General features: G+C 63.9%; 107 protein-coding genes and 8 pseudogenes (2 of these 115 running past the window's edge). 54 read left to right on the forward strand and 61 right to left on the reverse strand.

The window, feature by feature from the left end:
* Positions 1 to 615 carry the 3' end of a DUF2254 domain-containing protein gene (locus tag EDD25_RS01875; protein WP_166671165.1) on the forward strand. The gene continues 708 nt to the left of window position 1, outside the view, so 615 of the gene's 1,323 nt are visible here — the last part of the coding sequence; its start codon lies beyond the left edge, outside the window; its stop codon occupies positions 613 to 615.
* Between the two features lie 38 nt (positions 616 to 653).
* Here the strand turns inward: EDD25_RS01875 and EDD25_RS01880 are convergent, their stop codons facing one another.
* The gene (locus EDD25_RS01880; RefSeq protein WP_134171788.1) at positions 654 to 1,268 is read right to left on the reverse strand and encodes a TetR/AcrR family transcriptional regulator; all 615 of its coding nucleotides are present in this window, start codon (positions 1,266 to 1,268) and stop codon (positions 654 to 656) included.
* A gap of 89 nt (positions 1,269 to 1,357) precedes the next feature.
* Between EDD25_RS01880 and EDD25_RS01885 the strand changes: the two genes are divergently transcribed.
* Positions 1,358 to 2,266, forward strand: a complete 909-nt coding sequence (locus EDD25_RS01885; protein ID WP_134171789.1) for an ABC transporter ATP-binding protein — start codon at positions 1,358 to 1,360, stop codon at positions 2,264 to 2,266.
* A complete protein-coding gene (locus EDD25_RS01890) occupies positions 2,263 to 3,855 on the forward strand; it encodes an ABC transporter permease (protein ID WP_134171790.1) in 1,593 nt (530 codons plus the stop codon). Before EDD25_RS01885 ends, EDD25_RS01890 begins: the two co-directional genes overlap by 4 nt.
* 52 nt (positions 3,856 to 3,907) lie before the next feature.
* Here the strand turns inward: EDD25_RS01890 and EDD25_RS01895 are convergent, their stop codons facing one another.
* Both EDD25_RS01895 and EDD25_RS01900 read right to left on the reverse strand, forming a co-directional pair.
* Positions 3,908 to 5,263 carry a sensor histidine kinase gene (locus EDD25_RS01895; RefSeq protein WP_166671166.1) on the reverse strand — a complete coding sequence of 452 codons (1,356 nt, stop codon included), beginning with the start codon at positions 5,261 to 5,263 and terminating at the stop codon, positions 3,908 to 3,910.
* Between the two features lie 34 nt (positions 5,264 to 5,297).
* Positions 5,298 to 6,002: a response regulator transcription factor gene (locus tag EDD25_RS01900; RefSeq protein ID WP_134171792.1), complete on the reverse strand. Its 705-nt coding sequence runs from the start codon at positions 6,000 to 6,002 to the stop codon at positions 5,298 to 5,300.
* A gap of 190 nt (positions 6,003 to 6,192) precedes the next feature.
* Here EDD25_RS01900 and EDD25_RS01905 point away from each other — a divergent pair, with 190 nt between their 5' ends.
* Together EDD25_RS01905 and EDD25_RS01910 are read left to right on the forward strand one after the other, a co-directional pair.
* Positions 6,193 to 6,468 carry a hypothetical protein gene (locus EDD25_RS01905; RefSeq protein ID WP_134171793.1) on the forward strand — a complete coding sequence of 92 codons (276 nt, stop codon included), beginning with the start codon at positions 6,193 to 6,195 and terminating at the stop codon, positions 6,466 to 6,468.
* A 209-nt stretch (positions 6,469 to 6,677) separates the two neighbouring features.
* The gene (locus EDD25_RS01910; RefSeq protein ID WP_277871662.1) at positions 6,678 to 7,142 is read left to right on the forward strand and encodes an SRPBCC family protein; all 465 of its coding nucleotides are present in this window, start codon (positions 6,678 to 6,680) and stop codon (positions 7,140 to 7,142) included.
* A 113-nt stretch (positions 7,143 to 7,255) separates the two neighbouring features.
* On the opposite strand, the gene EDD25_RS01915 is transcribed toward EDD25_RS01910, so the two are convergent.
* Complete coding sequence (locus EDD25_RS01915) at positions 7,256 to 7,558, reverse strand: P-II family nitrogen regulator (RefSeq protein ID WP_134171795.1); 303 nt, start codon at positions 7,556 to 7,558, stop codon at positions 7,256 to 7,258.
* 5 nt (positions 7,559 to 7,563) lie between these two features.
* Positions 7,564 to 8,508 carry a sodium-dependent bicarbonate transport family permease gene (locus EDD25_RS01920; RefSeq protein WP_134171796.1) on the reverse strand — a complete coding sequence of 315 codons (945 nt, stop codon included), beginning with the start codon at positions 8,506 to 8,508 and terminating at the stop codon, positions 7,564 to 7,566.
* Positions 8,509 to 8,644: 136 nt separating this feature from the next.
* Here EDD25_RS01920 and EDD25_RS01925 point away from each other — a divergent pair, with 136 nt between their 5' ends.
* The 3 genes from EDD25_RS01925 to EDD25_RS01935 all read left to right on the forward strand — a co-directional run bounded on the left by EDD25_RS01925 (position 8,645) and on the right by EDD25_RS01935 (position 10,816).
* Positions 8,645 to 8,944, forward strand: a complete 300-nt coding sequence (locus EDD25_RS01925) for a helix-turn-helix transcriptional regulator (RefSeq protein ID WP_134171797.1) — start codon at positions 8,645 to 8,647, stop codon at positions 8,942 to 8,944.
* A 275-nt stretch (positions 8,945 to 9,219) separates the two neighbouring features.
* A complete protein-coding gene (locus tag EDD25_RS01930; RefSeq protein ID WP_134171798.1) occupies positions 9,220 to 9,696 on the forward strand; it encodes a YkvA family protein in 477 nt (158 codons plus the stop codon).
* Positions 9,697 to 9,853: 157 nt separating this feature from the next.
* Positions 9,854 to 10,816, forward strand: coding sequence for a 1-phosphofructokinase family hexose kinase (locus tag EDD25_RS01935; RefSeq protein ID WP_198418811.1), 963 nt, complete (start codon positions 9,854 to 9,856; stop codon positions 10,814 to 10,816).
* Between the two features lie 48 nt (positions 10,817 to 10,864).
* Here EDD25_RS01935 and EDD25_RS01940 read toward each other — a convergent pair whose 3' ends face one another.
* Together EDD25_RS01940 and EDD25_RS01945 are read right to left on the reverse strand one after the other, a co-directional pair.
* Positions 10,865 to 12,121, reverse strand: a complete 1,257-nt coding sequence (locus EDD25_RS01940) for a bifunctional alpha/beta hydrolase/OsmC family protein (RefSeq protein WP_243834546.1) — start codon at positions 12,119 to 12,121, stop codon at positions 10,865 to 10,867.
* 101 nt (positions 12,122 to 12,222) lie between these two features.
* A complete protein-coding gene (locus EDD25_RS01945; RefSeq protein ID WP_134171799.1) occupies positions 12,223 to 12,525 on the reverse strand; it encodes a DUF427 domain-containing protein in 303 nt (100 codons plus the stop codon).
* 184 nt (positions 12,526 to 12,709) lie between these two features.
* Between EDD25_RS01945 and EDD25_RS01950 the strand changes: the two genes are divergently transcribed.
* Together EDD25_RS01950 and EDD25_RS01955 are read left to right on the forward strand one after the other, a co-directional pair.
* Positions 12,710 to 13,786: an IS30 family transposase gene (locus tag EDD25_RS01950; protein ID WP_422386755.1), complete on the forward strand. Its 1,077-nt coding sequence runs from the start codon at positions 12,710 to 12,712 to the stop codon at positions 13,784 to 13,786.
* Between the two features lie 106 nt (positions 13,787 to 13,892).
* Positions 13,893 to 14,738, forward strand: a complete 846-nt coding sequence (locus EDD25_RS01955) for a hypothetical protein (RefSeq protein ID WP_134171801.1) — start codon at positions 13,893 to 13,895, stop codon at positions 14,736 to 14,738.
* 8 nt (positions 14,739 to 14,746) lie between these two features.
* Here the strand turns inward: EDD25_RS01955 and EDD25_RS01960 are convergent, their stop codons facing one another.
* The 4 genes from EDD25_RS01960 to EDD25_RS17350 all read right to left on the reverse strand — a co-directional run bounded on the left by EDD25_RS01960 (position 14,747) and on the right by EDD25_RS17350 (position 17,361).
* The gene (locus EDD25_RS01960; protein ID WP_134171802.1) at positions 14,747 to 15,688 is read right to left on the reverse strand and encodes a hypothetical protein; all 942 of its coding nucleotides are present in this window, start codon (positions 15,686 to 15,688) and stop codon (positions 14,747 to 14,749) included.
* Positions 15,689 to 15,930: 242 nt separating this feature from the next.
* Complete coding sequence (locus EDD25_RS01965; RefSeq protein ID WP_134171803.1) at positions 15,931 to 16,443, reverse strand: SRPBCC family protein; 513 nt, start codon at positions 16,441 to 16,443, stop codon at positions 15,931 to 15,933.
* Positions 16,440 to 17,135, reverse strand: coding sequence for a TetR/AcrR family transcriptional regulator (locus EDD25_RS01970; RefSeq protein ID WP_166671168.1), 696 nt, complete (start codon positions 17,133 to 17,135; stop codon positions 16,440 to 16,442). Before EDD25_RS01970 ends, EDD25_RS01965 begins: the two co-directional genes overlap by 4 nt.
* 25 nt (positions 17,136 to 17,160) lie before the next feature.
* Positions 17,161 to 17,361: a hypothetical protein gene (locus EDD25_RS17350; protein ID WP_166671169.1), complete on the reverse strand. Its 201-nt coding sequence runs from the start codon at positions 17,359 to 17,361 to the stop codon at positions 17,161 to 17,163.
* 246 nt (positions 17,362 to 17,607) lie between these two features.
* Here EDD25_RS17350 and EDD25_RS01975 point away from each other — a divergent pair, with 246 nt between their 5' ends.
* Positions 17,608 to 18,642: a cytochrome c oxidase assembly protein gene (locus EDD25_RS01975; RefSeq protein WP_241986242.1), complete on the forward strand. Its 1,035-nt coding sequence runs from the start codon at positions 17,608 to 17,610 to the stop codon at positions 18,640 to 18,642.
* A gap of 305 nt (positions 18,643 to 18,947) precedes the next feature.
* Here EDD25_RS01975 and EDD25_RS01980 read toward each other — a convergent pair whose 3' ends face one another.
* Positions 18,948 to 19,256 (reverse strand): DUF302 domain-containing protein, encoded by a 309-nt coding sequence (locus tag EDD25_RS01980; protein ID WP_134171805.1) that lies wholly within the window; start codon positions 19,254 to 19,256, stop codon positions 18,948 to 18,950.
* A gap of 10 nt (positions 19,257 to 19,266) precedes the next feature.
* A complete protein-coding gene (locus EDD25_RS01985; protein WP_134171806.1) occupies positions 19,267 to 19,476 on the reverse strand; it encodes a cupredoxin domain-containing protein in 210 nt (69 codons plus the stop codon).
* A gap of 141 nt (positions 19,477 to 19,617) precedes the next feature.
* Between EDD25_RS01985 and EDD25_RS01990 the strand changes: the two genes are divergently transcribed.
* Complete coding sequence (locus EDD25_RS01990; RefSeq protein WP_134171807.1) at positions 19,618 to 20,808, forward strand: CaiB/BaiF CoA transferase family protein; 1,191 nt, start codon at positions 19,618 to 19,620, stop codon at positions 20,806 to 20,808.
* Here the strand turns inward: EDD25_RS01990 and EDD25_RS01995 are convergent.
* The gene (locus EDD25_RS01995; protein WP_134171808.1) at positions 20,764 to 22,290 is read right to left on the reverse strand and encodes a PucR family transcriptional regulator; all 1,527 of its coding nucleotides are present in this window, start codon (positions 22,288 to 22,290) and stop codon (positions 20,764 to 20,766) included. The two genes, EDD25_RS01990 and EDD25_RS01995, sit on opposite strands and share 45 nt — an antisense overlap.
* Positions 22,291 to 22,386: 96 nt before the next feature.
* Between EDD25_RS01995 and EDD25_RS02000 the strand changes: the two genes are divergently transcribed.
* The 3 genes from EDD25_RS02000 to EDD25_RS02010 are packed head-to-tail and all read left to right on the forward strand — an operon-like array spanning position 22,387 to position 26,468.
* The gene (locus EDD25_RS02000; protein ID WP_134171809.1) at positions 22,387 to 23,763 is read left to right on the forward strand and encodes an aminotransferase class III-fold pyridoxal phosphate-dependent enzyme; all 1,377 of its coding nucleotides are present in this window, start codon (positions 22,387 to 22,389) and stop codon (positions 23,761 to 23,763) included.
* Entirely contained in the window at positions 23,760 to 25,265 is a 1,506-nt protein-coding gene (locus EDD25_RS02005) for an aldehyde dehydrogenase family protein (protein WP_134171810.1), read from the forward strand. The genes EDD25_RS02000 and EDD25_RS02005 overlap by 4 nt, the downstream gene beginning before the upstream one ends.
* Positions 25,266 to 25,289: 24 nt before the next feature.
* On the forward strand, positions 25,290 to 26,468 hold the full coding sequence (locus tag EDD25_RS02010) for an acyl-CoA dehydrogenase family protein (RefSeq protein ID WP_134171811.1): 1,179 nt from the start codon (positions 25,290 to 25,292) through the stop codon (positions 26,466 to 26,468).
* 878 nt (positions 26,469 to 27,346) lie between these two features.
* Here the strand turns inward: EDD25_RS02010 and EDD25_RS02015 are convergent.
* A complete protein-coding gene (locus tag EDD25_RS02015; protein ID WP_134171812.1) occupies positions 27,347 to 27,559 on the reverse strand; it encodes a hypothetical protein in 213 nt (70 codons plus the stop codon).
* Between the two features lie 433 nt (positions 27,560 to 27,992).
* Between EDD25_RS02015 and EDD25_RS02020 the strand changes: the two genes are divergently transcribed.
* A complete protein-coding gene (locus EDD25_RS02020) occupies positions 27,993 to 28,268 on the forward strand; it encodes a type II toxin-antitoxin system Phd/YefM family antitoxin (protein WP_134171813.1) in 276 nt (91 codons plus the stop codon).
* Entirely contained in the window at positions 28,265 to 28,528 is a 264-nt protein-coding gene (locus tag EDD25_RS02025; protein ID WP_134171814.1) for a type II toxin-antitoxin system RelE family toxin, read from the forward strand. Before EDD25_RS02020 ends, EDD25_RS02025 begins: the two co-directional genes overlap by 4 nt.
* Here the strand turns inward: EDD25_RS02025 and EDD25_RS02030 are convergent.
* From EDD25_RS02030 to EDD25_RS02045, 4 genes and pseudogenes are all read right to left on the reverse strand, one after another.
* Positions 28,482 to 30,887 (reverse strand): FtsX-like permease family protein, encoded by a 2,406-nt coding sequence (locus EDD25_RS02030; protein WP_134171815.1) that lies wholly within the window; start codon positions 30,885 to 30,887, stop codon positions 28,482 to 28,484. The two genes, EDD25_RS02025 and EDD25_RS02030, sit on opposite strands and share 47 nt — an antisense overlap.
* A 228-nt stretch (positions 30,888 to 31,115) precedes the next feature.
* A pseudogene (locus EDD25_RS02035) lies at positions 31,116 to 31,841 on the reverse strand (ABC transporter ATP-binding protein).
* Complete coding sequence (locus EDD25_RS02040; protein ID WP_134171816.1) at positions 31,838 to 32,446, reverse strand: PadR family transcriptional regulator; 609 nt, start codon at positions 32,444 to 32,446, stop codon at positions 31,838 to 31,840. The pseudogene EDD25_RS02035 and the gene EDD25_RS02040 overlap by 4 nt, the downstream one beginning before the upstream one ends.
* 483 nt (positions 32,447 to 32,929) lie before the next feature.
* A complete protein-coding gene (locus EDD25_RS02045; protein ID WP_134171817.1) occupies positions 32,930 to 33,451 on the reverse strand; it encodes a hypothetical protein in 522 nt (173 codons plus the stop codon).
* Positions 33,452 to 33,779: 328 nt separating this feature from the next.
* Between EDD25_RS02045 and EDD25_RS02050 the strand changes: the two genes are divergently transcribed.
* From EDD25_RS02050 to EDD25_RS02060, 3 genes are all read left to right on the forward strand, one after another.
* A complete protein-coding gene (locus EDD25_RS02050) occupies positions 33,780 to 34,043 on the forward strand; it encodes a hypothetical protein (RefSeq protein ID WP_134171818.1) in 264 nt (87 codons plus the stop codon).
* 398 nt (positions 34,044 to 34,441) lie between these two features.
* Entirely contained in the window at positions 34,442 to 34,885 is a 444-nt protein-coding gene (locus tag EDD25_RS17685) for a helix-turn-helix domain-containing protein (RefSeq protein ID WP_198416078.1), read from the forward strand.
* A gap of 46 nt (positions 34,886 to 34,931) precedes the next feature.
* Positions 34,932 to 35,507 carry a PIN domain-containing protein gene (locus tag EDD25_RS02060; protein WP_134171819.1) on the forward strand — a complete coding sequence of 192 codons (576 nt, stop codon included), beginning with the start codon at positions 34,932 to 34,934 and terminating at the stop codon, positions 35,505 to 35,507.
* Between the two features lie 540 nt (positions 35,508 to 36,047).
* Here EDD25_RS02060 and EDD25_RS02065 read toward each other — a convergent pair.
* On the reverse strand, positions 36,048 to 36,533 hold the full coding sequence (locus EDD25_RS02065) for a hypothetical protein (RefSeq protein ID WP_134574359.1): 486 nt from the start codon (positions 36,531 to 36,533) through the stop codon (positions 36,048 to 36,050).
* Positions 36,534 to 37,439: 906 nt separating this feature from the next.
* Here EDD25_RS02065 and EDD25_RS02070 point away from each other — a divergent pair.
* Positions 37,440 to 37,688, forward strand: a pseudogene (locus EDD25_RS02070) (recombinase family protein); the annotation flags it as partial.
* Between the two features lie 269 nt (positions 37,689 to 37,957).
* Here EDD25_RS02070 and EDD25_RS02075 read toward each other — a convergent pair.
* From EDD25_RS02075 to lhgO, 4 genes are all read right to left on the reverse strand, one after another.
* Entirely contained in the window at positions 37,958 to 39,178 is a 1,221-nt protein-coding gene (locus tag EDD25_RS02075) for a low temperature requirement protein A (RefSeq protein ID WP_198418812.1), read from the reverse strand.
* A gap of 324 nt (positions 39,179 to 39,502) precedes the next feature.
* Positions 39,503 to 39,949 carry a hypothetical protein gene (locus tag EDD25_RS02080; protein WP_134171821.1) on the reverse strand — a complete coding sequence of 149 codons (447 nt, stop codon included), beginning with the start codon at positions 39,947 to 39,949 and terminating at the stop codon, positions 39,503 to 39,505.
* Between the two features lie 272 nt (positions 39,950 to 40,221).
* A complete protein-coding gene (locus EDD25_RS02085) occupies positions 40,222 to 41,571 on the reverse strand; it encodes a pentapeptide repeat-containing protein (protein WP_134171822.1) in 1,350 nt (449 codons plus the stop codon).
* A gap of 243 nt (positions 41,572 to 41,814) precedes the next feature.
* Entirely contained in the window at positions 41,815 to 43,008 is a 1,194-nt protein-coding gene (gene lhgO / locus EDD25_RS02090; RefSeq protein WP_134171823.1) for an L-2-hydroxyglutarate oxidase, read from the reverse strand.
* Positions 43,009 to 43,439: 431 nt separating this feature from the next.
* Here lhgO and EDD25_RS02095 point away from each other — a divergent pair, with 431 nt between their 5' ends.
* From EDD25_RS02095 to EDD25_RS02105, 3 genes are read left to right on the forward strand one after another with little or no spacing between them, the layout of a single operon-like run.
* On the forward strand, positions 43,440 to 44,948 hold the full coding sequence (locus tag EDD25_RS02095; RefSeq protein ID WP_134171824.1) for a class I adenylate-forming enzyme family protein: 1,509 nt from the start codon (positions 43,440 to 43,442) through the stop codon (positions 44,946 to 44,948).
* Entirely contained in the window at positions 44,945 to 46,204 is a 1,260-nt protein-coding gene (locus EDD25_RS02100) for a beta-ketoacyl-[acyl-carrier-protein] synthase family protein (protein WP_134171825.1), read from the forward strand. The genes EDD25_RS02095 and EDD25_RS02100 overlap by 4 nt, the downstream gene beginning before the upstream one ends.
* Positions 46,205 to 46,217: 13 nt before the next feature.
* A complete protein-coding gene (locus EDD25_RS02105) occupies positions 46,218 to 47,393 on the forward strand; it encodes an acyl-CoA dehydrogenase family protein (RefSeq protein ID WP_134171826.1) in 1,176 nt (391 codons plus the stop codon).
* Positions 47,394 to 47,436: 43 nt separating this feature from the next.
* Here the strand turns inward: EDD25_RS02105 and EDD25_RS02110 are convergent, their stop codons facing one another.
* The 6 genes from EDD25_RS02110 to EDD25_RS02135 all read right to left on the reverse strand — a co-directional run bounded on the left by EDD25_RS02110 (position 47,437) and on the right by EDD25_RS02135 (position 53,925).
* Positions 47,437 to 47,700 carry a YrhK family protein gene (locus tag EDD25_RS02110; RefSeq protein ID WP_134171827.1) on the reverse strand — a complete coding sequence of 88 codons (264 nt, stop codon included), beginning with the start codon at positions 47,698 to 47,700 and terminating at the stop codon, positions 47,437 to 47,439.
* A 181-nt stretch (positions 47,701 to 47,881) separates the two neighbouring features.
* The gene (locus EDD25_RS02115) at positions 47,882 to 48,718 is read right to left on the reverse strand and encodes an acetoin reductase (RefSeq protein WP_134171828.1); all 837 of its coding nucleotides are present in this window, start codon (positions 48,716 to 48,718) and stop codon (positions 47,882 to 47,884) included.
* A gap of 398 nt (positions 48,719 to 49,116) precedes the next feature.
* Positions 49,117 to 50,451 (reverse strand): class I SAM-dependent methyltransferase, encoded by a 1,335-nt coding sequence (locus EDD25_RS02120; protein ID WP_134171829.1) that lies wholly within the window; start codon positions 50,449 to 50,451, stop codon positions 49,117 to 49,119.
* Positions 50,448 to 51,779, reverse strand: coding sequence for an FAD-binding oxidoreductase (locus tag EDD25_RS02125; RefSeq protein ID WP_241986244.1), 1,332 nt, complete (start codon positions 51,777 to 51,779; stop codon positions 50,448 to 50,450). Before EDD25_RS02125 ends, EDD25_RS02120 begins: the two co-directional genes overlap by 4 nt.
* 350 nt (positions 51,780 to 52,129) lie before the next feature.
* Entirely contained in the window at positions 52,130 to 52,576 is a 447-nt protein-coding gene (locus tag EDD25_RS02130) for an erythromycin esterase family protein (protein WP_241986245.1), read from the reverse strand.
* Positions 52,573 to 53,925, reverse strand: coding sequence for a phosphoribosyltransferase family protein (locus tag EDD25_RS02135; protein WP_134171831.1), 1,353 nt, complete (start codon positions 53,923 to 53,925; stop codon positions 52,573 to 52,575). The genes EDD25_RS02130 and EDD25_RS02135 overlap by 4 nt, the downstream gene beginning before the upstream one ends.
* A gap of 256 nt (positions 53,926 to 54,181) precedes the next feature.
* Between EDD25_RS02135 and EDD25_RS02140 the strand changes: the two genes are divergently transcribed.
* Together EDD25_RS02140 and EDD25_RS02145 are read left to right on the forward strand one after the other, a co-directional pair.
* Positions 54,182 to 54,421, forward strand: coding sequence for a hypothetical protein (locus EDD25_RS02140; protein WP_134171832.1), 240 nt, complete (start codon positions 54,182 to 54,184; stop codon positions 54,419 to 54,421).
* Between the two features lie 138 nt (positions 54,422 to 54,559).
* Positions 54,560 to 55,696, forward strand: coding sequence for a diaminopropionate ammonia-lyase (locus tag EDD25_RS02145; RefSeq protein ID WP_134171833.1), 1,137 nt, complete (start codon positions 54,560 to 54,562; stop codon positions 55,694 to 55,696).
* An 86-nt stretch (positions 55,697 to 55,782) separates the two neighbouring features.
* On the opposite strand, the gene EDD25_RS02150 is transcribed toward EDD25_RS02145, so the two are convergent.
* The 6 genes and pseudogenes from EDD25_RS02150 to EDD25_RS02165 form a co-directional block, all read right to left on the reverse strand.
* A complete protein-coding gene (locus EDD25_RS02150) occupies positions 55,783 to 56,265 on the reverse strand; it encodes an alkaline phosphatase family protein (protein ID WP_166671170.1) in 483 nt (160 codons plus the stop codon).
* Positions 56,262 to 56,984, reverse strand: a complete 723-nt coding sequence (locus tag EDD25_RS18220; RefSeq protein ID WP_134171835.1) for an ATP-binding cassette domain-containing protein — start codon at positions 56,982 to 56,984, stop codon at positions 56,262 to 56,264. The genes EDD25_RS02150 and EDD25_RS18220 overlap by 4 nt, the downstream gene beginning before the upstream one ends.
* 87 nt (positions 56,985 to 57,071) lie before the next feature.
* Complete coding sequence (locus EDD25_RS17355; RefSeq protein WP_166671142.1) at positions 57,072 to 57,782, reverse strand: ABC transporter permease subunit; 711 nt, start codon at positions 57,780 to 57,782, stop codon at positions 57,072 to 57,074.
* Positions 57,779 to 58,339: an ABC transporter permease gene (locus EDD25_RS17360; RefSeq protein WP_241986247.1), complete on the reverse strand. Its 561-nt coding sequence runs from the start codon at positions 58,337 to 58,339 to the stop codon at positions 57,779 to 57,781. The genes EDD25_RS17355 and EDD25_RS17360 overlap by 4 nt, the downstream gene beginning before the upstream one ends.
* A gap of 151 nt (positions 58,340 to 58,490) precedes the next feature.
* A pseudogene (locus EDD25_RS18295) lies at positions 58,491 to 59,111 on the reverse strand (ABC transporter substrate-binding protein); the annotation flags it as partial.
* A gap of 540 nt (positions 59,112 to 59,651) precedes the next feature.
* A complete protein-coding gene (locus EDD25_RS02165; protein WP_134171837.1) occupies positions 59,652 to 60,527 on the reverse strand; it encodes a GntR family transcriptional regulator in 876 nt (291 codons plus the stop codon).
* A gap of 558 nt (positions 60,528 to 61,085) precedes the next feature.
* On the opposite strand from EDD25_RS02165, the gene cls reads away from it, so the two are divergent.
* Both cls and EDD25_RS02175 read left to right on the forward strand, forming a co-directional pair.
* Positions 61,086 to 62,558 carry a cardiolipin synthase gene (cls, locus tag EDD25_RS02170; protein WP_134171838.1) on the forward strand — a complete coding sequence of 491 codons (1,473 nt, stop codon included), beginning with the start codon at positions 61,086 to 61,088 and terminating at the stop codon, positions 62,556 to 62,558.
* Positions 62,559 to 62,806: 248 nt separating this feature from the next.
* Positions 62,807 to 65,035, forward strand: a complete 2,229-nt coding sequence (locus tag EDD25_RS02175; RefSeq protein ID WP_134171839.1) for an MMPL family transporter — start codon at positions 62,807 to 62,809, stop codon at positions 65,033 to 65,035.
* A gap of 81 nt (positions 65,036 to 65,116) precedes the next feature.
* Here EDD25_RS02175 and EDD25_RS02180 read toward each other — a convergent pair whose 3' ends face one another.
* Both EDD25_RS02180 and EDD25_RS02190 read right to left on the reverse strand, forming a co-directional pair.
* Positions 65,117 to 66,259 carry an FUSC family protein gene (locus EDD25_RS02180; protein ID WP_422386757.1) on the reverse strand — a complete coding sequence of 381 codons (1,143 nt, stop codon included), beginning with the start codon at positions 66,257 to 66,259 and terminating at the stop codon, positions 65,117 to 65,119.
* A 579-nt stretch (positions 66,260 to 66,838) separates the two neighbouring features.
* Entirely contained in the window at positions 66,839 to 67,648 is an 810-nt protein-coding gene (locus tag EDD25_RS02190) for a DUF1206 domain-containing protein (protein ID WP_241986250.1), read from the reverse strand.
* Between the two features lie 117 nt (positions 67,649 to 67,765).
* Between EDD25_RS02190 and EDD25_RS02195 the strand changes: the two genes are divergently transcribed.
* Complete coding sequence (locus EDD25_RS02195) at positions 67,766 to 68,833, forward strand: NAD(P)-dependent alcohol dehydrogenase (protein ID WP_134171841.1); 1,068 nt, start codon at positions 67,766 to 67,768, stop codon at positions 68,831 to 68,833.
* 174 nt (positions 68,834 to 69,007) lie between these two features.
* Here the strand turns inward: EDD25_RS02195 and EDD25_RS02200 are convergent, their stop codons facing one another.
* From EDD25_RS02200 to EDD25_RS02215, 4 genes are all read right to left on the reverse strand, one after another.
* The gene (locus EDD25_RS02200; protein WP_134171842.1) at positions 69,008 to 69,478 is read right to left on the reverse strand and encodes a methyltransferase family protein; all 471 of its coding nucleotides are present in this window, start codon (positions 69,476 to 69,478) and stop codon (positions 69,008 to 69,010) included.
* Positions 69,479 to 69,720: 242 nt separating this feature from the next.
* A complete protein-coding gene (locus tag EDD25_RS02205; RefSeq protein WP_134171843.1) occupies positions 69,721 to 70,587 on the reverse strand; it encodes a helix-turn-helix transcriptional regulator in 867 nt (288 codons plus the stop codon).
* Between the two features lie 204 nt (positions 70,588 to 70,791).
* Entirely contained in the window at positions 70,792 to 71,652 is an 861-nt protein-coding gene (locus tag EDD25_RS02210) for an alpha/beta fold hydrolase (RefSeq protein ID WP_134171844.1), read from the reverse strand.
* A 166-nt stretch (positions 71,653 to 71,818) separates the two neighbouring features.
* Positions 71,819 to 72,877, reverse strand: a complete 1,059-nt coding sequence (locus EDD25_RS02215; protein WP_134171845.1) for a dipeptidase — start codon at positions 72,875 to 72,877, stop codon at positions 71,819 to 71,821.
* 249 nt (positions 72,878 to 73,126) lie between these two features.
* Between EDD25_RS02215 and EDD25_RS02220 the strand changes: the two genes are divergently transcribed.
* The gene (locus EDD25_RS02220) at positions 73,127 to 73,837 is read left to right on the forward strand and encodes an SDR family NAD(P)-dependent oxidoreductase (protein ID WP_134171846.1); all 711 of its coding nucleotides are present in this window, start codon (positions 73,127 to 73,129) and stop codon (positions 73,835 to 73,837) included.
* 13 nt (positions 73,838 to 73,850) lie between these two features.
* Here EDD25_RS02220 and EDD25_RS02225 read toward each other — a convergent pair whose 3' ends face one another.
* Positions 73,851 to 75,314 (reverse strand): cryptochrome/photolyase family protein, encoded by a 1,464-nt coding sequence (locus EDD25_RS02225; protein WP_134171847.1) that lies wholly within the window; start codon positions 75,312 to 75,314, stop codon positions 73,851 to 73,853.
* Between the two features lie 122 nt (positions 75,315 to 75,436).
* Between EDD25_RS02225 and EDD25_RS02230 the strand changes: the two genes are divergently transcribed.
* Positions 75,437 to 75,916 (forward strand): DoxX family protein, encoded by a 480-nt coding sequence (locus EDD25_RS02230; protein ID WP_134175045.1) that lies wholly within the window; start codon positions 75,437 to 75,439, stop codon positions 75,914 to 75,916.
* Positions 75,917 to 76,249: 333 nt separating this feature from the next.
* On the opposite strand, the gene EDD25_RS18300 is transcribed toward EDD25_RS02230, so the two are convergent.
* The 5 genes and pseudogenes from EDD25_RS18300 to EDD25_RS02255 all read right to left on the reverse strand — a co-directional run bounded on the left by EDD25_RS18300 (position 76,250) and on the right by EDD25_RS02255 (position 83,035).
* A complete protein-coding gene (locus EDD25_RS18300; RefSeq protein WP_134171848.1) occupies positions 76,250 to 76,729 on the reverse strand; it encodes a DUF4395 family protein in 480 nt (159 codons plus the stop codon).
* A gap of 861 nt (positions 76,730 to 77,590) precedes the next feature.
* Positions 77,591 to 77,785: pseudogene (locus tag EDD25_RS02240) on the reverse strand (IS110 family transposase); the annotation flags it as partial.
* Positions 77,786 to 78,244: 459 nt separating this feature from the next.
* Entirely contained in the window at positions 78,245 to 80,104 is a 1,860-nt protein-coding gene (locus EDD25_RS02245; RefSeq protein WP_166671171.1) for a PA domain-containing protein, read from the reverse strand.
* Positions 80,105 to 80,550: 446 nt separating this feature from the next.
* A complete protein-coding gene (locus EDD25_RS02250) occupies positions 80,551 to 82,401 on the reverse strand; it encodes an AMP-dependent synthetase/ligase (protein WP_134171851.1) in 1,851 nt (616 codons plus the stop codon).
* 64 nt (positions 82,402 to 82,465) lie between these two features.
* Positions 82,466 to 83,035, reverse strand: coding sequence for a hypothetical protein (locus EDD25_RS02255; RefSeq protein ID WP_134171852.1), 570 nt, complete (start codon positions 83,033 to 83,035; stop codon positions 82,466 to 82,468).
* Between the two features lie 157 nt (positions 83,036 to 83,192).
* Here EDD25_RS02255 and EDD25_RS02260 point away from each other — a divergent pair, with 157 nt between their 5' ends.
* From EDD25_RS02260 to EDD25_RS02270, 3 genes and pseudogenes are all read left to right on the forward strand, one after another.
* Positions 83,193 to 83,864, forward strand: coding sequence for a TetR/AcrR family transcriptional regulator (locus EDD25_RS02260; RefSeq protein ID WP_134171853.1), 672 nt, complete (start codon positions 83,193 to 83,195; stop codon positions 83,862 to 83,864).
* A 203-nt stretch (positions 83,865 to 84,067) separates the two neighbouring features.
* Positions 84,068 to 84,217, forward strand: a pseudogene (locus EDD25_RS18115) (hypothetical protein); the annotation flags it as partial.
* A 15-nt stretch (positions 84,218 to 84,232) separates the two neighbouring features.
* Complete coding sequence (locus EDD25_RS02270) at positions 84,233 to 84,559, forward strand: acyl-CoA dehydrogenase family protein (protein ID WP_134171854.1); 327 nt, start codon at positions 84,233 to 84,235, stop codon at positions 84,557 to 84,559.
* Between the two features lie 79 nt (positions 84,560 to 84,638).
* On the opposite strand, the gene EDD25_RS02275 is transcribed toward EDD25_RS02270, so the two are convergent.
* Positions 84,639 to 85,682 (reverse strand): TIGR03617 family F420-dependent LLM class oxidoreductase, encoded by a 1,044-nt coding sequence (locus EDD25_RS02275; protein WP_134171855.1) that lies wholly within the window; start codon positions 85,680 to 85,682, stop codon positions 84,639 to 84,641.
* A gap of 30 nt (positions 85,683 to 85,712) precedes the next feature.
* On the opposite strand from EDD25_RS02275, the gene EDD25_RS02280 reads away from it, so the two are divergent.
* Entirely contained in the window at positions 85,713 to 86,864 is a 1,152-nt protein-coding gene (locus EDD25_RS02280) for an acyl-CoA dehydrogenase family protein (protein WP_134171856.1), read from the forward strand.
* Positions 86,865 to 86,959: 95 nt separating this feature from the next.
* On the opposite strand, the gene EDD25_RS02285 is transcribed toward EDD25_RS02280, so the two are convergent.
* The 4 genes from EDD25_RS02285 to EDD25_RS02300 all read right to left on the reverse strand — a co-directional run bounded on the left by EDD25_RS02285 (position 86,960) and on the right by EDD25_RS02300 (position 91,332).
* A complete protein-coding gene (locus EDD25_RS02285) occupies positions 86,960 to 87,571 on the reverse strand; it encodes a TetR/AcrR family transcriptional regulator (RefSeq protein ID WP_134171857.1) in 612 nt (203 codons plus the stop codon).
* Positions 87,572 to 87,575: 4 nt separating this feature from the next.
* Positions 87,576 to 88,394: a TIGR03084 family metal-binding protein gene (locus EDD25_RS02290; RefSeq protein ID WP_134171858.1), complete on the reverse strand. Its 819-nt coding sequence runs from the start codon at positions 88,392 to 88,394 to the stop codon at positions 87,576 to 87,578.
* 786 nt (positions 88,395 to 89,180) lie between these two features.
* On the reverse strand, positions 89,181 to 90,194 hold the full coding sequence (locus EDD25_RS02295) for an adenosine deaminase (protein WP_134171859.1): 1,014 nt from the start codon (positions 90,192 to 90,194) through the stop codon (positions 89,181 to 89,183).
* A 106-nt stretch (positions 90,195 to 90,300) separates the two neighbouring features.
* On the reverse strand, positions 90,301 to 91,332 hold the full coding sequence (locus tag EDD25_RS02300) for an aldo/keto reductase (RefSeq protein WP_134171860.1): 1,032 nt from the start codon (positions 91,330 to 91,332) through the stop codon (positions 90,301 to 90,303).
* Positions 91,333 to 91,482: 150 nt separating this feature from the next.
* On the opposite strand from EDD25_RS02300, the gene EDD25_RS02305 reads away from it, so the two are divergent.
* From EDD25_RS02305 to EDD25_RS02340, 7 genes are all read left to right on the forward strand, one after another.
* Positions 91,483 to 92,481: an isopenicillin N synthase family dioxygenase gene (locus tag EDD25_RS02305; RefSeq protein WP_134171861.1), complete on the forward strand. Its 999-nt coding sequence runs from the start codon at positions 91,483 to 91,485 to the stop codon at positions 92,479 to 92,481.
* Positions 92,482 to 93,054: 573 nt separating this feature from the next.
* Positions 93,055 to 93,357 carry an urease subunit gamma gene (locus EDD25_RS02315; protein WP_134171862.1) on the forward strand — a complete coding sequence of 101 codons (303 nt, stop codon included), beginning with the start codon at positions 93,055 to 93,057 and terminating at the stop codon, positions 93,355 to 93,357.
* 48 nt (positions 93,358 to 93,405) lie between these two features.
* The gene (gene ureB / locus EDD25_RS02320; RefSeq protein WP_134171863.1) at positions 93,406 to 93,750 is read left to right on the forward strand and encodes an urease subunit beta; all 345 of its coding nucleotides are present in this window, start codon (positions 93,406 to 93,408) and stop codon (positions 93,748 to 93,750) included.
* Complete coding sequence (locus EDD25_RS02325) at positions 93,743 to 95,446, forward strand: urease subunit alpha (RefSeq protein WP_134171864.1); 1,704 nt, start codon at positions 93,743 to 93,745, stop codon at positions 95,444 to 95,446. Before ureB ends, EDD25_RS02325 begins: the two co-directional genes overlap by 8 nt.
* Before the next feature lie 44 nt (positions 95,447 to 95,490).
* Positions 95,491 to 96,165, forward strand: coding sequence for an urease accessory protein UreF (locus tag EDD25_RS02330; RefSeq protein WP_241986540.1), 675 nt, complete (start codon positions 95,491 to 95,493; stop codon positions 96,163 to 96,165).
* Positions 96,158 to 96,907 (forward strand): urease accessory protein UreG, encoded by a 750-nt coding sequence (ureG, locus tag EDD25_RS02335; RefSeq protein ID WP_134171865.1) that lies wholly within the window; start codon positions 96,158 to 96,160, stop codon positions 96,905 to 96,907. The genes EDD25_RS02330 and ureG overlap by 8 nt, the downstream gene beginning before the upstream one ends.
* Positions 96,908 to 97,708: an urease accessory protein UreD gene (locus EDD25_RS02340; protein ID WP_134171866.1), complete on the forward strand. Its 801-nt coding sequence runs from the start codon at positions 96,908 to 96,910 to the stop codon at positions 97,706 to 97,708.
* 90 nt (positions 97,709 to 97,798) lie between these two features.
* Here the strand turns inward: EDD25_RS02340 and EDD25_RS17370 are convergent, their stop codons facing one another.
* On the reverse strand, positions 97,799 to 97,969 hold the full coding sequence (locus tag EDD25_RS17370) for a hypothetical protein (protein WP_166671172.1): 171 nt from the start codon (positions 97,967 to 97,969) through the stop codon (positions 97,799 to 97,801).
* 163 nt (positions 97,970 to 98,132) lie between these two features.
* Between EDD25_RS17370 and EDD25_RS18120 the strand changes: the two genes are divergently transcribed.
* Together EDD25_RS18120 and EDD25_RS02345 are read left to right on the forward strand one after the other, a co-directional pair.
* Positions 98,133 to 98,255: a hypothetical protein gene (locus EDD25_RS18120; RefSeq protein ID WP_277871697.1), complete on the forward strand. Its 123-nt coding sequence runs from the start codon at positions 98,133 to 98,135 to the stop codon at positions 98,253 to 98,255.
* Complete coding sequence (locus EDD25_RS02345; protein WP_134171867.1) at positions 98,255 to 99,901, forward strand: cation:proton antiporter; 1,647 nt, start codon at positions 98,255 to 98,257, stop codon at positions 99,899 to 99,901. The genes EDD25_RS18120 and EDD25_RS02345 overlap by 1 nt, the downstream gene beginning before the upstream one ends.
* Here EDD25_RS02345 and EDD25_RS02350 read toward each other — a convergent pair.
* Positions 99,888 to 100,067, reverse strand: coding sequence for a hypothetical protein (locus EDD25_RS02350; RefSeq protein WP_134171868.1), 180 nt, complete (start codon positions 100,065 to 100,067; stop codon positions 99,888 to 99,890). The two genes, EDD25_RS02345 and EDD25_RS02350, sit on opposite strands and share 14 nt — an antisense overlap.
* 159 nt (positions 100,068 to 100,226) lie before the next feature.
* Between EDD25_RS02350 and EDD25_RS02355 the strand changes: the two genes are divergently transcribed.
* Positions 100,227 to 101,240, forward strand: a complete 1,014-nt coding sequence (locus tag EDD25_RS02355) for a DUF368 domain-containing protein (protein WP_134171869.1) — start codon at positions 100,227 to 100,229, stop codon at positions 101,238 to 101,240.
* A 143-nt stretch (positions 101,241 to 101,383) separates the two neighbouring features.
* Here the strand turns inward: EDD25_RS02355 and EDD25_RS02360 are convergent.
* Positions 101,384 to 101,854: pseudogene (locus EDD25_RS02360) on the reverse strand (IS1595 family transposase); the annotation flags it as partial.
* Between the two features lie 203 nt (positions 101,855 to 102,057).
* Between EDD25_RS02360 and EDD25_RS02365 the strand changes: the two are divergent.
* The 4 genes from EDD25_RS02365 to EDD25_RS02380 all read left to right on the forward strand — a co-directional run bounded on the left by EDD25_RS02365 (position 102,058) and on the right by EDD25_RS02380 (position 105,675).
* The gene (locus EDD25_RS02365; RefSeq protein WP_134171870.1) at positions 102,058 to 102,756 is read left to right on the forward strand and encodes a hypothetical protein; all 699 of its coding nucleotides are present in this window, start codon (positions 102,058 to 102,060) and stop codon (positions 102,754 to 102,756) included.
* 62 nt (positions 102,757 to 102,818) lie between these two features.
* Entirely contained in the window at positions 102,819 to 104,285 is a 1,467-nt protein-coding gene (locus EDD25_RS02370) for a DDE-type integrase/transposase/recombinase (RefSeq protein ID WP_198418893.1), read from the forward strand.
* Positions 104,282 to 105,112: an ExeA family protein gene (locus tag EDD25_RS02375; RefSeq protein ID WP_198418892.1), complete on the forward strand. Its 831-nt coding sequence runs from the start codon at positions 104,282 to 104,284 to the stop codon at positions 105,110 to 105,112. Before EDD25_RS02370 ends, EDD25_RS02375 begins: the two co-directional genes overlap by 4 nt.
* 176 nt (positions 105,113 to 105,288) lie before the next feature.
* Positions 105,289 to 105,675, forward strand: coding sequence for a cupin domain-containing protein (locus EDD25_RS02380; protein ID WP_424948533.1), 387 nt, complete (start codon positions 105,289 to 105,291; stop codon positions 105,673 to 105,675).
* A 64-nt stretch (positions 105,676 to 105,739) separates the two neighbouring features.
* Here the strand turns inward: EDD25_RS02380 and fdxA are convergent, their stop codons facing one another.
* Positions 105,740 to 106,063, reverse strand: coding sequence for a ferredoxin (gene fdxA, locus EDD25_RS02385; RefSeq protein ID WP_134171871.1), 324 nt, complete (start codon positions 106,061 to 106,063; stop codon positions 105,740 to 105,742).
* 111 nt (positions 106,064 to 106,174) lie between these two features.
* On the reverse strand, positions 106,175 to 108,154 hold the full coding sequence (locus tag EDD25_RS02390) for an aconitate hydratase (protein ID WP_134171872.1): 1,980 nt from the start codon (positions 108,152 to 108,154) through the stop codon (positions 106,175 to 106,177).
* A 328-nt stretch (positions 108,155 to 108,482) separates the two neighbouring features.
* On the opposite strand from EDD25_RS02390, the pseudogene EDD25_RS02395 reads away from it, so the two are divergent.
* The 3 genes and pseudogenes from EDD25_RS02395 to EDD25_RS18305 all read left to right on the forward strand — a co-directional run.
* Positions 108,483 to 108,836, forward strand: a pseudogene (locus EDD25_RS02395) (DUF7255 family protein); the annotation flags it as partial.
* 168 nt (positions 108,837 to 109,004) lie between these two features.
* Positions 109,005 to 110,192: pseudogene (locus EDD25_RS02400) on the forward strand (OFA family MFS transporter); the annotation flags it as partial.
* A gap of 1 nt (position 110,193) precedes the next feature.
* The gene (locus EDD25_RS18305; RefSeq protein WP_422386765.1) at positions 110,194 to 110,295 is read left to right on the forward strand and encodes an MFS transporter small subunit; all 102 of its coding nucleotides are present in this window, start codon (positions 110,194 to 110,196) and stop codon (positions 110,293 to 110,295) included.
* Positions 110,296 to 110,522: 227 nt separating this feature from the next.
* Here the strand turns inward: EDD25_RS18305 and EDD25_RS02405 are convergent, their stop codons facing one another.
* Positions 110,523 to 110,963 (reverse strand): hypothetical protein, encoded by a 441-nt coding sequence (locus EDD25_RS02405; RefSeq protein WP_134171874.1) that lies wholly within the window; start codon positions 110,961 to 110,963, stop codon positions 110,523 to 110,525.
* Positions 110,964 to 111,152: 189 nt separating this feature from the next.
* Complete coding sequence (locus tag EDD25_RS02410; RefSeq protein WP_166671174.1) at positions 111,153 to 111,341, reverse strand: sigma factor-like helix-turn-helix DNA-binding protein; 189 nt, start codon at positions 111,339 to 111,341, stop codon at positions 111,153 to 111,155.
* A gap of 32 nt (positions 111,342 to 111,373) precedes the next feature.
* On the opposite strand from EDD25_RS02410, the gene EDD25_RS18310 reads away from it, so the two are divergent.
* The gene (locus tag EDD25_RS18310) at positions 111,374 to 111,511 is read left to right on the forward strand and encodes a sigma factor-like helix-turn-helix DNA-binding protein (protein ID WP_422386766.1); all 138 of its coding nucleotides are present in this window, start codon (positions 111,374 to 111,376) and stop codon (positions 111,509 to 111,511) included.
* 274 nt (positions 111,512 to 111,785) lie between these two features.
* The gene (locus tag EDD25_RS02420; RefSeq protein ID WP_241986298.1) at positions 111,786 to 112,265 is read left to right on the forward strand and encodes a SipW-dependent-type signal peptide-containing protein; all 480 of its coding nucleotides are present in this window, start codon (positions 111,786 to 111,788) and stop codon (positions 112,263 to 112,265) included.
* Positions 112,266 to 112,745: 480 nt separating this feature from the next.
* Here EDD25_RS02420 and EDD25_RS02425 read toward each other — a convergent pair whose 3' ends face one another.
* A protein-coding gene (locus EDD25_RS02425) for a hypothetical protein (protein WP_134171877.1) crosses the window boundary here: on the reverse strand, positions 112,746 to 112,799 show its final stretch. It continues 636 nt past the right edge of the window; the window shows 54 of its 690 coding nt (coding positions 637-690); the start codon falls outside the window, past its right edge; its stop codon occupies positions 112,746 to 112,748.

Here is a 112,799-nt window from a genome sequence, read left to right on the forward strand (position 1 = left end):
ACGGTCACCGCGGCGCCAGGCACGCATGTTCTCGCCGGCGAAGAAATTGTGGAGATCATCACGTCCAAAGCGGACGACACGTCGCAGAAGCAGCTGGAACGCAACGTGCGGGCCGCCTTCACCCTCGGGTCCGCCCGAACTCCGCGCCAGGACATCCGATTCGCGTTGCAGCAACTTCTCGAGATCGCGGTGCGCGGTCTCGCATCCGGCTCGAATGACCCGTACACGGCGGTGAGCGCATTGGATCTCGCGGGCGAGAGCCTGACGTCGCTGTTTCGTCGAGCGGTTCCGCCCTCCCATCTGGTGGACGGTGACGGCGTCACCCGGGTGAAATGTGTGTGGCCCACCGCTGAAGAACTGACCGGTGAGATCTTCGCCGGCATCAGAATCTACGGCCTCGAACATCCGATCGTGATTCATGCCGCCCTGCGCCTGGCAGATCGGCTCTGTACGGCAGCCTCCACCGGCTCGCGTCGCAGCCGCGTGGTCAGCGAAACGACCAGGCTCATCGCGGCGTTCGAAGCGTCTGCACCTGACCCGGACACGATGGAGCGAGTTCGAGCGGCCTCGGCCGCCGTGCTCGCGCTGGCCCCAGCCGCGGAGACCGGGACCTAAGCAGACATTGCCCCCGCGGACCACTTTCTGCCGGGCGGTCAGCGGTGGGTGCCGGTGAGGTAGCGCTGAATGGTCGGGGCGATCTCGGTGACGAGGTCGTCGTGCGCGAGGGCCACGAGGGGCGGCAGTTTGATCACGTAGCGGGCGATCGCGGTGCCGAGGAGGTGCGACGCGGCGAGCGCGACACGGTGGATGCGTTCGTCGGCAACCGTACCGAGGTCCTGGTCGTCGGGGATATGAGCTGCGATGACCTCGAGCAGCATCCGGGCCGTCCGATCAGAGGTTGTCGAGGAACGCACGAGGGCGAGCAATATCGTCTGGGTCTCCGGCTCCTCCCACAGCCGGAAGTAGGCGTCGGCGACTCGGGATCCGAGGCCTAAGGAGTCACCGGCGAGTGCCGCGCCGAGGCGTTTCGGAATGGCCGTGCGGTCTTTGATCGTGGCGGCAAAGAGGCCGTCCTTGTCGACGAAGAAGTGACGGATGAGTGCGGGGTCCACCCCGGCGACCGCAGCGATCGCGCGAATTGATGCTCCGTCGTAGCCACGCTCGGCGAATCGGTCACTGGCGGCGTCGAGGATCGCGTCGCGCGTGCCGCTTTCCCCCGCGCGCCGTCCGGAGGGCCGCTTGCGCGGGTCGTCGGCGTTCTCTGGCATTCCTCCAGAATACTCCACGCGTGGGGGTTTCCTCGTCTGTAGAATTGACGATACTGTGACCGCAGGCTGCACGAATGAAGGGTTGACCGATGAGCGCGAGCGCGGTGATCGAGGTCGAAGAACTCACCAAGTCCTATGGAAGGTTCCAGGCACTCAAGGGCCTTGATCTGCACGTCGAGCAAGGCCAGGTGCACGGCTTCCTCGGACCGAATGGTGCTGGCAAATCGACGACCATCCGCGTGCTGCTGGGTCTGCTGAGGGCGGATGGCGGCTTGGTGCGCCTGCTCGGCGAGGATCCGTGGCGTGACGTCGTGAGCCTGCACCGCCGTCTCGCCTATGTCCCCGGCGAAGTCTCGCTGTGGCCGGGCATGACCGGCGGCGAGGCGATCGACCTGCTCGGTTCGCTGCGCGGAGGCCTCAATGAACGACGGCGCGCCGAGCTGATCGAACGGTTCGAGCTGGATCCGACCAAGCGTGGCCGGCAGTATTCCAAGGGCAACCGGCAGAAGGTGGCGATCGTCGCCGCGCTCTCGTCTGACGTGGAGCTGCTGATCCTGGACGAGCCCACGAGCGGCCTGGACCCGCTGATGGAGAACGTGTTCCAGGAGGTCATCGGCGAGGCGAAGCAGCGCGGGGCCACCGTGCTGCTCAGTAGCCACATCCTGGCCGAGGTGGAGATCCTCGCCGACCGGTTGAGCATCATCCGCGACGGACGCATCGTGAAGAACGGCAGCCTCGCCGAACTCCGCGGCCACACCCGTACCTCCGTGCACGCGACCCTCGATCATCCGCCGGCGCTCGAACTGTTGACGCCTCTCGGCGACGTGCACCTCGACAGCTCCCGGCTCAGCGCCTCGATTGATTCCTCCCGCATCGGCGATGCGATGACGGCTCTCGCCCCCTACGGCATCAGCGCGCTCACCGTCGAGCCCCCATCGCTGGAGAGCCTGTTTCTGCGCCTGTATGAGACGGATGCCGCCGCCGGAGCCGAGCGATGAGCACCGCTCTCGCGGGAACAGCGCCACTGCTGCGCACAACCCTGCACCATGACGGGCGCTCCTTCGCGCCGTGGATCCTGATCGTGACGGTGCTGGCGACGTCTTCGGTACTGGTATACCCGTGGGTCTTCCCCTCCCAGCAGGACCGAGCCGGGCTGGCCACCGCGATCGGCGCCAACCCCGCGCTGGGACTCATCTTCGGTCCCGCCTACGACCTCAGCACCGCCGACGGCTTCACCGCCTGGCGCAGCCTCGCCCTCGGCGGCTTCCTCGTCGCTCTCGGGGCGATCTTCACGGTGACCCGCGCCACTCGCGGGCAGGAGGATTCCGGGCAGGCCGAGCTGCTGGCATCCGGTGTTCTCGGACGCTCCAGCCGACTCCTCGCCGGCGTCGGCATGGCTCTGATCGGCTCCTTGCTGCTCGGCATCGTCGCCGGTGTCGCCACCGCCCTGTGCGGCGGCGCGTGGGATTCGTCGCTGCTCCTCGGCGGCACGTTTGCGGCCACCGGGTGGATGTTTGCCGCCATCGCGGCCGTCACGGCACAGATCGGATCCGACCTGCGTACCGCGAACTCCCTCGCGGTCGGCACCCTGGGTGTGTTGTTCCTCCTCCGCGGTTTCCTCATCTCGATCAGCGCACCGGAGTGGGCGGTCTGGGCCAACCCGCTCGGTTGGATGACCCAGACGCGCCCGGCGACCGAAAACAACTGGTGGCCGCTGCTGTTCGCGGTCGTGTTCACGCTCGTACTCCTGGCGATCGCATTCGCGCTGCAGGCTCGTCGCGACTTCGGACAGGGGGCGATAGCGCCCCGCCAGGGTCCCGCTCGGGGCCGCATCCGCTCTCCACTGCGGCTGGCACTGCGCATCCACGGCGGACCCGTGCTGACCTGGACGATCGCTTTCCTCGCCCTGGGAGTCATGTTCGGGTACTTCACCTCCTCCATCACCGACCTGCTCGGCGCGGACAGCGGCGTCACACAAATGCTCGCCTCTGGAGGCGCCAGCTCCGACACGCTGGTTTCGGTGTTCCTGGTCACCATACTCAGCCTCGTGGGCATCATCGCCACGATCCCGGGTGTGCAAAGCGTGCTCAAGGCGAGGGCCGAGGAGATGGATGATCGAGTCGAGCCCGTCATCGCGGCCGGAATCCGCCGCTCCCGCTACTTCGGCAGCAATGTTCTGGTGGCGTTCGCCGCCCCAACCGCCTACGTGCTGATCGCGGGCGCGATCATCGCGGCGCTCGCCTCGAATGCCGACATCGGTATTGACTACGGCAGCGCGTTCCTGCAGGCGCTCGCGACCGTCCCAGCCGTGTGGACCGTGATCGCCCTCGCGGTCGCCGTGGTCGGCGCCCGCCCTCAGGTGACGCTGGCCGCCTGGTTCGGTGTGCTCGCTTCCTTCGTGCTCACCCTCCTCGGACCCACGTTCAAGCTTCCCGATGGGGCGCTCGCGATCAGTCCGTTCTGGCACATCCCGCTCGTGTCCTCCGTCGACTTGGACCTGAGCGGACTCGTGTGGATCACCGTCGTCACCCTGGTGCTCGGTGCGATCGGCTTCGCGGGCTTCCGCCGCCGCGACCTCGCCCGCTGAATCGTCAACTCCCGGAGGCCCATCGCCGGCGCGCCCTCCCACTGCCATCGGGTCAGGAGTGGAATGGACCACCGTTGAGCGCGAGCGGAAGCCGGACGAGAAATACCGCGCCAGCCTGACCGTCAGGCCGGTCTTCAATGGTGATGGTGCCGTGATGGTCCCGCACGATCTGCCTCACAATGGACAAACCCACCCCGGCGCCACCGCCGCGAACCGTGCGACTGCGAGCGTCATCCAGGCGGGTGAAACGCTCGAAGACCCTGTCGCGGTCCTCCGCCCGGATGCCGTCGCCATCATCCGTGACCGAGAACTCGGCCCACTTCTCGGTAGTTGTCAGCCGAATTGAGACGAGTGAGCGGGCGTGGTCACGGGCGTTGTCGCCGAGGTTGCGCAGCAGCCGGGCCAGATCCCGCTCGGAGCCCTCCACCCGGGCCGCACGAACTCCGTCAAGTTCAACGGCGCGGCCGCCCAACTCGCGCAGGCGTTGCATTTCCGACAAGACAAGATCGTCAAGATCGACAAGACTCGTCGCCCTCCTCGGCGCGCCCTCCGCGCTGCGCGCCAGAAAGAGCAAGTCAGCGATCAACGCTGACATCCTGACGACCTGGCCGTGAACGTCTTCCAGGATGAGAGCCGAACCCGGGTCTTCCGGGTGAGCGAGCGCGACCTCCACCTGCACCTGAAGCGCTGCCAGTGGGCTGCGAAGTTCGTGCGATGCGTCGCCCACAAATTGACGCTGGCGAAGCGCGGCCCCTTCCAGCCGCTCAAGCATTTCGTTCATCGTCACCGCAAGGCTCGCGATCTCATCGGAGCGCTCGGGCACGGGCACGCGCTGGGACAGGTCTTCCCCACCAATGCTCGAAGCCCTGCGGCGAATGGCATCGACCGGACGAATGACCTGGCCTACCGCACGCCACAGCGCCCACACGACGATGAGGAGGACCAAGGGGAGTCCAACACCGAAGAGGGCGGCCAGGTTCCCCACGGCCGCATCGACCTGAAGAGTCGACGTGGCCACATAGACCCAGCCGCTCCCGGTCGGCAGCCGCACCGGCGCTGCAACCACTCGAAAGGGACCGTCGCCCGCCGGCATCCGGTCCAGGCTAAGCACCGTGGTCACTCCCCCGGAGGGCGGCTGGGCCAGAATCGGCTCCTGCCCATCAATACTGCTGGTCGCCGCAACAACCGAATTCGAGGAGTCGACAACCTGCACCAACGAGCTCTCGGAACCCGTGTTCGTCACGGTAGGACCCAGGTCGCCTCCAGCCACAAGCGACGCAACCGTCTGTGCCCGGTCCGTGGCGGCAGCGTCGAGGCTGGCGATGAGGGACTGCTGAAGGAGCACCACAAGAGTGATGCCACTGGCCAACAGCATGAGCGCCACAACCGAGGATGCGGTGAGGGTCACCCGAAATCGGATCCCTGAATACCACCGCCTCGCGTCAGGCCGATTGGGTGGCATTGGAGCTCTCCTCGGCCGTGTCCATGAGTCGGTACCCGATCCCGCGGACCGTTTCGATGAGGCCCCTTGTGCGGCTGTCGCCGAGTTTTCGACGCAGATACCCGATATAAACCTCTATCACGTTCGAGTCGATATCCAGTTCCGAATCCCACACGTGCTCAGCGATCGTGTTGCGGCTCACCACCTGACCTTTTCGGCGCATCATGAACTCTGCGAGTGAGAATTCGCGGGCCGTGAGCGTGACCTCCTCTTCTCCGGACCAGCAGCGTCGGGCCGCCGGGTCCAGCCGGATGCTGCCCGCCGTGAGCACGGGCTCGCGATCACTGGGCGCTCGCCGCAAGAGCGCTCGGAGGCGAGCGAGTAAGACGACAAAAGAGAACGGTTTGGACAAGAAGTCGTCGGCGCCAAGGTCCAGGGCATCCGCTTCGTCGTATTCGCCGTCCTTCGCCGTCAACATCAGGATCGGTACCGTCGAACCGCCCGCACGCAACCTCCGACACACTTCGTAGCCGGATAGCCCCGGGAGCATGATGTCGAGGATGATGACGTCGAAATCGTTCTCTCCTGCCATCCAGAGGCCGTCAACGCCGTTCATTGCGGCTTCCGTCACAAACCCCTCTGCTGTCAGTCCGCGCTGTAACGCGTCGACCATGGCGGCTTCGTCTTCGACGAGAAGTACTTTCATGTGCTGTCCTTCCCCCGACGAAACCGGGATGCGCGCGATCGACACATTCAGCATCCCATCATTAGATAAGGAGACGCTAAGCCTCGCTCGCCACAAGGCTCAGCTTGCTGCCAGCCGCACTTATCGGCCTCTTACCGGGAACTGCGAGAGTCATGATCGTTCCAGTCAACCGAACCTCAAGGAGAACACCATGAACCAGAAGAAGCTCGCCGCCGCCGGAGTCATCGTTCTTGCCCTGACCGGCATCGGTAGTGGTGCGGCCCTGGCCGCAACGCCCGCGGTGCCCACCTCCGGTACTGCGGTAACCGACACCGCAACACCCGGCACCCCGGAAGCGCCCGATTCCGAGTCAGAAGATGAGACTCCGGGTACCGAGGCGACCACGCCGGAGGATGGCAACGACGGTGGCCACGCTGACCCCGATGGCGTCGACGTCAACCATGAAGGTGGAGCCGACGAGAAGTAACACCCAGAGTGGCCGTGGCCGGCCGCTCCGTGCGAACGGCCATGGCCACGCGGTCTCCCTGTGGCAGAGAGAGAGTCCGTGCCCGATCCTGCTGTGCGAAACACGAAAACCGGGAAGATTCACACGGCAGTCGCCGGCGGACTGGACCCTGATGGGCGACATACCGGCAATCCCTCGGGGACAAGTCCCGGCTGTTCTCAGCTCTCATGATGGTCTGGGCGCCCGCTCGAGTCCTATACCCGGGTAGCTACCCGGGCCTCTCCCCTCGACGGCGATCCCCTCAGCCACGTACGTCGACACCGACCTCATCCGGCGCAGTGGCCAAGGAATCCCCTCGAGTCGGCGGCACGCGACTGGTCTGCATGGAGAAGCAGACCCCGAACGGAACCATGAAGATGTGGTTCACGGGCGAGTACCGCGACATCGTCGAGAACGAACGCCTCGTCTACACCGAGTCCATGTCCGATGAGCACGGCAACATTCTCGACCCGGTCGACATGGGTATGCCCGCCGATCACCCCGCCACCAACGAAATCACCGTCGAACTCGACGACCTCGGCGACCGGACCCGAATGATCATGACCCACGCCGGTATCCCTGCCGATTCCCCCGGAGCACTGGGCTGGAACATAGCCCTCGACAAGCTGGCGACGTACATATCAACGCGTCCGTAGCCGGGAGGGAATCCACGAAACGGCGGAGGACACATCATTCCCCTCAAGGGCTCACCGTGGGCTCGGCAGGGCGTCAGAACCAGAAATAGGCTCTTCCGCAGGCCGATCGACGCCTAAAACTTCTCCCGTCGCAGCACGGCGACGTCGCTCATGAACAGGATCATGGCGTAGTCGTCATAATAGTGCTCCTGCAGGTGGGCAGCGATCGCGTCGGCCGTCGCTTTGTCGCAGACCACCTCGATGCGAATGTTGCCGCTCGCCTCCCACCCGGCATCACGAACGCCGCGGCTCCCCCTGCCGCGGGCGTCGGTGATGGTGTAGCCGTGGGCGTTCAACCGGTCAAGATCTCGAGCGAGGGTGCCCTCGAGTACTGCTTCGGTGACGACGGTCAACAACGTACGGGTGTGGCTGTGCATGGGTCTCATCCTCTCGCGAACGCATGGGCCCACACGGCGAGCGCGTGGTAGATCGGGATGCCGAGCAACACATTGAACGGGAACGTAATCCCGAGCGCGGCAGCCAGCGACAGAGTGGGGTTGGCTTCGGGCACAGAAATGCGCATGGCCGCCGGCACCGCGATATAGGAAGCACTCGCCGCCAGCGTCGCGAGGATGGTCGTTCCGCCAATGGAGAGGCCAAGTGCTAACCCCACCCCGGTCCCCACCAGCGCGGAAAAGAGCGGCATCCCAATGCCAAAGGCGACCAGAAATGGTCCATACCGGCGCAGGCTGCCCACTTGTTTCGCCGTGATCAGCCCCATCTCCAGCAGGAAAAGGGCGAGGAAACCCTTAAAGAGATCGAAGAACAGGGGCTCGATCGGCTTCAACCCGTTCGGTCCTACTGCCCAGCCGATGAGCAGTCCGCCCAGGAGCAGAACGATGCCCTTACCCAGGAACACCTCGTGGGCCACCGACCTCCAGTGCGTCTCTCGTGAGAGGCCCCGCGCGAGCACAATTCCCACGAGAATGGCCGGTATCTCCAGCATGACCAGAAGCAGCGGCATGTGATCTTCGAATGCGATCTGCCGACTGCTGAGGTAGGCGATAGCCACGGCAAAGGTACCCACGCTTACCGAACCGTAGTGGGCCGCGATTGAAGCCGCATCCGCGCGCTTGAAGCGGCCCAGATAGCGCAGCACGGGGAAGGCAATCAGGGTGAGGAGAAAGCCCATGGCCACCACCGCCACCATGTGCGGCAACAGGATGGAAAAGGGTTGCTTGGCGAGTTCGACGCCGCCCTTGAGGCCGATGCTGAGCAGCAGCACGATACTCACGAACTCGTACACCGCCGCGGGTAGCCGCAATTCCGAACGCAGCAGGCCTGCGACGCCTCCGAGTAAGAAGAAAAGGATGATGGGATCGATCACGCGGTGACTCTCTGGTTCGTTTCTGTCCGCATTCCACCGGAGAGGCCCAGGAGGAACCAGTCACCGTCACATACGCTGTACAATACACGATAACAATAGCGTATATTGCAGAACGTGTGTCGCCTATGCTGTGAGGGTGGCCGACTGGACTTTCCTCACTAATCACGCACACGTTCTGCTGTGCGTTTCCACGGATCCCGGAATGCGGTTGCGGGACATCGCCGTAGCCGTGGGCATCACAGAACGCGCCGCCCAGCGCATCATCGCCGAACTTGTCACCGACGGGTATCTCACCCGCCGCCGCGAGGGACGGCGTAATCACTATCAGCTCCACCCCGAGCTCCCCCTTCGGCACCCGTTGGAAGACCACCACCACATTGGTGAGCTACTCGAGACCCTCGGAACCGATCAACGGGTTCAGGCACCGAACTCGTAGACCGAGATGTCGTGCGTGACCTTCGCACACAGTGGAGCTCCGCCCGCCTACCCACGACGCTCCACCGAGTTCAACCGATCTGCGCTCACAGGATCTACACTGACTGGATCTGTGCTCACATCACGGCGGTGAATGAGATCCGCGGCCGGCCATGACAATGACGCGAATGTCACGGGGCCGACTCAGTGAAGGCGGTCGGTCACGTTCCGAGTGCGACACTATATGTTCGCGGCCGCGGGTCTCGAGCGCCCGAACTTGTCGAGGAGAATTGGATCATGACGACGTCCCCCGTTCTTGACGCTGGTGCGGTTCTTGGAGAGACGTCGGAATGGTGGCAGGTTGCCCTGAGCGTCATTGCCGGTCTGGTCCTGGTCTGGCTGGTGCTGGTTCTCGTTCTCTGGCTCGAGCAACGCAAACATCCGGGCCGTGCGTCGCTCACAGACATTCTGCGCCTCGCACCCGACGTGGTGAGGCTGCTGAAGCGCCTCGCCTCCGACCCGACGGTGCCGGTGGGCGTGCGGATCTGGTTGGGCGTGCTTCTGGTGTATCTGATCTCCCCGATCGATCTCATCCCGGATTTCGTCCCCGTGCTGGGTTTTGCGGATGATGCGCTAGTGGTCGCGATCGCCCTCCGGTTCGCGACCAGGCGTGCGGGAAGCGATGCTGTCAGGCGACACTGGCCCGGAACCCCGGCCGGCCTGGCTGCCGTCCTGCGCCTGGCCGGTCTGCCGTCGTCCTCACCCGGTCGCTGATCACCGCCCGGCAGTGGATGCCCACGAGTACGTCGTGAGGAACTCCCCGCCGGATCCTGACCCGGTGGCGAATCGCGGCGGAAGGCTGGTCGCGATCGGCCGCGCCAAAATGGTCCTGACACGGTCGATGGCGGCGGAGTGCGCCTACGCTGGGTCCATGGACGGCTTGAGGACAGCGACGATGCGGCAGATTCTCACGCTGACGGTGAACCCGGCCCTCGACGTGAGCACCTCGACAGATCGCGTGGTCAGCGGACACAAACTGCGTTGCGGCCCGTCTCGCCTCGACCCCGGCGGCGGAGGAATGAACGTGTCCCGAGTGGTGCAGCGGCTCGGCGGGCAAGCCCTGGCAATCTATTCCGCGGGTGGGCCGACGGGTGAGGCCTATCGCCGACTCATTGAGGCCGAACACATCCCGACCCTGGTGGTGCCGATAGCCGGGAGCACGCGCCAGGACATCACTGTCGACGAGACGGCAACAGGCAAACAGTTCCGTTTCGTACTGCAGGGCCCCGAACTGGATGAGCTCGAGTGGCGTTCCTGCCTGGCGCTCGTCGCGGAGTCGATCCCCAAGGGCGGGTATGTGGTCGCCAGCGGCAGCCTGCCGCCGGGGGTTCCTGAAGACTTCTATGCCCGCGTTGCCCGCCTGACGCGCGAACACGATGCGCGATGCATTGTGGATGCCTCCGGTCCGGCTCTCGCCGAGGCTCTCGCCGAAGGGGTGTTCCTGATCAAACCCAGCCGGCGCGAGCTGGGAGAGTTTCTGGGGACGACTCTCGACAGCGACCAGAGTCAGGTCGAGGCTGCCTCTTCCCTCGTCGCTCGGGGCTCAACCGAATTCGTTGCCTTGACCCTGGGCGGCGCGGGAGCCGTGCTCGCCTCGGAGGCCGGAGTCATGCGCCTGCAGGTGCCACAAGTGCGGGTACAGAGCACCGTCGGGGCGGGCGACAGCTTCCTCGGCGCCTTCGTGCTCCGGCTCGCGCAAGGGCACGATGCGGCGACGGCCTTCCGTGCCGCCGTTGCCGCCGGAACCGCGACGGCCATGACACCGGCGACCGAGCTCTGCCACCGGGACGATGTCGAACGCCTGGAGGCTGAGCTCACGGCCTCGGCGGGCTGAGAGCGCGTCGGTACAACTGTGGCTCGGACGGTCAGTCCGACACCGGGGTCAGGGCGAGATCATCTCCACGGCGGCGGAGACGGTCGTGTCAACCTGGACCTCCGAATGCAGGGTTCGGTGCACGGGACACTTATCGGCGATTTCCCGAAGTTTGTGGCGTTGACTGTCGTCCAGGTCCCCCTCCAGCTGAATGACCCGTTCGATCCGGTCCACCTGCCCGCTCCCGGTCTCGCAACCTGCGCAGTCCGACGCGTGGATCCGTGAGTGCCGTAGCGACACGGTGACTTTCTCCAGCGGCCAGTTCTTGCGCCGAGCATACATTCGCAGCGTCATCGATGTGCAGGCCCCCAGCCCGGCCAGCAGGAAATCGTACGGGGACGGGCCCGTGTTCGTGCCGACAGGTTCGGGTTCATCGGCGGTGAGGCGATGGCGGCCGATCAGCACATTCTGGGCGTAGCCGTCGGCCTCGCTTTCGGAGACCACCACGAGTCCTTCGGTCGGGTCAGCTGGCGTCGTCACCGGCAGCGCGTCCGGGAGCGGGGATAAGGCATAGCGGCTGGCCCACGTGGCGAGCATGGCCGCAGCGAAAAAAGCATCCGCCGGCTTCGTCAGGAGGTGATCCGCACCATCCAGTGCAATGAAAGACTTCGGGTGCCGCGCGGCCTCATAGATACGGCGCGCGTTGTCCGCGTCGACGATGGCGTCGATGGGTGAATGCATGACCAGCAGGGCTACGCCCAAGTGGCTGATTCGTTCAAGTTGGGGCTGGGCAGCGATGTCGTCGAGGAACTGCCGTTTGATGCGGAAGGTCCTCCCGGCGAGCTGCACCTCGGCTACACCGCACTCTTCGATCTCGGCGCGGCTGGCTCGCAGCAGATGCGCCAGGTGATCCGGATCAGCCGGCGCTCCGATTGTTGCGACGGCCCGCACCTCCGGTACACGGTGCACGGCGGCAAGCACGGCCGCGCCTCCGAGGGAATGCCCGATCAGAAGCGACGGCGCCGTGAAGTGTTCACGGAGGAAATCCGACGCGTGCACAAGATCGTCAATGTTGGACGAGAAGTTGGTGTTGGCAAAATCACCGCCCGACTGGCCCAGACCCGTGAAGTCAAACCTCAGCACCGCGATCCCAAAGTCCGTCAGGGCACGGGAGATCCGGGCGGCCGCCATGACGTCTTTGCTGCAGGTGAAGCAGTGCGCGAACAACGCATACGCCCGGGGCGCTTCATGCGGAAGATCGAGCCGGGCTGCCAGCAGCACCCCCTCTGACCCTGGGAATTCCAATCTCTCGCTCCGCATGCTCATGTCCTCTCGCTTCCGTGAATATGCCAAATCTCATCCTGATTCTCATGAGCCGGGCAAGCACATCCTTCCCGGGCCGGACTGAGCCAGAACGCAGCCAGGCGTTACTCGGTGATCTGAAAATCTCGCGAGAATGCGACGTATTTGCTGAAATCCCGGCCCACCCGCTCCAGCGACGCGGGATACGGCTCGGGATAGCTGAAGGCTCCGTCCTGCAGAATGTTGGCGCCGTCTGTGACGCTGAAATACTGGCAGTCGCCTTTCCACGCGCAGGTATACGGCGTTGGGCTGGTGACAAGCAGTACGGCGTTGACGCTTTGGGGCGGGAAATACCAGTTGCCTTCGATCTTGATCAGCTCGTCCCGCGCTGCCTCCGCGAGAACGGTGCCGTTCAATACTGCCTTCATGGCGGTGGCCCTTTCGTGGGTGAAATCGTTCGTTCACCTGAATCTACGCGCGATCCTCAAAGCAGTTCTGCGATACAGGATACACAGGAGACACCCCGTGAAGAACTCCCCCGAGTTCTAAACGGAAGCGCAACACCTCATAGGTTGTGGTTATTCAGATCACACCGAGAGGGGTTGCGCTTCCTTGAGCGAACAATACCGACATTTGACGATGGATGACCGGGGCGAGATTGCCAGGCTTGGTGATCGGGGCAAGACCAAGGCGCAGATTGCTCGCGCTCTCGGGGTGCACCGGTCCACGATCACCCGGGAGGTGAGGCGGGGTTCTTGGCAGCCCGAGCACGATCACGCGAATCTGCGCCCGTACCTGCGCAACAGGCTTGATACGCCTGGCCCACATGAACGTCTCTATCTCGCCGGACAGGCGCAATTGATGGCTCAGGAGCGCGCGGCCGAGTCTCACCGTCCATACCGGATGAGCTACGACCGGCTGGTGGACTGGGTGATCAAGCACCTGCTGAAGGGGTGGACCCCGCAGGAAATCGCGGGGCGACTCCCGATCGAGTTCCCCGACGATGCGCGCATGCGGGCCAGCGCCGAAACGATCTATGCGTGGATCTACTCGAAGCCGCAGCAGCACCGTCAGCTCTGGCAGTATCTGCCCCGCGGGCAACGCAAACGCAGGAAGCGAGCGGGCGGGCGGGTGCATTCCGAGCGCATCAAATGGCGCACCTCGATCCATGACCGCCCCACCGTGATCGAGGATCGGGCCCAGTTCGGGCATTGGGAGGCCGACAGTGTCCTTGGGGCCGGTGGCACCGGTGGCCTGCACACCAGCGTGGAGCGCACCTCCCGATATCTGGCCGCGGTGAAGATCCCCGCGATCACCGCAAGGGCCACCCTTGAGGCCCAACAGGCCATGTTCACCACGATGCCCGCCCACGCGGTCAAGTCGGTCACTGCCGATAACGGCAGCGAATTCGCCTACCACTACCGACTCGCCGACACCCTCGCGATCCCGACCTATTTCGCTGACCCGTACTCGGCCTGGCAACGCGGCACGAACGAGCACTTCAACGGTCGCATCCGCCGCTACCTGCCCAAAGGCACCAGCTTCACCGACCTCACCCAAACAGAATTCGACGAATTCGTCACCGAGATCAACAACCGGCCACGCAAAATCCTTGGCTGGGCAACCCCCGCCGAAATCTTCCAAGAACTATCATCGAAGGAAACCACACCCTGTTGCACTTCAGACTAAAACCCGGGGGTCCGACTATAAAGCCTGGGCCAACGACTGGCTTGATGGCGATGGCGCACGCGGCGAGCTAAGGGATCATCCGCTCAGCGACTTACCTGGCGGTGAATTGAGTGACCTCGACACCTCAACCGAAATTACAACCTGGGGCTCGGATGTGGTGGCAATCCTGAACGATGGGGCGGATCTCGTTGACGGTGGCACCGTGAAACTTGTCGATCCGCCATCAAACCCGGATGTCGACACCCTTGACTTAACCCTCGAGCTGACTGACGTCGTCGAAGAGGAGGACCCGAATGATTTCAACGTGTCAATCCTGTGGAACGACGAGCAAGTTTCGACCGGCACCCTAGAGTGGAGGCCGGGCGAGGGCACCCGCTTTACTGCAGAGGCGAAAGTTGCACTCCCACGCAAGCTGGATCCCGGTGAAAAGTTCGACCTCGAAATCCGTGGCGAGTTGCCAGCCGCAGGAGGTGCACCGACGCTATGGCGGTACAAAGACTTGACCGTGGCTGGCAGCGACTGGTGTTCAAGGCTCACCGACGCCGAAGCGTCGAGCGCTTTGGGTATCGCGGTGGCAAAGTTCGATACCGGAGGTGCCGGCGGTTTCTTCGACGCATTCTGCGGATGGAGAACACCGGATGAGACCTCACAGCTCACCATGCTCGTGACCGGAGGGGGTGATTCGTTCCGATCGAACTATGCCAGCTCAGCATCGCTGGTCGACGGATTCGGTGACGTGGCCGTCTATGACCCAACGACGGGACGCGGTGACGACTGCAGCTCGATAACAGACCGGAACAGCGGGGTTCTTCAGTGGGTTTGCTTCGTAAACCTCAACGTAGCTGCCGGAAACTCTGTTCTCCGCTTCACAATGAGCGGCAATGTGGTGGGCAACAACGGGCCGGGCGGCGCCCTCCAACTCCTGCGGGACGTTGTCAGTAGCGTTCAATAAACGCGGATTCACCCGGCGTCGAGGACGAATTCCACGGGAACACGCACGAGGTCGCGGTCGAGCGACGCGTGACCCGCATTATTGCGGGTGTAATACAGGTATGCGGTGGTGCCCGTCGTGGTGAAGTTTCGATCAGTGCTTTCTGGATCAAGTAGTGACGGATAGAGCACCGAGAGCGAGCTACCGGCATCCGGAACTGTCCACGGCAAAGGCATCTCTGTGATCAGACGGCGTTGTGACCAAGTCGTGAGCTGTGCTCCGATCTGCAAATATGCGACTTCCCGGCACAGCGGTCCTCCGGAAGCGATTTCGGGGTCAGAGAACTCGCCGACAAAACCTGACCTGTTCCACCAACGCCACGCTCTCGGGTCGCTGATGTCCTCCGTGCGCAACAAGCACATTGCCTGCTTCTGGCTGCCGAACCGCATTGCGCTCGCGAACATGTACAGTGCGCCGTCGGGCCCCTTGACAATGTTGGTTGGCGAGCGAAGACCGTTCGGACCGTCATCGGGCGAATAGGGTTCGGGCATGCCAGCAACATAGTTTGCGGGAGGGTCGAGAGCTGGAGCGTACGAATCGCCGCCGTTCTTCGAAACGTAGAGGGTGAGGCTTGTTACGAGGCAGTTGAAGTAGTCTGCGGATGGGCACTGGCCAGGATGCGTGTGCCCTTGATATTCGTGGTGCGCTATCGCATAGATCGTCTTGCCGTCCTCGGTGTATGGCGCGGCGATCCACGTCTGGTCTTGGTACTGACCGGGATCGGCGTTCAGCGCGGATGTCCAAATCGGTGTGCAGTCGATCGTGAGGTGGTCGAGATCCGGCCCCGTCATGCGATGGCCCGTAGCGTGGCTGAGCAGCAACTGCACTTTGCCTGTGGAGTCTCGGAACGCGCGAGTCGCAAGGTCGGGGATATTCGTTGGTTCGCAAGCATCGGTCGTCCAGTCGAACATAACCTCCTCCGGCCCTGTAACGATGAGAGACGCGTTGGGCGGCGGACCGACCGGAGTGCGCGACTCCGGCGTCGGTGAAGCCGTAATAGTCGGGCTCGCCACGCAGCCAGCGAGCACGAACATCGCTAGAATCGGGGGCACTCCACGGAGCGACATGGGCTAACTCTCCCACGACGTATCGTTTGGCGGCAATGCCGCATCGCGTGGATTCCAAGTGGGTGGAATGCGAACCCGCAATTTGTCTACTCGGCGCGCCTCTTCAGGTCGCCCAGCAGCCCTGGCGCGGCCTTGCTAAGCATGGAGCGCAATGGCGCACGCCCGATGCCACCGAGCAAACCTTTGGTCGTGGCTTGGACCGTGAGGCTCACCTCAGATCTGTCCGCATCCGTGCCAGGCTGCACCGACCAAGTTGAACTCAGTGACTCGACGAAGAACGGCTGCTTTTGCGCAACGACTGAGTAGGTCAGCATCCGCGCAGCAGCGTCGTAGGCAGTGATCCGTTCGTCGGTTATGCCGAGCCCGTCGACATCGCAGATGCGCCCACCGTGTTGGCTGCCGTTAATGCCAGTGGGGGTCTCGGGGTTCGCCACTGAAGTATTCACACCACCGGCCCACGTCGAGATCTCAAGGAAGTCGTCTGACAGGATGCTCCAGATCACCTCTGGCGAGGCCGCTACGGTGTCGGTCGCGGTCGCGGCGACCATGCGGGTGTCTGTGCGCGTCGTTGTGGTGTGGGTGGGTGTGGAGCTGCTCATGGCGCAGTGCCCTTTCGGATAGTGCTCGTCGACTCGGCAGTTCCGGATGCGATCGAGCGGTGGTGCTTTACGGCGTCGCTTTCGACGGCGACCGCCTTCTGGAATGACGAAAGAAGCGTGGCGATGGTGCCCTCGACCGCGTCGTGCACTACGGCGGCGGGGACCTTGGCGCGGATCATGACGAAGAGGCCTAGCGTGGTCGCTGCCAGTGAGCGAGCCTGATGCTGCAGTGCCTGCGCAAAAGCCGTATTGCGGTCGCCGGAAGGTGTAGACGCGGTCAGCGCCGTGCTGTAGGCGCTCCGCAAACGGTCAATGTAGCGGGTGAGCGCATCCCGGCTAAGGCTCGGGACTGGGGCGAACTCGATCGCCGAGTTTGTGATCAGACAGCCGGGTGCGGTGCCGGAGTCGGCGAAGCGCCCGAAGTCGCGCAGCACCTGAAGCACGGTACCGATGTCGGCCCCTGGCCGCTCTAGAGCACCGATGAACAGCGGCAGTTTTTGTGACTCGTACTTCGCAAGTGCCTGCTCGTACAAACCTTCCTTGTCGCCAAACTCGCTAAACACTGTGGCGACGTTGACCCCCATAGCTGCTGACAGTCGGCGCACAGACGCGTCGTGGTAACCGAGCTCCCAGAACAAGTCGAGGGCGCGGTCGAGCACGTCGTCACGGTCGAATTGCCTGGGTCGGCCCATCCCCTGAGTATATCTAAACGACTGTTTAGAAACTAATCCCCCGAGACACCCCGTGAAGAACTCCCGCCGTCGCCCGAAGTGCTGAACCGTCCTCGACCAGGGCGGCCAGGGTGTCGATCGCCTCTGGATTGACGCCACGGTCTCCCCCGGAGCCCGATTCCCCGGACGTCGCCTGCAACGCGCCGGCTTCCAGGACATCCTGCCCGCCCACGAACCGCGAAGGCATGATTATATGCAACATATGTAGTATGGCAAGCATGAAGATCAGGACCGCCTCTCGCATGACTTCCGGGAACGCTGGAACCGGGCCCAACACGGGTACCAGTGATGCCCGCAGACGAGAAATCTCACCACCGGCTCTTGAGATACTCTCCGGCCCGGATGTGGCCACCGTGCGGGCCGATCGTGGCACCTTCTTCCGCACAGGGGGCGAACCTTCCACAGATCAGGCCCTCATCCTGGGGATCTGGCAATGACGCTGTGGGCCATGATGCCCAGCGTCGAACCAGGCGATCCGGTCGCCGGAATGACCGGGCAAATGTGGATGCCAACTCTTCCGCCCACACTCGGGCGTGTACTCGCCTGGCACCCACAACCGATTCCGATTCTGCCGGTGATCGTGTTGCTCCTGCTCGCGCTGTACGGCGTCGGCGTGGTTCTCCTCCACCGGAGAGGCATCCGTTGGCCCGTCGCGCGGATGATTTGGTGGTCACTAGGGATGGCAACAATCCTTCTTGTCACGGCCACCGGGATCGAAGGCTATGGGATGGAGCTTTTCAGCATCCACATGGTCCAGCACATGGTCCTCAACATGCTCGCTCCCATATTTCTGGTCCTCGGAGCCCCGGTGACGCTGTTGCTCCGGGCACTACCGGCCGGATCCGGACGGCGCGGGGGCGTGCGGCGAGCTGTTCTCTGGCTCCTCCATTCCCGGGGCGCGGTCTTCCTGATGCATCCGGCCGTGGCTTTTGGACTATTCGTCATGAGCTTGTACGGGCTGTATTTCACGCCGATCTTTGACTACCTGATGGGCACGTTGTGGGGGCACAACCTGATGCTCATTCATTTCCTGCTCATCGGGTTCATCTACTTTTGGGGAATCATTGGCGTTGACCCATCGGCGCGCACATCCTCGCGGGGGCTTCTGGCAACAGCGGGACCCGCGCTGCCGGTGATTGAACTGGCCGCCACGGTGCCATTTCACGCCTTTTTCGGCGTCGTGGTCATGATGTCGACGGAACTTCTGGTCACGTTCTACGCGATGCCGATGCCCGCGTGGCAGGTCTCCCCGCTGACTGACCAAGCTACCGGCGGCGGTATTGCCTGGGGGTTCACTGAGCTTCCGACGCTACTCGTTCTCGGAGCACTGGTCGTGAAATCCCAACGATCGGACCGACGCACCAGCAAAGCGGCAGAGAGACGTCGGGTTCGCGACGGTGACGCGGAACTCGCCGACTACAACGACTACCTGCTGTCACTGAACCGAGGCAATAGCTCGAGGCCATGAAATGATCACCGCCGAGCCCATTCCGGGCATCGGGCCGGTACTCGACGCGTTCACGCTGGGCTGGTTGCAGCCGTGAATCCCTGCAGGTTCGCGATGGTGCCTGCCTTTCTTGCACTGTTCGTCACCGCGGCGGCCGGGTCAGGTCAACAGTTGATGCCGGCGTCCTGGGGGCGGCCTCCCCGAACATCGCCTGGCTCCCCGTGAACACCAACACCGCGCATCCCTCTGTTGGAGATGCACAGGCCTGGACCGACCGCCACGGACTCGCGTCTGAACGCCACTGGGTCTTCGGGACGGGGACCCCGTTACGCCCGTGCAGCGGATTCGAGGTTCTTGAGGAACGTACGCAGGCGAGCATCGGCGTCAGCGGCAACCGCCTGGATCGCCGGGTTGTCGCTGAGCTGAACCATTCCCTGCGGGTCAATGGCCTGCACCACGGTCTCGCAGGCATTGGGGCCGCGGCGGATGACGACATTGCACGGCAGCAGCAGCCCCAGGTCTGGTTCTGCGGTCAGAGCGCGCTGCGCGAGGGCAGGGAAACGGTGACGGTGGGTGCGTAGCTCATGTGGTCCTCCCGTGATCTTGTTCTGTCCGTTGCGCCCAGACCCGCGCATCCACGAGTCCTTACCGCGCTTCGATGATCCTCATCACTCCGTGGTCTTCATAGTCCGGAATGCGACAGTGGCAAACCGTCTTGCCAGTGAAGCAATCGAACTGAATGCGCATCGATTGAGGATGACGCCGAAGCACCGCAACAAGATCGTTCGGCTCCCGCAGAGTATTGAAAACTACGGTACCGATGATGCCGAAGCCGCCGGTCGTTGCGGCGATCAACTCCGCACCGTGTCTGCTCAGTAGTTCCAGACCAGTGCGATTTTTTGGCCACTACAACCAAGAATTAGTCAATACATCTAATGCTCGGCAGCGTGCCAGTCGCTAGGTTTTAGATGCAACACTGCCAATGATCGGAGCGCTATGACAGGCACGCAACCCCATGACTCGCCGAGACTCCCCCTAGAGGGCCTGATAGTTGCGGACTTCTCACGGGTTTTGGCCGGGCCGCTCGCAACGATGACGCTCGCCGATCTCGGCGCGCGCGTGATCAAGGTCGAGCGCCCCGGCAAAGGTGACGACACCCGCCAGTGGGGGCCTCCCTTCTCCGCGACCGGGTCAACCTATTTCGAGAGCGTCAACCGCAACAAGGAATCCATCTGCCTTGATCTGAACGATGCCGCCGATCTCGCCGTTGCGACCGATCTTGCACTGCGAGCGGACATCCTGATCGAAAATTTCAAGTCCGGGCGGATGAAACAACTTGGGCTGGATTATGACACGCTGAGCCAGCAGAACCCCGGGCTCATCTATGCGTCGATCTCTGGTTTCGGTAGCGGCACGGGGGCCGATCTGCCGGGCTACGACTTCATGGTGCAGGCCCTCGGCGGCCTGATGAGCATCACCGGCGAGGAAACAGGTTCTCCCACAAAGGTGGGAGTTGCCGTTGTCGACATCCTCACCGCCAAAGATGCGACGATCGGCATTCTGGCCGCCCTCCACTCCCGGGAAACCTCCGGGCTGGGGCGCCTGCTTGAGGTCAACCTACTCTCGAGCCTTCAGGGTGCGCTTGCCAATCAGGGGCAGGCCTATCTGGGTGGCGGCGTCGTGCCCTCTCGAATGGGCAACGCTCACCCCTCGATCGCACCCTACGAGCTACTCAACTGCGCGGACAAACCGCTGGCTGTGGCGTGCGGCAACGACCGCCAATTCGCCTCAATTCTGAGTGTGCTTGGCCTTGATACTCTCCTGCGAGATGAGCGATTTCTCAACAACAGGGCACGGGTACAGAACCGACCCGAGTTGGTCGCTGCTCTCGAAAGCCGGCTCACAACAGGCACCGCATCCCAATGGCAGAGCGCTCTCACTGCCGCGGGCGTTCCGGCTGGGCAGGTGGGCACGATAGCCGATGGCATCGAGCTCGCTCGCGGCCTTGATCTCGCCCCCACGATCGATGTACAGGATGCTTCGGGCCAGACCAGAGGCACCCAAATCCGAAATCCGATCACCTGGTCACCTTCGGTTACCCCACGCACAGCCGCGCCGCCCGCGCTTGGCGAGCACAACGACTCAGTGCGCGAATGGCTGAGCCACCTCTACGCCGCGCAGGGCTAGCCACAGTTCGGCCGAAACGTCAGGGTCATTGAGATCTGCTTCGATGAGCTCCGTAGCGATGCCGATGCGATGCCGCACAGAGTTCCGGTGCAGGTCGAGTTCGCGCGCCGAGGCCTCCCATTGACCATGATGGCGAAGGTAGCTTCTGACAGTGCCAACGAGGTCGGCCCGGCGGTAGGCGGTGAGCGCTGCCACCCAAACAGCAGCTCTCGAGTCATGAAGGCCTTGGCCTGCCGAGAGCAGGCCAACGGGGGCGATCAGACAGGCCCGGTGCACGCCATCCACGCTCCCCCGCACTTCGCTCAGCAACATCGCGCGGCTGATCACTGCCGCATAATTTGCTCCACGCAACGGCGCCTCGATCGCACCGAACTCACCCAAAGGTGACGGCGGTTCAAGTACGAGATAGGTGAGACCGTCGGTGATGCACCGCAGTCGAGAGTGACGAATGCTCTCGCGGAGTCGTTCAGCCCCCGTACCTTTCACCATGCTCGCCACCTGCTCTGCGAGCTCAGTAGTCGAAAGCCCGGCGACGTTGTCCCCTCGAATGGCGAGAAGCTGCACCCGTTCTGCCAGCGGCGCCCCGGCGAGATCTTCTGCCACCAGCCGGGCGGCATCCACAAAGCCGTTCACAAGCAGGGTTGCTGCGGTACTGCTCACAATCGAATTCGCGCGAGTGAGCTGCCATTCACGCTGGGCTGTCACCGCCAGCAACATACAACCGGTCAGCACGAGTTGCCGGTCGGCCGCACGCAATGGGCGCCCTGCGCACACGGCCAGAAAACCGGCGGTGCGTGAGCCATCGACTATCGAATATTCCAGCACATCCCTCCCGAACAGTGAAAAGCTCGCGGCTGATCGGGTCCCGGCGAGGTCGAAGCGCTTCGTTTCTTCCCTGAGCGGCGGGAGAATGTGGCTTTCCGTGAGCGGCCAGTAGGTTTCATCAGACAAGTCTGCCGGGAGGTAAACAGCCCACCCGCCCAAAGCCTTGCCCAGAACACTGACAACAGCCGCGACGGCCTCAGGCCGGGTGGCCGCCTGGGCAAGCGATGTTTGAAGACTGAGGCTGGCCGCCAAGTCGGCTTGGGCGGTCTTGCCCACCAGACTCCAGTAGGCTCGAAAAACCTGCATGAAGGGGATTCCATCAGGCACGACCAACAGCGGGAGCGCCGCAGCCGCACACGCCCGTTCGAGTTCGGCAGGCACGGAATCTGTGCCGGCACCGAGCCCTAACCCGAGCGCGACGACACCCCGTGCGGTAAGGCGATCGACATAGCTTCGAATCTTCGCGTCGTTCCCGCCGAGCGGAATACCGGTGGTGAGCAGTAACTCGCCCCCGTCCAGGTAAGGGGTTGGATCATCCAGTTCGGAGATGTGAACACCGGTGAGGTCGATCTGAGCCACACCCGTGTTACCGACCGGTTGAAGGTCAGTCCCCAGGCTTTCGCAGAGCTGCAACAAGCTGATCATGATTAAAATCATCCATTCTCTCCGGTATTGGATATTCTGACCACAGCATGCCACCAATTGGATAATACATCCGATGTGGGGTTGCCGCCTGATTGCTAACTTGGGCCAATGACCCTGGCTCCCCTCGCACAATCTCGACTACTTCTCACGGCAATCCCCGGCCCTCGCTCGATCGCGCTGCACGCGGAGCGCGAGAAGCAGGTGACGACTGGTTTTGGCGTGGCTCTACCCATTTTTGTCGAGCGCGCTCAGGGCGCAATTCTGCAGGATGTTGACGGCAACCGCATTATCGACTTCGCTTCAGGCATCGCTGTCACGAGTGTTGGCGCGAGCAACCCCAGGGTGCAGGCGCACGTTGGCGAGCAGCTGGAAAAGTTCACCCACACCTGTTTCATGGTTACCGAATATGACTCCTTCACGGCCGTCTGCCGCTGGCTCAACGAGCACACCCCGGGTGATTTTGAGAAGCGCACGGCGCTGTTCTCAACCGGTTCCGAAGCTATCGAAAACGCCGTGAAGGTTGCCCGTTCGGCGACCGGTCGCCAACGGGTTCTCGTCTTTGACGATGCGTACCACGGCCGCTCGTTGCTCACCATGGCAATGACGGCGAAGGAGAACCCCTACAAACTGAACTTTGGGCCCTTCCCGACCGAAGTTGTTCGTGCGCCATTTGCCTCGCCGCTGCGCTGGCCAACCGGTGCCGAAAACGCCACAGCCGATGCTCTTGCAGCTGTCGAGCGAATTCTTGCGCAAAACGGGCCAGAAACTTTCGCGGCGATGGTCGTTGAGCCCATTCAAGGCGAGGGTGGTTTCATTGTTCCCTCCCCCGGTTTTCTCCCCGGCCTTCGCGACATTGCAACGAAACACGGCATCGTCTTGGTACTCGATGAGGTGCAGGCCGGCATGGGCCGAACCGGTGCGCTTTTCGCGAGCGACTATGAGCAGATTGCTGGCGACATCACCGTCACTGCAAAAGCACTCGGAGGCGGTCTGCCGCTCAGCGCCATCACCGGGCGAATCGAATTGATGAACGCTGTGCATACCGGCGGCCTGGGCGGCACCTATGCCGGCAACCCCCTCGCCTGCGCGGCCGCCCTCGGTGTTTTCGAAGCGTTGGAAGATGGCAGTCTTGTCGAAAACGCACGACGTATCGAGGTCTCAGCCCGAGACATTCTCGAGCCGTTGCGCAGGGCGACAAGCATCGTCGCCGACGTCCGGGGCCGCGGCGCCATGCTGGCTGTCGAGTTCGCCGATACCGTAACGCTGTTGCCACGAGCGGATCTGACCAAAAAAATTGCGGCCCTCTGCCACGCCAATGGTCTTCTCGTACTGATCTGCGGTACGTTCTCGAATGTGCTCCGCCTGCTCCCGCCACTCGTGATCGAGGAGAACGTGCTCAATGAGGGATTGACGCTTCTCCGCGACATGATTCAGCAGGTCAGCGATTCCGCCAACGCTGCGCAGATGGAAACGGTGACGGCATGAGCCTCTCGTTCGCAACCGCAGATGTGAGCTACAACCCCCGTACCGCAGAGCAGCAGGACGGCGTTGAGCACACAGCAACGCCCGAAGTGGAGAGACTTCTGCATGTCGCGGCATCGGCTGCGGCCGAGATCGCAGCCACCTCTCCTCGTGATCGGCAGCGCTGGCTGAACGCCGTCGCTGAGACGCTGCTCAGCCATCAAGAAGAACTCGCGAAATTGGCCGAAGAGGAGACCGCGCTCGGCCTCCCCCGGCTTCGCGCAGAAATAGCAGGGGCCGCCAGAAGCGCCCAGTTTTACGCCAGCGTGGCTGTCGACGGCGACTATCTGGGCGCAAGTGCTGAAACAATGAACGAAAGCACAACGCTTGCGCGATGGAACATCCCCGTCGGGCCGGTCGCCGTTTTTGGTGCGAGCAACTTTCCCTTCGGCTTCGGCGTCTGTGGCCACGATGTGGCTTCTGCCATCGCAGCCGGCTGCCCTGTGGTTGTGAAGGCTCACCCGGCGCATCCGCGGCTCAGCGTGCGCCTCGCAAACCTTACCCGTGAGGCCTTTGTCTCGGCGGGGGCACCCGCCGGTGTCTATGACCTGGTCGTTGGCTTCGCGGCGGGGATACAACTCGTCGACTCACCCGAGATCATGGCTGTCGCGTTCACGGGCAGCCAGGGCGGCGGAATGGCGCTGCGCGATCGCGCCGCCGCACGCGGCGTGCCCGTATTTGCTGAAATGGGCACTGTCAACCCTGTTTTCGTGACGGCCGCGGCGATTGCATCACCGCGCCAGACAGACGCGATCGCTGCCGGTTTCGTGGCATCGTTCACCCTTGGTGCCGGCCAATTCTGCACCAAACCGGGCCTGATCCTTGCGCCCGCTGGCTCGGGCCTGTTCGCCGCCGTCAAGAACCTCGTGACTCAGCTTCCGCCCGCCCCCCTTCTTTCGCCGGGCATTGCGACAAACTTCGCTGCGGGGGTGGACGAGCTCGCGCAGGCTACGGGTTCGCCAGCTCCCGCCGACGAGCTTCGCGGTAATTTCGCTGTGGCCCGCGTTTTCGCAGTCGACATGGAAGACCTCAAGCCCGGTTCACGCCTGCTCGACGAGTGCTTCGGCCCTGTTGCGCTTGTCTGCGAATATGCCGACTCCGCAACGGCGCTGGAGGCTGTGGGCGGCCTGCAGAACTCGCTCGCGGCATCCGTCTTCACCGGTGGCCCGGCTGACGCCGAGTCGACTGACGTGGTTTCTCGTCTGCTGACCAAGGTGGGCCGAGTGAGCATCAACGCATGGCCGACCGGTGTTGCCAACACCTGGTCTCAGCAACACGGCGGCCCCTGGCCAGCGACCTCACAGCCCCAAGCTACCAGCGTGGGCGCTGGTGCATTAGCTCGCTTCGTTCGGCCTGTTGCACTTCAGAATGCCGAGCCTGACATGCTTCCGCCAGCGGTCGCCCCGGAGAACCCCTGGAACATTCCCCGCCGAGTCAACGGTATCTTTGCCGTCTCTCCCTCCTAACGTTTTACCCACGAAAGAGAATTGATGTCTGAAAACGATCTGATAACCGACAACTCCGACCTCATTGAGCTCGATTTCCTGCTCACTCCCGACGAGATCGCTCTGCGCGACTCTGTGCGCTCATTCGTCGACGCCGAGATCCGGCCCAATATTGCCGGATGGTTCGAAAAGGCTCAGTTCCCTGTCGAGCTCATTCCCGAGATGGCTAAACTCGGGCTGCTCGGCATGCACCTCACCGGGTATGGCTGTCCCGGCAAGAGTTCTGTGCAATACGGACTCGCCGCTCTGGAACTTGAGGCTGGCGATTCCGGCCTGCGCACCTTCGTGAGCGTGCAGGGTTCGCTCGCCATGGCCGCAATCTACAAGCACGGCTCCGAGGAACAGAAAAGTGAGTGGTTGCCCGGCATGGCCGCGGGAACGACGATCGGATGTTTTGGGCTCACTGAACCAGATTCGGGTTCGGACCCGGCGAGCATGAAAACGTTCGCGCGCCGTGATGGCGACGACTGGGTTATCTCCGGCCATAAACGCTGGATCGGCCTGGGAACCATCGCCCAGGTCGCGATTGTGTGGGCGATGACTGATGAGGGCGTTCGGGGGTTCATCGTTCCCACCAACGCTCGCGGGTTTGAGGTGCAGCTGATCGAGCAGAAACTCTCGATGCGAGCATCAATTCAAACGGAGCTCATTCTCTCGGATGTCCGACTGCCGTCAACAGCACTGTTGCCCAAAGCCACGGGTCTCCGCGGCCCGTTCGAATGCTTGAATGAGGCCCGGTACGGGATCGCGTGGGGGGTCATGGGTGCTGCTCGCGACAGTTTTGAATCGGCCCTCGCCTACTCGAAGACCCGGACGCCGTTCGATCGACCTCTCGCTGGGTTTCAACTCACTCAGCAAAAACTCGTGGATATGGCTGTCGAGATCAACAAAGGCACCCTTCTGGCGCTGCATCTCGGTCGGCTCAAAGATGCCGGCAGGCTTCAGCCGCACCAGATCTCTCTCGGCAAGCTCAGCAACACTCGCGAGGCGATCAAGATCGCGCGCGAAGCCCGCACGATTCTGGGTGGCAATGGCATCACCCTCGATCACTCGCCCCTGCGCCATGCCAACAATCTCGAAAGCGTGCGCACCTATGAGGGGACCGACGAGATCCATACGCTTGTCCTCGGACAGCACATCACGGGCATCTCTGCCTTTCGTTGACCGCGAATCATAAGGAGAAGGAACGGGACTGCCCGGTTTGGGACGCAGGGCAACCCGCGCTTTGCTGGGGAGGGAAGTGGATCAAGTAGCTGTCCCTGAGCGGGGAGGAACAGCACAATAAGGACCTTGATCAAGATCACCGCCAGCGTTCTTGCTGCGGTGTTGCGGCACTTCTCTCCGGCTGACGCGCGGTTATCTCCCGCCTCGCAGCAGGCAGTGCTCTCGTTCGGCGGGCGCGGGAACCCGGGGTCTGAGTAGTAATGGGACGAAAACGTGCGCTAAGTGCGGGTTTCGGGGTGATGATCACCGCATTGCCAGCGTCGGCACCGGCGAAAGCACCCCTGATGATGATGTGTTCGGCAAGCTCATCCTCGTCACCACGCGCGACGACTGGTCCTGTGCTGAGTTCAGCTTCCGCCAGCCCAAGACCCCACATTGTCTCGTTCTCATCCATGCATCACTGAACTGAGCACAACATTCGAGTGCACGCGTTCACCTGCGTCCTCGCTCTGCAAATTCGCTCACCATATCTGCCGTGAAGCCGCTCATGCAGGCCTGCTCCACTCCGTCCGCGACCAGCTCGCCGGCATCCAGGAAACCAGTTCTCATCTATCCCTCAAGCGGTGGCCGTTCCCGAGCACGCCGTATGCTCACCCAAACCAGCAAAACCGAAGACCGTTGTGCTGAAATATTCCACCTCAGCAAGTGGGCACCGAAAACTTAGGTCATGCACCCAAAACACTCAAAAAATGAACTTGACCAGCACTTCTTAAACTCCCGAGCTGCTAAACAGGAAACTTCCGGTAGCGGCCTGGCTGGATTCATTCCGTTTCCTGAGGCGCCCCCACAATATGTTTGGCTGATCAGGATGTGGCGCCCTAATCAGTGTTGGTCGAGCCGGGACCAAACGTCACATGGCCGGGCCCTCTGTCGCAGCGGTAGCCGATGTCGTATCGAGCATAGAGAACGGCGTCCTTGAATTCTTCCACCCCCTCAGCGAAAGACTGAGCCTCATCCTGAGTCGCAAAAACGCCGAGGATGGTGTTGTGGGGTGACTCGTCGTGTTGCACGATCCACACTACTTTAACCATGTTTCAACGGTAAGTGTTCTGTCAGTTTGCCACTACCGGTACTGTCGCAGACCGAGGAACGAAATCCCGTAGGCGTGACGCGGGCGATGTGCCAGCCACATGCGCGCCGCGTAAACGATTGTTTGACACATCGCCCAGTGCCCAGTGCCCACGGGCGAAAGGTTTCCAAAAGCTGTTCGGAATTACTGTCCATCACACCGATCGTCGATGGAGACTCGGGGACGAATGGAGGACACGTTTTCGGGCTGGTCCTCGGTCTCCTGATCGCGGTCCTCTCCGGGACTAGCGCGACAGTCGCATTCAGCATCAAGAGGAACAGATCTGCGAAGGATCCGTCGCAGCAAACCGATCATTAGCCCAACCCTCAACGGGAGGCCAGTTGTACGTTTGAAGAACACTTGTACATTCGGTAGGTGAAATGTACGATTGAAGCATGTCGACCACAGTCCCTGTCAGCGTCTCTGATGCACGCGACCAGCTCGCATCGATCATCGACCGCGCTCGCACCGAGCACGAGCCGGTCTTCTTGTCTCGCCGCGGACGGCGAGTCGCGGCTGTTATCGACGTCGACGATTTGGAGCGTCTCATCGAATTGGCCGAAGACATGGCCGATATTCGTGCCGCCGAGGAATCACGTGAAGAGATGCGTCGCACGACAAGCGAACCGACTCCTTGGGAACAGGTGAAGGCGGACCTCGGCCTCGTATGACCTACTCGGTGAAGATCGCGCCAGCCGCTGAACGGCAACTGCGCAAGTTCGATCCGCAGGTCCGACGTCGAGTTCAAGCAGCGATCGACCTCTTAGCAGACGATCCGCGGCCACCCAAGGCGATCCAACTCGTCGGGGGCTCGGGGGAATGGCGCGTCAGAACGGGTGATTACCGCATCATTTACGAGATTCACGACGACCAGTTAATCGTGCTCATCCTCCGACTCGGACATCGTCGCGAGATATACGAATCCCGATAGGTGAACCCTCTGCGGGCACATTTTGACTTGATCCCCGTCTGGTTCTCGGCGACAATTTTGCACGCCTTAGATAGGCGACGACGTCTGCCTTCGGGCGGTTGGTCAGTCGATGGCACTTCGGCTCGTGAATCGCACCCGAGTTCCCCTCGCGGTGAGCCAGCTGCCGAGTGCGATGAGTCCTGGCAGCACAATCGCGGTGAGGGCGAGCTGCAACCAGGGCGGGGCGAAGACTTGCAGGGGATGCCCGCCCTCGTCGATGGGCAGGAAGCGGCGCGAGGACGAGGCTGGGCCGGTAATCGACCCCCAGGGTGTCAGCGGTGGAGGGGAGCATGAACACGCCGAAGTCGATCGGATGCCGTGGCTTCTGAACGTTCGCTGGAAGCGTCACGGTTCGTGCCGGGCTCTCTGCAGCGTCGATCGTGTTCTTCCAGTCGAGCGTCACCTGGTTGTCCACGACGTATTGGGAGCAAGGACTAACGATGCCGCCGGAGGCCAGGGTCGCCCGGGACCGGTCTGAGAGCGGTTCGCCCAGGATCGCGGCGAGGTCATCGAATGACCCAACCCAGACGTGGTCGGCGACCCCCGAGTAGTTCGTGTTGGGCATGTCCGGGGTCAGACAGCGCGGGTCATTCTGAGGCTCGCTGCCAGCTGTTGCTTCCGGGTGGGCATCGCTGGGGCAGGCCGTGGCTGGGTTGGCACGCGGGTACACGAATGTCGTGGTGGTGTCCGCTTCTGCGGCTTGGGAGTGCGGCATGAGGGGGTCGGGTGCACTCGACAGGAGGCGCGCATCTGCGGTCGTGAAGGAGTTGTTCAGGGCGACAACGACCTTGCCGCCGGTGGTCTGAAGGATCTGCTGTCCTGCGTCGTCATATGTATACAGGTTGACCGACGCCGCGTGCAGGGACGTCGAGTAGTTGTAGGTCCTGTTGCTTGCCTCCTGCCCGGAGGCGATCAGGCTCATCGCGAATGCGGCGACGAAGACTGTGCTCATGATTGTGGCGAGGGCGGGCACTGACCTGCCGGGATTGCGGGCAACGTCTCTCGTGCCGAGGCGGGCCCCGGCGCCGAACCGGGAGAAGGCACGAGCGGCCCACCGCAGGATCAGGGGCGCGATCAGAACGGCACCGATTTGCATGATGACCGGGCCGCCTACGATCAGCCAGAGGCCCGCCGCCGCGAGAGTGGGCTGGTAAGGGGGCAGGTAGGCGGCGGCTTCGATGAAACCGCCGGCCAGCGCGATCAGGGCCCCACCAACGACGAGAACGATGCCGAAGATGGGTCGTCTCCGCGTGAGTGTCGGGGGCCGGCGGGAACCACGCAGCGCACCGACAACATCCACCCGGGCCGCAGCACGCGCGGGAATGGCTGCAGCGACCCAACTGGCCGCGGTGGCAAACGCGATGATGAAGAGGAGGATGAGCGGTTCGACGTGGAAACCGGGGTAGCGGGCGGCGTTGCCGTTGGCGGAAATTCCCATATAGGCCCATGCCACACCGACCCCCAGGACGGCGCCGACCGTAGCGCCGATCACGCCGAGGATGATCCCGCCAAAGGAAATCACTCGGAACAGCATCCGCCGGTCACCGCCGACGCTGGCAAGGATTGCGAGGGCGCGCTGCTGTTGCCGCGCGCCGACGGTGAAGGCGGCACCGGCCAGGAGCGCCACCTCGAACAGGGCAAAGCCTCCGAACAGACCCAGGTAAAGGATGACGGCGGCACTTCGGTCGCCGGGGCTGCTCGACACCGCGGTGCTTCCGGGCGGGGGCGGATCGAGGATCACCGAGCGAGACAGGACCGTGGCGCCGTGGGGGTTGAGTTGTTGCACGTCCTCCCAGTCGAGCCGCGTGTCGGGTAGGTAGTACTCCGTGCCGGCCAGGTCATTTGCAGGCAGCACGTCGTCGAACGCACCGGGCCGGGCGAAAAGCTGTTCGCCACTGTTGTCGAGGGCCGCACTTTGGATGGTGCCGACGATCCGGTAGGTACTCGCGATCGGTTCGATGACGCGGATGCTGTCGCCCAGGGCGACGCCGAATCGCTTGAGCGTCGCCGCCGTCACCATGATTTCGCTGTCCGCGTTCGGGGTATCTCCCGCTGTCACATCCCATTTTCCGGCAAACGACTCGTCCCACGGTTGGCCCTGCAGGACCTCAAAATAGCCGATGCCGTGCGCGGTTTCCGCGACCACTGAGGTCTGGCGGATGGTCAGGAGCCGCGTCCCAGCCGGCAGGAATGACTCCGGTGCCACCGGTGAGGCCGTATGTGAGTGGTTCAGGCTCGCACCCGCGTCATCGCGGTCGACCTGCCAGCCTGTCTCGTCCTGGGGGTCCTGCGTGAGAGTCGGGTCGGGGGCAGAGGCCACTTTCAGGCGTGCCTGCGTGTCACCGAGCTCGAGTATGGCTAGCTCGGCGGGGAGCGTTGTTGCTCGCCTCGACGGTGGCCATGCCCGCCATACCCAGGACCGGGATAGCGACCAGGATCGCGACGAGGACGCTACGCCCCACGGATTGGGCGGCCATGCGCCGGGCAATGCGAAATGCGAGCCTCGCGCTGCCGGTGCTTCTAGCCGGCAGGGTGGAGCGAGCCGGTTTCACGCCGGTGATCCACTGAAGAGGCTGGACACCCCGGTGGCCTGCACCTGGTCGACGATGCGTCCGTCGCGCAGGAACACGATCCGGTCGGCCCAGGCGGCGTGGCGGGAATCATGGGTGACCAGGATGCCCCCGGCCCCGGCGTCCACCCGGGACCGGAGCATCCGCAACACGACTTCCCCCGTCGTGCTGTCCAGGGCGCCGGCCGGCTCGCCGGCGAGGATGAGCGACCTGCCGCCGACGACCGCGCGGGCGATCGCGACGCGCTGCTGCTACCCGCCGGACAGGTCCGACGGGTACCGGTCCGCCCGGTCGGCCAGCTCAACCACGCCGAGCGCGTCGAGGGCGGGCAGGTGCGCCTTCTTACTGCTCCAGCCGTCCAGCTCGAGCGGCAGGCTCACGTTCTCCACCGCGGTAAGCGAGGGGATGAGGTTGAAGTCCTGGAATACGAAGCCGAGGCTGCGCCGGCGCAGGGTCGCGAGTTGACCGGGCTTGAGCTGGCTGAGCCAGTTCCCCTCGATGATGACCTCACCGCTGGTGGGCCGGGTGAGGCCGCCGGCGACGGTGAGCAGAGTCGATTTGCCCGAGCCGGAGGCGCCCATGATCGCGACCAGCTCGCCGCGAGAGACGGTGAGGTCGACACCGGAGAGCGCGGTGACGGCGGTTTCGCCACGCCCGTATTGCATGGACACGCCATCGAGCCGGAGGAGCTCGTCACCGGTCATGAGCTGACCGCCGGGCTCTTGGCCGGGCGGCCACGCTTCGGGATTTCGGTGTTGAGGGGCAGCGGGGTGGCAAATCCGGCGGCGACTGCGCGGGCGAGTCGGGCTTCGGAGTGGTCCAGCCAGCGCACCTCGGCTTCGGCGGCGAAGATCAGCGAGTCGACCACGAGCAGCCAGGCGAGTTCCTCCGCGGACTCGGGATTGTCGGTCGAGTTCTTGGTCCGCGTCAGCTCCTGGAGGGTGCGCAGGCTGGCGGAGCGCTGGACCTGAATGACATGAGCAATGTCGACGCCCGGCAGGGTGACCGCGATGGCCAGCTTGATCGCGAGTTCGTTGCGGACGGCGGCCGAGGGCGCAACGGGGGAGCCGAGCCAGGTGGCGACCTCGTCGCGTCCGGCATCGGTGATCTCGTAGTAGTTCTGGCCGTCCGCGTCGATGTCGGCCTTCTGCACGAGGCCGTCGCGTTCGAGGCGGTCGAGGGTGCTATAGATCTGGCCGACGTTCAGCGGCCACGTCGAGCCGGTGCGCCGATCGAACTCGGCCCGGAGCTGATAGCCGTAACACGGGCCCTGATCAAGAATGGCGAGAAGAGACTGGCGAACGGACACGTGACCCCCGACGTTGCGAACTACCTACCTAGTATGTAGGTACAGAGTATCCATTTACCTTGGAGCGACGCTGCACCGCGGCGATGTCGGCGTGTCGCTTGGGCTGGATAGTCACGTCGGGGAGATCCGAATTGGGAACCCTCATCTAGAACCTTTGCGAATGTTTCGATCTCTTTGGCCACCCTGTTGGATTGGCCGTCGGGGGGCGTCTAGTTTTTCGCCATGCCGACAACGTCGCGCGAAGTTGAGCCGAGACTTCGGTGGGTGATCCTCTTCTAGATCCTGCTCTTGCGTGCGGTCGCTTTCCTGCACTAGTGGCCCTCTGTTCGGCGGAACGAGAGCGCCCGCAATGGCGAGCCAGCTTTGGAGATACACACACGAGCGGCGAGCTGGCCTTGCGGCAACTCGCGTTTCGCTCCATTGAACTGCGCGACGAATTCGGTCAACTCAGCACCAGTGCGTTGAGGTTCTCCCGGAAGTCCTTTAGCGGGGGGAAGCCATCTTGACTTCGGCAAAATCGAAGTCGCGAGGACTTGCCTCGGCGAGCAACTCAGCGAGCTCACGACGGACGAGGACCTCCCGGAAGTTGTTCCAGCCGTCCCCGAACCGCTCAGGGCTCGCCGCGATGTCGACATCGCCGAGGGGCGGCTCGATGCGAAACGGAGGAAGGAGCGCAACGGCGACCGGCATCCATCTCCACCGGTTGCAGCCTGGGCACCGTGCCCCGGCCGAGCCGTGGCGCGCAATCGCCGCGATACGAAGCTCGTCAGCGTCGAACCACTGAGTGCCGACGGTCGGAATCACGATTTGCTGCGCACTCCCCGGCGAGAACCCACGCCATTCCACCGGCCTGAGGTCAACCGGGAAACGTGCGGCGACCTCGTCAGCGAGCGACTGCTCGAGGCAGATGGTGTCGTACTGCCCATACGGCACCCATGCGCCCGAGATCGTTGCCATGCCCTTGCGCTCGAGGGTGAGCGCGCCTTGCTGTTCGCGCAGGGGCATCCCGCAGTCGCGACACCACCCGTCCTCACCAAACATCGGGCCCAGGCCGTATGACGAGTCTGGCCACGGCCACCCACGGTTGCGCTTCATTCCCAGCGAGACGAACTCGTTCAACCCAGCCCCAATGCGTCGCGAATCTCCGGATAGTCAGCATAGATGCTAAGTGCGGCGTCTTCGATCTCTCCCCTGGTCGCTTTCGCCGAACGTCTTGCGAGCAGCACGCAGACCGAGGGAGACCACCGCGAAAAAGCCTTGCCTAAGTGAGGAACGACTAGTACCATTCTGCGCAGTGGTCCCCGGATCGGCGGCCCCGTCAAGAGGAGGCGTTATGCCAACCGTGATCGCCCACCACGATGTGAAGGACAAGGATCATTGGCTTGCCTCCCCGAAGCGCGAAGAGGTCTTCGGACCCCTCGGCGTCACTAACATTCGGACGTTCGTCGACCCTCAGAACCCGACGCGAGTCGCGGTACTGATGGACGTTGCTGACTTGGATGTCCTCATGGCTGCGATGCAATCCGAGGCAATTGCTGAAGCGATGGCCTACGACGGCGTGCTGGGCGAGACATTGGTGATTCTCGTCGAGGCGTAGGTTCTTTTCCCCGGAACCGGGTGCGCGAACACTGTTTTCCGGGCTGCAGCCTCACCTCGTGTCGCGATGGACGGACGATCGCCGGACGCGATTTCGCCACTCGCGAAAGCGCGCGCGAGACCACTTTTTGACCTGATCGGGTGTCCGTAAGCGGAACCCCCTACGGGACGCTTGCGTTCGCAGAGACCGACGGAGAAGTACGCTAGTTCGCTGCGCAATCAGCGACCCAACGAAGGCTGTTAAGTCCTGGTGGCGCCAGGCACCAGCGGGCCATCTTGGCCTTGCAGTTATATCTGCAAGGATCTAGACTGAAGAACGAGGCCGCGCAACGCGCCGCCTCCACGGGCCAGATCCATCAGTCGGATCTGCGGCCACGTCGAGAAGAGAGAAGTGTTGTCATGGCGCCCAATGTGCTTGTAAACGGATCCCTTCTCGTGGATGAAACAGTCCGCCGCTCTGCCGAACTCTTCATCGCGCAAGCTCATGATCGCAACATCACCACGGCCTCGTTGACCCTGGATGACGGCACGACTGTTCAGTTGGACCGCACCTTGGCCGAACTTATGCAGTTCGTCATTCGAACGTTGCCTTCGGGCGCAGTGAACGTGCAGTCGGTTCCTTCTGAGATGACGTCAACGACCGCGGCAAGCGTTCTTGGGATATCCCGACCTACGCTCATGAAGTTGGTGCAGGACGGCCTGCTCCCCTCGCACAAAGTGGGAGCACATCATCGCTTCAAGCACGCGGACGTCGCCATCCTCGCGGAGGCTCGCCGTGCTGCTCGATTGGATGCCTTCACCAAGCTTCGTGAACTCGATGACAGCCTCGAGGGGGCAGAGTAGAACAAGGGTGAAACCCAAGTCCACGCTGGAGCGATAGCGTGGACGCGTGCACCACGTATTCGTCGACTCCAACGTACTGGGAAGCCGCACCCTCTACGACTGGCTATTCCTGCTGCGCAGCCAATCCAAGATGTTCAGTCTGAGCGCGACTCCGGACGTGCTTGACGAAACGCATCGCGTGTGGCGACGGAAGCATCCTTCGGCGGGCGGAGAGCTGCGCAGAAACCGCGAAAAAGTCTTTCGTGAGAACTTCGACGAAATCCTCGAGGACTGGACCGGTGGCGAGGCCCCAAACCTGAGGGACAAAGACGATCAGCACGTTCACAATGCGGCCGTTTACAGCCACGCAGACATTCTGCTCACAATGAACATCAAGGACTTTGGCGACCCGGACCTGCTGCCGTATGACCTATATACGCCCGACGAGTTCTTCTGCCTGGTAGAGAGCAGCCACTTGTTTGTTGTCCGCGAAGTCACTCGGACGCAGAACACCTATTGGCAGAGCCGACGCGCCAAAGGCGACCCGGTGACGAGCCTGGCCGAAGCGCTCGAAAAAGCTGGTTGTCCAAAATTCGCGGCAATCGTTGCTGAACACCTTCGGGTGCTGTCGGGGCCGATCTAGCCAATGCTGTCGTTGGGATCCCACAGATGGTGGCGCGGTTCACGTCCATGCGGTGTATGCCCATGCCGCCTCACAAGAGCTCTACGGTGCGTCGATCACGTCTGGCGCAGGTTGCCGGCGTCGGTGGCAGCACCACACGCGACTTCTGACGCCGACCACCCGTTTGTGACCCTGATATTGAGGCAGTTCGACCAAGCTGCCGACTGCTGGTCTTTGAGCACGAACTCCATGGGTCAACTTTGAGCGGCATCGACGCTGAACTCTTGTTGCGCTGGAACGCACCTGATCTGACATGACCACGTCAACGAAGTGACGACAGTCTCAGACGATCTCGGAACACATTCTGCGGGCCGCTGACACGCTTGGCAGACGCCCGCTCCCTCAGGGACGTCCATCCGGACACCTAACCATTCGATCGCTAGCTATGGATCCGTTCCCGAAAGGGGAACGTTTAGAGCGACAGTTCGGGAGAACATCTCGAAAATGGAGAGATTCCGAACGATATCGAGCATCAGCTATCTCGGCCGGGTGGCCCCACGGCTACGCGGTTGTGGCTGGGCTCACATACAGCGATACCTGCAGGGGCTCCCCGGGGGCAGCACTGCTTAGCGACAACTGATAGTCATAGCCGTCCTCAACGCCACGCCCGATGCACATAATGGCGCGTCCGCCGTTGTTCGCTGGCCGTTCGCACAGCCGATCCACAGTAAGGGTCACATCCGCCGCAGCAGCGGTCTGAACTAGGTCTTCGGCGGTCACCACCTCACCCGCTTGCGCTTCCCACCTCCGGGAAATGCTCGGACATGGGTTGGTGCTCACACACAGGAATTGCTCGCGTCGGACAATGTCATCCAGCACCTTCCAGTCCGCGGGAATTGCTAGTCGTGACACCTGCACAACGAGTTCCTCGGTGACCCTGTCTTCGATGGACCTGACAAGGATGGACGCGGCGACCGCAAGGGCAACAATGCCAATCAAAATCGCACCAAGAATTTTCTTAACGATGTCCCCCGCTCCAGCCACCATTCCCGCCTGCCGCTGCTGATAGCAGTTGCCAGCAGCGTATCGGGTGGGCGGGCTTCAGCTCATCATCAAGGCGGTCACTGCGCGTTTGTAAGTCACGGTCACGTCGCCCAAGCGAGACAACGCCGGATGCGGGAACCAACGCAGGTGGACGTGCATGGTTCGCGTGCGGTGCCGGCAGCCCCTTCAGCGCAACGGACTGCGGGATATGTGTCCGGCCGACCACAGAGCCACTTATTGACACATGTTGGATTCACTGCGAAGTTGTAAGAAGTTCCTGAACGCGGGTGTGGGTGTTCATCACCCAAGGCGTCGGAACGCGCACTGCCGCAACGAGGGGGAAATAAGCATGATGCAAGAAGCAATGGTCACTGGTAAACAACGCCGAGTCGGACCCCTACTGATCGGGGGAGGGGTGTGCGCCCAAAGCATTGGAATTAGTCTCCTGCTGCTGGCCACTATGGCGGTGTTTGGTCTCGATCGTTCCGGGTACCCGGTGGTGAGCGGCCTGGGGCACCCAGCCTGGATTCTCCTTGGAGCTCTTTTGGGTGCGATCGGTGGCCTGGTTACCGGGTACGGGTACTTCCTGGTGCTTCGCCTCCTGGTGCAGGTCAATCCCACACGAACTGCAGTCGCGCCCGCTGGCGTGTGAGGTCCTGCCACTGCGGCCCTCGAAGCTCACTGGCGCACCGCGCTGTCATTTGAGCTGACACGTCTGAGTCCGCGGGTCCATGATTTGGAGCTAGCCCTTCCGGGGTGTCACGTCCCACAAGAGGGACCCTGACCGGCGCAAGTTCCACGAAAAATCTCCGAACCAAAATTAGCTTGTTTCTGCAACCCCCGAATTCCCGTAAGACCCGCCCGCAAAAATGCCCGGTGAAGGGGTGCTAACCGGTACATTCAAACACCATGACCGGACTCCTCATCGGATACGCCCGCGCATCCACCAACGACCAAGACCTCACCGCCCAAAAGAACACTTTAATAGCGCTTGGGGTGACGCCGGAGAAAACTTTTACCGACCAAGGCCTCACCGGTGCCAACCGGGCACGGCCCGGTCTCAAGGAAGCGATGGCTGCCTGCCGCGCCGGGGACACCTTGGTCGTGACCAAGCTCGATCGCTTGGCCAGGTCCCTGCGCGATGCGAAGGACATAGTCGGGGCCTGAGCAGTAATCGCGCGAAAACGTGCGGCAAGGCCGACTGTTTTTCGTCATTGATTCTCGACACGAGTTGTCGAGGCGGTTTCGGCTCTGATTCTCTGCGTCGGCAGGCCTTCCTTTGCCGTCACGTGTCCCCAAGCGCGGCTTACCGCACGATCCCGTTCCATTACTACTCACGCCCCAACCCCTTGCCCGCCGCCGCCGAGAGTAGTGCGAAAGCAGAGGATCGCCAGAGTCGACAGTCGCGGTCGACCGGATCGACCGAGTCAGCCGGCGACCGGCTCGTCGGTTCCCGTGCGCACCCGCAGGATCGTTTCCCAACCGACGACGCACGCGAGCACCGCCGTGGTCATCGCCGCGAGCACGAGCGGCGACAGAGGGAATGCAAGGCCGAACAGCACCAGAAGCGCTGCGACGCCGGCCAGATGCGAGATGAGCAGATCCCGAGCGACGACCCAGCGGAACAGAACGAGCCCCACGAGATAGAGAACCGGCCCGCCGACGAGCGTGACGGCCGTGGCCAGGCTCACGGCGGCATCCGGATGCTTCAACACTTCCTTGTCGGCGACGGAGCTCAGCACGATCCCCGCGATGATGATCGCGTGCACATAGGTGTATGCGAGGCGAGCGATTCGGCCGGGGGCCGGGGAAGACGCGATGGCCCGGCTCCCCACTCGCTCGCCGTGGTCGAAGTAGAGCCACCACATCGCCACGCCGCTGGCGAACGCGAGAAGCAGGCCGAGCGCGCCGTCCACCGTGATGGACTGTTCGACGAACGCGAACCCGGTCACGAGGAACGATTCCCCGAGCGCGATGATCACGAACAGGGCACTGCGTTCGGCGATGTGGGGGCCGGAGACCTCCCAGTCGTCGGTCGTGGACCTGCCCATTCCCGGTACGCGGAAGCCGAGGCTCGCGGAGAGGTATTCGATCGCGAGGGCAACGCCCCAGAGCGGAAGCCGGAACTCGAATGGAAGCAGGGCGCCGAGGACCCAGAAGACGCCGGCGACAGAGAGCCAGACGAGCATCCGTACGAACGTGCGGTGCAGCGCCCGATCGTGCCGGGCGAGCGCGAGCACCATGAACCCGGTGCGTCCGAGCTGCAGGGTCACGTAGGCGAGCGCGAAGACCAATGCTCGGTCGCCGAACGACTCGTAGATGGAGGTGCTCATCACGAGGCCGATGAGCGAGAGCCCGATAATGACGCTCCGCACTGGCAAGCGCACGGGGTCGAGCCAGTTGGTCACCCAGGTCGTGTAGATCCAGACCCACCAGAAAGCGAGCACGAGCACGGCGGATTCGAGCGCGCCGGCCAGCGACTGGTTGTCATAGAGGAACCGGGAGAGCTGGGTGAGCGCGAGGATGAAGATCAGGTCGAAGAACAGCTCGATGTAGGCGACGCGGTGGGTGCGCTCCGAATCAGCGGGCCGGAGCAGGTTCTGTCGGATGCCGAAGGCCGCCTGGGACGTCTTGGTCGGTGAGGTCACGGCCTATTATCTCTTGCATCGGGGGCAGCACCTAGCGTCCCCCGGCTCGGAAGCCCCTTGACGCTGCTTCAGGTGCGGTGGAGGCTGTGGGCATCCGAGCGAAAGGATGCGTCATGACCGTTGTTGAGGAAAGCGTTGTCATTGCCCGTCTGCCCCAGGAGGCCTTCGAATTCGTCACCGCCCTGGCGAAGATTCCGGGCAGGGACGCTTCCGTCAGATAATGCTACAAATAACGCCCACCAGTGAAGAATCGCGGTGATAACGATTCTTCCCTGGTGGGCGCGGCGTCCGACGCCTGAGTCTTCAGGCGAACGGCGGTGGTGTCTAGTGCTCAGCGTCCTTGGAGTGCTTGGCATCCTTGGCGGCCTTGGAGTGCTTGGCGGCCTTCTCGGCCTCATGCGCTTCGTGCCGGACAGAATTGCGGGCGTGGGCGGCGGCAGAGATCGCCTTGCCATGGCTGTTCGCTTCCGTCTCGGCAGCATCGTCAGAGCGGTCCTCGCTGTCGTCCGTGTCTGCCGGGACGACAATCGGGACATCCGTCGGGCTGACGTCGTCAGCGTCGTCAGCGACCGGAGCGGGAGTCTCGGTCGGAGCAGGGGCCTCGGTCGGGTCAACGGGGGCCGGGGTGTCGGTTGGGTTCGCGCTAACGGCCGTTACCGTGGCGTCCATCTCGGGCAGGGTGCTCGCCTGCGCGGCGCCAATGGTTCCTCCGACAATCAGCACAAGTGCCGCAGTTGAGCTACCGATCCAGAGGGAAGTCTTCTTTTTCATACTACGAACTGTGGCAGTAAAACCGCTCACAAGATAGTCCGCCCTTGGGGGGGACGTCGGCTGTCACCCCGGCATCTCTGGAGAATCAGCCGTGTAGGTACCGCCGGCCTTTTTCGTGACGCCGCGCCGATCGAGGGGATGATTTCCCGGGTGGTTCCCGAGACCACGAGGTCTGCCCGGTCGCGGGTCGCCTCGATCAACTCGGCGTTCTTTCCACTGATTTGTGCCGCCCACGCCACTGCGGCGTCGACGCTGCGGCCATGCCCGGTGTGCTATTCGTCTTTAGCTTCGCCGATCGGCTCAGCGCTCGTGGTGCGGCTCCCCCGCGCGTACTTGTCGGCCAATTCAGACCAATGCGCAGCCGATGAGTCGCCGGCCTCTGCGAGCCTGGCGCTGAGTTTTCTGAGCGCGGTGCTCTCAACCGGGACGTTGGCGCTGATCGCAAAGTCGTACCAGTACTTCGCCAACGCGAGCTGGTTATGTCTGACCAGCAGTGCCGCGTACATCGGCATCGCCGGAGCATCCCCCCTGTGTGCAGAAGCTCCAATCTTCTGGTGGCGCGTTAGATGAGCCTTGTCCAGGTTCTTTGCCTTGGAAAGGGAACGGAGCGCCCCATCGTCCATCATTGCGGCCTGCCCACGCTTCGAATCGCAGAACCAGGCATCGGCAACGTCAGATCCCGCGAAGTCTGCTCGCAGGAGGGTGGAGCGCTCAAAGTGCGCCGATTGCAGTTTGGCGCCAGCGAAATGCGCCTCCTGCAGGTTCGCTCCCTTGAATGTTGCTGCCACGAGACGCGCCTTGCGAAAGTCGGCTCCGACGGCATTTACTCCGTTGAACCGTGCTTCGTGAAGGTTCGCTTTGATAAAGCTGGCTCGTGTGAGGTTGGCCCCGTACCCGCGAACTCCCCGTGGAGCAATAAACCCGTCGAAATCTGACTGTTTGAGTCCGGCGAAGGCAATATCGACGGGAACCCCCCGAAGCTCAAGCTTGCGGACGCTCAGTCGGGTCAGCAATAGAGCCCGCGACAGGTCCAGTTTCACGAGCTTCACTTTGCGATCGACTATTGCTCTCAGGGCTGCTTCGAGGTCGTTCACGAGCACACCCGCGATGACCGGGTCGGACTCGATCTTCAGGTTCGCGATGATCACTTGGAGTAGGTCGACGTGCAGATCGGGGCTGTCAGGCCCCAGGAACGCACGGAGTGCCGCGGCAGCATTGACCCGCATCTCTCGTGTTCCCGATCCGAGATTACTCACCGCTCGGGCCAATTCCTCGTCGTGCCGCCGACGCTGCTCCGTGCGCCGGTCGCTGCGCTGCGTGCGCAACGTAAGGAAGAGTCCACCGGCGGCGACCAGCACCGTCACAAAGGGAGCCCAGGCCAGCAGATCGTTCTGCCATCCGGCGTTACGGTCGGTCGTCTCCTGGATGCCCTGAATCTCTGCCTTGAGCTTGATCAACTCCAGTTCGCTCAAACTCTGCGAGGGGACCGCACCGATCTCGACCGAACTTCCGGATCCGGACGCCGCGCAGCCTGACAGCGCGAGAGCAAAAAACAACACGAGGGTGACGCGAAACGGCGCCGCGCCCCGCGCGTGCCCCTGGTGACGCTCCACGAGTCTCATGGCACCGATTATGCCCCCAGGCTTGCTCTTCTCACAGCCCTATTTTGTGGCTAAGATCGCGGCGAGGTCAGGGAGTCGCTCCTTTTTAGTGTCTGGCATGTTTCGATGGCCAGTGCCGTTCGTGCATTCACGTGCGCGATGCGCTCCCTGACTCCATCACTTGATGGGGTGGTTCGACTGGCAATTCAGGAAAACGCTGTTGACCCGCGCGTTCAGGTGTCGAGGGGCCGTCGTGTGGCGTGATCAGTCGTTGAACACGTGGTTTGTAAGTACAAATTCCGCTATCGCCAGCGCCGACGTGGCTGCCGGGGATGGCGCGTTCCTGAGAAGAGTCACCGGTCCAATCTGATCAACGGCGAAATCATCGAGAAGAACTCCATCCTTGCCCCATGCTTGCGCGCGAACACCAGCTGCGGTTTTGGAGGTGAGATCCTTCATTTGCAGTTCGGGTACGAACCGAGCAGCTTCACGGAAATACAGCGGCTTGAAGAGCGAAGCCGCAATTTCCTTTGCTCCCATCCGCCAATGTTGCTGAGCCAAGGCACGCGCACCGGGCCACGCCATGGATTCCCACGTATCGCGAAGAGAGATCTTGCTCCAGTTGTAGCCTTCACGTGCCAGCGCGGGAACAGCATTCGGTCCAACGTGTACGTCGTCGTACACTCCGCGAGTGAAGTGAACTCCGAGAAACGGAAATCGAGGATCCGGAACTGGGTAAATCATTCCGTTTACGAGATGCTGCTTATCGTTCGAAAGACCCCAGTACTCTCCTCTGAACGGCAGAATCCGTGGGCTCGGTGACGCACCAACCATACGAGCGACCACGTCGGATTGGAGCCCAGCGCACACGATTAATCGATCAAACGATAATTCTGCGGCCGTCGTGATTACTTCGATCCGCCCCAGCTGTTGTTTGATCTCAAGGACTTCGTGCCCAAGCAAAATGGTTCCACCGGCCATTCTGACGTCTTCCGCCATCGCTTCGGTTATCGATGCATAGTCCACGACAGCCGTATGGGGAGAGTGCACAGCTGCGACACCGCCAACATGCGGTTCGATGTCACTCATCTCAGATCGGTTCAACCGCCGCAGTCCCGGCACGCCGTTCGCCACCGAACGAGCCTGGATCGCATCGAGCCGAGGAATCTCTTCGTCGGTGATCGCGACCACCATTTTCCCCACCTCGCGAAATGGCAGTCCCTTGCCCTGACAGAATTCCTTCGTCATCTCGCGCCCGGTTGAGCAGAGAATGGCTTTCAGAGAACCTGGTGCGTAGTAAAGGCCGGCGTGCACCACTCCAGAATTGTGCCCGGTTTGGTGCATGGCTACCCGATGCTCCTTCTCCACAACGGTGACTCGAATGCCACGTTGTGCAAGAGAACGGGCAATTGCGATTCCCACAATCCCTCCGCCGACAACGCCAACATGCTCTGTCATCGCCTACCGCCGCCCTACAGAACGCATCGTCCGTTGTGACAACGCGGGGACATTTTCTTCAGACAGGAAGATCATTGTCGATTTCTCCTTTGTTAGGTCGGCACGATTCGGAGTTCCGGGCGTATCTGCTGTTGCCCACGTGAATGAAGGTAGCTCCAGGTAAATGCTGTGGGCGGTCTCAGATTTCCCTTGCTCCCTGCGTTGCCCGTGGCCTGAACCGCCCGGCAGTGGGCGCTACGCAAACCGGCGCGGAACGCATTGATGAATTGCGCTCACTATAGGGCACGGCGCACACCGATTGCTTCGCGAGTGTCGGCAGAAATCGCCCTATTCTCAGTGGGCTCTGACACCGCGGGTGTGACGCACTAAAATGGGTTCCGTCCAGAAAACATGAACTAAACGGATCGCGTCGATCCAAAAGGAGGCCGCGGGTGCCGATCACGCGGACCGTGCTGGAGCGGGCCGAACACCATCCCGACCAGCCTGCGATCGTCGGGGAAGACGGCCAGCTGACGTACTCGCAGCTCGTCGAAAATTCTCGGCGCATGTTCGCCGTCGTGGATGCCCTGCACCGGGCGCAGCCCTCGCCGCCCACGCCGGCTCCGGAAACTCGCGGCATCCCGATCACAGCCGTGAGCATCGCATCAGCGTTCCACACATCGCGCATCATCGCGGGGCTTGCGGGGTTCAGCGGCGTGTCGGCGACCATCGACCCGCAGTGGCCGCTCGAGCACCGGATCAGGGTCATCCTCACCACGGGAATCGGTGTGGTGATCAGTGACTCAGCAGACCTCGCCGAGGCCCTCACCGCGCGCGGGTGGACGGGCACAATCATCACTCTCACCGATTTCATGCACAAAGAGACATATGCCGCGCCGGCAGCCGGCCCGACGGTGCGGGTCGACGAGGAACCGTTCCTGCTGCTGTTCTCGTCGGGCACCACGAGCAACCCCAAGGCGTTCCTGAAGACGCGGCGCCAGTACCGCGAGAACTTCGCGGTCTCCAGCGCGCACCTGGAGCCTGGGCCTGGCGCCGCCACGCTCGCGCCCGGACCGGTGTCGTACAGTCTCACCCTCTACGCGCTCATCGAAAGCCTCGCCTCCGGCGGCAGCGCCCACCTGGCGGACGCGTTCGATCCGGTGGAGCTCGGCCACCGCGTCCACGACGAGAAGATCTCCCGCGTCGTGGCCGTACCCGCCGTCGTTCAGGCGCTGGTGGATGCCGCCCGCCGCGGCCCGGACCGCTTCACGACGCTCGAACTGGTCGTCACCGGCGGCGCCAACCTGCCCGCAATCCTCCGCACGGGTCTCGCCGAGGCGCTACCGCACGTGCGACTGATCAGCTATTACGGGGCCGCTGAGATCGGGTTCATCGGCGACAGCCGCGGCGGCGATGGCACCCGCATCAGCATCTACGAGAGCATCGAAGCGAGCATCCGAGATGACCATGGCGCCGAGGTAAGCGACGGCGAGCCGGGCACGTTGTGGATCCGCGCCGCCGCATGCTCCGACGGGTACCTCCCCGGAACGACGGATGCGACGCTGAAGGGCCCAGACGGCTGGGCGACCGTGCACGACCACGGCCGACTGGTCGACGGCGCGCTGGTGCTGGCGGGCCGGGCCGGGGACGTCGCCGTCACGGGCGGGCACAAGGTGACGTTGCCGGATGTGGAGCGCGCCTTCGAGGGGATGCCGCACCTCGGCGCGGTCTGCGCCGTAGCACTCCCCCACGAGCGGCTCGGCACCGTCATCGCTCTCATCATCGAGGGTGAGGCGCCGGGCAAGAGCGAACTGCTGGCCCGCGCACGGGAGAAGCTGGCCCCGCAATTCGTGCCGCGCCGGTGGTACCGCCTCGCGCGGATGCCGCGTACCGTCGGCGGCAAAATCCGCCGCACGGCGACCGCCGAACTTGTCGCGCGGGGAGAGGCGGTGCGGCTGTGACCGATCGGCGCCGCGCGGTGATCACGGGGCTCGGGGCGATCACCCCGAGCGGCCTGGACGTAACAACAATGTGGGATGCCGTTGTGCACGGCCGCAGCGCCATCACGACGCTCGATGATCCCGAGTTCGCGAACCTGGCCGTGCGCATCGGCGGGCAGGTGCGCGGGTTCGAGGCATCCACCGTCCTGGAGCCGAGCCTCGCCCGCCGACTCAGCCGCAGCCAGCACTGGGCGGTTGCGGCCGCCGACCAAGCAATGGCGCAGGCTGGCTGGACGCCCGGCACGACAGATTTGCCGTGGGATCCGCACCGGTTCGCGGTGATCGCCGCCACGGGCGCGGGGCCGGTCGATGCCATGCAACGGGCCACCCGCGACCTCGACCAGCGGGGTCCGCGGGCGGTGCCGCTCACGCTCGCGATCTACGGCGCGCCCGACGCGGCCGCCTCCGTGCTCAGCCAGCGCTACCAGGCGTTCGGTCCCGCGCAGGGCATCTCGGCGACGTGTGCCAGCGGAGCGATCGGTCTCGGCGAAGCGATGCGCCGCATCCGCCACGGCTACACCGACGCGGTCCTCGTGGTCGGTGTCGAGGACTGCCTGAACCCCGTGAATCTCTCATCGAACGCGAACATGCGTGCGCTGGCACACGGGTATGAGCACGACCCCGCCGCCGCCTCCCGGCCCTTCGACCGGGCGCGCTCCGGCTTCGTGATGTCGGCGGGGGCCGCCGCCATCCTGCTCGAGTCCGAGGAGAGCGCCCGCGCCCGTGGCGCCGTCACGCTGGCGGAGCTGGCCGGGTTCGGAGCAGCCAGCGACGCGTACCACTCCACCGCCCCGCATCCGCAGGGCCGTGGAGCGGCGCAGGCCGTGCGCGACTGCCTCGCCGACGCGGGCCTGACGCCGGACGCCGTCGACCACATCAATGCCCACGGCACCGGCACTCCGGCCGGCGACGCCGCCGAACTGAACGCGCTCGAAGCCGCGCTCGGCAACCGTGCCCACCGCATCCCGATCAGTGCGACCAAGTCCAGCATGGGCCACCTGCTCGGAGCGTCGGGGGTCGTGGAGGCGATCATCGCCGTGCAGTCGCTGCGCGACGGGATGCTGCCGCCCACGCGCAACCTCGACGACCCCGATTTCGAGGGCTGGGACTTCGTGGCCGGCCAAGCGCGCAGCCAAAGTATCAGTACGGTGCTGTCGAACTCATTCGGGTTCGGCGGGCACAACGGCGCGATAGTGATCACACGTGGGAATGAATAACGAAGGAGCACACATGCCAGACCGGGAAACCCGACACGCAGAGTTGGCCGAGAAGTATCTGCCCGAGGACCTGCTGGAACGATTCCGTGAGCGCGCCGACGTGTACGACCGGGAGAACCGCTTCTTCGACGAGGATCTCACCGAACTCATCGCGCAGGGGTATCTCACCATGTTCGTGCCGAAGACCTTCGGCGGCGCGGGACTTTCCCTGGGCGAGGTGTCCCGGCTGCAGCAACGTCTGGCCACGGCCGCTCCGGCGACGGCCCTCGCGGTGAACATGCACCTCATGTGCACCGGGGTCGTGCGTGCAATGTTCGAGCGCGGCGACCGTTCGCTGTCGTACGTGTTCGATGAGGCGATGACCGGCGAGATCTTCGCGTTCGGGGTGAGCGAGCCTGCGAATGACTGGGTGCTGCAGGACTCGAACACCGTCGCCCAACCGCAGGAGGACGGCGGCTACCTGCTGACCGGGGTCAAGATCTTCACATCGCTGTCGCCGGTGTGGACACGCATGATCACCCACGGGCTGGACAGCACGGATGCCGAGAATCCGACGCTCGTGTACGGATTCGTCGAGCGCTCGGCCGACGGCATCTCGGTGTCTGACCAGTGGGATGTGCTCGGCATGCGCGCGTCGCAGAGCCGGGCGACGATCCTGAAGAACGTGCGGATACGGCCCGAGAAAGTCGCCCGCAAGATCCCGACGGGACGGCACCCCGACCTGCTGACGTTCGCGATCACGAGCCACTTCCAGCTGCTGATCGGGTCGGTCTACGCCGGGGTTGCGCGGCGCGCCCTCGATCTGGGCGCGCAGGGGCTGAAGAGCCGCCAGTCGGCCAAGAGCGGCACGACGTACGCCGAGGTGCCGGAGTTCCGGGCACGCCTGGCCGACGCGCTCATGGAATACATGGCCGTGCCGGCGCAACTGGACACCTACAGCCGCGACTTCGACGACCTCGTCGACCACGGGGCCGGATGGCCATTGCGGTTGGTCAGCGCACGCATCAACGCGGCGACCGTTGCGCGGCACGCGGCCGAGACCGCGCTGATGTGCGCGGGCGGTGCCGGGTTCAACAACAATAACGAGCTCAGCCGCCTGTTCCGGGATGCCACGGCCGGCCTTTTCCACCCGCCGAGCGCCGACGCCGCCCGGCCGATGTACGCGGCCGCGTTACTCGACGACAACTGACCGGAAAGGCAACGCCTGCTGCCCGGGAACCCCGAAAGCGCTCTCATCGTCCTCGGCCGCGACCTGTGCTGTGGGACGACTTCTCCTCGCGGCGCTGCCAGAGCCGCCGCAGCCCGTTCCCGAGCGAGCCGATCAACATGAAGGCCGAGCCGACGACGAACAGCGACACGGCAAGCGTGTAGTACTGCTCGAAGGCCTTGTAGAACAGCACCGAACCCACGACGAACAGCAGGTTCCCGATGATACCGACGGCGGTGTGGATGTGCTCGTAGTCCTGGACGAGGGTGCGGATCATGACAAGACTCATCCGGGGCTCCGATCAGCGTTTGCGGGACCCAGCCTCCCGCTGCTGCCCTCACTGCGAGCGTACGCTTCCTCTGGAGCACCCTGAGGCCGAGCTGGTGGGCGACCAGGACCCTAGCGCAGGCCACCTGCCGGGCATTGCCCCGACCGGCCATGAGCCGTGGTGTTTGCGTTGCCGGTCATTCCTACCGATAAACGATCCCACCATCGATGAGTACGGCCTGTCCCGTCATGTAGTCGGAGTCCGGCCCGGCGAGGAACGAGACGAAGTTCGCGACGTCCTCAGGAGTCTGTGCGCGTCCGAGGGCAATACCCTTGACGAACTGGTCGAACGTTGCGCCCTTCTCGGCACCGGTCAGTTCGGCAAATCGTTCGTCGATGGTCACCCACATGTCTGTGCCAACGACGCCGGGGCAATAGGCATTCACGGTGATGCCGTGCGTTGCGTACTCCTTGGCGGCCGACTGGGTGAGCGCGCGGACCGCGAACTTCGTGGCACTGTAGACGCCCAGCATTGCGAAACCTTCATGTCCGGCGATGGAAGAGGCATTGATGATCTTGCCTTTCACTCCGCGTTCGATGAACTTCTTTGCGGCTGCCTGGATACCCCAAAGCACTCCCTCGACGTTGACGGAGAGAATCTGCCTGACGGAGTCGGGGTCGACTTCGGATATTGGGGCCACCTGGGCAATGCCAGCATTGTTGACGATGATGTCGAATCCACCGAGCTCGGCTTCGGCCGTGTCGATGGCGGCATAGATCTGATCACGGTCGCTGACGTCGGCAACGATCGTGGCGGCCCTCCTGCCAATCTGCTCGATCTCTTTGGCGACTATCGCAATCTTTTCATTGTTGATGTCGACAAGCGCGATATTTGCACCGTCTTTGGCCAGCCTGAGGGCGATGGCTCGGCCGATGCCCTGACCTGCGCCGGTCACGAGGGCGGTGACAGGTCGGGACGTGGGTTCGGGGATGTCATCGATGCGGATGTCGCCGGGACCGTCGATACGTTCAGCGTTCATGAGTGGATCTCCCTGAATTCGTTGGTGAGGGACTGATCGTCGGGAGCATCGGCGGGAGGCTTGCTCAATCCGACGGACTCGAACCCGATGACAGACAGCTGGGACGACGAGCCAATTCCCGGTTCCGTAGCAGCCGCCCGGATTTTGACTCGCATCACAAGTACATGCCTCAGGGGGTTACAGGTGGGTTGCACCGGCCTCCCTCACGTCCGCGAGCTGACGTCCAAGTTCGTCGGGCACGCCATAACGATCAGCTTCGACCCTGGCGATATCTCGGAGATCCGGGCCTGCGACCACGACACCGTCAGCTGCGTCCCCGTCGACGGCGTCGTGCCCTCGTCTCGCGGTGCGTCCCCAGCGCAGAGACCACGCCAGCTCACGGCGGAGCTCCCCCCGAACTAGGGCGTCCACCACGGCCGCAGCGGCAGGTCGCCGACGCCGCCACCGTCACCAGGCTTGACCGCCAGCACCTGGTGCAGCTGGATGCCACCGGTCTCGAACGCGAGCCGTGACCCGGCCATGTACAGGCCCCAGACCTTCGCAGTGTTCAGCCCCACTTCGGCGACCGCCTCATCCCAGTGCTCGACGAGGTTGGCGCACCAGTCGCGCAGTGTCATCGCGTAATGATGGCGCAGGTTCTCCTCGTGCAGCACCTCCAACCCGACATCCTGTGCCGCGCTGATGATGCGGCCCGAGCCGGTGAGTTCCCCGTCGGGGAAGACATAGCGGTCGATGAACCCGCGGGTGGACGGTTCGGATCGGTTGTCCGGCCGGGTGATGCAGTGGTTGAGCAGCAGCCCGGCGGGGCGCAGCCGGGATTGCAGGAAGTCGAAGTACGAGGGATAGTTGCGCACGCCGATGTGCTCAAGCAGCCCGATCGACGACACGGCGTCGAAGCCGGTCTCCTGGATATCGCGGTAGTCGCCGTAGCGAACCTGGGCCAGATCGGTCAGGCCCTCCTCATTGATTGCCCGCTGCGCCCACGCGGCCTGCTCTTGCGACAGCGTCACGCCCGTGGCATCGACGCCGCGGCGGGCGGCATAGCGCACCATGCCGCCCCAGCCGCACCCGACGTCGAGCAGCCGGTCGCCCGGCTTCAGGCGCAGCTTCTCGAACACCAGCCGATATTTGTTCTCCTGCGCCTCATCCAGCGATGCGTCGGGGCGCGGATAGCACGCGCAGGTGTAGGTCATCGACGGCCCGAGCACCCACTCGTAGAAGGTATTCGATACGTCGTAGTGGTGGTGGATCACTTCGGCGTCTCGGGTCTTGCTGTGCCGGAGTCCCCCGACAGCGCGGCGCCAGCGGGGCTGCCACTCCTGCGGCGGCGGTGCGATCGGGAGCAGGTGCTGGGCTCCGACGGAGCGGATGATGTTGGCCGTCACTCGCGGCGGCAGCTTGAAGACCAGCTCGCCGGCGAGCGCCCTGAGGAGTTCGTAGGGGTCACCCGGGTGCACCCCGTGTACCTCAAGGTCACCGGCAATGTAGGCACGGGCAAGGCCCAGATCGCCGCGGCCGGTGGCCAGATACGTCGTGCCCCGCGGCGTCTTCAACTCCAGACCGAGCGGTGCATCGACCGGGCCAGCGGAACTCCCGTCGTAGGCGGTGAATCTCAGCGGGAGCCGCCCGCCGGCCATGATCTCCAGGATCTCGGCGAGGGTGAGCTTCCCCTCCGTGTCCGGCCTCTTTGCGCGTTCTAGCTTGCCCGGCCCGTGTTCCTTGAACGTGGTCATTGTCGTTGCACCGCCTTGGCGTAGAGATCGAGGAGACGTGAATCGGGGTCGTACCGCTTCTTCACGGTCCGATAGGTTTCTCCGCCATACAGTTCGCCGAACTCCTCCGGGGAATAGTAGGAGTCGGAATACAGCGACTTGTGCCCGTGGAGTTCGCTGACCTTGCGCTCGATCAGACGGTTCGTCTCCCCTTCGCTTGCCCCCACCGGCACCGTCGACCAGAAGCCGACGTTGACATAGGTCTGCTGCGGCCGGATCGGGTAGAGCGGCCAGCCGTCGCCCTGCAACCGCAGCGGGCACAGCCAGATCGGCTCGATTGGCACGCTGGCAAGGAACCAGTCCAGGAACTCTGCACACCGTTCGATCGGCACCTCGATGTCCTGCACGACGCGCTCGCGTGGTGGACGGCTGTTGAGGCGCTCGATGCGATTGCCGATGTGGAATCGTTGTTCGTAGCGCATCAGCTTCGAGTAGAAGCTGCTGCGCCGAAGCGTTCGCGGCCACAGTCGGCGGATGCGCGGACGCTGCGCGCCGAACGCCTCCGAGCACCAGAACCAGTCCGTGTCCCAACGCCACAGGTAGTCGTGAATCGTGAGCCGGTCATCCTTGGTACCGTTATCGTGCGCGATGGAGCGGTAATAGATCTGCTGGCCGGTGTAGTCGCTCACCGGGCCGGATGCCGCGGTCTGCGTGCCCAGACAGAGGTAGCTCTCGTCGGTGCTGAACACCACGCCGTCGAGGTAGTCCACGTGAATACCGTCCACGCCACCGGTCGCGATGATGCGGTCCATCGCGGCGACCAGATCGGTGAGCGAGTGGAACCGCAGATGGCGGAGTGCGACGAACGGTTCGACGGGCTCCAGTTGGATGCGCAGGCGCACCGCGTAGCCGAGCGTGCCGTAGGAGTTGGGGAAGGCGCGGTAGAGGTCTTCGTGCTCGATGGGCGAGACGGTGACCACCTCGCCCGCGCCGGTGAGGATATCCATCTCCAGCACCGACTCGTGTGGCATGCCATTGCGGAAGGATGTCGACTCGATGCCGAGGCCGGTGACCGCGCCGCCCAGCGTGATCGTCTTCAGCTGCGGCACCACCAGCGGCGCCAACCCGTGAGGCAGCGTCGCGGCGACGAGATTCTCATAGGTGCACATGCCGCCCACGTCGGCCGTGCGCGCTTCCGGGTCGACGGCGATGACGCCCGTCAATCCCGACGTATCGAGGCCCCTGGCGTTCGGCTTGGCGCGTGACCGGAACAGGTTCGAGGTGGGCTTGGCGAGCCGAACGGAGGCCGACGACGGGACCGCCCGATAGCTCTCCAGGAGGCGCTCCACGCCGACGGCGTGAGCGGTCTGTGCGTCTAGCGCGAGAGGGGACACGCCACCACACTAGTCCTGGGTCACTGCGACCGCACCGGCTGACTGTGACGTGAAAATACTCTGCGTGAAGAGCCCGAGCGCGGCCTGTCGGAAAGCCGGGAAACCCGGAAGCCCGATTGCCTAGAATCCAGTGGGCTCCCTCTCATACTCATGCTCCGCCGGCCGGCCGGTCGATCGTGGCGCACATGTGCTGGTCACGGACGTTCGTCACCGCGCTCCATAATGCGGTAGTAGTCTTCGGCCTCCGCGGTGACCTCCGCGCTCTGGGCAGCATCGAGGGCTTCCTCATCGTCGACGGCCCGCGCCTAGGCGCGGCGGCGCACCTCGATCAGCAGGGCGACACCGTCGGCCTCACAGGTCTCCGGCACCAGCCGGGTGCTCCAGGCGTACCGCGGGGGATCTTCCCCGTAGGGCACGAAGCACCGCCACGCCCGCAGCGCATCCGGCACGGCATCCGGGGCGTTGACTTCGAGCCAGCCGATAATCTCGCGCAGCGAGTCCCAGAGAGAGTACACGTCAAGTCCGTAGAAGCCCACGCGTTCCCCCGCGGGCCTGGCCAGGTTGCGCTCGCGCAGCCAGCCGAGGAACTCGGCTACCTCGTGGTTCGCCCACATCCAGGTGGGCCATCGTTCGAACCGGGCGAGCAGGGTGTATGCGTCGAGGTCGCCCGCGGTGCCCAGGGGACGCGCCAGGGACCGGATTTCCGCCGCGATCTTCGCCGGGGTGGCGTCGTGACCCGGCGCCGCGTTCATTGCTTGTCCCGGGCGGGTCGCCCGTCGGCGCGCGGCGAGAGATGGTCGGTGAACCAATCCCGGGCCAGGGCTGCTGCCTCCGCCAGGGTGCCCGGCTCTTCGAAGAGGTGCGTGGCACCCGGTACGACCGCGAGGTGGTTGGGGCAGCGCAGCTCGACCTGGGCCCGACGGTTGAGGTCAAGCACCTCCTGGTCGGCACCACCGACGATCAGCAGCGTCGGGGCCTGCACCTGGGCCAGCCAGGGACCGGCCAGGTCCGGGCGGCCGCCACGCGACACCACCGCGCCGATCCGCGCGCTGGAGTGCGCGGCCGCCCAGAGTGCCGCCCCGGCTCCGGTGCTCGCTCCAAAGTAGCCGACGGCGAGTGATGCGGTTTCGGGCTGGTTTCCCACCCACTCGGTTGCCCCGGCGAGCCGGTCTGCGAGCAGCTTGATGTCGAACACATTGGCGCGGCTCGGTTCCTCCTCCGGGGTGAGCAGGTCAAGCAGCAGCGTCGCCAGGCCCGCCTCGTGCAACACTTCGGCGACGAACCTGTTGCGGGGACTGTGGCGGCTGCTACCGCTCCCGTGGGCGAACAGCACCAGGCCGGTGGCAGCCGGGGGAATTCGCAGATGCGCGCCGAGGTAGACCTCGCCGACGGGGATCTCGATCTCCGCGTCGGTTTCAGCTCCTGACGACTCTGCCGGATCCGTCGTTCCTGCGGCGCCTGCGGACGGCCGCCCCGCGGCGGCGAGCAGCCGGATTACCTCCTCGTCGCTGGTCGGGGAGAAGTCGACGTAATGGTTGCCGACCGCGATCAGCTGCCGAGGTAAATGCACGCAGACGACCTCGTCGGCGCCCGGCAGGTTGCGGATGGTTTCGGCGGGGGCGACCGTCACGCCCAATATCACCTTTGCGGCTCCGAGCCGGCGGGCCACCTCGCACGCCACGCGTGCGGTCGAGCCCGTCGCGATACCGTCGTCCACGATGACGGCAATCCGACCGGTCAGGTCGATGCGCTCATGGCCCTTCCGGAACAGGGCCATTCGGGCGTCGAGCTGTGCCCGCTCTCGTTCCTCTACGGCACGGAACTCCTCCTCCGTGACTCGCGCCATCGAGAGCACCTCGTCGTTGAGTACCCGCACCCCGCCCTCGCCGATGGCCCCCATCGCCAGTTCGGGCTGGATCGGGACCCCGAGCTTGCGGACCAGAATCACGTCCAGGGGCGCCCCCAGTGCTGCCGCCACCTCCGCGGCCACGGGAACACCGCCTCTGGGAAGCCCCAGGACCACCACATCCTGCCCGCGCAGGAACTCCAGCTGCTCCGCCAGTTGGCGGCCGGCATCAATACGATCAGCGAATACGACCATCGTTCCGCACCTCCTCAACCCCGCCATAGTCGCCCCCCTTCTGCTTCGACGCTAGGGCTTCGGTTGCTCCCGCCGGATTTCGGCGCTAGAACGGCGGTCACGTCAAGCCTCTGACAGTCCGCGCAACCCCGCGCACCCGTGACACATCGCCGAGAAATTCGGACCATTCGGTAGCGACGTCATTGATCGTGACCGGTCCGGCCGCATCGCGCGGCACAACCTAGACGGCAACAGCTGTGCGGGGTAGCCTCGCGGCATGAATACCAGGAGCACCGGGTCCCGGCACCGCATCGCCGATTTGCTCGCCGTCTTGTTCCTCGGCGACGGTGTCATGTGGCTGCTGCTGCCGAGCCTGCAGATGGAAAGCTGGCTGTCCGGTTCCGCGCGCTGGCGCGCCACGATACGGTACTTCGCTGACCGACCGTGGTTGCCCCGGATCATCGGGACCATCGAAATCTTCACCATACTGTGGTGGGTGCGCAAGCGGAGTCGCTGAACCGCCCGCGAAGACGCTCTCGTGGCTCTTCTCCACGGGTGAGGTGACGTGCCCCCTTGTTTCGTTGAAGCATAAATGGAATGAATAGACCACAAATCATCACTTTTACTGTGCTTCTCTTGACGGGACGATGGGTAGATGATTCCGACACAGACCACCTTCTGGTATTCGAATCCGACCGCCCGCTCCTGGCGAACTTCAGCACCCGAATCTGCCGTGCCATTTCATCGCAGCCTTGACGGCTACACGCCGACTCCCCTGGTTGGCCTGCCGTCCCTCGCCGCAGAGCTGGGAGTCGGTCAGGTGCTGCTCAAGGACGAGTCCAACCGACTGGGCCTGCCCGCCTTCAAAATCCTTGGGGCGTCGTGGGCCGTTTGCAGGGCACTGTGCCAGCGTTACGATCTGGACCCCGAGGGGATGACTGTCCCCCGGCTCAAGGGATTCATCCGCACCAACGTGGGCGTTGCCGAAGCGCCGGTGCTCGTCACGGCCACTGATGGCAATCACGGCCGAGCAGTAGCCAGGATGGCAGCGCTGTTGGGCCTGGTCTCGCGGATCTACATCCCGGCGGGTCTGAGCTCATCTGCGATCGACGGCATCAGGAGCGAAGGTGCAGACGTGGTTGAAACCGATGGCATCTACGACGATGTCGTCACCCTGGCGGCGGAATCCACCGAGGGCGAAGCGTTGGATGTACTGATTCAAGACACAGCGTGGGAGGGATACATGCAGGTCCCCCAATGGATCGTTGACGGGTACGGCACGTTGTTTGGCGAAATTGACGACGCACTTCAGGAGCTGCACGTGGCCGGTCCGGATCTGGTCGTCTGCCCTGTCGGGGTAGGTTCCCTGGCCCAGGCACTGGTGGAGCACTACCGGACCGCCGGAAATGCGGCCCCGGCACTTCTGAGTTCCGAACCGGACACCGCCGCCTGCATTGCCCAGTCCTTATTGACGGGCAAACCCGTCGTGGTGGCCACGACCTACCCGTCCATCATGTCAGGACTCAATTGCGGCACACCCTCTGAACTGGCCTGGCCCGCGCTCAGGGCCGGGCTCGATGCCGCCGTCAGCGTCTCCGAGTCCGAGTGCCGCCAGGCAGTCCTGGATCTCCAGCATCTGGGCCTGGACGTGGGGCCGTGCGGTGCGGCCTCCCTGGCCGGCGTTCGAACCGCCGTGGCTCGTCCGGAACGCCGACAGCAGTTGGGCCTGGATGGAAACTCCGTGATCGTCCTGGTCAGTACCGAAGGCCTGGCGGCAAACCCACTCCGATGACAGGATCCCTCCCCAGGGAAACCAGCGAAAACGCACTGCCGGTAGTGTCAGGCCCCGGGTTTAATGGACACCCGGCCAGGGGTTCGCTAGGCGAGGTACGGCGTGATCTTCTCCGGGCGCATCGACGCGGGCAGGGAGAGGCCCTCGTCCGGCCAGGCCTGGTCGCCGCGCCCCGAGCGCGCGGCCGCGAAGAATGAGCCGCGCACCACGTCTTCCCGGACGCCGTGCCCGCCCTCGTCGAGGTGGCCGTGATCGGTCGTGATGCCGACCAGCCAGTCCTCGTCTTCGCGGGCGGCACGCGTGCTGATCGCGTGCAGCAGGGTGCCGAGATGCGCGTCGATCCGGCTCACCGCGACCAGATACTCCGCCGAAACACCACCATAAACGTGCCCCGCCTCATCCACCTCGCCCAGGTAAACGAAACTCGCAGCCGGCCCGAACTGGTCCAGGTATATCCGTGACATGTCGGTCACCTCGGTGTCTGCCCGCCGATATCCATACATTTCGCCATCGCGCACGATGACCTTGTGCACACCGGCGTTTTGCTGGTCGAGGCGGGGACTGATCACGGGGCCGGGTCCGGCCGTGTCGGCCAGTGGGGGCCAGTGGGGGCCAGTGGGGGCCATCCGCTCGCCACGTAACTGGTCACCGGCTGGTCAGCGAAGTAGGCACGACTGAGCAGGTCGGCATTGCGACCAAGCGTGTGAACGTGGAAGGAGTTGTCGAACACATGGTGCTCAGCGTGGGTCGCCCCGGTGAGGATCGACGACCAGCCCGGCCCGGCCCGGCCCGGCCCGGAAATCGTGGGCACCCCCATGGTCATCGGAGCCAGGCGCCCGCGCCCGAACAGCTGGGCGTCACGCGATGGCACATCAACCCGAATCGGGTTCGACAGTTGCGCAAACAGCACGGTCAGGCTCGAGATGGCGCCGCGCAGCGTGAGCGCGGTGATAACACCGGTGGCGTTCGACGGCCCGTCGTGCGCTGGGCGGATGCTGATGTGCTCGGGCCGCACGAGAAGGTCCACAAGGTCACCGGCACTGTGCCCCACCGTGCCCAGCGCGTACTGCTGGGCCAGCACCGCCACTTGGCCGGAGCGCGTGACCCGGCCGGGAATGCGATTGACCACCCCGATGAACGAGGACACAAAGGCTGTCGCGGGCCGACGGTACACCTCATTCGGCGTGCCCACCTGCTCGACCCGGCCGGCACGCATCACGGCCACGCGGTCGGCCATGCTCAGCGCCTCTTCCTGGTCAGGTGTGACCAGCACGGTCGTCGTGCCCATTTCCTACTGGATGCGCCGGATCTCTTCCCGAAGCTGCACCCGCATCTGCGCGTCCAGCGCGGAGGGTGACCTCTGCACTGATGCCGGTCATGAGGCACTCCTTACGTTGGGGGAACTGGCCGCGGCAACAGCCGGCGGGCGGGAGGTACGGCGCCGACGGGACAATCCGGGGCCGGTGAGCGCCGACAGCAACAGCAAGGTGCCCACGATGGTGATAAGCGAGAGGCCGGCCGCCGCTCGAGGATGGTCCTGCCCGATCTGCACCAGGAACACCAGGAACACCGGGAACGTCGAGTGCAGCAGCAGGGTGGCGAGCACGTATTCACCGAGCACCATCGTGAACGAGAGCAGCGCCGCGGTGACGAACGGCAGCGTGAGCATCACATAAAACGGCACCAGGCTGTCCACGCTTGTCAGAAATCGGGGCACGGTCACCCGAAACGCCAGGTTGGCGCCGTTGACCAGGGCGACCGCGGGAACCACAAACGGAATCACCGACAGCGCCTCCGCGAGCGGCAACCACCGTCGCGCATGCAGGTGCAGCCAGACGAGCGTGGGAATGAGCAGCACGAACGACGCCACGGTGGTCAGCACGGCAAGCGTCAGGCTCTGCACCACTTGCAGGGCAAACCCCGAATCCGCCACGGCCTCCCGGATCGGCTCGAGCGAGAAACCCTGCTGGGGCAACGTGAAGCCAAACGAAGCGGATGCCACGAGCGGCACGGCAAACAGCAGCCCGGCCGTGACGAGCACGATTGCCTGGACAATGCTGCGGGAGTCCGTGCCGGCGCCGGTCATTGCAGCCACCGCGTCGTGCGTCGCGCCAGCAGGTGGCGCAGCACCATGGCGAGCGTGATCACGAGTATCATTCCGGTGGCCAGGGCGGCCCCAAAGCTCTGGTCGGTGAGCACGTTGCCCGAGATGAAGAAGCCGATCAGGATCGGCACCAGGTTGGCCCCGCCGCCGCTCAGGGCATACGCGGTCGCGTAGGCGCTGAACGAGTTCGCGAAGAGCAGCAACACGGCCCCTCCGATGGCGGGCGACAGAATCGGCAGGAGATTGTCGGTCAGGTAGCGCCAGCGGCCGGTCCCGAGACTCAGCGCGGATTCGCCCCGCTCTCGACGAATGCCCATGATGGCGGGCAGCACGAGTATCGCCATCAGCGGTACTTGAAAGTAGAGGTAGACAACGACGAGTCCCCCGAACGACGACACCGCGAAGGACTCGGTGAGGTCCCACCCGGTCGCGTCGAAGACGGCCATCGTGATGAGACCCTGCGAGCCGATGGCGGCGCTGAAGGCGAAGGCCAGCGGGATGCCGCCGAGCTGTGAGGCGACGACGGAATACGACAGCATGATCGAACGCAGCCCGCGCGGGCGCTGCGGCGGTCTGATCGGGCGTGGGGAAGGCGATCTGGGCGAGGGTTTCGGTGGAGGGCAGGGCGTCGCGGGCTTCCTGGGGAAGCGTGCCGGCGGCATCCATCGCGGCGTAGCGGGCGGGTACGGCACCACTCTTGGCGTAGCTGATGGCGCCCTCGTCGCTGAGCAGCCACTCCACCCACAGGCGGGCGGCGTTCGGATGCGGGCTGTCGATGGTGATCGGCTGGGCGTAATAGTTGCCGAAGACGCCCTCGCTGGGCACCACAACCTGCAGGTCCACGGCCGACCGCGTCATCTCGGCTTCCAGACCGCTGTAGTTGTAGTTCCAGTCGAAGGTGACGGCGGCCTCACCGGTCGAGAGCGCGGCGGCGTTCGAGACGGAGTTGACAAGGTATCCGTTGGCCGCGAGGTCGGTGAAGTAGTCGATTCCGGGCTGGATGTTGTCGAGGATTCCGCCGTTCGCCAGCGCCGCCGCGAAGACCGTGGCGAACCACGCCGCGCCATCGCGCGGGTCGCCGACGGTGATCTTGCCCTTGTGCTGCTCATCCTTGAGGTCGGCGAACGAGGTCGGCACGTCGACCTCGTCGGCATTCACGCCGATACTGAGCACGCCGTAGTACGCGCCAACCCAGTTACCGTCGCGGTCCTTGAGGCTGTCGGGCACCTCGTCGATGAGCGTGGGCACATAGACGCCGAGCAGGTTCTGGTCGATCGCCGGCTGGGTGAACGAGTAGCCGATGTCGAGCACGTCGGGGCTGGGTGGACTGGCCCTTGAGGTTTTTCACGGCGGAGAGCTTCTCACCGCTGGACGCATTCGGGCTCGCCACCTCGACCTTCACGTCGTACTTGGCTTCAAAACCGTCGATGGACTCGCCGTAGTTCGCCCAGATCTCCGGGTAGGCCGATGGCCACGGCCGCCGAGCGGATGCCGACGCGGCGCCGGGTAGACGGAGACAGCCGAGACGAACGAAAGAAAAGGGCAGACATGGTCGCGCTCCAGAAAATGCCGTGGGTGGGATGTTCCCATCGTTGAGCAGCGAGATGACCACTGGATGAACTGTGCGTGTCCGTCGATTAGATTTGGTACAGACCTTTAATCTGGTGCTTCATAGCGGACATCTGACGCGACCACGCAGACGAAGGACGACTTTGATGACGAGCACAGAACACCTTTTGACTCCACCTGCCAGCTGACGCATGGCGGAGATGCAGGGGGTGCTCCTCGATTTCAACGGCACGCTGTCTGACGATGAAGAGCTGCTGTCCGAGTTGATCCGGGAGCTCGAGCTCAGTGCCCTCTGAAGGATCGTGGTGCTGGAGGATTCGATTCCGGGGGCTCGCTGAGTGCATCCGTTGCTGAACTGACCCGCCCCGAGACGGTGACGCGCAGCTTGTCGGAGCGGAAGAGGTCGCGGGAGAATTCCATCGGCGTGCCGTTTCCCGCGATCGACGTGCGGACAATGCCAAGAATCGGGCTGCCCGGGGCAATGTGGAGCATGGCGGCATCGGCCGGGTCGACGATCATGGCGGTCAGCTCCTGCGTGGCGGAGACCGGCCCGAGCCCATAGTGCCGGCGCATAATCGAGTACATCGACCCGGTGAGATCGAGGTCGAGCAGCCCGGGAAACAACGCCGTGGGAAAGAACGAGCGCTCCAGCACCACGGCGACCTCGTCGGCGAACCGCACCCGCATCACGTCGTAAACGGTGTCGGTGGGGCCGAGCCGCAACGCCGTACGGGTGTTCTCATCGGGCGTCTGCACGGTCGCCGAGATGAGCCGAGAGGATGCCGTCATCGCCGACTGCAACAGCTGCGCACGCAGGCCTATCAGATTGGAAATGTCGACATCGGAGCGGTGATGGGCGATGACGGAACCGCCGCGGCGACCGAGGGTGCGGGTGAGCCAGCCGGTGGCCTGCAGCCCTTCGAGGGCCTGGCGGAGGGTCATACGACTCACGGTGAGGGCTTGGGCGAGCTGGCGTTCCGGGGGCAGTTTGTCGCCGGCGGTGAGGTCACCCGAGGCCACCAGGCCGCGCACCCACTCGGCGATCTGCAGGTGTAACGGTGACGGGGGCGCAAAGCGGGCCTGTCTCTCGCGGGCGAGGGACAGGACGCGTGCCGACGGCGCCGCTACCGGGGCCTCGGCGATGTTCGGTGTGCCCATGCCTCGGTTGTCCTCTGGCTCAGCGTGGCAACGGTGTACCCGAGCTTAGTCGGCGCCCCCAACCGGAAACCTGTCGCGCGTCGAGCGAGCGTCATTTTCACCCCTCGCGGCGCGGCCGCGTGCTGACTGCGACATAATCAGAAAACACGCACCATCGCCGTTCATCCGCACAAATAGACCGTCGATGATCCTGATCGCCTCGTTCTCGACGACTCACTCCAGCTCAGGACGGACTCTCCCGGAGAATCGATTCTCCGGGAAGGAGATCAGCAGGATCGTAACGGGCGCCAACATCACGCACGCCTCAAAGACATTCTTTGCACCAAATTGCGCAAGACTCATCTTTTTCAAAGGAGTATATCCCCCGAGATCACGCAACGACAGGTGCAAACCCGTCGACCTGCCGGGGCGTATGGTCGGGGTCACGATGGGAGTTTGAGTGATGAGTTTGTCGCCACCGGGGCACCCTGTCACCGGACGCGACCATGCGCGCGGTGCCCGTGTCGTCATTCGAGTTGGACTCGTTCATCGCGACCTCGGATTGAAGGAGTGGCAACCGTGAACTCACAACAGGTCACCCTGCTGGTTTGGGTGCTCGTTACAGTCGTCGATCTGGCGATCCGAATCGCCGCGATCATCATCATCCCCCGCAGTCGCAAGCCGAGCGCCGCAATGGCCTGGCTCCTGGCGGTGTTCCTCATCCCCTTCGTCGGTGTCTTCTTCTTCCTGCTGATCGGAAGTTCCAAGCTACCGAAGAGACGACGCGACAAACAGCAGCGCATCAGCCAACTCATTTCGGAGAGTGTCGCCGGCATGGACCTCGTCAACGACGATGACAGCTGGCCACGCTGGTTCGCGTCGGTCGTCGAGCTGAACACCAGTCTGGGGTCAGTCCCGATAGTCGGGGGCAACACGGCGCGCTTGATCGGTGACTACAACGCCTCGATCGCCGCGATGGCGGCCGAAATCCAGACGTCGACAAGGTTCGTGCACGTTGAGTTCTACATCGTGTCCTTCGATGCGACGACGAGGGACTTCTTCGCGGCGATGGAGGCGGCCGTCAGGCGCGGGGTGACGGTCAGGGTCCTGCTGGACCACATCGCGTCGATCAGGACCGCCGGTCATGACGCGACCTTCGCCGAGCTCGACCGGATCGGCGTCATCTGGAGCTTCATGCTTCCTGTGCAGCCGCTCAAAGGCAAGTATCAACGGCCTGACCTCCGAAACCACCGCAAACTCGTCGTCGTTGACGGCAGGGTCGCATTCATGGGCTCGCAGAACCTCATCGATCGCAGTTACAACTCGGCGAAGAATCAGAAGCGCGGACTGCAATGGCAGGAGCTGGTGACCCAGGTCACCGGGCCTGTCGTCAGCGGCATCAACCTGATCTTCCTGTCCGACTGGTACAGCGAGACCGACGAGATGCTCAGGCAGGAAAACGTGCCCGCAGACACGATTCCGATGGATGTTTCATCCCGCGCACTGGATTGTCAGGTTGTCCCCAGCGGCCCAGGTTTCGAGGGCGAAAACAACCTGCGCTTGTTCCTTGCCCTGTTGTATTCGGCGCAGGAGCGCATCATTATTACCAGCCCGTATTTCGTCCCCGACGAAGCCATGCTGTACGCGATCACCTCGTCGTGCCAGCGAGGCCTCACGGTGGAGCTCTTCGTGTCGGAACTCGGCGACCAAGGTTCGGTGTATCACGCTCAGCGCTCGTACTACTCCGCGCTTCTCAAGGCCGGCGTGCGGATCTGGCTGTATCCCGCTCCATTCATCTTGCACGCCAAACACTTTTCGATCGATGATGATGTCGCCGTGATCGGCTCGAGCAATATGGATATCAGATCCTTCAGCCTCAATCTGGAGGTGTCCCTCATGGTGAGAGGACAATCCTTCGTCGCTGATATGAGGCAGGTCGAGGAGGGTTACCGCCGGATCAGCCGGGAACTCACCCTCACGGAATGGCAGAAAGAGCCGCTCCGGTCAACGATGCTCGATGGCGTCGCCCGACTGACCTCCGCTCTGCAGTAGCACCGCGGCCGCCGGATGGAGCTGTTAACGCCGGCCAAAAACAGTGCCAAGAGTACGGCCAATTCAACCGGCCGCTGTGGAAGATCACCTGCGCCGGCGGACCCTCCCGCAACGCCAGCGCCATCCGCAGGGCGTCCTCGATCAGGTCGATTCTGATTGCGTGCGACGCATCCGGTGGCGCCGCAGCCGGGCGGTGAGCCGAAGGAGTACGTTGGCGGTAGCCGCCCCTGATCGAAGGACTAACTGCCATGCTTCGCACCCTCGGCGTCTTCGTAGCCCGCCATCGGCTGAGTTCCCTTCTGATCTGGGTGCTCCTGATCGGCGCCTCCGTGGCGACCGCCCTGTTCGGGGTGACCGGGGAGAGCCTGTTCCAGCGTCTCTCCAGCGGCGGGCCGTCCGTCGAGGGCGAGGCCAGTCAGGCCGCCGAGCTGCTGCAAGACCCCGCAGCCGAAGACACGGAGTCGCTGTCGCTGCTCGTGCATGGCGTGGACCTGTCCGCTCCCGAACTGGCCGGCCTCCTCTCGGAGGCCACCCGGGACCTGACCGAACTCGACGGCGTCACCTCCGTGGTGAACCCGTTGACCATTCCACCGCTTCCGGATGGACAGCCGAACCCCGCCGCAGCGCCGCTCCTGGCCCCCGACGGCACCGGTCTGCTGCTGAACGTGGAGATGGCAACAACCGGCGCCGATCTCAACCCCGAGATTCTCGCCGGCGTGGAAGACCGGCTTGACACGGCGGCAGGCGAGATCCGGCAACTGGAACCGGACGCAGTGGCAGAGGTCGGCGGCACCCCGTTGCTGGTGGAATCCCTCGTGGCGGTGGCCGAAGCCGACCTGCAGAAGGGCGAGCTGATCGCCTTGCCGATCGCCCTCGTCGTCATGCTCATCATCTTCGGCGGGTTCCTGGCCGCAGGCATCCCCCTGATCGGTGCCCTCGCGTCCATCGCCGGCGCCCTCGGCGCGCTCTTCGCCTTCAGCCACTTCATGGAGATCGACACCACGGTCCTCAACGTCATCACCGTCATCGGGCTGGGCCTGTCCATCGACTACGGGCTGCTGATCGTCAGCCGGTTCCGGGAGGAGTTCCGGCTACTCGTCGCCCAGGTCGGCGAGGACCAAACGCGCACGGAACGGCACGAACTGATGCTGCAGGCTGTCGGCGTCACGGTCGACACGGCCGGCCGCACCGTGCTCTACTCCGGCCTGACCTTCGCCATCGCCACGGTCGGCCTGCTCGTGTTCGAACCCACCATCATCCGCGCGATCTCCATCGGCGCGGTCTCCGTTGTGCTGATCGCGATCCTGACAGCCCTCGTACTCGTGCCAGCACTGCTCGGCTACTTCGGCGAACGGCTGCTCAAGGCAGGCGTGCTGACCCGCATCCCGGGTCTCGGCGCGCTCCTGACCCGCTTCGGTGACGTCGCACCGCCCGAGGGCGTCTTCTCCCGACTGACCCGCCTCGTCCAGCGCGCCCCCACGCTCGTGGCGCTGGGCGGCGTTGTGCTCCTGCTCCTGCTGGGAAGCCCGGTCCTGAACATGAACGTGTCCAGCGGCGGCGCGGGCTCGATCCCGAAGGCCTCGACGCAATACGAGTTCGTCACGGGACTCACCGACCACTTCCCCTTGGCGACGGCACCCCTGGTGCAGTTGGTGGCGGACTCCGACGAGGCTTCCGCCGCGGCGTGGGCGGAGGAGGTCGCGTCCCTGCCGAACGTCACGGGCACCACTCCCCCGGTCGAGGTGAACGGGTACTGGGTTTCTCGCGTCGGCGTCGACCAGAACGAAGGACCCTCCGTCGTGCGGGACATCCGTGCCGACCGGCCCCTGCTCGACAACTGGGTCGGCGGAACGGATGCCGCGTCAGTCGACTACACCGACTCACTGTTGCGCGGGGCACCCTGGGCGGCACTGATCATCGGCGGCGCCACGTTCGCGCTCCTTTTCCTGATGACCGGTTCCGTTGTCATCCCGCTCACCGCCCTCCTGGTCAGCGTCATCTCGCTGGGGGCATCCGTCGGCATCCTCGTCTGGGGTTTCCAGGAGGGCAATCTGGCCGGACTGCTCGACTTCGACGCCGCGACCATTGCCGGCGTCGACCCCCTCGTTCTCACACTGGTACTCACCTTCGGGTTCGGCCTGGCAATGGACTACGAGATGTTCCTGCTCGCCCGAATCAAGGAGCACCACGAGCAGGGCGAGAGCACCCGCCGCTCCATCGAGACGGGGCTTCAGAGTTCAGGCCGGATCATCTCCTCCGCGGCGCTCATCATCGTCATCGTCTTCGCCGGCTTCGCCACCGGAGACCTGCTACAGATGAAACAGATCGGCGTCGCCCTGGCCGTGGCCGTACTCCTGGACGCCACCCTGGTGCGCACCATCGTCGTCCCAGCCGTGATGACCTCACTCGACCGGAGCCTCTGGTGGGCACCGAAATGGATGCACCCGATCCACTCACGCTTCGGCATGCGCGAGTAGCGACGGTGGCGTTGAGGGGCACGTGTCGAGGTCACACTACCCGTCCGGTTGCTCCGAAGGCGGTGGGCTGCTGGTCGTTGGTCACTGGCGCAGGACACGGAGGATTCTGTGCAGGCTCAGGACGATTGCACCCGCAGAATCAGGAGTGTTTTTCGGGTCATCTCCCCGCACCCTGCCGGCTTGCGCAATGAGTTGGTCCACCAACGCTGTCGCCGTATCCTGCAGTCGTTTTCGCTGGTCGATGTCTTCGCCTTCCAACAGTTGCAGGAGCTCCCCCACGGCCGACATCGCGGCCCCTAAGGGCAGACTGAGCAACTCAGGTATGGCATAGGGCGCGTCCTCATTCCAGATCACGTCTGAGAGCACCTCGGTTATGTCTCGGATGTGGAAGGTGACTCGTTCCAGATTTTCGACAGTGCGGTAGTCGGCGTTCAGGTCCCTGGGGTATCGGCGACGACGAGGATTGGCTCGACGGCTATCGTCAGCTTTTTGCACGGCAAGTCTCACTGCACGAGCCGCGTCTGAGAGTGCCCCCGTCCGAAGAGCCCAATCCTCATGGCGCGGTGGCCACTGCTCCTGAAGGGCGTTGCCCATGTCCTTGAGCTGTTGGGAGAGCACAAGGTGGAGCCGATTGACGCTAGCGGTGGCGGCATCGAAGTTCAGTGGTGGGAACACGAGAACGTTGACGGCAAGTCCTACCGTTACTCCCACTGCAATCTGAACGAGGTAGCCGAACGACATGTTCTCCGCGTTCTTCCCGCCGACCAACAAGACGAACAGGGCGACCGAGGGAATCCAGTCTGTTCCCGCCCCGAGCTTAGGTATCCCTGCGAGAAGGATGCCGATGCCCACCAGGACTCCGACGGTCAAGGCCGTGGGAGTCCCGAAGGCGATCAGCAGAAAAGCGAGACCGATGCCCAGAGTCAGCCCGACAAGTGTGTGCATACCCTGTCGGAGGGTTCCCGCGACCGTCGGATACATGCTGACCAGGGCACCCAACGGTGCATAGTAGGCATACTGGGCGGCCACTCCGGGCATGTGTGGAGCGATCAGAAATGCGAGGCCGGCCGCCAGAGCCGCTTTAAAGGCAAAGTGGGTTCGCGGCCACTTCAGCACGGCCGAACCACCGCGACGCAGCGACGACCCGGCACGGGCAGCGATCCCACGGTCGGATCCGCGACGCCCCGGGGACGGCGAGTGTTGGTTTCTCGTGGGCGACTTCACGGTTGCGCGGGTATCGGGAGGCTTCAACGCGTGCTCGTTACGTGATGAGGTCGAGTTCTGCTGTGAGCTACGGCCGGATGCGCCAGAGGAAGGCGTCCTGAGTTCGGCAAGGGTGGACGCTCTAAAAGCATCGTGACTCACGGCCTGTCCAAGACTCCACGTTCTTAGCCTTTCGTTGCTGGTCGGTCTGCTGCGTCATCATAGTCAAAGACCCTACAAATCGCGCTATACCGCTCATGTTCGCCTTCTCACCGCACCCTCTCGCATTGCCTGATGGATGCGCCGTGGAACCCCGACGTTACAGCGAAGCCGCGCGCGAGGCGCGTCGCACACTGGTGGCCATTCCTTGCCCTCGTGATGGAATCCCTCGGCGGAGGACCGGTCGCGATCATCATCCTTCCCGTGTTGATCGGCGTCGCCGTGGTGTGCATCGTCGCTGCCGCGATCAGCCGCGTCTCTCTGGGGCCACTGGGCGACGGATGCGTTGGCATCTGTTTCACTGTCGTTGGTCATTCTGGGCTGCGTGATCGCCTTCGACACCTGGCGCACCGTGCGCGTTCCGGAGGAGATGACACGCGCTTAGAAGAGTCGGGCGCGCCACGCCCGAGCGAAGCAGTAGGCTCCGTAGGCAATGAGTCCGATCGCGATCGCGGCCAGGATGACCCCGCCATACGGGAGCGCCGTCAGACTTTTCAGCGCCCCGTCAAGCCCGGTCGACTTGCTCGGGTCCAGGGTGAACCCGGCCACAAGAACAAGGATCCCCACCACTCCCAAAGCGATGCCTTTCGCCACGTGACCCACAACGCCCAGCACGATGATGGCATCCCCAGTCGAGCCGCGCGGCACCGAGATGTCGTCGGTGAATTTTTTGAGCAGGCCCTTCCACACGAAATAGCCTCCGATGGCGAGCACGATAAGGCCTACTGCCACAATTACGACAACGCCACCGGGGGCCCCCATGAGGCCGGCACTGGCGTCACGGGTGCTGCTGGCCGAATCCGATGTTCCCCCGGATGCGAAATTCGCCGCAGTCCCCGCGAAAACCAGGTAGACGGCCGCCTTGCTCACTTCAATCACCCGGTGGGACCATTTGCGCTTGGGATCGGCACTCTTCATCAGGAAAGCGCCGAGGACCAGCCACAGCCCGAGGGCGGACATGCCCACCACCACGGTCCACAGAACGAATAACCCTCCCGGGCTCTCGGATAGCTGCCCGAACGCACCAGACTGATCAGCCGTACCACCGCCGCCGCGCGCAATGGCAATGGCGATCGCGGCAATGAGAATGTGCACCAAACCGTTCATGGCGAAGCCCAGTCGGGCTAGAACCTGGAGAACGTCGTTTCTTTTCGCCTTGCCGACAACACCGGCCACTGAATGACTGATCACGGCCTCAGCTTACGACTCCCACCCGGTCCTGTCCCCGAAAACCTGGTTCGTTTTCGACGCCGCCACGTGCCACGCACGGGGCGCCCCGCAATTCCCAACTACGTATTGGATATTCTCATGACCCTCACCGTTCCCGCCCTCGCCGCGCCCGCGGCCAACGAGCCCCTGGTGCGCACCACGATCGATCTCCGCACCCCCGGTGCCAACGACGTGGCGATCGACATCAAGTTTGCCGGCATCTGCCACTCCGACATCCACCAGGCCCGCGACGAGTGGGGCGTCGGGCTGTTCCCGATGGTTCCCGGCCACGAGATCGCCGGCATCGTCTCCGCCGTCGGCAGCGAGGTCACCCGCTACCGCGTGGGCGACCGCGTCGGCGTCCGCTGCTTCGTTGACTCCTGCCGCGAGTGCACCAACTGCCTCGCCGGCGAGGAGCAGTACTGCCTGAAGGGTGAGGTCGGCACCTACAACGCCCGCAACTACGACGGCACGCCCACCTACGGCGGTTACAGCACCGCGGTCGTCGTGGACGAGAACTTCGTGCTCGGCATCCCCGACGGCATCGAGCTCTCCGAGGCCGCTCCCCTGCTCTGCGCCGGTATCACCCTGTATTCACCGCTGAAGAACTGGAAGGCCGGCCCCGGCAAGAAGTTCGCCATCCTCGGCATGGGAGGACTCGGACACATGGGCGTGAAAATCGCCCACGCGCTCGGCGCCGAGGTCACCGTGCTCAGCCAGACGCTCAGCAAGCAGGAAGACGGCCTGCGTTTCGGCGCCGACCACTACTACGCCACGAACGACCCGACCACGTTCACCGAACTTGAGAACGAGTTCGACCTCATCGTGAACACCGTGGCCGCAAACCTCGACTTGGAGCGCTACCTCGGCCTGCTGGCCCTCGATGGCACCCTCGTTCACGTGGGTATCCCCACCGAGCCCGACCAGATCAGGATGTTCTGGCTCGCCTCGCAGCGCCGGTCCATTGCCGGGTCGAAGATCGGCGGCATCCGTCAGACTCAGGAGATGCTCGACTTCTGCGCCGCGAATGGCATCGGCGCCGACGTGGAGATCGTCTCCATCGACCAGGTGAACGAGGCGTACGAACGGGTCATCCGCAGCGATGTGCGCTACCGCTTCGTCATCGACACGGCCACCTTCGGCACCGAGACCCCCACCGACGCCTAACCCTCGTCACCGCTCGGCCCAAACGGAGCGGCGTGGTCACTGCGCAAAACCGGTGTTTTGCGCGCCATGCCGCTCCCGCGGACCGATTCCCTCGGCGAGTCGCGAATCAACCGGTTTTAGAAACAGGGATTGTCCCCCGGAGAACGGTGGAGGTCGGCTGCCCGGTCGATCAGGTCACGCGCGCGGGCGCAGCCTTCCGAAGCCCGGCAGAAAACGGCCGACATGTGCGCCGTAGGTGGCGTAGTCCGGGTGCTCGGCCAGCAGCATCCGCTCTTCCCACCGCGTCTTCGTCGAGAGCAGCACGATGAGGGCACCCCACGCCACCACATGCCCCACGGATGCGCCGACGAGCGCGAGCGCGAATCCTCCCGTCATCAGCCCCGTGTAGATGGGACTGCGCACGAGACCGTAGACGCCGGACGTGACGAGCGGCGTGTTCTCGCGAGGAATGGGACTCGCGGTGAGCGCAGGTCCGAGACCGCGAACCCCCAGCACGGCGAGCGCCGCGCCCAGCAGACCGAGCGCGATGGCCACCGTGAGCACACCAGCGTTCACCGACCACCGCTCCCCGTGCGGCAGCACTACCAACACCCCCAGCAGCACGAACTGCGCCGCCACGAGACCGAGCGCAAGACCACGTTTCATGACTCGAGGCTACGCCCTCGCTACCTCGTGCCCGAGACCTGCCGTCGGAGTGAACACGGTTCGCATGCTTCCCGCCCGCGCAAAACCGGTATTTCTCACGCCACGCCGCTAACTCCGCCTGATTGTCCCGGCGTGTCGCGCTTCAACCGGTTTTAGAACGCTGGCGCGCATGGTCGAACCGCCGGCGGTAGGCGTGGGACGGCCCGTGCGCATCCGTTTAGCGGCGTCAGCCTCAACGCGGCTCAGTGTTCGAGAGCGGCGGCCTCGTCGGCGCGCCAGGACGCCAGAATGCGCAGGGCGTCACTCGATGGGGACCCGGGCTGGGTGCTGTAGACGAAGAGCTGCTGGTCGGGTTCACCCGGCACGGGGAAGGTCTCATAGTTCACGTCGATTCGGCCCACCAGCGGGTGTTCGAAGCGTTTGAGGCCGAATGTGCACTCCCACACCCGGTGCTGGCTCCACCAGGCGCGAAACGCGTCGCTCTTCACAGACAGCTCGCCGATCAGCTCGTTGAGAGCGTCGTCGTTGGGGTGTGAACGCGCATCGTGGCGCAGCATGGCGGCCACATCGCAGGCCACGATGTCCCAGTCCACGAAGAGCGTACGTGCGGCGGGGTCGAGGAACGTCCAGCGGGCCAGGCTGCGCCCAAGGCCGGCAGCCCGGGTGAAGTCTTTCATCAGCAGCTTGGCGAGGTCGTTCATGGCCAGCACGTCCATGCCCACACCCAGCACGAAGGCCGGTTGGGCGCTGAGCGAGTCCATGATGGTGTGCACCGACGCGCGCACCGTGCTCGCGCGTGGCCGCTGCTGGGTGCGGCCACCCGTCGACGCCGACAGCAGCGAGAACAGGTAGTTGCGCTCGGCCTCGTTCAGCTGCAGCACCTCGGCGAGCGCGTTGACGAAGGCATCGGATGCCTGCGTCACCCGGCCCTGCTCCATGCGGGCGTAGTAGTCCACGCTCACGCCGGCCAGCCCGGCCACCTCGTCACGGCGCAGGCCCGGCACGCGGCGGGCGGCCGCGTTCCGGTTCACCGGCAGCCCGATCTCCTCCGGCGTGAGGCGAGCCCGGGCCGAGCGCAGAAAATCGGCGAGAGTGGCTGTGTCGTCCATACCTCAAGTATCGCCTGCCGGCACCGGCTGCCGGGTGAGAGCGCGGAACTTCCCGCTCGCGAGGGACATCCTCCCGAGGCGATATCTCCAATCTCGCCCAGACCCTCCACACTCCCTACGAGCGACTGCGCCGACTGGAGATCGGCGAACGCGCCAATGCCGACGGGGAGTCCGCTCCGCTTTCCTCTGGCTGAACCTCTCGGATTATGACCAGCGTGCGAGCAACTGCTGGAGGTGCCCGGTCAGCGCGATCGGCTGGTCGAGCATCACGTGGTGGCCGCTGTCTTCGACGACAGAGATCGGGATCCGATCGCCAAAACGTGCCTGTACCCACTCTTCGATGTCCGCGTCGGCCGCGCCCCGACGTCCGAGTATCAAGGCGACTTCTCCTCTGATGGCGAGCAGATCATCCGGATTCCACCACGGTGCGGTCTCGAAGATCGCCGGGTCGAACCGCCACCTCCAGCCGCCCTCGACCTGCATAATAGAGCGCTCGGCCACGTAGTCACGAATGTAGGGAATGGTTGCGGCATCCTCAGGGATGGTGCGATAACGGCTGAGGATCGTGGCCCGATCGCGGTAGATGGGGTGCTCACTGCGGTTCATCCCGGGCAGGTGCGACCACCGTTCCCCTGACTTTGGGGTGATCGACGAATCGATCGCGAGGGTTCCCCGAATCGTGTTCGCCGCATCCGTCGCCGCAGTGAGGGCGATCAGCCCACCGAGGCTGTGCCCGAGCAGAATGGGAGGAACGGATGACTCCGCCGCAGCGACCGCCATCGTCTCGGCAGCCCACTGCGCCAAGGAATACCCGTGCCGGTGGCCGCTCGCGCCGTGTCCGGACAGGTTCGGGGCGATGATCCGATGGTTCGCGGCCAGGTTGGGTGCGATGTGATCCCACCAGCCGGCATGAGCCGCTCCTCCATGGATGAGCACGACGGGCTCACCGTCGGGGGCGCCCCAGGTTTGGTAGGCGATCGAGACGCCATCCACAGCAACTGTGTGCTGTTCGGGCGTCAGCGCGAGCGCATCGGTGAACCAGGCCGGGACTTCGATAGTGGACATAGCTAGTCACGCTATCTCTTCTCCGGCAGCGTTCAGTCACCGCACGCCCGGACCGCGATGCCGACTGGATCACTGTTCGCACCGCCGGTAACGCGTGCCGAGCGCCTCCCGGAGTCCCGCTCTGTGTCCGTTGCACGACTGAGTCGCGCTCCAGGTTCGCCGCGCGTCAGGCCGTGAAGGTGCGGTAGTTCTCGTCGTTGGCCCGCAGCACCCGCCGCACGTTCTGGTAGCCGAGCTTGAGCAGGTCTGCGCGTTCCCAGCCGCGGGCCGCCAGTTCCTCGAACAGGTTCGGGTAGTCGGCCACGGTCTCGAGGCCCACCGGCATCTCGGGGCTGCCGTCGAAGTCGCCGCCGATGCCGATGTGGTCGACGCCGGCGATTCGGCGGGCGTGCTCCACGTGGTCGGCCACGTCGGCGACCGTCACGGCCGGCGCGTCGCCGATCGACCCGGCCTCCTGCCAGGCCCGGAACGCGGCCGAGATGAAAGCCGGCACGAAGGTGATCATCTGCACGCCGCCGTTGTCGGCGAGCCGGGCGAGGATCTCGTCGGGCGCATTGCGCGGGTGCGGGTTGAGGGCGAAACACGATGAATGGCTAAAAATGAGCGGCAGCACGGTGGCGTCAAGGGCATCGCTCATGGTCGCTGCCGACACGTGCGAGAGGTCCACGATCATGCCGATGCGGTTCATCTCCGCGATCACTTCGCGCCCCCGATCATTGATGCCGTCGTGCAGCACCTCCCCCACGGCCGCATCGGCCCACTCGGTCGAGGAGTTCCAGGTGAGTGTCATGTAACGCACCCCGGCCCGGGCGAATTCGCGCAACACCGCGAGGGAGTTGTTCATCTGGTGGCCGCCCTCAACTCCGATCAGCGAGGCGATATGGCCGGTGATCTGGGCCCGTTGCACATCATCGGCGGTCACGGCCCAGTGCAGGTCGTTGGGGTAGTGCTCGACCATGCGGTGCACGAAATCAATCTGCTCGAGCGTGGCCTGCACGGAATCGGCACCCTCAAGATCGGTATGCACCCAGACCGACCAGAACTGGCCCTGCACTCCCCCGCGACGCAGTTTGGGGACATCCGTTTGCAGCATGCTGAGCGCGGACTCGGGCTCCGAATCGAGGTCAGCCACGGAGTAGCCGCGCTTATCGCGGCACGCCCAGGCGAGGTCGTTGTGCCCGTCGATCACCGGAATCTTCAGTGGAATATGGTTCTGCTGCGTCATGCGATGTCCCCCTGCGTCTCGTTCCGCCAGCCTACGGCCCCTTCCGTGCTTGTCGGATATTGCGCACCTTGATCGGAATGCGTCTGCCATCAGGTCATAAGACTTCTCGGAAGTCAGGTCGGGTCATTTCCCGAGGCAGCCTGAGCTCACCGTTCACGCACTATCTCACTTATTGCGGGTGCCGGCCCAGCGAACCGGCGGATGCCCATAACTGCGGCATTCCACACCCACAACCAGTATGGTGATCGCATGACTTCCCTTGCAGGATCATCCATTCTCGTTGTCGGCGCAACGGGCGGCCTCGGCTCCGCGATCGCCCGAATTCTGGCCGACGAAGGCGCCCTGCTCACGCTCCACGGACGGTCAGAGGAGAAAATGCACGCCCTCGCTGTGCCGGGCACGTTCGTCTATTCCGACCTGCTTGACGCGGGCTCGGGCAACGGACTCGTCGCGGCCGCACTCGACGCCCATGGACGGCTCGACGGTGTCATCAACGCGGCCGGTGTGGTTGCCTTTGGGCCGGCGGCCGACATGAGCGACGAGAGCATGGACATCCTCTTCGCGGTGAACGCGCTCGGGCCGATGCGCCTGTTACGAGCAGCACGTCCCGCCCTGCTCAAGTCGGCGGCCGCGAAGCGGGACCCGTTCTTCCTCACCCTGAGCGGCATCGTCAGCGAGTCCCCCACCGCGAACATGGCCGCCTACTCTGCATCCAAAGCGGCCCTCGCCGCGTTCGGGCAGGCCGCCGGCCGCGAATTGCGCCGGGACGGCATCAGGTTGATCGATGCCCGACCGGGCCACACCGAGACGGGACTGGCCACCAGGCCCATCGCCGGAGCGGCACCGCGCATGCCCGCCGGTTTCGACCCCGCCGACGTGGCCCGCCGCATCGTCGACGCCATCGTGGCCGGCGAACGCGACCTTCCGAGCGGGGCTTTCTCGCCGCAGCACGCGGCCTGACCTGCTGCGCAGCTCACCAGCCGGTGCGGTTGCGCTCCTGCTCGACAACTGCCGCGCGATCGCTGAGCCGACGCAGGCCGGCGAGTGGTTGCGCCATGCGATTGTTGCCACGGATCCGTGGCTCCACGCGGTCGAGGAAGGCCCAGTACCCGGCCGTGAATGGGCAGGCATCCTCGCCGAGCCGCTTCTTCGGGTTGAACGTGCACGAGCCGCAGAAGTCGCTCATCGTCGAGATATAGGCGCCGCCTGCGGCATACGGCTTCGTGGCGACCAGTCCCCCGTCGGCGTGCTGGGACATGCCGACGACGTTGGCGGGCATCACCCACGGCGCGCCATCGACGAACGCATTGGTGAACCAGTCGGTCAACTCGTCGGGCCGGTATCCGCGCTGGAGCGCCCAGTTGCCGAGCACCATCAGCCGCTGGATGTGGTGGACCCACCCGGTTCGCCCCACCTCGGTGAGCACGTGGCTGAGACAGCGCGCCCGCACCGCGCTGCCGTCCAGCTCGAGGAACTCGCGGGGCAGCGGTTCGCGGGCGTCGAGGTAATTGCTGCGGCGCACGTAGTCCTCACCGAGGTGCCAATACAGGTGCCAGACCCAGTCCCGCCAGCCCATGATCTGCCGCACGACGGCTTCGACGCTCGGCAGCGGGGCGTCACCGCGTTCGAACGCGGCCACGACAGCGTCGATGACCTCCTGCGGGTGCAACAGCCCGAGGTTCATGGGCACGCTCAACCGGGAATGACTCATCTCACTGTCGCCGAGCAGAGAGGCATCCTCAAATGGTCCGAAGTCGCTCAGACGCGTCTCCACGAAGTCGTCGAGCGCAGTGAGTGCCTCGGCACGGGTCGCGGCGAATCGGCGTGGGCCGTCCTGACCCAGGAAATGCGCACGACCGTCGGCTTCCATGGCATCCAGGTCGAGCCGTACCTGGGCGTCGATCTCGTCCTCAACCGGGCAATACGCATCCGGCAGGCCCAGACTCGCCGCGTTCTTGGGCGGTGGCTGGCGGTTTTCGTGATCGAAGTTGAAACGCCCACCCTCGGGCTCCGGCCCGCGCATGAGGGTGCCGGTCGCGGTTCTGCGCTCACGGTAGTACTGGTCCATCAGCATCCGTTTCGACCCACGCCCCTCCGCCCAGGCTTGAAAGTCGGCCTCGGTTGTGACGAACCCGCGGCTGGGCAACACGACCGCACCGAGTTCCTCGACAAGCCAGCGCGACCCCCACGAGGTGGGATTGATCACCTCGAGCTCGCGCCCGGTGAGCACGTCCCGGTAATGCTGTGCCGACAGGAACTCGGCGCGGTCCCCGAGCTCAGCCGCGCGGTGCCGCAGGGCGCTGAGGATGAGGTGCGCCTTCGCCCGGTGGTACGGGCGACGGGACAGCACGGCCTCAGCCTCGACCAGAATGATCGGCCCGCCATCGTCGAAGTGCGGCCCGAGCTGGTCGGCGAACAGAAAGCGCGGCAGCGACATGAGCCACAGTCTAGTGAGGCGGATGCTGCTGCCCCGGTCACAGGAGCCGTTCGGCAACCAAAACAGTGAGAGGGTTGAGGCATCGTTTCTCCACTCAGATCGACTTCATCGAAAGCCTGGCCATGACCTTCCTCGCCCCGCAGAAGAAACGCACCACAATTCCGCGCACTGTGTTCCGCGTGGTGCTTGGCGCTTTCCTGCTGCTCGCCGGTATCAGCCACCTCACCTTCAATCGCGAGGCGTTCCTTGCCCAGGTGCCCACCTGGCTGCCGGTCGATGGCGACCTCGTGGTCGTGGCATCCGGCATCGTGGAGATCGTCCTGGGCGTTTCGCTGCTCGCTCTGGGCCGCTATCGGGTGCAGGTCGGCTGGATCGTGGCAGCGTTCTTCGTCGCCATCTTCCCCGGCAACATTTCCCAGCTCGTCACCCAGACTGACTCGTTCGGCTTGAACACCGACCTCGACCGCTCCATCCGGCTGCTGTTCCAGCCAGTCCTGGTGCTCTGGGCTCTGTGGTCGTCTGGAGCCTGGCTGGCCTGGCGCGAGCACCGCGCCGGCACGCGCACCCAGTCATCCACCGCGCCACCCGCCCCGAACGGCTAAACCGATGGGTGGGCTCACGGGCCCGAACGGGAACGCTGCGACGATGACGGCGTCGAACTCCAGAATTACCAGTGTTATCAGGTACCAGCGTGCGTGGAACCACAAAAGCGCGTGCTCCTGCCGGGCCCGCCCAGAGCCGAACGGCAGCGCATCCTCATGGAGAACGACGATAGCTCTCCACCGCGGTTTGCCAAAAGAATGGCGATGCCGATCAGCGCGACACCGAGCACGACACCGAGCGAGATATACGACGAAATGAAACTTCCTTCTTCTCTGTCAAGACATCCCCTTGGGTCATGGCGACGATACCGTGCCGCGTTGATGCTCCTGTAGCTACGACCTCGCCGCGGAATGTCGGAAAAACAATCTGTAGATCCACGACCCGAGACACCAATGGGTGGTGGTGAGCATTATGCCCCCGAGAGCGACCGCTCCTCCCAGCGTGAATCCCAACGCTGAGAACCCGTAATAGAACGATATGGCGGAGCCCACCAGCAGCACGGTTGAGAGTAGGTACGAAAACCGTCGTGGTGTCGGCGTGGGCGGAAGCGCTGGCCGATGAAAGAGGTGTCGAATGCCCAAATTGTAAACCAGGTCAAGAATCATTCCGCGGGGGAACAATGCTCCGCTGAGTGGAACGATTGCCCCAAATCCAAGAAAAGTGGGCGACTGCAAAGTCAATCCGACAATGATCAGGACGGTGCCCACTCCCGGCGCGAATCGCAGGGGCCCCGCATAGCAAGACTTGGCGTCCTCATCAAGAATTCCAAATCCTTGCTTATCTAGATTGTTCTTTGTGAATTCATTGAGCATTTTTGGTTTCCTAATTGTGGTTGGAAAACTCGGTGGGTCCGACGTGGATCTCGGGGCTGCCTGCGTGTGGTGAATTTCCTGGAGCAGGAAAATCTATTCATCGGTGCTGCCCCGGTCTGGTTGACTAGCCACCCAAAGTGACGGGTCCGCCTCGGCTCAGGTCTGTGCCCGATAAAGGCACCTATGTAACCAGGTGCGAAACCCGCCAAGTTCCCCGATCCTGGCAACATCTCCCCCGCGCCCGAGGAGAACGGAAACTCACAACCAGCGTTTCCATCTCACCATACAGACGGATCTCAGCGATCACGGGTCGTTCGCGCCCGATCGTGCCGAGGAGGTCTGCCATCGAGGTCGAGGAGGTCTTCGATATGCCTGAAGACACCGACTCGGCTTCGCGTTATTTTGTATCAACAGTCATTTCGAACACGTTGCGTCACTCGCCCCTGGCGTTTTAACGAGACAGAGACGAAGCCGCCGAGGAAATCCGCGGCTGGACGCGAGAATTCACCGAAATCGCCCGTTATTCCAGAAATCGCTCCTGAGAATCCTCAGGAGCGAATTTCCTTCCACTGTTCGATGCCCCCGGCCGTGTTGCCCCTAACAGTGACAGGGGCTCTTTAGCAGTCGTGGATGTCAGCGGCACCTGCCCGACGATCTGCATCACTGCGGCAAGTCTTCTAAGAGTGATCCTGCCTGCGGAAAGCTGGAAGGCGAGCGGCCCGTATAAACAGGCCGCCCGCCTCGTGGGAAAGAGCCTAAATGCTCTTATATACCGAAACGTAGTCAACGAGCATTGGAACACCAGACTGTGTCAGCCCGCCGGGACGCCCCGGCCAGTTGCCGCCAATGGCCACATTGAGCCAGAACCCGCTCCAGGGCAGGGTGGATCTGCGTGAGGAACCCGCGGATGCGGTTGCTGGTCGCGACATTTCGCCCGAGGACATCGTCGTCGAACCCGCACAGCATCGAGAGTTCCACGACGTTTTCGTCGACGAGTTGGATCGACCGCACCGCGTGCGACAGCGCGCGGGTCGCGTGGGCGATAAATGCCGTGTCGAAGGGCACTTCCCGGCCCGCTTGTAGGCGGCCGCGTGGCGCTCTCCCTTCCCGACGTCGACACCGATCAACACGTCCACAGCGTCATTAGTTCTCGATCATGACTGCTCCCACCTCTGAACCGTTTTCGTTGGTCTGAGCCGCGGTATCGAGTCTCGACATCCACGTTACGAATGGCCTGGACAACGGTCCGGCTCCTATCAGCGATCACCTGATACCAATCAAGTCCGGTGACAACACCCCCCGGATCGTCAACGACTGGGGGCAATAATCATGCCGGACCCGACGGGTTAACGTCCCCCGATGATCACACCATCCGGGGATACGAACAAGGTAACGGGGCATGACCGGGTTCCCTCGTCCATGAATCCCAGCTAGCTCGTGGTGATCACCACCCCCATTGCGGGTGCGTCAGAGCCGAAAGGGCGGGGGCCGGAAACATGCCCGGCCCCCGTCCGATCACGGACCGGTGTACTGCAAGATGTACAGCCCACTGTCGCGGTCCGAGGCGAGCACGTACTTCTGGCCGTTGGGATGCGTATACACCTGTACGCCCCAGAAGTTGTTACCGCCCTCGTCGATGTAGCTACCGACCTCCTTGAGCCCGGTCGGACCGTAGCTGAGCACACGGAACCCGCCCGCGTAATACGAGACGTACGCGAGGTCTTCGTCGGGGTCCGTGGCGACCTCGTGGACCGAAAGGTCGCCGAAGCCTGCGGCGAACGCGGGATCCTGACCTTCCGGCAGGTAGTACTGGTCCACCTCTGCCATGGTGTTCGCATCATAGAGATGGACATAACCCCATCCGTCGAATACCGCCTTGAGATCCACCGTCTGCCCGTCGGTGCCGACGGGCGGAGCCGCAGTTCCGGCGCCGGAGGCATCACAGCTGTATCCGGCCGGGAGACCGCCGAGGATCCGGAAGCCATCCGTGCGCGAGACGAAGACAGCCGGGATCCCTGCCGTTACGAGCATCGACACCAGAGCCTCGCAGCCGCCATCGCCCGTGCGGTTGAAGACGATCGCGCCGAGGTATCCCTTAGCCTCCACGTTCTGCACCTTCACCGCGAAGTCGCAGACTCCGCGTTCGATGACCGCCACCGTGTGGGAGGCGTCGGCTGGCAGGATCGTCGCGGCATCACAGGCGAGTCCCACTCCGCGAGTATCGCCCGCAAGCGTCGTATTCACGTTGATTTGCGGGACATCCGAGCCCTGCACCGCCGTGAATGCGGTGCCATCGCCCATCGTCGCTGTCACACGGTAGGGGTCGAAGTCCTCGTCGGTAGCAATGAAGAATTGGTTGTCGCGAGTGAACTCGGCCTGATGGCCGTTGCCCTCCGGGGATATCACCTGCGCACCGTTCGTCACTTCGAAGCGCACCGGGTCGACGGCCGCGAAATCGGTGTCCGCGATGAACTGGGGACTCGCCGGATTCTCGACATTCAGCTTGGCGTAGCCACCGTCCCAGTAGGACACGAGCATCGTCTGGATACCGTCTATCTCCTTCACCACCATGTCGTGCAGGAATGCGGCGTCCCCGTGAACGGCGCCGTTCGGCTGCTTCGTCTGGTCGGCAAGACTTGTCTCTGAGATGAGCTTCGGCCGGCTCGGATTGGTGATGTCGATGATGTCGATGTCTTCGGCTTCCTCGTTATCCACGAGAACCGCGTATGCCTGGGAACCGTCCTGCCAGGCGAACGCAGAGTGAGTCTCGTTCGAGTGAGTTTGGCTCTTCCCCTTCACGCTGAAGTCCCCGAAGCCCTCGACGAGTTTCTTCGGCTTCAGAGGATTCGTCACGTCGATGAGGGTGATACCCCCCACTCCGACTTTCGAGCCGGGGCAAATCTCATTCTGGTAGATCAGAAGGTCGCCCGTGAACGATGGCGTGTTCAGGCTGATGACCTGGGATCCTTCGCCGCTGAATGTTCCAACGTGGCTGGAGATCTTGGAGACCTGCTTCGGAGATGTGGGATCGGAGATGTCCACGATGTAGACACCGCCGCGATCGCACTCCGGTGCGTAGAAGGCGGTGAGGTACGCGTAATTGCCCATGACCGCCACATCCGCGATGCGCCCCGGTTCCTCCGCCCCTGCGAACAGGTCGATGTTGCCGATCTTCGTGACGTTGTTATTCGTCGGTGGAAGGTGGCCCTCGCTGACGCCGTGCTGCGCGTCGTCATGCGCGTGTGTCTCCTTGCCGGAGTTGATAGCGCCGTCGTCGGCCAGGCGCGAAACGCTGCCGGCGGCGGGGGCTGCAGCGGCGATCATCAGCGCGCTGACCAAAACAAGAGCTGTGCGAGCGTAAAACGGCTTAATCAACAGTGATCTCCTCGTTCGATGAAGTATCCCGGCTGTTGTCGGTGGAGCAAGTAAACCAGAGTGGAGGCGGATGTGATACGGAGCGCTCGCAATTGGTCTGACCGTCGTCGAGGCTGACACCGATGCGCCAGTGGTTGCTGCCGGCCTGGAACCGGGCATCGCAGACGCCTCACCCTCCCCTCCCCTGCCCGGCCCTCGGCCCCGAGCCCCACCGCGAGTCGAAGTTGACCGCGACTATAAGGCGTGCGCGTGGAGCCGACCTGTATCGTTCGGCCCTCTTTTCGACAGGCCTCAACAACGGGTGGTGCGGTCATGTCGATTTCTACTCTCAGTGAACCCTCATTTCAAGAGGGCCCACTGTCCGAGCTATCCGCAGCGGGTCAAGGCGTGTGCGGTCGCGGATCAATCGCGTCGGGCCTCAAGCGGTCGATTCAGGCCGATCGCGATCACGTGAAGGTCTGCGACAACTTCGACTCGCGGTGGGGCGCGGCGTCGATGTGGCCCGGGGTGCCCGCATAGAGGAGCTCGATCTCGCTCGCGAAGTCGTCAAGAATGACCGAGCGTTTCGTTGAGAGTTTCGGCGTGAGATGCCCACTCGCTTCGGTGAATTCGGTTGAAAGGATGACGAAGCTGCGAATCGACTCCGCTCGTGAGACGAACGAGTTGCCGTGATCGATCGCCCGCTGCACCTCGGCTCGTACTGCGGGGTGTGCTGCGGCCACGTCGCGCCCCATTGCCGGGTCCAGTCCGTTGTTACGAAGCCAAGCCGGCAGCATCTCGGCGTCGAGCGTGACGAGCGCTGTGATGAACGGGCGGCGGTCGCCGACGACCACCGCCTGCCCGACGATCGGGTTACTCGTGATGGGGACTTCGAGAGCTGTTGGTGCCACGTTCTTGCCGCCGGCGGTGACGATGATCTCCTTCTTGCGGCCGGTGATGGCCAGGTTGCCCTTCTCGTCGAGTGTGCCGAGATCTCCGGTTCGGAGCCAGCCGTCATCGAATACGGCAGCGGTGGCGTCGGGATTGCGCCAGTACTCTTTGAACACGTTCACACCTGCGATCTCGACTTCGCCATCGTCAGCGATGCGCACGGACACACCGGGCAGGGGTGGTCCGACCGTGCCGATCTTGACCGAACCCGGCCGACATACGGTGGCCGGGGCGGTCGTCTCCGTCAGCCCGTACCCCTCGAGGATGCTGACGCCAAGACTTCGGTAGAAATGCCCGAGTCGCTCCCCGAGAGGACCGCCTCCGGACACTGCGAACTGCACTCTCCCGCCAAGCGCGGTCCGCAGCTTGGATAGCACCAGTCGGTCGAGCACTGCGAAGCGCACACGGAGTCCGAGCGGGACGTGGCCCTGGTCAAGGGCCTTCGAGCGGGCGATCGCCGTTTCCACCGCCTGTCGGAACAGTTTTCCGCGCCCGCCTGCTTCGGCGCGTTGCTCGCTGGAGTTGTAGATCTTTTCGAACACGCGTGGGACGGCGAAGAGGAATGTCGGTTTGAATTCCCCGAGTCTCTCGATCAGCTTCTTCGTGTCTCCCTCGTGGGCGATCCTCACCCCGCCATACACGCTCACGACAGCGATGAAGCGCGCAAAAACGTGCGCCATCGGGAGGAAGAGCAGCGTGGATGCTCCGGACGCGAATACCTCGGGGAGTTCGTTGGCCGTGTTGCGACTCAACTCGACGAAGTTGCCGTGGGTCAGCACGCAGCCCTTGGGGGTGCCTGTCGTGCCCGAAGTATAGATGATCGTGGCGATGTCATCTTCGTTCGCGAGGCTGCGTCGACGTTCAAGCTCGACGTCGCCGATCGTGGTCCCTTGGGTGGTGAGCACGTCGAGGTCACCGTCATCGATCGTCCAGACCCGTTCGACCTCCGGCAGCTCCGGCAACACCTCCCCCACTCGAGCGCGCAGCGCGGCGTCCTCAACGATCACAGCAACGGCCCCAGAGTCACCCAGGTTCCAGCGGATCTGGAACGGCGACGACGTTTCGTAGATCGGGACGAGGACGACCCCGGCGAACCAGGCCGCAAAATCAATCAGGCTCCACTCGTAGCGGGTACCGGCGATCAGTCCGATGCGCTGCCCCGGCTGAAGGCCGGCCGCAATGAATCCCTTCGCGAGACTCTTCACTTGCGCCAGAAACTCCGCTGCCGTGATATCCAACCTCCCGGACTCCACAACACGGGAGAAGAGCACCAGTTCTGGCGTTGCGGCGACGCGCTCCATCAACAGATCGCTTGCGTTGGCGGTGGGGGTCACGGTCGTGCGGGCGGGATGGTCGATCTGGTGCATCTGAACTCCTTTGTTCGACATGGCGGCCCTATCTGGGCCAGGGTGTTTGGGGAAAAAGGCAGGCTCAGGCCGCTGCCGCGACCGGGGAGGTTCTCACAATCGGAGCCGTCATCCGGCCAAGCAACGTGGGAAGGGTGCGTGTCACATACGACGAGGTGTGGAAGTCACGTTCATCACCGCTGCCAAACACCCACGCCTCGAACGAGCGCTCATAGGTCTCGATGATGATGCGGGCCGCCAGCGCGGCTGGCCACGACGCATCGCGGTGCAGCTGACCGATCAGCTCGGCCACAACAGCGCTGAGGGCGTGGAGTTGGCGGTTCTCGGCAGCCAGAAGCGCCTTCGCTTCGTTGGGGGAACGCAATGCCCGCAGCCGACGCTCGGCCCGAATCGTCACCGCCCCACGATCAATCGGACGGGACCGGGCGAGAGCGACCGCGGCAGCCTGCAACATCTGCGCGTCGTCGAGTCCAGCGATCTCACCGAAACTCGAACGAAGCCGCTCCGCGCACTCCAGCGCCAAACGCTCCTGCACAGCATCGAGAAATGCGTCGTCCGTGGCATACAGCAGCCGAAACGATTGCGGGTGAATGCCGGCCTGTTCGCAGACGTCGGCTATGAGCTGTGCAGTCACGCCCCCGCCATCGGCCAGTGCAATGCGCCCTGCAAGCGTCAGGCGACGACGCGCCCCGTCGCGTTGCGATTCGGTCTTACTCTCCATCGACTGAGACCCCTCTCGTTTAAAGAAACATTAGTTGCTTTAATCGAAGCAGGTCAAATAACATAGCCGTATGAGCGAGCGTATCGATGAGACGCCGGTAAACATTACCGACGGCATCTTTTTCACGATGCCGCCCGTGCTCAGCCGCGGCCGTCACGAACTGAGCCGCGAAGAGGTACTGGTCATCCACCGGGAACGTCTGATGATTGCCGCGACCGAGTTGCTCGCATCCGATGGCTACCAGGGCGTCGGCGTGCGAGAGATCACAGCCCGCGCCCGCGTCTCCCGGGCCGCGTTCTACGCAGCCTTCGACGACAAGGACGCCTGCGTGTTCGCTGCGTACGAGCGCTTCATCGAGGTACTCCTCAGCCGCCTCACTGCGGTCATGGCCCCCTCCTCCACCGCGACAGCGACCGTGAACAGCTTCCTCGAGGCCTACCTCAGCACCCTGCAGCTCGACCTCGTCGCGGCCCGCGCGTTCCACGTCGAATTCGAATCTCTCGGTGCCGCTGCTCGGAAATGCCGACGTGATGGCACCACCCGCCTCGCCACCCTCATCCGCGACGCACAAGCCGCGATCAGTGACACTCCGCCCGCCCCGCTCAGCGATCACATTGGGGGCGTCTACGCCGTACGCGATCTGGTCTCTGATGCCCTCGACCAATCGGCCGCACCCGAACTGCTCAGCCTGCTGCCCGTGATGTCGTTGTGGACCACCCGGCTCCTCGCCCTCAAACGCTGAGACAGACCCGCACGGAGAACTGAACTCCGCCTGCGCCGTGATCGGGTCGTATTCTTACCGGCTCGATTGCCCGAGCGCGGCTTGCGCGATCGCCACGTAGCGGTGCGCGAGTTCCTGCGGACTCAGCGCGCCGTCGCGGCGATACCACTGGACGCCTACCGCCACGATGGCCTTGATTTTGCCCGTGGCGGTGGGGCTCCGTCATCAACCTATCCTCGGTGAGCGGGCAGACCCCCAGCCCAGGAATCGGGTTCTACGGAATCAGCAAGGCCGCCATCTCGCATCTCACTCGCACCCTCGCCCCCTCTCATCCGCTTCATCGACTACCCGCCGTCTCAGCTCACTACGGCGGGGAAAGGACAGATCATATGCCGCACCACACCCTCGCCGCAGAGTATGAAGAACTGCGGATGCGCACGCGCGCTTTTATCCGCGACGTCGTGATACCGGCCGAACCCCGTTCCGGCGAGCGCCTCAGCGACGTGACCCGCGATCAGCTGCAGGCCGCGGCCAAAGCGGCGGGCGTGTTCGCCCCCCAGGTGCCCCGTGAATACGGCGGCCAGGGCCTGCCCCTCGAGTATTGGTCCCCGATCTTTCAGGAGTGCGGCTATTGGCCCATTGGAGCGTCAATTCTCAACTGCAGGGCACCCGATGAAGGAAACATGCACATTCAGAACACCGGTCGATGCCGATAGCAGGGAGAACAGGTCGCTGCGTTCGGCTTCGCCCAGGTGCAACACTTCGGCGAGCGCGTTGTCCCGGAACCTTTTTCCTTTAGCGGGGAGCCAGCTCCGCGAGAACGGCGTCGAGTGCGAGCGGGTCGATCTCATACGGCGCGTTGAGCGTGAGGCGGGTCGCGATTCCCGAGAAACGTTCGCGCAGCCCGGCCGCCACCTCGGCCGGGCTGCCCGTGACGGCGAACGCGTGAAGCACGTCATCGTCGATCATCTGCGCCATGGCGTCCCACTCCCCGCGACGGGAGGCGGCGTGCAGCCCATCGGCGAGCTGCTCCCAGCCATGCAGCGCGAGAACGGGCCGGTAGGCCTCGGTCGAGCCGTAGAACGCGATCTGCTTGCGCGTTGCGAGCGCAGCGGCATCCAGGCTCGACTGATCGGTACCGATGGCCACGAGCGCCGGAACGCTCACCTGCAGCACACCCGCCTCGCGCCCGGCGCTCGCCCGACCGCGACGAAGCGCCGGCAAGCTGACCTGCTCGAGGTAGTCCCGGGTGGTGAAGCTGTGGGAGATGAGGCCGTCGGCCGCTGACCCCGCGACCTCGGTCATTCGCTCGCCCACCGCAGCGAGCCAGATCGGCGCATTACCGTGCGGGTTCGGGCCGGGGTCGAAGAACGGCGTCATGAGCGTGTGCTGGTAGAACTCCCCACGAAAGTCGAGCCGGCCGCCGGTGCTCCAGCTCTCCCAGATGGCGCGCACCGCCAGAATGTACTCGTTCATTCGCTTGGCCGGCTGCGACCACGGCATCGAGAACCGGCGTTCGATGTGCGGCCGCACCTGCGAGCCGAGTCCGAGTACGAACCTGCCCTCTGACACGAGGTGAATATCGTTGCCGAGAGTGGCCATCGACATGGGGTTGCGCGCGAACGCGACGGCAATGCCGCTCATCAGCCGCACTCGCTCGGTCGCCCGTGCGGCGAGCGCGAGCCCGATGAACGGGTCGTGGGTGATTTCGGTCACGAGCACGCCGTCGTACCCGGCGGCCTCGGCCGTTATCGCCATGCGCTCGGTCTCGAGGGGTGAACTTCGTACGTCACTGCCGAAGTCGAGCGCGAATGTCGGTGTCAGCGGTAGAGTGCCCATAGTTAATATCAAATCACAATTGAGGTCATCGTGGACTTTTCTGAATCATCCGAGCATGCCGCTCTTCGGTCCGCCGTTGCGTCTATCGTCTCGCCGTTCGGCGGCCGATATTACGCCGAGCACGCGAAGAACCGGGAACCCTGCCAGGAAGTCTGGCTCGCCCTCGGCGCAGCCGGATTCGTGGGCGTCAACATCGACGAGGAGTACGGCGGAGGCGGAGGCGGGATGCTCGACCTCGCGCTGGTTTGCGAGGAGTCGGCTGCTCAGGGTGTGCCGCTGCTGCTCATGCTCGTGTCGGCGGCGATCTCTGCCGAGGTGATTTCCGAATTCGGAACCGTCGAGCAGAAGTCCACCTGGCTTCCCGGTCTCGCCGACGGCACGTCAAAGGTGGTCTTCGCCATCACCGAGCCCGATGCGGGCAGCAACACCCACCGCATCACCACTACCGCCACGAAAGACGGTGACGACTGGGTCCTCACCGGCTCCAAGTACTACATCTCCGGCGTGGACGAGGCCGACGCGCTGCTCGTGGTCGCCCGCACGGGCCGCAACGAGAAGGGCGGCGCCCTCATGTCGCTCTTCATCGTGCCCACGGACGCCCCCGGGCTCGAACGCACCCCGATCAACATGGACGTGATGCTGCCCGAGAAGCAGTTCACGCTGTTCTTCGACGACGTGCGGCTCGGAGCAGACTCCCTCGTCGGGGTCGAGAACAACGGCTTCCAGCAGGTCTTCCACGGGCTCAACCCGGAACGCATCACGGGTGCAGCCCTCTGCATCGGCATCGCCCGGTACGCCCTTGCGCAGGCGGCGCGCTACGCGAGCGAACGCGAGGTGTGGGGCGTTCCGATCGGCACACACCAGGGCCTGTCGCATCCACTCGCCCAAGCCAGCATGGAGACCGAACTCGCTGCACTCATGATGCGCAAGGCGGCGTGGCTTCACGACAACGGCCTGCCCGCGGGTGAAGCGTCGAACACGGCGAAGTACGCGGCAGCCGAGGCCGCCGTCTCCGCCATCGACGCGGCTATCCAGACCCACGGCGGCAACGGACTCACGAGCGAGTACGGTCTGCTGCCCTACTGGGGGCTCGCACGTCTGCTGAAGATCGCTCCCGTGAGCCGTGAGATGATCCTCAACTACATTGCCCAGCACAGCCTCGGTCTGCCCCGTTCGTACTGAGTGGGCGTAGCCGGGGGCCGTCATGAAGACCGCCGCCATCTGCGACGTCGTTGCGACAAGCGGTCCCTTGCCCAGTTGTTTCGCGTCATTGAGCTCTAGTTCGTGCTGGCAGTCTCAAGCCCAAGGCCGGCATGGAGGGTGGCCCGCGCCATCGTGGAAATCGACTCGACCAGTCGGGCCGAGGGAAGGGGATTGTCGTAGGTACACACGGAGTTGATCAGCGCGAAAACGGCGTGCACGACGGTACGCAATTGCATCTCCCCCGCGTACGGCGCAACCGATTCGCCCTGAAAGATCCACTCCTCCACGAGCTGACGCTGCTGTCGACGCAGGGTGCGCAGGCCCTCGACCGGCAGATTGCCGGCATCACGCAGGTACACCGCCACGAGCGAGCGGTTGTCAATGGCGATCTGCGTCTGGGCGCGAATCATCTCATCGAGAAGGTCAGGGCCAGTGAGCCCGCTGGCCACCACCGCGCGGGTGCCGGCGAGCATGTTCTTGACCACGCGGTCGAGAAGGGCGCTCAATAGCATCGACTTCGACTCGAAGTGGCGGTACACCCCGGAACCCACGATGCCGGCGGCCGCGCCGATCTGGGTCATGCTGACCGCCGGATACCCCCGCTCCGCCATGAGCTCGGCAGCTGACCGCAGGATCAGTTCGCGGCGGTTGTGGCCGCGCGCGGACTTGGGCTGGGTGATGGTCATGTCACTATTCTCCCGTCGACCGGTCGAACTGCCCGGCACGGCGCCCCGTTCCCGCGTTGCCCGCGAAAGCCTGGGCCACGGCCAGCCACTCCTGGGCGGCCCCCGGCGTACCCGTGAGGGCGGTGTCAGCGAGGTGGCGCCTCTGCGTAACGAGCAGGGAGAAGTCGAGGGCGGTGCCGACAACGCGCTGCTCGGCATCCGCTGGCCCCCATACCCACGTGTCGCCGCCGGGCGCGGTGAGTTCCACGCGGATGTCCGTGGTCGGCGCCTCCACGCCGCGCACCTGGAACGAGAACCCGCGGGTGAGCACACCCAGATGGCAGATATGCCGCACCCGGTCGGTCGCAACGGTCTTCACGCCGAGCGCGTCGCGGATGTCCTGACCGTGAGCCCAGGTCTCCATCAGTCGAGCCGTCGCCGATGACGCGGCGCTCATCGGAGGCCCGAACCACGGGGTGCGACTCGCAGGCCCGGCGGCGGCGAGCGTCTCCACGACGCAACGGCGACTCGTGGTGAACCAGGCGAGCGTCCGCTCGGGCTCCAAGTCGGCTCTCTCCACATTGATTTGGTCGACCCAGTCGTCTCCCGTGGCGAGGAGATCGGCGACCCGCCGAGTGAGCGCCGCGGGATCGGTGAAGCCCAGGGCGGCGATGTCGTCGAAGTAGGCGAGGTGAACGACCTGGTCGTGGATGTTCCAGCCCTCGGCGGGCGTGGGAGTGCGCCACTGTGCGTGGGTCAGCGGGCCGAGCAGATCGTTCAGGTCGGCGGCTTCCGCCGCAACATCGGCAAGGAGGGCGCGGAAGGCGGTTTCATCGATCGGCATCTGCGTTCTCCCTGGTTGTTGCGCGCGGCATTCCTCACCGTTGGTCGCGATGCTGCTCCACGTCAGTGACCTGCGTAACTCTCGATCGTGCGCTGGTCGCCGTTGAATGAATTCTATGCGTTGTGAATTTTAATTCACAAGCAGCAGCGCCACACTGACATCTCGCAGGCCGCGCATGCGATCCGTCGATCCCTGTCACGTCGGTCGGCCCGCCTCGATGAGAGACCAGTTCGAGAAGCAACTGAGGGCAGGGTCGGCGTATGGGAAGTGGCGTATTCTGCTCGTCGGCACGTGCCGCAGTTCCGGTAGTCGAGTCTGGATCCCAACTATTGCCGCGCTGCCGTGCCTCAGAGTTCATGCCGGGATCACTGTGCGTTTACGCAGTGCGGCAATGGTCGAAACGTGCCTGATTTTAGCCGCCGCTCCATGTTTACCGTCGCTATGTTTACCGTCGCTATGTTTACCGTCGCTATCGCCGCTACCAGCCTCGCCTTCGCTGCACCCGGTCGTTCTCCAAGGCCGGCAGCTACGCCAACGAGTCACCTCGCAGCGGCGAGAACCAGTAACTTCGGCCACGTGGATATTGGTGACAAAGACGTATTCTCTGTCAGTCTGCGCAACGCGAACGGCGGGGTCGTGTGGAGCAAGGACCTCCACCCCGAGCGTTAGCCGCAGTGTCGCGGTGAGGGCCGAGCCGGCCAAACCGGCGACGAACGTTGTTCTCGATGACGTTGCCCTTGTCGGGGCACCCTGACGGCCGCACGCCGGCGGCTGCACAGCTGGGGTTTAGAGCTGGATGGCGACCCACTCGTCGATCTCCACGAGCAGGGGGGCCTGGGCATCCGCTGTCAGGAAGGATGCCTGCACCGCGTTGCGGGCGAGGGTTGCGAGTTCCACGGCACCGAAATTGAACGTGTCGGTGAGGGCCATGAAGTTGTCGTCGAGGTAACCGCCGAAGTACGCCGGGTCATCGGAGTTCACGGTGACGGCCAGTCCACGGGCCAGCATGGCCGGCAGCGGGTGGTCGGCGAGCGTATCGATCACGCGCAGCCGCACATTCGAGAACGGGCACACGGTGAGCGGGATCTGGTGCGTGACCAGGTGGTCCACGAGCACCTCATCTTCGAGGCTGCGGATGCCGTGGTCGATACGCGACACCTGCAACAGCTCGAGCGCCTGCCACACATACTCCGGCGGGCCCTCCTCCCCGGCGTGCGCCACACACTGCAGGCCGTGCTCGCGGGCCAGCGCGAAGACCTCGACGAAGTCGATCGGCGGATGCCCGACCTCGGCCGAGTCCAGCCCGATGCCCACGATCGGCGCCCGCATCTCGATGAGGTCGTGCATCATCGTGAGGGCCTCGGCGGCCTCACGGTCGCGCAAAAAGGTCACGATCAGGGCTGACGACACCCCGAATTCGGCTTCGCTCTCGGCCAGCGCCGACGCCACCCCGTTCACGCAGGTGGCGAGGTCCACCCCGCGCACGGTGTGGGCCTGCGGGTCCATGAAGATCTCGGCGTGCCGCACGCCGGCCGCCTGCGCGCGCCGCAGGTAGGCGCGGGTCAGGTCGGCGAAGTCGGCCTCGGTCTGCAGCACCGCCATGTTGGCGTAGTACAGGTTCAAGAACGACTGCAGGTCGGTGAATTCGTACTGCCGGCGCAGCTCCTCAATATCGGCCCAGGGCACGCGGATGCCGTTGCGCTCGGCAAGCTGCATAATCAGCTCCGGCTCGAGCGTTCCTTCTATATGCAGGTGCAGTTCGACCTTGGGCAGGTCGTGGATCTGGGCGGGAGTCAGCATGTGAAGGGCCTTCCGGTGGCGGGCATCCGTTGTGGCAACGGCCCCTCGACCCTACGCGACCGCGCTGGATGCGCGGGGGCTGTATCCACGCACAGCAACGGCCCGGTCAGCGGCCGCCGATCAACCGGCGGCTGCGCTGTTCGAGCGCCGCGGCGCCGTAGGGGTAGTCCGAAACGACCGGGGCGCTGACCGCGCTCAACCGCTCACGCTGCATCGGGCTCAGCACCACGGATGCCGCGACCAGGTTCTCGCTCAGTTGAGCCACCGTGCGCGCCCCCAGGATCACCGCTGTGACGCCCGGTTGCGCTTCGAGCCAGGCCAGCGAGACCTGCCCGCTCGTCGCACCGATCTCTGCGGCCACCGCGGCAACGGTGTCGACGATCACCCAGGTGCGGTCGAGTTCATTGCGCGGCAGCCACGCTTCCATGCCACGCTGCGGGTCTTCGCCGAGGCGGGTGGCGCCGGTTGGATCCACGTCGCGGTGGTATTTACCGGTGAGCCAGCCGCCGCCGAGGGGCGACCAGGGCAACAGTCCGACGCCGGCGTCGAGGGCGGCGGGCACGATTTCGCTCTCGATTTCGCGCACCAGCAGGCTGTATTGTGGCTGGAGGCTGACCGGCGGGGCGAAGCCGAGCGCCGCTGCCCGGTGCGCGGCCTTGGTCAGCTGCCATCCGGTGAAGTTGGAGACGCCCCAGTAGCCGATTTTACCCGCGCGGATGGCATCGTCGAGAAAGCGCAGGGTTTCATCGAGCGGTGTGACCGGGTCCCAGGCGTGCAGCTGGTAAAGGTCGATGTTTTCGGTGCCGAGGCGGCGTAGGGAGCCATCGAGGGCGCGCATCAGGTGGCGGCGGCTGGTGCCCAGGTCGTTGGGTCCCCTGCCCATGGGAAACCGGCCCTTGGTGGCGAGCACGATCTGCTCGCGTTCCACGGGGTGCTCCGCGAGCCAGGTACCGATGATCTGTTCTGAGACGCCGGCGCTGTAGACATCCGCGGTGTCGACGAGGGTGCCGCCGGCAGCCACAAAGGTGTTCAGCAGTGCGTGCGAGGTGGCAGCGTCGGCCTCCGCGCCGAAGGTCATCGTGCCCAGAGCGTAAGTCGAGACGACCGCTCCGCTGTTTCCGAGAGTGCAATAGCGCATGTGCGTCCTGTTCGTCGGTGAATGGGCGTGCTTCCCTAGTCTGCCCGAGGCAGCGGATGCCGCAGCCTCGCCGGGCCCATTCCCCACCCCATCCGGGGCTCAGCGTTGTCACAATTCGCTTGCCTCGCAGCGCAGTGGCAAACTTGAATCATGCTTTCACTTCCGATCCTCGATTTCTCCCAACTCGACGCCGGCGAGGCCGAAGCCGCGGCGTTTCGAGCCGAACTGCTGCGCGTCACACACGAGGTCGGTTTCTTCTACCTAACCGGCCACGGCGTCGACCCCCAGCTCACGAAAAGCCTCCTCGACGTCTCGCGCGAGTTCTTCGATCTGCCGGCCGAGCAAAAACTGAAGTTGGAGAACATCCACAGCCCCCAGTTTCGCGGTTACACCCGCGTCGGCGGGGAGCTCACCGCCAATGCGGTGGACTGGCGCGAACAGATCGACATTGGCGTAGACCGCGAACCCGTTCCCCTCGCCGAGGGCACCCCCGACTACTGGCGCCTCGAGGGCCCCAACCTCTGGCCCGAGTCCCTCCCCGAACTTGAAGCCGTCGCCGTGCGCTGGAATGACGAACTGAGCCGCGTGGCGCTGCGCCTGTTGCGCGCCTGGGCCCTCGCCCTCGGCAGCCCCGAGAACGTCTTCGACGACGCCTTTGCCGAGAACCCGTTTCTGCTCACCAAGATCGTGCGCTACCCCGGGCAGCCCGAGCGTTCCCAAGGCGTGGGCGAGCACCGCGACGGCGGCGTACTCACATTGCTGCTCGTCGAACCAGGCAAAGACGGCCTGCAGGTCGAGCATGAGGGCGAGTGGATCGATGCTCCCCCGGTCGACGGCGCCTTCGTCGTGAACATCGGCGAAATGCTCGAACTGGCAACGGATGGCTACCTCAAGGCCACCCTCCACCGGGTATTCTCCCCCCAAGACGGATCCGACCGCATCTCGGTGCCGTTCTTCTTCAACCCGGCACTCGACACCGTGATGCCGCGGCTGCAGCTCGACGAGAACCTGTCCCGCGACGCCCGCGGACTCTCCGCGGACCCGACCAACAGTCCGATTCTGGAAACCACCTACGGTGACAATGCCCTCCGGTACCGGCTGCGCGCCCACCCCAACGTGGCCGCCGCCCACCACGCCGACCTGCTGTAAGGGCACGTCGACGACGGCTGCCGCGCACGACGGGCAACCACGCAGCAGCCCACTCTGACCCCTCACTCATGAAGGCTGTTTCGGTGTGCCGGCCTTGAGCTGCCGTTTGTCGTAGAGCGTTTCGATGACGCTGCGGAACAGGTTGTCGTATCGGGATATCAAGGGTGCATAAAAAACGGCGGTCATCTGCAGCCGCGAACCCGAATTGCGTGACTGGAGTCGCCGGCTCACCCACGCCTTGCTGATTCTCGACCTTCAGGTTGATCGCAATCTGCTACTTGACCTCGCGGCGGCGACGGGCGAGAAAAACGCGAAAGCAGTGGAATCAGCCGTCCCGGTGGCCCGTCAAATCTGCGCCACGTCGACGTCCCCCACCGGCTGGGTTGACACGGCGCAGTAACGCTGGCGGCCTTTGTTCCCAGATACCCATGGTGCGGTCGCCCTGCACATTGCTGTGCCCGCGAATCGGTCTCATCAGCCGACGCAGCCATCCGCACGGACGAGCGCTATCGTAGAAGAGACCTCAAAACAGCGCCGCCAGCAGCAATGTCGACCGAATGCGCAAGGAGCCAGATGCATCTCACCCCGGCCGATAACGAAAAGCTGCTGCTCGCAGTAGCAGGCATGGTTGCTCGTGACCGCCTTGAGCGTGGCGTGAAGCTGAACTACCCCGAGACCGTGGCCCTGCTCAGCACTTGGGTGATCGAGCGAGCACGTGACGGCAGAGCCGTTGCCGATCTCATGATCGAGGGACGCACCGTCCTTGCCCGTGACCAGGTCATGGACGGCGTCGCCGAGATGCTCTCCGACGTGCAGGTTGAGGCGACCTTTGCGGACGGTCGCAAGCTCGTGACCATTCACGACCCTATCTCCTGAATAATCGACCAGACCAGATGCACCACACTCAGTTAGGACGGCGTTGATATGCCAGGCCACTCCTCCACCGGGCCGGGCGCGATTCGCGTGGCCCCAGGCACCATCATCCTCAATGCAGATCGTGACGATACGCAACGCATTCGGCTCATTTTTCTGAATACCGGCGACCGCCCGGTGCAGATCGGATCGCACCTGCACCTTCCCGATGCCAATGCCAACTTGATCTTCGACCGGGAGGCGGCGCGGGGGTTTCGCCTCGACATTCCATCAGGAACGTCTCAACGGTTCGAGCCGGGTGCCTCCCGAGAGCTCGACGCGGTCGCCCTGCTGGGTGCCCGACGTGTTCCGGGCCTGCAGCTGCGCAACGCTGGAAACGAGCGACTCGATGGTTGAGATCAGCCGCGCACGCTACGCCGCCATCTATGGACCTACGGCGGGAGATCAGATTCGCCTCGGCGATACCGACCTCTGGATCGAGATCGAGAAGGACCTCACTGTCGGTGGAGAAGAGGCGGTCTTTGGTGGTGGTAAATCCATCCGAGAGTCCATGGCACAGGGATCGGTCAGCCGCGCCGATGGCGCCCTTGATACCGTGATCACGAACGCGATCGTGCTCGATTGGTGGGGAATCATCCGAGCCGATGTCGGTATCCGCGCCGGGCGAATTGTGGCGCTGGGGCGTGCGGGCAACTCTGACATTGCCGACGGGGTGCACCCGCGTCTGGCGATTGGTCCCTCAACCGACGTCATCTCGGGTGAGGGAAAGATTCTCACGGCGGGCGCGATCGATTCGCACGTGCACCTGCTGTCACCTTCGCAAATCCACGAGGCGCTTGCCACCGGCATCACCACTATCGTGGGCGGTGGCACCGGGCCCTCCGAAGGGTCCAAAGCCACCACGGTCACGCCCGGAGCCTGGCACCTCGAGACGATGCACCGTTCGCTCGACGCCTTCCCCATGAACTTTTTGCTGCTGGGCAAGGGAAACACCGTCTCCGCAGCCGGGTTTCGCGAGCAGGCTCTCGCCGGCGCGGGTGGATACAAGGTGCATGAGGACTGGGGTTCCACTCCGGCCGCGATCGACGCCGCCCTGCGTGCCGCCGACGAGTTCGGGTTGCAGGTCGCCCTGCATTCCGACTCGCTCAACGAGTCGGGATTCGTTGAGTCCACAATCGGTGCGATTGCCGGCCGATCCATCCACGCCTTCCACGTGGAGGGTGCCGGCGGCGGCCATGCCCCGGACATCCTCCGCATCGCTTCGCTCCCGCACATCATTCCCGGGTCGACCAACCCGACCCTGCCGCACACCGTGAATACGGTCGCCGAGCACCTCGACATGCTCATGGTCTGCCACCACCTCAACCCTGCAGTGCCGGAGGATCTCGCCTTCGCCGAGTCACGCATTCGTGCCACCACAATTGCGGCGGAGGACATTCTGCACGATATGGGGGCGTTGTCGATCGTGTCCTCTGATGCTCAGGCAATGGGGCGTATCGGCGAGGTGGTCACGCGCACGTGGCAGGTTGCCCACGCCATGAAAGCGAGACGCGGTTCCCTCGGGGAGAACCTTCCCGCGGACAACGAGCGCGTCCGTCGCTATGTGGCGAAGTACACGATCAATCCCGCCGTGGCACACGGGCTCGACGGCGAGGTGGGCTCAATTGAGGCAGGCAAACTTGCCGACCTCGTGTTGTGGGAACCGAAATTCTTCGGCATCCGACCCGCGCTCATCATCAAGGGCGGCGGAATAGTATGGGCCGCCCTCGGCGACCCGAACGCTTCCATCCCCACTCCGCAGCCGGTCATGATGCGCCCCGCGTTCACCGACGCGATTGGCGCCGATATGTCCGTGTCATTTGTGTCACCCGTTGCCATCGATGATGGTGTGGAGTCGCGTCTTGGCCTTCGCCGACGGCTAGCCGCCGTCACGAGTACTCGTGAGGTGGGAAAAGCCCAGATGCGGAACAACGATGTGTTGCCGCGGATCGACATTCGGCCGGACACCTTTGCCATATCCATCGACGGCGATCACGTCGTGCCCGCTCCCGCGGACCGCCTGCCCCTCGCTCAGCTGTACATGATGTTCTGATCGTGACCGTCGTATCCCCTCCAAATGTGCCGTCGAGTTCTCCGGTGCTATCAGCGACGACGATCGCGATGATGCTCGCGGATGCGCGCTTACCGGTCGGTGGGCATGTGCACTCGGCCGGGCTCGAGCCAGCACTGGCCTCGGGGATGGACCCCTCGCTGGTGCCCGCCTACATTTTGGGCCGGGCACGGAGCGTCACCCTCGTGGAGGCGGGCACCGCAGTCGTTGCCCGGCACGTATCTCTAGGTGGTGAAACGGATGATCTCGCTCACGTCGACCGGGCGTGGGCGGCGCGCACACCCAGTGCAGCCGTGCGAGACGTCTCGCGGTCACTCGCACGCGGCTACCTCCGGCTTGCCTTGCGATTGTGGCCGGCAAATGCGGCGATCGAAGCCTGTGCGGGTGCAGATGTGCCGTTTTCCCGCCCGGTGGTTGTCGGCGTGATTGCCGCTGCCGCCCACCTCGACGCACCCGCCCTCGTCAGACTCGTCGCCTACGACGACGCACAGACCGTTGCGGCCGCAATGCTCAAGCTAGAGCCGCTCGACCCCATCGTGCCGCCTGGCTGGGTTCTTGATGCCTGCGCTGCTGTGGAAGAATTCGTAGACACGATCTCCGCACTCACCATTCCCGACGCCATCCCGGCACTGGGCGCTCCCGAATCCGAGGGCTGGGTTGAGGCCCACTCTCGATCAACGAAAAGGTTATTCCGTGCCTAAAGACACCTCGAACCGAGCACTCAGAGTTGGAGTGGCCGGCCCCGTTGGAACCGGGAAGAGCTCCTTGATTGCAATAGTCTGCCGTGCGCTCGCGCCCGAACTGCGCCTCGGCGTGATCACTAATGACATTTACACCGATGAGGATGCCCGCTTTCTGCGCTCCGCGGGTGTGCTCGAGCCCGAGCGCATTCGAGCGGTCGAGACGGGTGCGTGCCCCCACACGGCCATTCGGGACGACATCACCGTTAACCTTCTCGCCGTGGAGGACCTCGAGCGCGACTTCGCGCCGCTCGACGTCGTACTGATCGAATCCGGCGGAGACAACCTCACCGCGACATTTTCGCCCGCCTTGGTCGACGCGCAGATCTTCGTCCTCGATGTTGCAGGCGGAGGTGATGTGGCTCGCAAGGGCGGCCCGGGCATAGCCCGGGCCGACCTGCTCGTCGTGAACAAAACCGACCTCGCACCCTACGTCGGAGTAGACGTTGCGCTCATGGTGAGCGACGCCGAGTTCGCCCGTGAGGGGCGCCAAGTGCTCGCACTCTCCCGCACCGACGCTGCATCCATTGACGAGTTAAGTACGTGGGTGCGCGGCCTGCTCGCGCAGCATCGGGCAGGCATACACAGCCCGCAGGACCCGGGGCCAATGGCACCGCATTTTCACGCGAGCGACAACGGCGGAACGCCGCATTCCCACGACGGATCCGGGGAGCACACTCACCTTGACTCCCATTCGCACTAGGTGACGGGTTCGGCACCGAGTGGGGCGACCCCGGCGGCAACATCGATTCACCTCGTCGCTGCGCCCCTGCGCGCCCGCCTACACCTCACAACAGGCGCACTCGTTCCCCGCACCGTCGACATCGGCCCCAACTTTGCACGAGTCGCGCTCATCGCCGCGGGCGCACTACTCCTCGGTGACGACCATGTGCACATCGACGTGGTCGTCGGCGCCGGTTGTGTGCTCGAGCTTGAAGACGTCGGCGGAACTGTTGCTTACGACGCAGATGGCGAACCGTCGACCTGGACGGTCACCATTCGGGTCGAAGCACATGCCCTACTCCTCTGGCACGGACTGCCTTTTATCGTCGCCGACGGTTCCCATGTCACCCGACACACTCGGATCGACCTCGTTGCCGCGTCATCCGCGGTCTGCCTGCGGGAAACGATCGTATTTGGCCGGTCAGCGGAGCAGGGTGGATTTGTCGACCTGAGGACGCACGTCAGCGTCAACGCTGAACCGCTCTTTCTCGAGTGGCTTCCCGTGCGCGGGGTCGACCATTCCCCGGGTATTCTCGGTAACAACCGAATTCTTGATACGATCCTGCTCGCTGGACTCCGTTCCGAGGGCACTCATCCGACTGGCCTGACTGCCGGTGACGTGGCACAAACCTCTGATGGCGAGGTACTGCAGTTAGAGGGTGTGGGTAGCTTGGCCCGGTCGCTGCAGGTCGAGGCGCATCGCTCGCCGTTGCCCGCAGTCTGGGACACTTGGCGAGCATTGGCGCTGAGTTCGTGGGAACGGCATCCGATGCTCGACTGAGTGACGTTAACGTGCTGGTGGCGAGTAGCCGCAGTCGGTGGTACTGGCGGCGAGATGTTGTGGCCCGCCGCCAGCACGACCGGTTTTGGTTTATTCCCAGTGGTTCTTGTCGGCGGGGGCTTGATCGTCGCGGAGCTTGCACATGTCGACACTGCCGAGGTTGATGGTGCGGGAATGCTTCACGAGGACCGCGAACAGGTCGCTGGCGGCGTCGCTGTCGATGCCGACGGTGAGGAAGCCAACGATGATGAGCAGGTCCACGTCGGAGAGCTCGTTGAGGAGCTGTTGGTGGGCGATGCCGGAGCGGCCCCACTCCGGATCAGAGCGGCAAAGCTTCGCGTCCGGATTGGTGCCCCCGTCTGGCGCTCACCATCCGGCTGACCTAAGTTGAGAGTGCACCGAGACCGCGACATAGGAGAAGACCGTGACCGCACTCGACCCAGATCTCGAAGAGGATGTCGAGCGAGGATACCAGGTCGCGGACCGGCTGGTCGTCGTCGAGCGGCCCGACGCGCTGGCGCGCCTCGTCCGATACCTCCACGAATAATGGCAGCCGAGCTGGACTCATTCGCCACCATGGCGGCTGTCCTCGCCATCGCGGCCATCGTGGCGTTCTTGGCGCACCGAGCGCGGCAACCGCTCATCGTGGCTTTCATCGTGGTGGGAGTCATCGTCGGACCGTCCCTCCTGGGCTGGGTTCGAGAGGGCGACTCCCTCGAGTTGCTGGCAGAGATCGGCATCGCAATCCTGCTCTTCCTCGTGGGGCTCAAGCTCGACATCCGTCTGGTCAAGTCGATCGGTCCGGTCGCACTGATCACCGGACTCGGCCAGGTTCTGTTCACCTCGCTCGTCGGCTTCGGTATTGCGCTTCTCTTCGGAATGCCAGTGGTCGTGGCCGTCTACGTGGCTGTGGCACTGACCTTCTCGTCGACGATCATCATCGTGAAGTTGTTGTCGGACAAGGGGGAACTCGACGAACTCCACGGCAGGATCGCCCTAGGGTTTCTGATCGTGCAGGACATCGTCGTGATCTTGGTCATGATCGCCCTCTCCAGCTTCGGCGGCGAGCGCGACGGCTCCCTCTGGGAACAGATCGGGGGCGTGCTGATCGCGGCAGCCGGGGTCATCGGTGGTCTCGCTGTCGCGATGCGCTGGGTACTCCCCGGCCTCCTCAAGCTCGTTGCGAGCTCGCAGGAGCTGCTCATCGTGTGTTGCGTTGCCTGGGCCGTCGCAGTGGCTGCTCTCACGGATTATTTGGGTTTCTCGGTGGAGGTGGGCGCGTTCCTCGCTGGCTTCGCGCTCGCGTCGACTCCCTTCCGGGAGTCGATCGCCTCTTCTCTGTCGGGCCTGCGGGATTTCCTGCTCCTGTTCTTCTTCATCGAGCTCGGCACGCAACTCGACTTCTCCTCGATCGGCAACCAGATACCAGAAGCCATCCTTTTCTCCGCGTTCGTCCTCATCGGCAACCCACTCATCGTTCTCGTGATCATGGGTGTCATGGGGTATCCGAAACGCGTCTCATTCCTGGCCGGTCTGGCCGTCGCGCAAATCAGCGAGTTCTCTCTGATTCTCGTTGCCCTCGGCCGCGACCTCGGCCACGTCGACAACGACACCGTCGGGCTCGTGACACTCGTCGGGATGATCACGATCGCCGCGTCCACCTACATGATCCTGTACTCGGAACAGCTGTTCGCCGTGCTCGATCCGGTCCTCGGCATCTTCGAGCGGCGCCGCACGATCGACGCTGCGCTCCCCGAGGCGAAGCATTACGACGTGATCGTCTTCGGCCACGGACGGTTCGGGAGCCGCCTGATCGAGGAATTCGCAAGGGCGGGCTACTCGGTGCTGGTAGTCGACTGGGACCCCTACGCCACGATCCGACTGGAGGACGCGACACTGGCGGATCGCGTGTCGCTGGCCTATGGGGACGCGAGCAACGGCGAGTTCCCCGGAACCCTGCCACTACGGTCCGCAAAGTGGATCGTCAGCACCATCCCAAACGTCGAGGTCAACAAGGGTCTCGCCACATCTCTCCGTCATCATGGCGCGACCGCCCCCGTCGCGGTGACGGCACACACCGACGCGGAAGCACGCGAGTTCGGCAGGGAGATCGACGAGAACGTCATCAATCTCGTTCTCCAGCCGTTCGATGACGCTGCCGACGACGCCATCGCCGCGCTCAAAGCGCTGTGAAGCCCGTCAGGACAGGAGGCCCTTCGTGGCGAACCGGGCTGTAGGCGAGCGCACCGAAGACCGCGATGTACGCGGCCTGCACGAGCGCGTTGACGCCGAACGAGCTGAAGTTGAGCGGCTGGCTCAGCAGCTCGGCGAATCCCCGCCGGTAGCGGCTGGACAGCAACGGCTGCAGCCAAGACAGGACTGGGCGACTTCTCGACCCGATCGGGCGAGGCATGGCAAACTGGGATCGGGGTTACCGCCCGGGCGGCGCTCGGGCAAACTTGCCAGCGGCCTACGACGATCAGCGTGCGCTCCTTACCCCTCTACGAAAGGTTCGACCATGTCAGCGACCACACCCGTCACGACCGGCCGTCGCGGCGGGCGCGCCCCGGCGGCGCTGCGCGCGGTCGTCGACGTCGCACGCGGCGCCCTCATCGGCGCCGCCGAGATCGTCCCGGGTGTGAGCGGTGGAACCATCGCGCTCATCGTCGGCGTCTACGGCCACCTCATCGATGGCGCCGGGCATCTCGCCCGCGGAGTCGCCCTGCTCGTCGCGGATGCCGTTCGCGCGCGCGGCGCCGCTCGCGCCATGGCGCACTTCCGCTCGGTGCGCTGGACCGTGATGATCCCGATCGGGTTGGGCATGGTGGGGGCGATCCTGATCGGTGCGCGGCTCCTCGCGCCGCTGCTCGACGACTTCCCGGTCGGAACACGGGCGGTCTTCGCCGGATTGATCGTCGCCTCGCTCATCGTGCCGATCCGCATGGTCGGATCCCGCTGGCGGCCCCGCGATATCGCACTCGCCCTGCTCGCCGCCGCGGTCACCTTTGCGCTGATCGGGCTCCCTCCCGCCGGAGAGATCGACCCTCCCCTGATCCTCGTCGCCGTTTCCGCCGGGTTCGCCGTCTGCGCGCTCGTTCTGCCGGGCGTCTCCGGCTCGTTCCTGCTGCTGACCTTGGGCATGTACGCGCCGACGCTCGAGGCCGTCAACGATCGGGACCTCACCTACCTCGGCGCCTTCGTCGTGGGTGCGGTGCTCGGGCTCGGCGTGTTCGTGTCGGGGCTGCAGTGGCTTTTCGCCCATCACCACCGGGTGACGCTCGTAGTCATGACCGGTCTCCTGCTCGGGTCACTGCGCGCGCTCTGGCCGTGGCAGGGCGCCCAGAATGGGCTTCTAGCGCCGAGCGGCGACGTGGGGCTCGCCATTGCCCTCTTCATCGCGGGCGCGGCTCTCGTAACGGCACTCGTCGTGGTCGAGGGCGTACTCGTGCGGCGCAGGGTGCTCGCCGAGCACGCCGTCGTAGACGAGGTGCCGGATGCCGATCGCTCCGCCGAGGGGCGCTCGAGGCGCTAGCTGTACTGAGTCAGGACATTGGTGACACTCGTTGATGGGAGTTTCTCGGATGCCGGTGTGGGAGTTCCGACCGTTTTCGGTGATTTCTCGATAGGTGGTCGGGGCTTGGCGAGTGCCGAGTCCGAGCAAGGACTGGCCTTCAGGCTGTTGCCGCCGCGCCTCCCCGCCTCGTGGCTACCAACCTGACAGTGGTCGACCTCAACCTCACCCGTGAGCAATACGCGCTCCGGGTTGATCATGGCGAAGCGGAGCTTGTGCAAGATGGTCTAGGCGGTCTGGTACCGGGTCAGGCCGAGTTGGCGTTGCAACTGTATGGCCGAGATTCCCGGGGTTCCCGTTGTCATCAGGTAGGCGGCTCGGCACCATAAAAGCAGTGGCGCGTGCGTCTTGTGTAGCACTGTGCCCTCGCTCAGTGAAACTTGGTGTCGACATCCCGCGCAGTCCCGAAGGCCTCGCCCTCTCGCAGGCCAAGGAACCTGCCCCTGACACCGCGGGCCGGAGTAACCCTCCGGCCCGCGATACGCGTACAGGCACTCCAGGCACACTTCCTCGTCACCAAATCGAGCTTGAAACGGCACGATCGTCTTCGGAAAGTGTGGTCGGACTGTTTCCAGAGGCTAACTGAGCTAACCATCTGTTGTACGTCTCCCGGAGTGACGACGTAGGCGTCTTCGTCGGTGACGATGGGTTTTAGCGCTGGAGGATTTGGTATCTGGCCGTCGGCGGCGTCAGGCTGACGACGTCCGGATAGACGAATGGCCCGGCGTGGGATCTTTGCGGATTACGCCGGGCCATTCTGACGCGTAAAGGCGCGCTGATGCTCACGGTAAGTCATGATTCTGTTGTTGTCGAGTTGAACCTCCTGGCCGGGCGCGTGGTCTGCCCGGATTGTGGTGGCCGCTTGCGACCGTGGGGGTGGGCGAGGGACCGCGTGATTCGTGAGGGCCTCGGCACGGATTGGGTGGATCGCAGGCTCCGGCCTCGCCGGTCTCGGTGCACGGTCTGCCTGAGCACGCATGTGCTCCTGGAGGTGCGGTTGGCCATGCGGCGGGCCGATGCGGCCGAGGTGATCGCGGCGGCGGTCGAGGCGAAGACCGCGCTGGGGTGGGGCCACCGGAAAATCGCGGCGGGCTGCGGCAGGCCGGTCTCGACGGTCCGTGGTTGGTTGCGCGCACTCGCAGCGTCGGCCGGTGCGATCGGCGAGAGGTTCACGAGCTTGTTGGTGCGGGACGCTCCCGACGCTGTCGTGCTGTGGCCCAAACCTGCCGGCACCGCCGGCGGGGAGGCGTTGTCGGTGTTGATGGCGTATGCCGAGGGACTGGGGCGCCGGTTTGCCGCGGCCGTCACGGTGACGTGGATCCAGGCCGGGATCGCCACGACGAACGGACGCTTGTTTTGCTCGAGCTGGTGGGCCGCGGGTCCCAACACCAACCGGCCCTTACGCCCGGGCGTGGTCGGCGGGAAAGTTGGCAGGAGCGCCTGCCATATCCCTGTGGTGGGCGTGTTCACTGTTTGAGAGGACCTTTCATGCCCGCAACACCTCCGACGCTGCCACCGGTGGTGCCCCAGGATTCCCCGGTGAGCCCCGCCGTGTCCTTGCTCGTGCCGGCCGGATCGCCGTCGGAAACGGCAGCGCGCCGCGACCGGATGGAAAAGATCGCCCTGTTCAGGTATCAGCTGATCCGCGGCGCTGCCGATGCCGCGGTCACGACGCGTCAGCGCGGTCCGATGGTCAGAGACCTCGCGGCGATGGTGCATCCGGGGCCGTTCGGCGGCACGGTGACGGTTTCCAAAGACACCCTCGACCGGTGGATTCGGGCTTGGCGGCGCGGCGGGTTCGACGCGTTGAAACCCCGCGGCCGCGCCCAGGGCGCCGTGACGCCGGCGCAGATCCTGGCGTTGGCCGCGACGCTGAAACGCGAACGGCCCGCCCGCACCTCAGCGCAGGTGCGGCGCATCATGATCGACACCCTCGGCGACGCACCTTCCGAGTCGACGTTGCTGCGGCACTTCCGCACGCTGGAACTCCCGACCGGCGTCCGCGAGGTGTTCGGCCGGTTCGAAGCGGACTACCCCAACGAAATGTGGGTCGGTGACGGGCTCCACGGGCCGCGGATCAATGGCCGGAAAACGTATTTGTTCGCGTTCCTTGATGACCACACGCGCCTCGTGACGGCGGCCCGGTGGGCCTACGCTGAAGACTCCGTCCGCCTCACGGCGGCCCTCCGACCGGCGTTGGAATCCCGCGGAATTCCGGGGGTTTGCTATGTCGATAACGGCTCGGCATTTATTGATGCATCCTTGTCGCGGACCTGCGCGAAGCTCGGAATCCGGCTGACACACTCCGCACCATACCGACCCCAGGGCCGCGGGAAAATCGAGCGGTTCTTCAACACCGTCAACTCGCAGTTCCTCACCGAGATCACCACCGTCGACACTGCGACGGGCGAGGTCGATGCCGGGGTGGGCAGCATGGTGACGTCGCTGGATGACTTGAATGCGTTGTTCACGTCGTGGGTGGAGATGGTTTACCACCAGGCCGTCCACTCCACGACCGGGCAAACACCGCTGCAACGCTGGGATGCCAGCTGGGTGGGCCGCAAGCCGGTGCGAAAATCGCGGGACGAGATCGCGGAAGCGTTCCGCTGGTCGACGATCCGCACGGTGACGAAGTCCGCGACAGTGTCGTTGCAGTCCAACACCTATCAAGTCGATCAGCTCCTCGTCGGCAAACGGGTGGAGTTGGTCTATGACCCCTTCGACCTCGCCGGGCTGATCACCGTCTCCGCCGGCAACGGCGTCCCGGCCGGCATCGCGGTGCTCAGCGAAATCCGCCGCCACGTGCATAAAAAGGCCGCCACGGCCGCTGCCGACAGCATCGAGACCGGTGCGAAGAACGCCGTCTCCGGCATCGACTACCTCCGCCTGGTCGAGACCCGCCACAAGGGCACCATGGCTGGCGAGCCAATCAGTTTCGTCAAAGCGTCAACCTCGAAACGGCCCGCGGTCGTCTTCGTGCCGACTGCCCAGGAGGCGACCCGATGAGTATCGACACCCTGCAGTCCCATTACGGATTCACCCGCATGCCCTTCGCCCGGGACATTCCGCCGCAAGCCTTGCATCCGCATCCGTCGCATCGGGAAGCGATGGCTCGCATTGATTGGTGCGTCAGTCAGCGTCAGCTCGGGGTGATCAGTGGTGAAGTCGGCGCGGGGAAAACCGTCGCCGTTCGCGCGGCCCTGGCCCAGCTGGAGCCGTCTCGGCATCAGGTGATCTATATCCCCGACCCGACGATCACGATGCGCGGCATCCACACCCGCATCGTCACCGCGCTCGGCGGCACCCCCGCGTTCTTCTCCGGAGTGCTCGCCTCGCAAACCGCGGCGCTGCTCGCCGGGGAACTCGACGAACGCGCCCGGCTACCCGTCGTCGTGATCGATGAAGCACACCTGCTCACCAACACCGACCTCGAAGCGCTCCGCATGCTCACCAACAGCGATATGGACACGGGGTCGCACTTCGCGATGCTCCTCATCGGCCAGCCCACCCTCCGCCGCCGGCTGAAACTCGCGGTGCTCTCAGCGCTGGACCAACGCATCTCCACGCGTTACACAATCACCGGGATGAATGCTGGCGACACCACGGAATACGTCCGGCAACACCTCAAATTCGCCGGCCGGTCAGACCCGCTCTTCTCCGACGACGCGATCCATGCCATCCACCTCGCCAGCGCGGGGTTATCCGCGGGCGGTGAACAACCTCGCGGTCGCCGCTTTGATCGCGACCTACGCTGCCGACAAAGCAATCGTCGACCTGGCCGCCGCGCAATCGGCGATCACCGAGAACAGCGAATGAGCCCGCGTCACGAGTGACGACCACCACGTCACCATCCTGACGAAAGCCCCGCCGGAATCCTCCGGCGGGGCTTCTTCATGCCCGGATATCGTCACCGAGGATGACGCGGCCATCGTCATATAACGCGACGGGCGACACCATCTACGCACTGCAAGTCCTATTTGTGTTCATGGGAATCTCTGGAGGCGACAGTATGCTGGAAATCACATCAGCCAGCGCAGTGCAGCGCGAAGAGAGGTTCCTCATGATGAAGTCGTCGTTGACTGCTCTAGTGCGTCACGAGTTGGATCACGCCCGGCAGGTCAGCAGCGGCCGTAGCGCGAAGACCGTGTACGGAGGCAATGAACGCACACTCCGCCAGACTGTGATCGCCTTGCGTGCCGGCGCCAAGTTGGATGAGCATGAGAATCCCGGTGACGCGACTTTTTTCGTGTTGCACGGACGCGTCGTCCTCATCTCGGGTGAGAACTCCTGGAGTGGCTCACCGGGCGATCTGCTGATCGTACCGGAGGGCCGACACGCACTCGAAGCGGTAGAAGACGCGGCGGTACTGTTCACGGTGGCAAAGACTCGGTGCTGAGTTCCCGAGTCGATGACCCATGGTGGTTTGATGGACGGGCCGCGCGATCGAGAAAAGGGGTGCTTCAGGCAACAGCCTGCGGCGGCAGTACAGCAATCACGGAGTGATCCTTGGCAAATATGCCCACCTTAGCGGCTCCCCCCGGAGAGCCGATGTCGTCGAAGAACTCGACGTTGGCCTTGTAATAGTCGGCCCATTTCTCCGGCACATCATCTTCATAAAAGATGGCCTCAACTGGGCACACGGGCTCACAGGCACTGCAGTCTATGCACTCATCCGGGTGGATGTAGAGCATCCGTTCGCCCTCATAAATGCAATCGACCGGGCATTCTTCGATGCAGGCCCGATCTTTCACGTCGACGCAGGGAAGAGCAATAACATACGTCATAGTGGCAAGGCTCCCTTCACGCACAGCAGACTTTCAGCTTACGACAACCGGGTGATCAAATCCAGATTACGCTGTCGGACCCGTTGGGGACGGGCATGCACACGGCACGGTTCAGTCTCGATCGCGGGTCTCGGCCGCTCTCCGCTCCTGCAGCCAGGGAATGAGTCCCCCCGCGAGCAACATGTCGATCTGCCGCTGTGAGAAGTTCTGCCGGGCAGCGTAGTCCTCATTGCGAGTCTTATTGTGCACGGTGATCGCGGTTCCGGCGGCGAGGGCCTCGCGGATGCCGTCCAGGACCAGAACATCGTCACGCTGGATGCGGTCGTGATCGGTCGCATCCGCGAATTCGAGCGCGAGCACACCAAAATTGACGAGGTTCTGCCAGTGGATGCGTGCGAAGGAGACGGCCATGACCGCGCGCAAGCCAAGAAAACGGGGGGTGATCGCAGCATGCTCCCGTGAGGAACCCTGCCCGTAGTTGGCGCCGGCAATGATTATGTGCCCGGAAGTATCGCGGGTTTCGGCCGCGCGGGTCGGGTAGGTTTCATCGACCTGGTCGAAGGTGAAGCGGGCGAGTTTGGGGATGTTGCTGCGGAAAGGCAAAACGCGCGCGCCCGCCGGCAGGATCTCATCCGTGGAAATATCGTCACCGACCAACAGAGCCACCGGGGCCTCGATGCGATCGGCGAGGGGCGCGAAGACCGGCAACGAGGAAATGTTGTCGCCCTTCACCAGTTCCACCTGGGAGGCCTCTGCCAGAGGCAACGGTGCCTCGAGCATGGCCAGGTTCACACTCGATGTGGCCGGGAACTGGACCGTCGGGTACGTCAGATCGAATAGTTCTTCAAGGTCGCGCGGGTCGGTGATCGCCCCGGTGAGCACCGCCGCCGCCGCCGTCTCCGGCGAGCACAGGTAGACCGAATCTTCCTGGGTGCCGGAGCGGCCTAGAAAGTTGCGCGGCATCGTGCGCAGGCTGTTGCGCCCGTTTGCCGGGGCCTGACCCATTCCGATGCAGCCCATGCAGCCTGACTGGTGTAGCCGGGCACCGGCGCTGATTAAATCGAGAGTGGCACCCATGCGAGTCAGATCCTGCAGTATCTGGCGGGAGCTCGGGTTGACGTCGAAGGACACGCCAGGGGGTGACTGGCGCCCCTTCACGATTGCGGCGACGATTGCGAAGTCGCGCAGTCCCGGATTCGCGGATGAGCCGATCACGACCTGCCCAACAGGTCTACCGGCGACCTCTCGCACCGGCACGACGTTGCCCGGTGAACTGGGCAGTGCGATGAGTGGCACGATGGTCGAGAGGTCAATCTCCTCGGTCACGTCGTATCCGGCATCCGCATCGGAGAGCAGTTCGACGAAGTCGCCCTCGCGTTGCTCTGAGCGAAGGAACGCGCGCACCTGATCGTCCGCTGGGAAGACCGTTGTAGTCGCGCCGAGCTCGGCGCCCATATTGGCGATCACATGCCGGTCCATCGCGGTGAGGGTCGACAGGCCCGGTCCGTAGTATTCGATAATCCGGTTGACGCCGCCCTTGACGCCATGTCGGCGGAGCATTTCGAGAATGACATCCTTGGCGCTCGTCCACGGCGGCAGCTGGCCGGTGAGACGCACGCCCCAGATTTCGGGCATCCTGATGTAGAGCGGTTCGCCGGCGATCGCGAGAGCCACCTCGATACCGCCAACGCCGATGGCCAGCATCCCGAGCGAGCCCGCAGCCGGGGTGTGACTGTCCGAGCCGACCATCGTCTTGCCCGGGATGCCGAACCGCTGCATATGCGTCGGGTGCGAGACCCCGTTCCCGGCCTTCGAAAACCACAGGCCGAATCGTTGACAGGCCGAGCGGAGGAAGTCGTGGTCCTCCGCGTTCTTACTGTCGGCCTGCAACAGGTTGTGGTCGATGTACTGAACGGACACTTCAGTGCGCGCACGATCAAGTCCCAGCGCCTCCAACTCAAGCATGACAAGAGTTCCCGTTGCATCCTGGGTGAGGGTCTGATCGATGCGCAGGCCAATTTCGGTCCCCGGTGTCATCTCCCCGCTGAGCAGGTGAGAGGAAATAAGTTTCTGAGCAACGTTATATGCCACCGCGAACCTCCTTAGTCAAATGTCCTCGGGAAAATCCCGAAATCGCAGTCAGGTTGTGAAAATATCGCAGCACTCAAATCTAGGCCATTACCCCACGCGCCACCACCCCAGACCGAGACCTTCCCTGACCTGTCCCCCTTCGAGAAATGCTCAAGACCGTTACCAACAAACAACGCTCCGGCGTTGATGAGAACGACCTCCCCGACTTCGCCGACAAGATCTGCGCCCCGCACTCCGTGTCACGCTTGAGCCGCCGCGAATGAGAGAGCTGCCGTGGAATCCGGACTGCCTCCGCTTCGTGACAGAACGTTAATCGGAGTGCCTCGCTGCTGGCAAGTGGGGCAAACGCTGGACGAACCCGTCATGCGAAACGCTACTTGGCCCCGCCAATCCTCCTGGATGTTTGGAATCCAACGGCGCCCCGCGCTGGAAGCTGCGCGCCTTATACGACTCCATGAAGGACGCAGCGGCGGCGACGAACGGTGTGATGCTGGCACGCCTTTCCGTCTATGACGACGTAGATGGAGAGAGACTTGGCGACGCGTTGGAGTCACGAGCCATCGCGGATCCACAGGCCTTGCGCGCGCTGCTCCAGCGCGGCACCTACATCGGGCGAATGCTGGCGGAGAGTCAACGTCATGTCCGCGACCACCCTCGCGGAGAGAGCTTTCATCACCCGTGAGAGACTCCGAAACATTGAAACCGGAATCGGAACACTTCGTGGGGTACTCAAGCCGTCATTCAGCGGAGGCAGAAACCTCACTTCCGCGTCATTCCAGTATGACTCCGCCTACTTGTCGCACCCGCGCGCCTACGCAATCTCACCAGAGCTTCGCCTCGGTTACATGGGGCCGCCATCATGGGCACGTGGGTGGATACGAACGGACCCCGGAAGGCCATGTTTGTGTCGGCCCTGTTCTGGTCAGGTGGATTCCTGATTGGCTCCCTCGGCATCTTCAGCAACCAGCTGTGGCTCGTGTACCTCGGCTACGGGCTCATCGGTGGAATCGGCCTGGGTATTGGTTACATATCGCCGGTTTCCACGCTCATCAAATGGTTCCCGGACCGCCCCGGACTGGCCACGGGCATGGCCATCATGGGCTTCGGCGGCGGCGCGCTCCTCGCAAGTCCCATCTCCACTGCCCTGCTCACCGCATACGACCCGAACTCCGGTATGACCGGTTGGATCGCGAGCGGTGACGCGGTCGGAAAACTCTGGCTCACCCTCGCCGTCGTCTACCTCGTCTACATGATGTTCGGCGCGTTCACCATCAAGGTGCCAGCCGCGGACTGGAAACCGAACGGGTTCGACCCGTCGAAGGTCAAGGTGCGCGCCCTCGTGAGCAACAACCACGTGTCGGCAAAGAACGCCATCAGGACCCGTCAGTTCTGGCTGATCTGGATCGTGTTATTCTGCAATGTAACGGCCGGTATCGGAATCCTTGAGCAGGCGGCCCCCATGATCCAGGACTTCTTCCGCCAGCCGGACGGCTCATCCCTCGTGACGGTCGTTGTGGCTGGAGGCTTCGTCGGGTTGCTCTCGATCGCCAACATGGGTGGGCGTTTCGCGTGGTCGAGCACCTCCGACTTCACGGGTCGCAAGAACATCTACATGGTCTACCTCGGTGTGGGTACCGTTCTTTATCTTGTGCTCGCCCTTCTGGGTTCCACGACGACCGCACTGTATGTGATCCTCGCCTTCGTGATCATCTCCTTCTATGGCGGCGGATTCGCCACGGCGCCCGCGTATCTACGGGACCTGTTCGGCACTTTCCAGGTGGGTGCGATCCACGGACGCCTGCTCACCGCTTGGTCCGCAGCCGGTATTGCCGGTCCGCTCATTGTGAACTCCATCCTCGATGCCCAGGGCACTCCAGGAGAGCTGACTGCGACGGACTACCAGCCGGCCCTGTTGACCATGGTTGGTATCCTCGCGGTCGGCTTCGTCGCCAACCTCATGATTCGGCCCGTCGCCAAGACCTTCCACGAGCCAACGGTGGCGCCGCCAACCGCTCGCGAACCTGCACTGGAGTCCTAACATGAAGACCCTGAAACTCGTTCTCGGCTGGGCCCTCGTGGGTGTTCCGCTCGTCTACGGCGTGACGCAGACACTCATTAAAGTGACGGCGCTGTTTGGCTGACGCGACTTAACTGTTGTTCCCACACAGGTTGTGTGCGTGGCGTGCGTTAAAAAGTGAGGACCTCCGGGATCGATTGGATTACTACACACAATCTGATACCAAGGAGGCCCCATCTCTTACGTTACTCATTTCAATGCCGCTTTGACTCTGTCGGGCCGGTCCCTGCGTGATTCTCCTATGATTAACATAGGAGAATCACGCAGGGCCTCGCTGTGCAGTGACCAGGATCAGAACCCGTCATCGGATCTGGGAAACCACACGGTTTCGCTGTCGTCCGGGTCTGTGACAAACCACGTGGACGTATCCTTCGGTTCAATCCCCGCCCAGGTGAGCGCTGCGAGTTCGTTGGGACCGAGTCCGCTGCTGTCGCCTCTCATGGTGGCCAGTTCCGTCAGGGACTCGAACGCGATCCGGGCGGCGACGGCCACCTGCTCAGAACCCGCAATTCTCTGTCCCGTCCCGAAAGCCCCCCAAACTTCCTCTGGGACCGCCCACATGTGCCGCCGCCGCGCGGCGATCAGACTCACCCGATCTGGATCGCGAAGGTCCGCGCTGGCTAGGAGCGGGGCAAGCCAGCCGGGCGTCGGCTCCGCAGCAATGATCCAGGCGTTCGCTTGGAAAAGCGTCGGCGTCCGCGTGATGTCGGCCGTGCGCATGGCCTCGGCCACGTCGCGGACGGTGAGCCCGAGAACCTCACTGACCGGGACGGGGCAGAGCTGGCGATCGACCCGCCGGCCTGTGCCGAGGCGGGACCAAAGCCATGGGCTTTTCGGTTTCGGGGTCCCGCTGTGTTTCGGAGACCCTGTCAGACGTGTTTCCGCCGGATTGACCATCGGGATCACCTCTCCTAATCCGGGTTAATCATGGAGATAGTGTTCAAGCCGGGGAACACGCAGGAGCGCGAGGGCACGTTTTTCAATCTGTCGCACTCGTTCCCGCGTGATCCACTGCCCCCCGGCAATCTGAGCCAGCGTGCGCGGCACCTCGCCGTCGAGTCCGAAATGCGCGGTGAGGATCGAGTACTCCCGGGCCGGCAGGGCATCCACGGGAGCAATCGATACTCCAGGCCCGGTTCGGCCTGAACGGCGACGCACCCCAAACACTCGACCAGATCGCGCGCATCCAAGGCGTCACCCGGGAACGGGTCCGCCAAATCGAAAAACGTGCCCTCGCCCTACTGCGAGTTCCACGCCTCGAACTCTACCTCCGGGACTAGACAAAGCGACTATGGCCACAGGCAAAGCTCCAACCTCTTGTTGAGTACCCGGATGCTCCGAAGGGGCATAGTGCGACCGAAGTGTGAGCCGCAAGTTTGGGGACTAAATGCCCTTCACGAATACATGGCAATGTGGTTTGTTGATTACAGTTCACACGTCTCGAGTGGGCGAGCTGTTTGAGGGGCAAATTTCGCGCGAGGTGAGATGTCGCGGCGAGAGCATTCTGAGGCGATGCAAAGTTTGCATGTGAGCGCCGTTGACAGGGATTATAGCGTGGAAGAGCAAATCGAAGACACCATTAGCCCCAGCAGGCCCCGAGGCCTACGCAGTCGAAAGGTTGGGGCCATCCTGGCCGGCGGGCTCGTGCTTGGTGTTGGCGCGGCCATCACGCTCGCCGCGTGGAATGACTCCGAATTCGCGCAGGGAACCTTCGCCGCCGGTACGTTCAACATGGTTGGCAGCACTGACGGCACGACGTACGCCGAGCACGCGACCGTCGGAGCACCGGCAACGCTCGCGTTTACCGTCAATCCCACGTTGCTCTCACCCGGTGACGTTGTCTACGCGCCGTTTGCCGTCAAGTTGGATGCGGCAACCACGAACGATGCTCTCGTGACGATTTCCAACGCCGCGACCACCGGCGTAGTGACCAACCTCACGTACACTCTCATCCAGCCCACGGCCTTCGGCTGCGCCAGCGATACCACGGGGACGGAAGGGGTATCCCATGAGTACACAATCGTCCGTGGATAGGAGCCGCATTAGCCAGCTCGAGCACGAGAACGCGATTCTGAGATCCGAGCTACGTGGGATGACCAGGTCACTCCGTGTAGCTACCGGGTTACTTATGAAGGACACACCTGACGCTGGATCCTCATTCACCCATTGTGACTCACAGAACCCCTGCCGGCACTCGTCTGAGAAATTTTACGGCGAGACAACTTCCTAAGACACTTGGCCCCTCGTCACTGCGCTGCCACAACTCTGCGGCTTTCAGATTTATGTGGCGGGGTTCTTCCTGATTTATATGGCGGTGTCGGTTGAGGTCACGCCGATGACGAGGGTGGCTACGCACCGCGTGAACGCAATTGCGCGCACCCGTTCGTCCGACGTGTGAAATTCCGTAAGCGAGGGGAAGACGTGCCAGCCACATGCGCGCGGCAAAACGATGGTTTCTGAGGCAGCCGCTCCAGCTGAAGAAGGCCAGCGTCCGCACCGTTTCTATTCGTACACTCAGAGCCGTGGGCGCAGTTCCTGAGGGCGCAACCCTCGCTCCTCAAGTTCCCC

The sequence above is a fragment of the Cryobacterium psychrophilum genome, assembly GCF_004365915.1.
Lineage (GTDB): Bacteria > Actinomycetota > Actinomycetes > Actinomycetales > Microbacteriaceae > Cryobacterium > Cryobacterium psychrophilum.

Bases quoted from the DNA above. Each gene is read 5' to 3' on its own strand.
- EDD25_RS01880 (WP_134171788.1), bottom strand. From the start codon at position 1,268: ATGCCAGAGAACGCCGACGACCCGCGCAAGCGGCCCTCCGGACGGCGC.
- EDD25_RS01885 (WP_134171789.1), top strand. From the start codon at position 1,358: ATGAGCGCGAGCGCGGTGATCGAGGTCGAAGAACTCACCAAGTCCTAT.
- EDD25_RS01890 (WP_134171790.1), top strand. From the start codon at position 2,263: ATGAGCACCGCTCTCGCGGGAACAGCGCCACTGCTGCGCACAACCCTG.
- EDD25_RS01900 (WP_134171792.1), bottom strand. From the start codon at position 6,002: ATGAAAGTACTTCTCGTCGAAGACGAAGCCGCCATGGTCGACGCGTTA.
- EDD25_RS01905 (WP_134171793.1), top strand. From the start codon at position 6,193: ATGAACCAGAAGAAGCTCGCCGCCGCCGGAGTCATCGTTCTTGCCCTG.
- EDD25_RS01910 (WP_277871662.1), top strand. From the start codon at position 6,678: ATGGTCTGGGCGCCCGCTCGAGTCCTATACCCGGGTAGCTACCCGGGC.
- EDD25_RS01915 (WP_134171795.1), bottom strand. From the start codon at position 7,558: ATGCACAGCCACACCCGTACGTTGTTGACCGTCGTCACCGAAGCAGTA.
- EDD25_RS01930 (WP_134171798.1), top strand. From the start codon at position 9,220: ATGACGACGTCCCCCGTTCTTGACGCTGGTGCGGTTCTTGGAGAGACG.
- EDD25_RS01935 (WP_198418811.1), top strand. From the start codon at position 9,854: ATGGACGGCTTGAGGACAGCGACGATGCGGCAGATTCTCACGCTGACG.
- EDD25_RS01940 (WP_243834546.1), bottom strand. From the start codon at position 12,121: ATGAGCATGCGGAGCGAGAGATTGGAATTCCCAGGGTCAGAGGGGGTG.
- EDD25_RS01945 (WP_134171799.1), bottom strand. From the start codon at position 12,525: ATGAAGGCAGTATTGAACGGCACCGTTCTCGCGGAGGCAGCGCGGGAC.
- EDD25_RS01960 (WP_134171802.1), bottom strand. From the start codon at position 15,688: ATGTTCGACTGGACGACCGATGCTTGCGAACCAACGAATATCCCCGAC.
- EDD25_RS01965 (WP_134171803.1), bottom strand. From the start codon at position 16,443: ATGAGCAGCTCCACACCCACCCACACCACAACGACGCGCACAGACACC.
- EDD25_RS01970 (WP_166671168.1), bottom strand. From the start codon at position 17,135: ATGGGCCGACCCAGGCAATTCGACCGTGACGACGTGCTCGACCGCGCC.
- EDD25_RS17350 (WP_166671169.1), bottom strand. From the start codon at position 17,361: ATGCCTTCGCGGTTCGTGGGCGGGCAGGATGTCCTGGAAGCCGGCGCG.
- EDD25_RS01975 (WP_241986242.1), top strand. From the start codon at position 17,608: ATGACGCTGTGGGCCATGATGCCCAGCGTCGAACCAGGCGATCCGGTC.
- EDD25_RS01980 (WP_134171805.1), bottom strand. From the start codon at position 19,256: ATGCGCGGGTCTGGGCGCAACGGACAGAACAAGATCACGGGAGGACCA.
- EDD25_RS01990 (WP_134171807.1), top strand. From the start codon at position 19,618: ATGACAGGCACGCAACCCCATGACTCGCCGAGACTCCCCCTAGAGGGC.
- EDD25_RS01995 (WP_134171808.1), bottom strand. From the start codon at position 22,290: ATGATTTTAATCATGATCAGCTTGTTGCAGCTCTGCGAAAGCCTGGGG.
- EDD25_RS02000 (WP_134171809.1), top strand. From the start codon at position 22,387: ATGACCCTGGCTCCCCTCGCACAATCTCGACTACTTCTCACGGCAATC.
- EDD25_RS02005 (WP_134171810.1), top strand. From the start codon at position 23,760: ATGAGCCTCTCGTTCGCAACCGCAGATGTGAGCTACAACCCCCGTACC.
- EDD25_RS02010 (WP_134171811.1), top strand. From the start codon at position 25,290: ATGTCTGAAAACGATCTGATAACCGACAACTCCGACCTCATTGAGCTC.
- EDD25_RS02015 (WP_134171812.1), bottom strand. From the start codon at position 27,559: ATGGTTAAAGTAGTGTGGATCGTGCAACACGACGAGTCACCCCACAAC.
- EDD25_RS02020 (WP_134171813.1), top strand. From the start codon at position 27,993: ATGTCGACCACAGTCCCTGTCAGCGTCTCTGATGCACGCGACCAGCTC.
- EDD25_RS02025 (WP_134171814.1), top strand. From the start codon at position 28,265: ATGACCTACTCGGTGAAGATCGCGCCAGCCGCTGAACGGCAACTGCGC.
- EDD25_RS02045 (WP_134171817.1), bottom strand. From the start codon at position 33,451: ATGCCCCTGCGCGAACAGCAAGGCGCGCTCACCCTCGAGCGCAAGGGC.
- EDD25_RS02050 (WP_134171818.1), top strand. From the start codon at position 33,780: ATGCCAACCGTGATCGCCCACCACGATGTGAAGGACAAGGATCATTGG.
- EDD25_RS17685 (WP_198416078.1), top strand. From the start codon at position 34,442: ATGGCGCCCAATGTGCTTGTAAACGGATCCCTTCTCGTGGATGAAACA.
- EDD25_RS02065 (WP_134574359.1), bottom strand. From the start codon at position 36,533: ATGGTGGCTGGAGCGGGGGACATCGTTAAGAAAATTCTTGGTGCGATT.
- EDD25_RS02080 (WP_134171821.1), bottom strand. From the start codon at position 39,949: ATGAAAAAGAAGACTTCCCTCTGGATCGGTAGCTCAACTGCGGCACTT.
- EDD25_RS02085 (WP_134171822.1), bottom strand. From the start codon at position 41,571: ATGAGACTCGTGGAGCGTCACCAGGGGCACGCGCGGGGCGCGGCGCCG.
- lhgO (WP_134171823.1), bottom strand. From the start codon at position 43,008: ATGACAGAGCATGTTGGCGTTGTCGGCGGAGGGATTGTGGGAATCGCA.
- EDD25_RS02105 (WP_134171826.1), top strand. From the start codon at position 46,218: ATGCCAGACCGGGAAACCCGACACGCAGAGTTGGCCGAGAAGTATCTG.
- EDD25_RS02110 (WP_134171827.1), bottom strand. From the start codon at position 47,700: ATGAGTCTTGTCATGATCCGCACCCTCGTCCAGGACTACGAGCACATC.
- EDD25_RS02115 (WP_134171828.1), bottom strand. From the start codon at position 48,718: ATGAACGCTGAACGTATCGACGGTCCCGGCGACATCCGCATCGATGAC.
- EDD25_RS02120 (WP_134171829.1), bottom strand. From the start codon at position 50,451: ATGACCACGTTCAAGGAACACGGGCCGGGCAAGCTAGAACGCGCAAAG.
- EDD25_RS02130 (WP_241986245.1), bottom strand. From the start codon at position 52,576: ATGAACGCGGCGCCGGGTCACGACGCCACCCCGGCGAAGATCGCGGCG.
- EDD25_RS02135 (WP_134171831.1), bottom strand. From the start codon at position 53,925: ATGGTCGTATTCGCTGATCGTATTGATGCCGGCCGCCAACTGGCGGAG.
- EDD25_RS02140 (WP_134171832.1), top strand. From the start codon at position 54,182: ATGAATACCAGGAGCACCGGGTCCCGGCACCGCATCGCCGATTTGCTC.
- EDD25_RS02145 (WP_134171833.1), top strand. From the start codon at position 54,560: ATGATTCCGACACAGACCACCTTCTGGTATTCGAATCCGACCGCCCGC.
- EDD25_RS18220 (WP_134171835.1), bottom strand. From the start codon at position 56,984: ATGGGCACGACGACCGTGCTGGTCACACCTGACCAGGAAGAGGCGCTG.
- EDD25_RS17355 (WP_166671142.1), bottom strand. From the start codon at position 57,782: ATGACCGGCGCCGGCACGGACTCCCGCAGCATTGTCCAGGCAATCGTG.
- EDD25_RS17360 (WP_241986247.1), bottom strand. From the start codon at position 58,339: ATGCTGTCGTATTCCGTCGTCGCCTCACAGCTCGGCGGCATCCCGCTG.
- EDD25_RS02165 (WP_134171837.1), bottom strand. From the start codon at position 60,527: ATGGGCACACCGAACATCGCCGAGGCCCCGGTAGCGGCGCCGTCGGCA.
- EDD25_RS02175 (WP_134171839.1), top strand. From the start codon at position 62,807: ATGCTTCGCACCCTCGGCGTCTTCGTAGCCCGCCATCGGCTGAGTTCC.
- EDD25_RS02195 (WP_134171841.1), top strand. From the start codon at position 67,766: ATGACCCTCACCGTTCCCGCCCTCGCCGCGCCCGCGGCCAACGAGCCC.
- EDD25_RS02200 (WP_134171842.1), bottom strand. From the start codon at position 69,478: ATGAAACGTGGTCTTGCGCTCGGTCTCGTGGCGGCGCAGTTCGTGCTG.
- EDD25_RS02205 (WP_134171843.1), bottom strand. From the start codon at position 70,587: ATGGACGACACAGCCACTCTCGCCGATTTTCTGCGCTCGGCCCGGGCT.
- EDD25_RS02210 (WP_134171844.1), bottom strand. From the start codon at position 71,652: ATGTCCACTATCGAAGTCCCGGCCTGGTTCACCGATGCGCTCGCGCTG.
- EDD25_RS02215 (WP_134171845.1), bottom strand. From the start codon at position 72,877: ATGACGCAGCAGAACCATATTCCACTGAAGATTCCGGTGATCGACGGG.
- EDD25_RS02220 (WP_134171846.1), top strand. From the start codon at position 73,127: ATGACTTCCCTTGCAGGATCATCCATTCTCGTTGTCGGCGCAACGGGC.
- EDD25_RS02225 (WP_134171847.1), bottom strand. From the start codon at position 75,314: ATGTCGCTGCCGCGCTTTCTGTTCGCCGACCAGCTCGGGCCGCACTTC.
- EDD25_RS02230 (WP_134175045.1), top strand. From the start codon at position 75,437: ATGACCTTCCTCGCCCCGCAGAAGAAACGCACCACAATTCCGCGCACT.
- EDD25_RS18300 (WP_134171848.1), bottom strand. From the start codon at position 76,729: ATGCTCAATGAATTCACAAAGAACAATCTAGATAAGCAAGGATTTGGA.
- EDD25_RS02250 (WP_134171851.1), bottom strand. From the start codon at position 82,401: ATGCACCAGATCGACCATCCCGCCCGCACGACCGTGACCCCCACCGCC.
- EDD25_RS02260 (WP_134171853.1), top strand. From the start codon at position 83,193: ATGAGCGAGCGTATCGATGAGACGCCGGTAAACATTACCGACGGCATC.
- EDD25_RS02270 (WP_134171854.1), top strand. From the start codon at position 84,233: ATGCCGCACCACACCCTCGCCGCAGAGTATGAAGAACTGCGGATGCGC.
- EDD25_RS02275 (WP_134171855.1), bottom strand. From the start codon at position 85,682: ATGGGCACTCTACCGCTGACACCGACATTCGCGCTCGACTTCGGCAGT.
- EDD25_RS02285 (WP_134171857.1), bottom strand. From the start codon at position 87,571: ATGACCATCACCCAGCCCAAGTCCGCGCGCGGCCACAACCGCCGCGAA.
- EDD25_RS02290 (WP_134171858.1), bottom strand. From the start codon at position 88,394: ATGCCGATCGATGAAACCGCCTTCCGCGCCCTCCTTGCCGATGTTGCG.
- EDD25_RS02295 (WP_134171859.1), bottom strand. From the start codon at position 90,194: ATGCTGACTCCCGCCCAGATCCACGACCTGCCCAAGGTCGAACTGCAC.
- EDD25_RS02300 (WP_134171860.1), bottom strand. From the start codon at position 91,332: ATGCGCTATTGCACTCTCGGAAACAGCGGAGCGGTCGTCTCGACTTAC.
- EDD25_RS02305 (WP_134171861.1), top strand. From the start codon at position 91,483: ATGCTTTCACTTCCGATCCTCGATTTCTCCCAACTCGACGCCGGCGAG.
- EDD25_RS02315 (WP_134171862.1), top strand. From the start codon at position 93,055: ATGCATCTCACCCCGGCCGATAACGAAAAGCTGCTGCTCGCAGTAGCA.
- ureB (WP_134171863.1), top strand. From the start codon at position 93,406: ATGCCAGGCCACTCCTCCACCGGGCCGGGCGCGATTCGCGTGGCCCCA.
- EDD25_RS02325 (WP_134171864.1), top strand. From the start codon at position 93,743: ATGGTTGAGATCAGCCGCGCACGCTACGCCGCCATCTATGGACCTACG.
- EDD25_RS02345 (WP_134171867.1), top strand. From the start codon at position 98,255: ATGGCAGCCGAGCTGGACTCATTCGCCACCATGGCGGCTGTCCTCGCC.
- EDD25_RS02355 (WP_134171869.1), top strand. From the start codon at position 100,227: ATGTCAGCGACCACACCCGTCACGACCGGCCGTCGCGGCGGGCGCGCC.
- EDD25_RS02365 (WP_134171870.1), top strand. From the start codon at position 102,058: ATGCTCACGGTAAGTCATGATTCTGTTGTTGTCGAGTTGAACCTCCTG.
- EDD25_RS02375 (WP_198418892.1), top strand. From the start codon at position 104,282: ATGAGTATCGACACCCTGCAGTCCCATTACGGATTCACCCGCATGCCC.
- EDD25_RS02380 (WP_424948533.1), top strand. From the start codon at position 105,289: ATGCTGGAAATCACATCAGCCAGCGCAGTGCAGCGCGAAGAGAGGTTC.
- fdxA (WP_134171871.1), bottom strand. From the start codon at position 106,063: ATGACGTATGTTATTGCTCTTCCCTGCGTCGACGTGAAAGATCGGGCC.
- EDD25_RS18305 (WP_422386765.1), top strand. From the start codon at position 110,194: ATGAAGACCCTGAAACTCGTTCTCGGCTGGGCCCTCGTGGGTGTTCCG.